The sequence below is a fragment of the Rhizobium sp. S152 genome (genome assembly GCF_030380735.1).
Taxonomy (GTDB): Bacteria; Pseudomonadota; Alphaproteobacteria; order Rhizobiales; family Rhizobiaceae; genus Rhizobium.
Genome location: NZ_JAUDRZ010000009.1, coordinates 1 through 112541, shown reverse-complemented (window position 1 = coordinate 112541; position 112541 = coordinate 1). Strand labels below are relative to the sequence as shown.

The following is a 112541-nucleotide window of genomic DNA, read 5'->3' as shown; positions in this document are numbered from 1 at the left end:
CCTGTTCTCGCGCATCGAGACCGACAAGAAGGCGACGAGCCGCGTCAATCGCGTGGCATCGGCCGAAGTCGACAAGGCGAGCGTGAAAGCGGCACGCGACCGTGTGCAGGAAATGTCCAAGCGCCGCAAATCGGTGCAGGACAACCTCAAGGACCTGGAAAAACGGCAGCAGGAGAACGCCAAGCGCAAGCTGACGCTGAAATCGAGGCTGACGCAGGCCGGCCTGTCGATCACGCCGCGGAAATTCTACACCTTCAGCGCTTTCTTTGCCCTGTTCCTGATGTTCGTGCTGTTCCTGGCCGATGCACCGGTCATGGTGGTCTTCGGCGTTCCCGTGGTGGCGGGTCTCGGACTACCGCGCTGGATTCTCGGCTTTCTCATCAAGCGGCGCCAGAACAAGTTTCTCACCGAGTTTCCGAATGCGCTCGACGTCATCGTACGCTCGATCAAATCGGGCCTCCCACTGAACGACGCCGTGCGGCTGATCGCCAACGAAGGCAAGGAACCTGTCAAGAGCGAGTTCCGCCGCGTCGTGGAATCGCAGCAGGTCGGCCTCAGCATGCCGGATGCCTGTGCCCGCATGGTCAATCACATGCCGCTGCAGGAAGTCAGCTTCTTCGCCATCGTCATCGCCATTCAATCGCAGGCGGGCGGCAATCTGTCGGAGGCGATCGGCAACCTGGCGAAGGTGCTGCGTGACCGCAAGAAGATGAAGGCGAAGGTGCAGGCGCTGTCGATGGAAGCCAAGGCGTCCGCCGTGATCATCGGCTCGCTGCCCTTCGTCGTCGCGACGCTCGTCTACCTCACTTCACCCGAGTACATGATGGTGCTGTTCACCGACCCGCGCGGCCATCTGATCATGGGGATCTCGGCGGTGTGGATGTCGATCGGCATCTTCGTCATGCGCAACATGGTCAATTTCGACATCTAACGGAGGACGTGCGTTGTCATCGGATCTCGCAGCCAGTCTGACAGACCCTTCCATGCTGATCGCCGTGCTGGTGGCGGTCGCCGTGTTCGCGAGCCTCTACACGATCGCGGTGCCGTTCTTCGAGCGTGGCGATCTCAACAAGCGGATGAAGGCGGTCTCGACGGAGCGGGAACTGATCCGCGCCCGCGAGCGCGCCCGCATGAATGCCGAGGCCAGCGGCAACAAGGCGTCTCTGCGAACGCAGAACAACCGATCCGTTCGCCAGATCGTCGAGCGCTTCAACCTGCGCGAGGCGCTTGTCGACGAAAACACCATGAACAAGCTCAAGGCGGCGGGCTTTCGTTCGGAAAACGCGCTGAACATGTTTCTCGTCGCGCGCTTCACCCTGCCCTTCGTGTTCTTCGTACTGGCGGTCTTCTGGGTCTTCGGCCTCGATCATCTGGCCGACAAGCCGACGCCGATCCGGCTCCTGATCACCATCGGCGTCGCCTATATCGGGTTCTATGCACCGAATATCTTCATTTCAAACCGCATGTCGAAGCGCCAGCATTCGATCAAGCGTGCTTGGCCGGATGCGCTCGACCTGATGCTGATCTGCGTGGAATCGGGGATCTCGATCGAAGCCGGCATGCGCCGCGTTTCGGAGGAGCTCGGCGAGGCCTCGCCGCCGCTGGCGGAAGAAATGGTGCTGACGACAGCCGAGCTCTCCTTCCTGCCCGACCGTCGCGTCGCGCTCGAAAATCTCGGCACGCGCACGCAGATCCCGCTCGTGCAATCCGTGACGCAGGCGCTGATCCAGGCCGACCGCTACGGAACGCCGGTGTCTCAGGCGCTGCGCGTGCTAGCGCAGGAAGGCCGCGACGAGCGCATGAACGAAGCTGAAAAGAAGGCCGCGGCGCTGCCGCCGAAACTCACCGTGCCGATGATCCTGTTCTTCCTGCCGGTGCTGGTTGCCACCATTCTCGGGCCGGCGGGCATCCAGGTTTCCGACAAGTTCTAAAGGCCTCACACCTTTGCGGTGGACGATCGCGGAAAAGCGTGGGACAAAAAACCTGTCCCATTTTCATGAACGCGGAGCCGGCAATGTCTTCCCTGGGCGTATTCCTGAGCATCATCGCCGCTTTGTCCGTGGGCGCCATGAGCCCTGGGCCGAGCTTCGTCATGGTTTCGAAGATCGCCATATCGCGGTCGCGGATGGACGGGCTTGCGGCCGCGCTCGGCATGGGGATCGGCGGGATCGGCTTCAGCATCCTGGCGCTCGCCGGATTGACGGCGCTGCTCACGCAGTTCGGCTGGCTCTATATCGCGCTGAAGATCGCCGGCGGCATTTATCTTGCCTATATCGCATACAAGATCTGGCGCGGGGCGAGCGAGCCGATCGAGATCGGTAAGGCGGCGGCAGACCGCAGCGCGCTCACACGAAGCTTCGCCACGGCGTTTCTGACGCAGATCAGCAATCCGAAAACCATCGTGGTCTATGCCAGCATCTTCGCGGCATTGCTGCCGAAGACGATCCCGATCGAACTCTTCATAGCGATCCCGATCGGCGTTTTCCTGGTCGAGGCCGGCTGGTACACGATCGTGGCGCTGGCTTTCTCGGCGCAGCATCCGCGCCGGCTTTATCTGAAGGCGAAGGCCTGGATCGACCGGGCGGCCGGCGCCGTCATGGCCGGGCTCGGGCTACGACTCGTCGTTTCCGGCGTTACCGGTCGCTGATCGAAATCAGTTCGTGCCGGTCGCGGCGCCGTTGCTATCCTTGGCGGCAAGCTTTTGCCAGGAGTTCTGCTGCGACAGCATCGAGCGCAGGTAGGCGACATTGGCATCGGCCTGCTGCTGCGAGAGTTCGCGGCGGGCAATCTGCTCGGCTTCGGGGAAGCGTCCCTGCAGGCCGACGGCGAGCGCCAGGTTCTGCCGAACGCGGCTATCGGCACCCGGCTGCCCGGCGGCCTGGCGGAGATAGGTTTCAGCGGTGCGCACGTCTCCGGTCAGGATATAGGACATGCCGAGGTTGGAAAGGATCGACGGCTCGTTCGGCTGGATATCGAGCGCTGCGCGATAACGCTGGCGCGCATCGCTGGAGCGGCCGAGCTGATCGAGAATGGCGCCTTCGGCCGAGACCAGCTTCCAATCGGGGCGATCAGGGGTCTGGGCGCGGCCGATGGTATCGAGCGCCTGCTGCAGCTGGCCGGCGGCGGCCTGTGCCTTGCCATAGGCAGCGAGCACGTTGCGATCACTGGGATTGGCGATGGCGACCTGCTGCATGACGGCGAGCGCCTGCGCATCCCTGCCCGACATACGCAGCAGGTTGGCATAGTTGACACCGTTCACGGGATCGCGGGGGTTCTTTTCGTAAGCCTGGCCGACGCGCTCGGTGGCGCCGCGCAGCTCGCTGTCATCCATCGATTCGATCGGCTTGGTGAGCTTCGGCACCGAGCCGGTGGTCATCCGGTCCTTGGTGGTCGAGCAGCCGGCGAGCGCAAGAACAACCAACACAGCGGCTGCGCCCGGCAGGAGGCGGGTTTTGAACAGGCTATTTTCCGAGCAAGACATCGTGCGTCCCTGATATCCGAAATCGGCGCCTGACCTTGAAGCGGAACAGGGAAAAGGCTTTGACGCAATCTTCACTCCAGCAATAGTCTGTTAACCCTAACAGAGAGTTAAAAAGCAGATTCCCAGGAAGCACCGAAGGACAGTCATGGCCCCCTATCAGCTCATCGAGAGACCGACCCCATTCAACACCAAGGGCGGCTCGACCCTTCCGATCTTCGCGGTGACGCCTGCGCATATCGAGACCGGCACCATCGACCCGATCGCGCTCGATTGGGCGAAAAAGGCGGGCTACAAGGCCGAAAGCGGCTCGCTGCTGCTCATCCCGACGGCTGAAGGCCATCTCGGCGGCGCCCTGTTCGGCCTCGGCGGCAACCCGTCCGAGCAGCCTTACATCACCGGCAAGCTGGCGCGATCGCTGCCGGCGGGCGACTGGCATATCGAGACGGCTCCGCTGACAGCCAACCGCCTGGCGCTCGGCTACGGGCTGGGCAGCTACCGCTTCGACCGCTACAAATCCGACAAGCCGGCAACGGCGACGCTGATGATCCCGCGCGATGCCGACGGCGCCGACATCAAGCGCCAGCTTGCCGGCGTCTTCCTCGCCCGCGACCTGATCAACACGCCGACCAACGACATGGGCCCGAACGAGCTGGAAGCAGCGTTTCGCGGGCTTGCCGCGCACTACAAGGCCGAATTCTCGGTCGTCAGCGGCGAGGACCTGCGCAAGGACTTCCCGCTCGTCCACACCGTCGGTCGCGCCAGCGCCGACGCGCCGCGGCTTCTTGAAATGCGCTGGGGCAAGAAGGGCCATCGCAAGATCACGCTGGTGGGCAAGGGCGTGTGCTTCGACACCGGCGGCCTCGATATCAAGCCTGCCTCCTCGATGCTTCTCATGAAGAAGGACATGGGTGGTGCGGCCAATGTCATGGGCCTGGCGCTGATGATCATGGACGCGAAGCTCAAGGTCGACCTGCGCGTCATCATCCCCGTGGTCGAGAACTCGATCTCGTCGAACGCGTTTCGCCCCGGCGACATCTACAAGAGCCGCAAGGGATTGACCGTCCAGATCGACAACACCGACGCCGAAGGCCGGCTCATTCTGGCAGATGCGCTCGCCTATGCCGACGAGGACGCGCCCGACCTGATGATCGACATGGCGACGCTGACGGGTGCCGCGCGCGTGGCGCTCGGCCCGGACCTGCCGCCATTCTTCACCGACGACGCGGAACTGGCGCAGGATCTCGGCGAGGCGAGCCTGGAGACCGACGATCCGCTATGGCGTCTGCCGCTCTATGCCGGCTATGAGAAGGATATCCGCGCCAAGTTCGCCGATATCACCAACGCACCGGCGGGCGGCATGGCGGGAGCGATCACGGCAGCGCTCTTCCTCAAGCGCTTCGTAACCAACACCCGGAGCTGGGCGCATTTCGACATCTACGGCTGGGCGCCATCGGAACGGCCGCATTCGCCGGGCGGCGGCGAGGCGCAGGCGATCCGGGCGCTCTACCACCACATCCGCCAGAGCCTGCGCTAAGCATTTTATTAAAATCCTATTTACCTTGTGGGGCGGCAGATTTGCCGCCCCATTGCGTGGTGCGATCAACTGCCGGAGAATGAAATGCCGACGTAATGATCCGGAGGGGCCGTGCCGATCGAACTGACCGCCTCGCAGGCACTGGGGCTCTGGCATGCCGTGACGCTCGACCAGGTGCGCCACGACGAGCGCGATTTGACATTGCGCCAGATGGCGATCCTGCTGCATATCTATCTCGTGCCGCCACCGCATACCGTGCGCGGGCTCGCCGCCGAACTGAACGTGACCAAGCCGGTGATCACGCGGGCGCTGGACACGATGGGCGAGATGGGCCTCGTGGACCGGGTGCGCGACGAGCGCGACAGGCGTAATGTCGTGATCAAACGGACGATCGGCGGAGCGCTCTATCTGGAAAAGATCGGCGACCTCGTGCGCGATCACGGACGCCGGCTGCCACTCTGAAAGCAATGGACATGACAATGCTCGACCGCCGTCTCAACGCCTATCGCCCCGATCTCGCGGAGGCTGGCCTGCAGGGCAAGGTGGAGGCTTCCCGTTTCGTGGAAGGGAACCCTGCGCGCGTGGCGGTGCCGGTGGCGGCACTGCGGCCGGTCCCTGATCTTTCCAAGGGTATCGACACCGAACTGATCCAGGGCGAGGACGTGACCGTGTTCGACCGCGCCGACGGCTGGTGCTGGATCAAGGCTTCGTCCGACGGCTATGTCGGTTACATCAGGGAGAGCGCGCTCGACACGACGGGCGCTGCGCCGACGCATATCGTGACGGTGCAGCGGACGTTCCTCTACCAGGAGGCGGAACTGCGCAAGCCCTATAAGGACGTGCTTTCGATGGGCAGCCGCGTGGCAATATCCGGCGAGGCCGAGGCGCGCGGCAACCACTATATGACGCTCGATGACGGCACGGCTATCTTCGCCAAGCATGTGCAGCCGATCGGTGCGCTCGACGGCGTCGACTACGTCGACATAGCCACGCGGTTTCTCGAAACGCCCTATCTTTGGGGCGGACGTTCCGGACTGGGGATCGACTGTTCCGGTCTCGTCCAGTTGTCGATGCTGATGACCGGGCGGGCGGCGCCGCGCGATACCGACATGCAGGCCGCAAGCCTCGGCGAGCCCATCGAACGCGGCGATCTTAGGCGCGGTGATCTGGTGTTCTGGAAGGGCCATGTGGCGATCATGGCGGATGCGGAAACGATCATCCACGCCACCGGCCATACCATGACCGTCGTTCGCGAGAACTTCGAAGAGGCCGTTCAGCGGATCGGCTGGCTCTACGAACAGCCGACCGGCTATCGCCGACCGATCACCTGACAGGTGGCTGCGGCCAATTCGTAACGCCGCCGGTCCACTCCTCGAAAGCCCTAGACAGCCTGAGCACGCGCATGTCGTCGAAGCGCGGGCCGACGATCTGCAGGCCGATCGGCAGGCCTGATTTCGAGAAGCCGCAATTGATCGACGACGCCGGCTGCTCCGACATGTTCCAGGGCACGGTGAAGCAGATGTGCTCGAAGGGCAGAGCCGGGTCGTTGGTGGGCGAAGCCCATTCGGCGGGGTAAGAGACGATCGGATTGGTCGGCGAGATCACGGCGTCGACCTCGGTGAACAGTCGGCCGCAGGTCTTGCGCATCTCGATCGTCTGGTTGAAGCCCCTGACCGCTTCGACGCCGCTGACGGCGGCGCCGCCTTTCGCCCAGCTGTAGATATAGGGCAGGATGCTCTCCCGCCGCTCCTCGCTGAGGCCTTCGATTTCGCCCCAGAAGCGGGCGCGCCAGAAGTTGTCGAGACCATCAAGCATGGCGCGGGTGAGCACCGGCGCCGCGGGGACGACAATCGCTCCCCTCTCTTCAAAGCGTTTCGCGGCAGCCTCGACGGCCGCCCTCACCTCGTCTTCCACGGCAAGGCCGCAGCCGGCGTCGAGCATCAGGCCGATCCTCATGCCTCTGACGTCGATATCGAGATCCATCCAGTCGATGTCGTTCGCCGGCAATCCGGTTCCGTCGCGCCAATCGGTACGAGACAGCGTCGCCATCGAGAAGGCTGCGTCCTCGACGGTGCGGGTCATCGGTCCGGCGCAGCGGCCGACATAATAGGGATCGACAGGGATGCGGCCATGGCTGGACTTCAGGCCGAAGATACCGGTCCATCCGGCGGGCAGGCGCACGGAGCCGCCAATATCGGTGCCGATGTGCAGCGGCCCATAGCCGGCTGCCGCAGCCGCAGACGCGCCGGCACTGGAGCCGCCCGGGTTCTGCGTGATGTCCCACGGATTGCGGCTGAGATGGTGAAAGCTCGACAGGCCTGATGACAGCATGCCGTAATCCGGGCAGGTGGTCTTGGCGAAGATCACCGCGCCATCCTCACGCAGTCGCGCGGCAATGGGAGCGTCTTCGGCGGCGGGCTTCAGCTCGACGGCGCGGGTTCCGAGCGGCACGGGCTGGCCCTTGGTGGCGATGAGCTCCTTGAGCGTGACGGGGATGCCGTCGAGCACGCCAAGCGTCGCGCCCTTCATCCACCGGTCGGTCGATGCGGCGGCCTGGCGGCGGGCGGCTTCGGGATCGTAGGCGTAGAGCGCGCAAATGGCGGGCTCCCAGCGCTCGATATGCTTTTCCAGAGCCAGCCAGTATTCGAGCGGCGAGAGGCTCCTTCGGGAGAAGCGCTGCGTCAGCTCGCGGATTGTAAGGTCTGTTTCGGTCATGCGCCTGTCTTTCCGGCCTATCGATCTGTTACCTGCGGCTTCTCTCGCGCGGGTCGAGCAGGTCGCGGAGACCATCGCCCAGCATGTTGAAGCCGAATACCGTGAGCGCGATCGCAAGGCCCGGCAGGATGGCGAGCCACGGTGCGAGCGCCAGATAGGTCTGCGCATCCGCGAGCATCCTGCCCCAAGTCGGCGCCGGCGGGGCGAGGCCGAGCCCAAGGAAGCTGAGGCCCGCCTCCGTCAGAACCGCAAGGCCGAGCTGGATGGTCGCGTGGACGATGATCTGGCTCATGATGTTGGGCAGCACGTGGCGCATGGAGATGGTGAAGCGGCTGTTGCCGATGGCGCGGGCGGCCATCACATAGTCGCGGCTCCAGGCCTGTAGCGCGGTCGCCAGCGTGATGCGCGCGAAGACCGGGACCATGAAGGTCGCGATAGCGATAATCGCGGTGAGGCGGCCGGGGCCGATGAAGGCTCCGAGCACCATGGCCGAAAGGATCGGCGGCAGCGCGAAGATGACATCGCAGGCGCGCATGACGAGGCTTTCGAACAGGCCGCGAAAGGCGGCTGCGGAAATGCCGACGATGGAGCCGATGGTGCCGCCAATAGCAACCGCGATGATGGCTGTTGACAGCGAGTTCCAGCAGCCGACCATCAGCATGGAGAGAACGTCGCGGCCGAACTGGTCCGTGCCGAGCACGCCGTAGGCGAAGGGTGGCTGCAACTTGTGGATGATCTGCATCTTGGCCGGTGGCAGAGGCGTCCACGCCAGCGACAGCAGCGCCACGGCGACGAGAAACGTCACGACGGTCGCGCCAGTAATGAGGTTCGCTCTCCGGCTGAGGGAAAGCCGCCTGCGGCGCGTTGCTAGAGCCGTGGATGCGATCGGCGTCATCTTACACACCTTTTCGCAAGCGGGGGTCGATCGCGAGATAGGAGAGATCGACGATGAAATTCATGACGATGACCAGCGCCGCGAAGAACAGCACCACATCCTGCATGACGACGATGTCGCGCTGCGAGAGCGCCTGGTAAGCGAGCCGCCCGAGGCCCGGCAGGTTGAAGACGTTCTCCACCAGCACCGCGCCGGCGACGAGGAAGGTGAACTGCAGGCCGAGAATGGTGAAGACCGGGATGAGCGCGTTCGGCACCGAATGCCGCCAGAGCACGCTTTGCGCCGACAGGCCCTTGGCGACGGCGGTGCGGGTGAAATCCTCGTGCAGGGTTTCCAGAACCGCCGTTCGCGTGACACGGGTGAGCACGCCCGCCTGCGGCAACGCCAGCGCGAGCGATGGCATCAAAAGCGCCTTGACCGCCGGCCAGATGCCCGCGCTCCAGCCGGGAAAGCCGCCTGATGGCATCAGGCCGAGGGTCGTCGAGAACAGGATGATCAGCAGCAGGGCGACCCAGAAAGCCGGCACCGCGACGCTGATCTGGGAGAAGACAGACGCGATCGTATCGACAAGGCCGCCGCGATGCGAGGCGGCGAGAACGCCGAGCGGGATGGCGATGGCGACGGAGAGCGCGACCGCCATCAGCGCCAGCGGCAGCGTGACGGCCAAGCGCTCCAGGATCAGGCCGGCGACGGGGACGCCATAGGTATAGGACTGGCCGAGATCGCCGGAGAACACGCCGCCCAGCCACTGAATGTAGCGGACCAGCAGTGGCTGATCGAGCCCCAGCTCATGCCGCAGCGCCGCCAGCGTATCGGGCGAGGCCGACGTGCCCAGCATGATGGACGCCGGATCGCCGGGCAGCAGGCCCATGACCGCGAAGATCAGCAGCGAGACGACGAGAAGCGTGAGGATCAAGCCGGCAAGGCGGCGGGAGAGGAGCGCGATCATGCGGCGGCTCGGGGGCGTTTTGCCGCGCTATTGCCGGTTACTTTCACGGGTGCATCCCCCTCATCCGACCCTTCGGGCCACCTTCTCCCCGAGGGGGAGAAGGGGAGATCGGCGCGAGCGGCCCGCCAGCATTCTCTTCTCCCCAACGGGGAGAAGGTGCCGGCAGGCGGATGAGGGGGCGCCGCGTGCTCGGCGGCTGCCGTCGGGATAACGCTTGCTCTGCCCTCTCCCACCAACACCAAACCTCTCGCTACCTATTCGTCCCAGGACACGTTGGTCAGCACATTCGACGGGATCGGTTCGTTTTCCCAGAGGCCTTTCAGCTTCTTGTCCCAGACGCCGAGCTTGGGCATGACGAAGAGATAGAGCGCAGGCACGTCCTCGGCGAGAATGGTCTGGGCTTGCCCGTAGATCCTGGCCTGCTCCGCCGGATCGGAGGTCTCCTGGACCTTCTTCAGGAGATCGTTGAAAGCGGGGTTCTTGTAGTTGAAGTAGTAGGGATCGCGGGCATAGATATCGATGTCCATCGGCTCGGCATGAGCGACGATGGTCATTTCGTAGGCCCGGTCCTTCATCACGTCCTGCACCCACTTGGCCGGGAATTCGGTGGGCTCGATGTTCATGGTGACGCCGATCTCCGCCAGCATCGCCTGCATGACCTGGGCGCTGCGCGGCGCATAGGCCATCTGCGGCGACTTGATGGTAAACGTGAAACCGTTGGAGTAGCCGGCTTCGGCGAGCAAAGCCTTGGCCTTTTCCGGATCGTAGGGCAGCTTGCCGGTGAGGTCGACATAGCCGGGGTCATTGGGCGTATAGTGGCTGCCGATCGGCGTGCCGAGGCCGGACCACGCGCCATCGACGACCGTCTTGCGGTCGATCGCCATCATCAGCGCCTGGCGCACGCGCTTGTCGTCGAAGGGCTTCTGGGCATTGTTCATGCCGGCCACGACCTTGAGCTCGGTGTTGCCGATTTTGGTCACCAGCTTCTCGTCGCCGTCGAACGACGTCATCAGCTCGGGCGCGGCGAATTCAGGGATGGCATCGACGTCGCCGGATTTCAGCGCGGCGGCCTGGGCCTGCGGATCGGCGATGAAGCGGAAGGTGACCTTGTCGAGCTTCACCGAGACCGCCTTGTTCCAGTAATCGGTGTTCTTCTCGATCTCGACCTTGTCGCCCTTTGCCCAGTTCACGAACTTGAAGGGGCCGGTGCCGACAGGCTTGGTCTTGTCATCGGCCGCACTCTTCGGACCGACCATGACGGAGGCCGGCCAGCCGAGCCAATAGAGCAGGCTGCCCGTCGGCGCGGACAGATGTAGCACCAGCGTCTCGGGATCGGGCGTATCGATGGAAGCGATCGAAGCGAAGAAGCGCTTCTGCGGATTGACGGAATCGGCGCCCCGGGCGCGGTCGAGCGCGAATTTCGCCGCCCTGCTGTCGAAGACCTCGCCATCGTGGAAGGTTACGTCGGGCTGCAGCTTGAAGGTATAGGTCAGGCCGTCCTTGGAGATGTCCCAGCTCTTCGCCAGTTGCGGCTGCACCTTGCCCGTCTCGTCGATGGTGACCAGACCTTCGAAGATGTTCTGCCAGGTGACCTGGCCGATCGCCACGGGCGCGGCGATGGTCGGATCGAGGCCGGTCGGTTCGATGGTCATGCCGAGGCTGAGCGTCGTCTTCGCCGCTTCGGCCGGCGTCAGGCCGAGAAACAGGAGACCGGCCGCCATGGCGACGCCAACGGAAAGACGCCGGGCGAGACGCGCCGAAGGCGCGAGCGAAGAGTTGATCATCATGTTCCCCTGTCTGGCCGCCGTTGAGGACGACTGGCCTTTTGCGAATAGACTGTCATTGCCGTAGTGCACACACAATGACGATTTTGTGTGCTCGGTGTAGCCGAAAGAGATACACTCGATATCCGCCCGTGATGCAAGCCCGACGCGCTATTCTTTCGCTGCTGCGGCACGCTCGCGCATGAAGCGTTCGATGAAGTCGAGGAGCTTGGTGGCGGCGAAGGACAGCTGGCGATCCGGCGCGACGCAGAGATCGACATGGGTGCGGATGACGCTTCTTGGCGCAAGCGGAACGGCGAAGAGCTGGCCGGCCTCGATCTCCCGGCGGACGGTCAGCGCCGGCAGCAACGTGACGGCGGCGCCGCTCAGCACCAGTTCCTTGAGCATTTCCAGCGAACTGGTGACGAAGACCGGCTCGAAGCTCAGCCCGGCCTTCTCGAAAAGGGCGTCGAAGGCCTGGCGGAAACCGAAGGCCTGGTCGGGCAGCGCCAGCGCGTAATCGGCGATGTCCTTGAGATGGACTTGCTTCAGCGATGCCGCCGGGTGGGTGGGAGCGACGATCAGGTCATAGGCGATCTGCGAGCGGAGGCGAACCTTGGTGCCCGAGATCGGCGGTGCGAACAGCGTCACCGCGATATCGGCTTCCGCGCCGCTGACGGCCTCGATCGCCTGGCGGGCGCTGGTGATTGTCACCTCGAAGCGGAGCTTGGAATATTTGAGGCTGAACTCGGCAAGCGCAGGCGCCAGCAGATTGGCGACAGTCGCACCATTGGCATAGATGCTGACGCGGCCGCGCTGCATGCCCTTGAGGTCATCGATCAGCTGGCCGACATGGTCGAGTTCACGCAGCGTCCGGCCGGCACGCGCGGCCAGGAGTTCACCGGCGGCGGTGAGCTTCACGCCGCGCGCGCTGCGCTCCACCAGCGGCGCGCCGAAGTGATATTCGAGATTCTCGATCTGCCGGCTGATTGCGGTGGGAGCGACGTTCAGGTTCTCGGCAGCCTGACGCATGGAACTGGTTCGCACCAGTTCGTCGAAATACATCAGGGCCCGGATCTGCATTTCATCCTCTCCGCCGTTTCAGGCAATCCGAATAGCTCAATATGCGATCAGAGGCGATTGGCATAGCGGTCGCGCCATGCCGGCTGCGCGCCCTCGACCGGAAGCGTCGTTGCCTCATAGACGCCGCGTGCGATGGCGCGGGCCATGACCGAGGTGGCGAGATGGCAGAGTTCCAGAAAATCCGGCAGGCCGTCGCAGGGTTTCAGGCCGGTTGCGGCAGCAAACACCGTGTCGCCATCAAGCGGCAGATGGGCGGGCAGCAGGGCGCGGGCGAAGCCATCATGCGCCATGACCGCCAGGCGATGCGCCTGCTGCTTGGTGAGCCTGGCGTCGGTGACGATGGCACCGATGGTCGTGGCTGTCGTGTTCATGCCCTTCAACCGCATCGCGATATCGCGATCCGTGAAGGACGCCGGCAGGCCGAGGTTGCCGAATTCCCCGTTGCGCTCGAAGGGAGCCGACCAGAAGTGCGGCCCCTCGCCCACCGTGGCGGAGCCGAGGGCGTTGACCGCGACGATGGCGGCTATGCGGTGGCCGGACGCCGTTTCGGCGCTGGCGGAACCAAGCCCGCCTTTGAAGGTCGCGGTGGTGGCGCCGGTACCCGCGCCAACGCTGCCGAGAGCGAAGACACCCTTGGCTGCCGCCTTGAAGGCGTCATAACCCATGTCGCGATAAGGCGAATGCCGGCCCCATTCCTTGTCGCCACCGTTCAGGAGATCCATGAGGATGGCCTGCGGCACGATCGGCACGCGCGTGCTGCCGACGGGAAAGCCGCGGCCGATCTCTCGCAGGCCCGACTGGACGCCGCCCGCCGCATCGAGCCCGAAGGCGGACCCGCCGGAGAAAACCAGCGCATCCACCTCGCCCACCGTCATCGACGGATCAAGCAGCGCCGTATCGCGTCCGCCCGGCGCGCCGCCAAGCACGACACCCGATGCCGTCGCCGGCTGGTCGAAGACGATGGCGGTGACGCCGGAGCCGACCCTGAGATCGGTCGCGTTGCCGACGGAGACGCCTTCGATATCGGTGAGAAGATTGAGCACGGGCGCATCCTTGGCAGAGATCAGCGCGCGATAGGATCGCAAGGCGGCGCAAAAAACAAGACCGGCCCTGCTTTTGGCGGGACCGGTCGGAAATCGTGGAAGGCTCTATAGGGCCGTGGCTGCCTGACGCGCCGGTTCGGGCTGTCAGGCATGGATGGGCTTGGGATGCCGGCGGGTCATCAGGTCGTGGATCGCAAGCTTCACTTCAGCCGGCGAGCCAAAGTGCTGCTCGTCCAGATCGTGAACGTGAAACTTCACGGCGATGAACTTCAACCGGTTTTCATCCGGAATGACGATCCCAACGGGAACGCCTGCGTATTCGATAACTTCTTTTTTCATGCGTAGAACTCCTGCCGCGCGGATTGCGCAGGCGATGGCGAATTGACTTGTCTTGAACCGTGGAAGGAGGGACGAAGGTCACATTCGACAGTTCGGGCGGGAGAGGGCGCCCGGACGGTCATGGCCAAGCACGGAACGCCCAAGGAAGCCGGCGAGAATATCAATGTCTGTCATGTCTCGACCCTTTCTTGGTCCAGCGCTTGATTGATGATCCGGGCTCGCCCGGATCGGTGATGACTGCGTTTATAATCTACTCTATTGATAGAGAATAAGCGACAATCCTTCGAAAACATATTCCGAAACGTGTCAAAATATCGACGATCCGGAAAATTTCATTCCAACTTACCTGATTTGCTTGCAACAACCCTAGCAGGTGTTTGTGCAATTCAGATGACGGTCGAAAACGCATCGTCCGTCACGCAGCCAGACATAGGAACCACATCTGATTCCGGCAATGGGGCATTTGATTAAAAGACCGTAAGCCTCGAAATGACCGAAATGGTTAACGGCTGATATGGCGATCACCAGCCTTCGGAGAGTACCTTTTCCAGCATGTCCGAGAAGAAATCGGCGCTTTCGATGGTCAGGCATAGCGGCGGCTTGATCTTCAACACATTGAGGTGATCGCCGGTCGGCTGCATGATGACGCCGAGATCGAGCAGCCGATCGCAGATCGCTGCCGTCTCCTGGATCGCCGGCTCGAGCGTCGTCCTGTCGCGAACGAACTCCAGGCCGAGATAGAGACCCATGCCATGGAGGGCGCCGGCGATAGGGTACCGATCGAGAAGCGCCACGAGACGGCCCTTGAGATGATCGCCGACCAGGCGGGCGTTGTCCTGCAGGCTTTCCTCGGCCATGATGTCGAGAACCGTCATGCCCGCGACGCAGCTCACCGGGCTGCCGCCCGACGAGGAGAAGAAATAGCCTTCCTTTTCCAGCGACTGCGCAATCGCCTTCGTCGTGATCACGGCGCCAAGCGGGTGGCCGTTGCCCATGCCCTTGGCGATGGTGATGATATCGGGCACCACGCCCTGTTGTTCGAAGCCCCAGAAGTGATGCCCGAGCCGGCCATAGCCGACCTGCACCTCGTCTGCGATGCAAAGACCGCCACGGGCACGCACCTGGCCATAGACGCCTGCAAGATAGCCTTCCGGCAACGCGATGCCGCCGGCATTGCCATAGACCGATTCGGCAATGAAGCCGGCGAGCTTGCCCTCCCTGAAATCGATGGCCTCGAGAACCGGAACCACCGTTTCCAGGTAATCGCCAGCCGAATCGGGACCCCGGAACTCGCCGCGATAGGTATTGGGCGAGACGACGGCATGAACCCACTCGGGGCGGGTCGTCAGCGCCTGCGGATTATCGGCGATCGAGGTCGAGACGGCGTCGCTTGCCACCGACCAGCCGTGATAGGCCTCCAGAAGGCACAGCATATGCCGAGCGCCCGTGTGCGCCCAGGCAAGCCGCAGCGCCAGATCGTTGGCCTCCGAACCGCTGTTGACCAGGAAGACCGTGTCCAGTCCTTCGGGTGCCAATGATGCCAGACGCTCCGAGAACGCCGCGAGCGATTCGTAGTGGAAGCGCGAATTGGTGTTGAGCTTCAGCCATTGCTCGCCGATCGCTTCGGCAAGCCTGGGATGCCCGTGGCCGAGGATGGTGACGTTGTTGACCATGTCGAGATAGGCGCGGCCCTCGACATCGTACATGTGCTCCTTCCAGCCGCGCTCCATCTGCGGCGGCAGATCGTAATAGTTCTTCTGCGGGCTCGCCAGATGGCGTTGCCTGATATCGAAGAGGGCCGCGCTTTGCGGCGCGGGCGCCTCGACGCCGCTGCCGAGAAGGGCTGCGGGGGATGGGCAGAGCGCCGACCAGGCGGGCACTTCGTGGGCGGCGCAAAACAGCGGCGGCTCGGCGCTCGACAGGCGTGAGAGCTGGACGCGAAGGCCGCCGAGGGACGAGGCTTCGCCGGAGACGACACCAATCGACTGTCCGGCCTCGACCTCCGCACCGTCCTCCAACGACAGGTCCAGCCCGTCGAGATGAAGGGTGACGGCCTCGCCGACGAGCGCCAGATGCTGGCTACGCCACTCAATGCTGCCGGCGAAGGGAGCGGCGATCGCGCTGCCGGCGGGCAGGCAGATATCGGCGTGCAGGGCATGGGTCTTGGGCGCGCGCGCGCCGTAGAGATTGGCGCGCGACAGGCGGTATTCGCCATAGCGCGTCGCGGCGGTGCCGGTCTCAGTGGCGGCGCGGGCAAGAAGACGCCAGTCCATATCGGCCTGCGTCCAGTTGCCGGCGATGAAATGCGGGCTCTGAACACTGAGATCGACATAGGCGATGCTTGCTGGATCGATTTCCGGTAACAGCGACTGCCAGCCATCGGTGTCGAGCGGCAGCGCTTCGCCAGTGGCCGCCTGGACGATCGCGGTTTCCATCAGCTCGAACGGCACCGACATGGCGGTATCGAAGATGCGGCGCTCAAGCTCGAGATTGCCGCGAACGTAATCGTTCTCGGGATCGATGGAGATCTGCTGCTCGCTGCTGGCGACCAGGATCACGGCGCGGGCGACGATCAGCGGCCAGAGCGCCTTGAGCTCCTCCGGGGTCAGTGGATAGGCCGCATGATAAGCCTTGACCGCTGGCAGGATGTAGAGCGGGTCGCCATCGGCCTGATGCAGCAGGGAGGCGCAGGTGACGGCGAGATCGCCCACCAGCCAGCCTCGGATGATATCGCCGAAATCGATCACGCCATCCGGGATCAGCCGGCCCCTGGCGTCGCGGTGGCTGACGACATTGTCGCCGGTGACGTCGTGGTGCACGGCCTGCAGCCGCAACATGGGCGCCAGCGGCTGGATGCGGCGGACGGCAGCGACCATGGTCTTGGCAATGCGGTCGCGCGCGGCGCTGTCGCTGATCGCCGAAAGCAGCTGGACGGCGACGGGACCGGCGCGGCGCAAGTCCCACTGCAGGCTGCGGTCGAGGCCGGGATGGGAGAAGTCCTGCAATGCCAGCGCCAGCCGGGCGCAGAGCGAACCGAGGGCCGCGACCGACGCCTGCGGCAGATGGCGCCGCTCGTTGAGCCCCTCGCCTTCCAGATATTCGAGCAGCCGCACCTGGAAAGTCTCGTCCCGGACGCCGACGGCAATGATGTCCTGCCCATCCGTCGACGGAACGATGCGGGGCACGCGCGGGGCATCTTCCTTTTCGCCGATATGGCGGATCGCGGCGTTCTGCGCCTCGAGCTCCAAGGTCTCATAGGCCATGTGGCAGATCTTCAGCACATAGCGGTGCTCGCCGGTATCGACGCGGTAATTGCGGTCCTGCTGGCTGCCGAGTTCGCTGATCGCGCCGGACAAACCGTAGCGCGACTGCAATATCTCGCCCGCTTCCGCCGCGGTCACATCCGGGCGCGGCAACTCGAGCCGTTGAGCAAGCACTTCATCGGTCATGGCACCCCCCGCCGAGCGATTCGCTACCGCACAGTAAGCAGATAATCGAGGACTGACTACCGGCAAGCCGGATGGGGTCGCATCAATCGAAAGTGGTAGCGGCCGGCAGGCGGCGTCAGCCCATGCGTTCGGAGGCGTAGCTGCCCGGGCTCGCCGGGAAAACAACCGTGCGGTTGCCGTTCAGGAACACGCGGTGGTGGATATGGGCGTGGATGGCGCGGGCCAGAACCTGGCTCTCGACATCGCGGCCGATCGAGACGTAGTCGTCGGCCGACTGCGCGTGGGTGATGCGGGCCGTATCCTGCTCGATGATCGGGCCTTCGTCGAGGTCGGCGGTGACGTAGTGCGCCGTCGCGCCGATCAGCTTCACGCCCCGCTCATAGGCCTGCTTGTATGGGTTCGCGCCCTTGAAGCTCGGCAGGAAGGAGTGGTGGATATTGATGATGCGTCCGGACATCTTCTGGCACATGGCGTCCGACAGGACCTGCATGTAGCGGGCCAACACGATGAGTTCGGTGCCGGTCGATTCGACGATCTGCATGATCTGCGCTTCGGCCTGCGGCTTGTTTTCCTTGGTCACCTTGATGTGGTGGAACGGGATATCGTGATTGACGACGACCTTCTGGTAGTCGAAGTGGTTGGAGATGACGCCGACGATGTCGATCGGCAGCGCACCGATCTTCCAGCGATAAAGGAGATCGTTGAGGCAGTGGCCGAAACGCGAGACCATCAGCAGCACTTTCATGCGCTGATCGCCATCGTGGATTTCGGAGGTCATCTCGAATTTCTCGGCGATCGGCTTGAAGCCTTCGCGGATCGCGTCGAGGGCGACGCCTTCTTCCGATATGAAGCTGACGCGGGTGAAGAACATGCCGGTCGAGAGATCGTCGAACTGGCTGGAGTCGATGATGTTGCAGCCCTGCTCGGCCAGATAGCTGGAGATCGCCGCAACGATGCCGCGCTTCGACTTGCAGGCTACCGTCAGTACATATTTCGTCGTCATGCGTCACATTCCCTCTTCGGCACCGGCCGCGCAGCCTGCTTAGATCAAAGCGAAGCCGGCAAGCAAGCCAAGCGTTTTGTCACCGTGTCGATTTTCACGAACGACGCCGTTCGGCCGGCCTCCCTCGTCGTCACCATCAGCTTAGGGCAGATCGCAATGAATTCCGTTCCGCCTGCGGCGTCGAAACGCGTATCCCCGCCGTGGCGCCTTCGTTGACCTTGAGGAAGCCGACCAGCAACCAGACGAGGCCGGCCGTCTTCATCGAGAAGATTGCGGTGGAGCCGATCATCAGGTTGAGGAACATGAAGAGCGAGACCGCGTGGCAGAGGCGCTTCTGGTTCGGTGTGCGACCGGCGGGATAGAACGACACGAACAGCCAGAAGAGAATGAGGCCGAAGATGGTGGCGCCGTAGGTGATATAGACATAGCCGCTGTCGACGAAGGTGGTGGCTTTCTCGAGCTCCAGCCCAAGGGTCGCCGCCAGATCCATATCCATGATGTTGCGGACGGTGCCACTGATGCGGCCGACGAAGTCGTCCTCGTGGGCATCCGGCCTGAAGGCGTGGATGACGAAGCCGACAAGCACGATTGCGGGCATCATCAGAAAATCGCAGATCTTCGGCACATAGGGATAGATCACATATCCCATGGCGCTGACGATGGTGAAGATCAGCATGGTGCGGGTGTCGTTGGTGACGAGAATGAGCACGACGGTGGAGATGAAGATCAGGCGGTCGAACAGGCTGAGCCGGTTGGCGAAACTGACGAGATAGATGACCATGACGCCGCAGAAATTGGCGAGCGACACCTGCTCCAGGAAGATCGACGAGGAGCGATGGTCGATCAGCCCGAAGGAAAAGCGGCCCTCGAAGCCGAGCGCGCCGCGAAACAGGCCGCTGTCGCTATAGGTGGCGGGAGGCACGCCGCGGGTGTTCTGGAAGTATTCGGCGGGATGAAACAGGGCGACATAGGCGGGCGTCGAGATGATCTCGCAGACGAGGGCTGCCAGCACCGCCAGGCAGCAGAGCTTGAAGGTGAGCTTCAGCGTTCGCTCGTTGGTCCAGCGACCCATGACGACGAAGGCGAAGATGATCAGGACGTTGCGGAGATGATCGATATAGCCCGCCCGGTTAATCGCCATCACGAAGACGGTGAGGAAGACGGTGGCAAGGAGATAGCCGAGCGGGGCAAGGTCCTCCTCGTAGAGACCCTTCTTCAGGATATAGGCGAAGCTGAAAGCGAGCAGCAGGATTTCGCTCAGCACGACGTGGGCGGGCGCGAGCGGTATGATGTTGTGGTTGATGAAGGCGAGAATGGCGTTGTAGGTCACACCGAGCACGCCGACGGCCAGGATGGCGTAGTCGATCGGTTCCTTCTCCGCCTCGTCCCGCTTGCCCATGCCGGTCACTCCACCGACAGTTTGCAGGCGGATTTGGGCGGCCTCGGCGCCTTCGCGGCCATCTCCAGCGCCTTCATCTGCTTGCGCTCGCGCCCCTCATGCGGCTGGACGTTCAGCGTTTCGTCTTCCGGCCACCAGTCGCCGGCGACCCAGTAGCTCCAGCCGAGCCAGACATCGCCATTGTTCTGGATGTCGCCGAGAACGGCCGAGAGACCGGTGATGCAGGCGGCATCCTGGGAGACGCCGAACTCGCCGAGGAACAACCTCTTGCCGTTCTTGCGGCCCCAATCCGTCATCTGCCCGATCGCCGCGCGCGCCTTGTCGTTGCCGGAGCATTCGGCGTGCGTGCCTGAGGAATCCTCGTCGAAATACTGGTGGACCTCGTAGGCGAAATTGTTGCGTGGGTCGCGGATACCAAGCATGACGACGCCATTGGCGCCGCCGGCGCCATCGGCCATCCAGGAATGAGCGCCGGTCCATCGGTTGCCCGGCACCAGGATGAGGTTGTTCGCCCCGGCAGCGCGAATGGTACGGATCGCGGCGTTCGCGGCCTTCAGCCAGACGTCGGTGTCGATGTCGTTGGGCTCGTTCATCAGCCCGAAAACGACATCCTTCTGGTCGGCGAACTCGACCGCCAGCCGCGCCCAAAATTCCGCGAAGGCCGAGTTGGTGACGGGCGGCGTGCCGATCTTCGTCTTGTTGTAGGATGCATAATTGTGCGGGTCGAGAATGATGGTCAGATGGCGCTGGCGCAGCAGATCGACCGTATCCTTGATGCGCTTCAGCTCATCCTCATCGAGCGGTTCGCCGAGCTTGGGCTGCAGCCGTTCCCATAGGAACGGCAAGCGAACCGTATTCATGCCCTTCCTGGCGAAATAGCCGATCGTGTCTTCGGTGGGATAGGCATAGGCCTTGAAGACCTCGCCGCCGGGCTCGCCGAACTCGGCGCCGGAGAGATTGATGCCGCGCAGGCACGGGCCGGCGGCCTCGGCGATGCCCGCATGCAGCGGAAGGATGGCCACAGCTATCGCCGCCAGGCGTCGCCACGATGAGGAGCTGGCTGTCATGGATTTCATTTCCGTGTTCGTGCGAAATGTGCGCGTCCGTCCTACAGACCTGCATCTTAACGGTCCGTTAGCTAAGGATTTCTAAAGTTGCCGGCGATCCCCGCCCTCGACGGCGGCCAATGAGCGCGCGCATGAGTCAATATGACAGGAACAGGGTGAGCCGGCTGCCGCAATGGCGCAGCTATGAGCCCTCGCAAACACCGGAAGACACCGGTGCACGCAGCCCTGTGCTCAGACCATCCGATTTCGTGCCCGCGAAGCCAACTCCGGCATCGATGATACCCGAGGTCGCCGAGCCGGCGCCCCCTCGCCCGCCGGTCGAACCGGCGCGACATGAGGCGCCGATCGAAGCGCCGGTCGAGCCAGGCATCGCCGGCATCGCGCCCGTCGCCGCGCCTCGAGAGGAACTTCAAGAAAGCCAGCCGCTGCTCGATCTGCGCTCGATCGTCGATGCGATCTGGCGACGTCGGCTGATCGTTCTCGGCCTCTCGGCGCTCGGCGCGCTTGCCGGTGCAGCCGCGCTGCCGATGCTGCCGCAGAAGTTCACGGCCGGAACCAGCCTCTATTTCGATCCACGGCAGGTCGGGCTTGCCGATCCGACGACGCAATCCGCCACGGTCTCGCCGGAGATGATCTCGGCCCTGATCGACAGCCAGGTACAGATCCTGACCTCGGGCAATGTGCTCGCCCGCGTGGCGGACGCGATGAAGCTCGACCAGGACCCAGATTTTACCGGTGGGCGCGCCGACAACGCCGCCGTCATCGGAGCGCTGCAGAAATCGCTCTTGATCACCCGCCAGACCGGCACCTACGTGGTGTCGCTGACGGCGACGACGCACGATCCGGAAAAATCGGCACGGCTCGCCAACCAGGTGGTCGCCTCCTTCCTGCAGGAAGAGAGCACCGCCTCCACCGGTCTCTACGAGGACACGTCCAGCGCGCTCGACAGCCGTCTCAACGAATTGCGCAGCAAGGTGCAAGAAGCCGAGCAGGCGGTCGAGACCTACCGCGCCGACAACGACATGGCCTCGACGCAGAACGGACTGATCTCCGACCAGCGCCTGGCGTCGCTGAACGCGCTGCTGGTGACCGCGCAGGACAAGACCATCCAGGCGAAGACCCGGGCGGATGCGGCGGCCAATCTCAGCTTCGACGATGTGGTCGGCGGCAACCAGCAGGACGGCGGCGGGGTTTCGACCGCCCTTGCGACGCTGCGCCAGCAATATTCGACGCAGGCGGCGATCGTCGGCAGCCTGGAAAGCCAGATGGGCGCCCGCCACCCGCGCCTGCAGGCCGCGCGCTCGTCGCTGAAGAGCGTGGGCGATGAAATCAGGGGCGAACTACAGCGGCTGGTGAGCTCGGCGCGCGCCGATTACGAGCAGGCGAAAAAAGCCGAGGACGCGATTTCCAAGGAGCTGGCGGTGCAGAAGGCCCTGCAGGTCGACAGCTCCGACAAGCAGGTCGGCCTGAACGAACTGCAGCGCAAGGCAACGGCCGCACGCGAAATCTACGAGACGGTGCTGAAGCGCTCGGGACAGACAAGCGAGGAGCAGAACCTGTCGCGCAGCAACATCCGCGTCATCTCGAAGGCGGAAGTGCCCGTGAAGGCGGACGGGCCGAGCAAGAAGATGATGTTGATCGCCGGATTGCTGGGCGGATTGTTCGCCGGATTCGCGGTCGGCGCCGGCTTCGCCATCCTCGCCAGCCTATTTTCCCACCCTGTCGTCAGAAGCTACATCCGCCGTCCCGCCTGAGGTCACGTTTGCGCGATGGACGGCCAATAGCTCCCGGCTTCGCTTGATGCGGTGGCCGGGCGCGCCTACATCAACTGTCATATTGAGGTGCCGGTCTCCCGGCGAAGGTGTAGACATGCGGTTTGCGACGATCTTCCTGGCTCTGCTGGCCTTTTCCTCGGCCACGGTTCCCACCAGCGGCTTTGCCACCGACTGGAAACGGGCGGGCGAAGCGCGCGTGCAGTCCACCTACCCCTACGCCAATCTCCCTGGCGTCAAAGCGCAGGCCGACGCCACGACCGAGCAGGACTTCAAATGCCGGACGGAAACCCGCGAGGTCCGCCGCCGCTACGACCAGATCTTCCGCTCCGGCGGCATGCCGACGCTCGTCTATGTCTGCGACCGCGACGGCGTCATCAGCACCGGCAGTCAAGTTCCACTGCGCGGCCACTACCAGCCGGTTCGCTGAGACAATTTGCAGCCGTAACGATTTTCGCTTTCGCCCCTTGCCGCGCCGCGCACGGCGGAGGAAAAGGTTTGGCGACTGTTTTTCAGCCGAGAACCAGAAAATCGCCGATGCCGGTAACAATGACGTCTTCCGCTTCGTAGGGGATCGTAACGGGTGACGAATTCGCAACGCGAAGAGGAATGGGCTGAATGGATGCGCCGCGCGCTTTCTGGCGACCGCCAAGCCTATCACCGCTTTCTCGAAGCGGTGGTGCCGCATCTCCGCGCCATGGCACGACGGCGGGCGCAGCAGTTCGGCGCGCCGGTCAGCGAGGCGGAGGACATCGTGCAGGAGGTGCTGCTCGCCGTCCACCTGAAACGCGGCACGTGGGATCCGGCTCGCCCCATCGGCCCGTGGCTCTCGGCCATCGTCCGCAACAAGATGATCGACAGCCTGCGCCGGCGCGGCCGTCATGTGGACGTACCGATCGAGGACGTGATGGCGACGTTGCAGGCGGAAGACCGGACCGACGCCACCGACCGGCTGGATGTCGAGCACCTGCTCAACCGCCTGAAGGATCCGCAGCGCGACATCGTCCGCTCGATCTCGATCAAGGGGGAAAGCATTCGCGAAACGGCCGCGCGGCTGAAGATGAGCGAGGGGGCCGTGCGGGTCGCGCTGCACCGCGCCCTGAAGTCATTGGCGGCACTTTATCGGAGCGAGACGCGTGAAGACCGATGACCTGATAAAGCTTCTGGCGGAGGACGCTCCGCCGCCGATGCGGCTGACTCGTGCCGTCACCATAGCGCTCGCATCGGGCGTATTGATTTCAGGCGCACTGCTCCTCTCCACGCTAGGGATGCGCCACGACATGATGAGCGCGCTGGAGACCATCCGCGTTCTCTTCAAGATCGGCTTCAGCCTGCTCCTCGCCGCCACCGCCTGCGGCCTCGTCTACCGAATCGGCCGACCCGGCGTCGGCATGACAACGAGCGCGCTTTTGCTGCTTGCGCCGCTCGTGCTTCTTCTTGCCGGCGTCGCGATCGAGCTCTCCGTCCTGCCCTCAGGTCTCTGGGAAGCGAACATGATGGGTCGCAGCGCGGGCTATTGCGTGGTGTTCATCCCGCTCCTGTCGCTGGCGCCGCTGGCGGCTTTGTTCCTTGCCCTGAAGAACGGTGCCCCGGAACGCCCGGCACTCGCCGGCGCCGCCGCCGGCCTCGCCGCGAGCAGCCTCGCCGCCGCCCTCTACGCCTGGCACTGCGCCGACGACAGTCCGCTCTTCGTGGCCACATGGTACGGCATCGCGATCACCGTCGTGACGGTGGTGGGCGCGGCCCTGGGAGCGCGGTATCTGCGGTGGTGATCGGGGAAAATGAATGCACGAGAGAGCCGATTGGATCGGCTTTTACTCTGCAATTTCAATGGGAATGGTGCCCAGAAGAGGACTCGAACCTCCACACCCTTTCGGGTACCAGCACCTGAAGCTGGCGCGTCTACCAATTCCGCCATCTGGGCGACGGAGAGCGATGTACGGGGGTCGCCCGTAACTGTCAACAGCGTTTTTGAAGTTTTTCTGACACGGGGCAAAAAAGTTGGGACGGCCTTACAAATTCGTCTTCGCGAGAGAGGCGGTGCGCTTTTGCTCGCGGCGCACTATATTGAGGGGAGCCTGAAAGGATCCGTCATGTTTCGTCACGCCACACTGCTCGCCGCATCCCTTGCGCCATTGGTGCTCGCCCTTCCCGCGTCGGCGATGACGATGTGCGATGCGCGCGGATGCATGACCTATGGCCGGGTACAATCCTTCCGCCCGAACTATGTGCAGCCGAACTACAGGCCCCCTACGACCACGGGGCCCTATTATTATCGGCCATCCGCGCGCGGCCCGGCGCCGCTCTACTATGCGCCGCAGCCGCAGCCGACGACGGTCAAGCCGAGCGCGAAGTTTCATGTCGACTGGTGCCGTAACCAGTACCGGACCTACAATCCGAAGACGGACCGGTTTTTGACCTACGAGGGCATCTACAAGACCTGCAATTCGCCCTACGACTAGAGCCTTTCCGGCCTAGCCTCGATCGTCCTTGGCCGCGCGGTCGGTGTGGCCGAGATCGCGGTCGGGCTCGATGATATCGCGCACGCGCTGTTTCAGCTCCTTGGGACCGGGAAAGCCGCCATCGCGCTTGCGCTCCCAGATCAACTGGTCATCGACGCGGATTTCGAAATTGCCACCGGTGCCGGGAATGAGCGCGACCTCGCCGAGGCTGTCGGTGAAGGTCTGCAACAGTTCCTGCGCCATCCAGCCGGCGCGAAGCAGCCAATTGCACTGGGTGCAATAGAGAATGGTGACGCGGGCTTTTTTCTCGGTCATCGCGAATTCCTTTCGTTCAGACGATTTAAGAACAGCCGGCGCACGGCGCAACGGATATTGCAAAGCGGTTGGCTTGGTGTTCCTCTCTGCCTGAAATCAACAGGAGTCGTGGATGCGCGTTGCCATCGTCGAAAACATGAAGAACACGCCGCTCGGACCGCTCGGCGTGGCCCTTGTCGAAGCGGGCGCCGAGATCAGCTATTTCCGGCCCTATATCGACCAGACGATCCCCACCGGCATTTTCGACCATGACGCGCTGGTGGTGCTCGGCGGCGAGCAGAACGCGCTCGACGACGAGAACTACCCCTACCTGCCGGCGCTCGCGCGGCTGATGCAACGCTTTTCCGAATCGGGCAAGGCCGTGCTCGGCATCTGCCTCGGCGCACAGCTGCTGGCGCGCGGCCATGGCGCGGAAAACCTTTTGAACTTCCAGCTGGAATTCGGCTGGCAATCAATCGAGCAGACGGAGCGAGGCAAAACGGATCCGCTACTGGCGGGGCTCGACCAGACGTTCACCACCTTCGAATGGCACAGCGACACCTTCACGCTGCCATCAGCCGCGACCCTTCTTGCGACAACGCCATTGGTCGAGAACCAGGCGTTTCGCGTCGGCCGCGCCGCTTACGGCACGCAGTTCCACTTCGAGGCCAGCTCCGGCGTCGTCGCCGACTGGACCGTCGATTTCGAGGGATCGATCAGGCAGATGGAGCCGGACTGGCTCGACCGCTATCCGGCGTTGGCGGCAGAACACGCTGCAAGGGCCGATGCGACGGGGCTGACGATCGCGCGCAACTGGCTGAGCCTGATCGAGGTCGGCGCGACGAAGGAGCAGCTTCTCGCCAGCGCCTGAAGGGCGCGGCATCATCAACTCATGCGTGAAGGCAGGCGGCACCCAAGCGGATGCCGCCTGCATCGTCTTAATTTTCGGACCTGATCCACACCAGCATCTCGCCGGGCGTGCGGTTGTCCCAGAGATGATACGGCACGAAGCGGGCGGTCGCCTCCTTCGCCGCGGGAGGCGTCGTGCGATAGAGCGTGGCGCCCCAGCTCTCCGTTTCCCTGACGACCGGGATATCCAGCGCTACGGCGTCTCCAAGCTCGGCGATCTCGGATGTCCTGGCATTGGAGATCTTGCCGTCGAACCGGATGCCGTTGAGGCCGGGGCCGTTATCCGTCGCTTCGACGCAATAGACGAGCGGGCCGCGCATCAGCGCCGCGCGGCCGGCATCCTGGCGCACCAGCGGATTGGCGAAGAGGGTGCGCGGCGCCAGCGGAATATCGAGATCGACGTGATCGCCGTTCTTCCATTCGCGCTCGATGCGGGCATAGCCGTCGACCTCGATCGAGGCGATATCGACCGGCTCGCCGTTCACCTTCAGCGTCGAGCCATCCGCCCATTCGGGGATGCGGAGCGACAGGGCGAAGCGGGCCGGCTTTTCCGGGGCGACGTCAATATGGATGGCACCGTTCCACGGATAGCGGGTCTCCTGCGTGAGCACGACGCCGGTTCCGCCGATCTCGAAGCGGGCCTTGCCCTCGCCGTAGAGATGGACGGCGACCTCGTCTTCGGCCACGCCGTACATGTAGGAGCCGATCGAGGCCAGCAGGCGGGCGATGTTCGGCGGGCAGCAAGGGCAATGGTGCCAGACCCAGCGATGATGCTTGCCGGCGCTTTCGAGCGGGTTTTCGTAGAAGAAGGTCTTGCCGTCGAGCGACAGGCCGGACATGGCGCCGTTATAGAGTGCCTGTTCCATGATATCGGCGTAGCGACGGTTCGGGCCGCGGCCGAGCATGCGGTTGGCCCAGAAGACGAGGCCGACGGAGGCGCAGGTCTCGGCATAGGCGCTCTCGTTCGGCAAGTCGTAATAGTCGGTGAAGCCTTCGTTCGAGGCCGCCGGGCCGATACCGCCGGTGACGTACATCTGCTTCGTCGTCAGATCGTCCCACAAGGTCTCCAACGCCGAGGTCAACGTGTCGTCATTGTATTCGGTCGCGATGTCGGCCATGCCCGAATAGAGATACATGGCACGAACGGCGTGGCCGACGACCTTCTTCTGCTCGCGGACAGGCTCGTGGGCCTGGCTATATTCGTAGGTCTTCTGGTGATAGTCTTCGGCGCTGCGGCCATCCCGGATCGCCTCCTCGGTGAAGAAGTTCGGCTCGGTTCCGCGTTCATCAACGAAGAACTTGGCAAGGTCCAGATACTTCTTCTGACCGGTCACGCGGGCAAGCTTCACCAGCGCCAGCTCGACTTCCTCGTGGCCGCAATAGCCGCGCAACTGACCCTCGCCGCGACCGAAGGTCTTGATGAGATAATCGGAATAGCGGCACATGATATCGAGCAGCTTGCGCTTGCCGGTGGCCTGGAAATAGGCCACCGCGCCCTCGATCAGGTGGCCTGCGCAGTAGAGTTCGTGGTGGTCGCGCAGGTTGGTCCAGCGGCGATCGGGCTGGACCCGCTGGAACCAGGCGTTCAGATAGCCGTCCTTGTCCTGCAGCTTCTCATACATGTCAACGATGGCATCGACGCGGGCCTCCAGCGCGGGATTGGCACGCCGGTACAGCGAATAGGCCACCGTTTCGATCGACTTGCCGAGATCGCTGTCCCAGAACATCTGCGTCGAGCCGCCCCATGGGCCGATCGGGATAACGACGCCATCGCTCGGTTGTTCGACATCAATGGCGCGGATCATGCCGGCCTGGACGCAGCGGTCGAGCAGGGTTTCGGCAGTGGAATCGCAAATGGCATCCTGCCGCTCGCCGAACAGCCCGTGCACATCGACATTGGGAACGGGGAGCGGGCGGAACTGGCGGTCTCTTTTCAGCTTGTTCATGGCTTAATCCATTTCTTTCGGAAGGTTATTTCACCGCGCCGGCCATCAGCCCGCGCATGTAGTAGCGTTGCAGAAGCAGGAAGACGATCAGGCAGGGGATGGTCATGACCGCGACGCCGGCCTGCACGGCGCCCCAGTTGATGGCTCCGAGACGACCGGCACGAACCGCCATCATCAGAACCGGAAGCGTGTATTTCTCGTTGCTTGAGAGCAGCACGAGGGCGGCCAGGAACTCGTTCCAGGCGTTGAGGAAGGCGAAGATCGCCACCGTCGCGACACCGGGAAGCACAAGCGGCAGAAGCACCATCACCAGCATCTTCATGTCCTGCGCGCCATCGATGCGGGCCGCCTCCTCGATTTCCTTGGGGACGGCATCGAAAGCGTTGCGCATCATGAAGACGGAGAAGGGCAGCTGCAGTGTGACGTAGACCAGGGTCAGCCCGAAAAGCGAATTGTTGAGCCCGAGTTTTGCCAGGATGATGAAGAGCGGTGTCAGGATCGACTGGAACGGGATCATCAGTGTGGCGATGATCAGCACGAAGAAGACATTCTTGAAGGGGAAGCGGTAGCGCGAGAAGCCGTAGCCGGCGAGCAGGCTGATCGCCACCGTCAGAACCACCGTCGCCAGCGAGACGATCAGCGAGTTGACCGCATGCTGCCAGATACCGGCGCCGAAGGTGTCGAGCGAGCGGTAGGAATCGAAGCTGATGCCCGTCGTCGGCCATGGCGGCAGCGGCGGCAGACGCGCCTCGGTACCGTGGCGAAGCGACGCGAGAAGCGTGATGATGAAGGGCGCGAGGAAGAAGACCGCGATGCAGAGGCCGGTGCCATGGAAGGCTGCCTGGCCGCGCAGCTCCTTGCCGCTAGATCGTCCTGTGACCCGGCTCATGAGCGCTCCTCCCCGACACGTAGCAGCCACAGCTGGACGACGCTGATGACGACGAGGATGGCAAGCAGTGCGATCGAAAGCGCAGCGCCATAGCCGAGATTGAACGAGACGAAGGACTGGTTGAAGATGTAGTAGACGACCGAGATCATGCGGTTCTGCGGCCCTCCCGCCGTCATGATGTAGAACTGGTCGAAGGCGAGAATGGAGCCGGTCACCGAAATGATCAGCGCCAGCGCGATCGTGCGGCGCATGAGCGGCAGGGTGATGAAGCGGAAGCGCTGCCACCAGCTGGCGCCATCGACGACGGCGGCTTCCGTGAGGTCGGCGGGGATCGACTGCAGGCCGGTAAGCAGGATGATCATCGTGAAGCCGGCGATCTTCCAGACGACCATGACAATGATGGTGAGAAAGGCGCTGTCGAAGGTCGCCAGAAGGTTGGGCGGGCGATCGACCAGTCCCAGCGCCTTCAGGGCCGGGCCGATGAAGCCGCTGTCGACATTGGCGAGCCAGACCCAGAGCAGCGAGGCGGAAGCAAGGCCGACGACAACGGGCAGGAAGATGATCGTGCGATAGGTGCTGACGAAGGCGCGCTCGCGCTCGACGAAGAGTGCCAGCGGAAAAGCCAGCGCGAAAATGACGATGGTGACGATGACGGTGTAATAGGCGGTGAAATTCAGCGCCGACACGAAGCGCGTGTCGTTGAACATTCTGAAATAGTTATTGAAGCCGATCCAGCGCTGGGCGCCCATCAGCGGCCAGTTGTGCAGGCTCATCCATCCGGTGAAAATGACGGGAAGCACGAAAAACATGATGACCAGCGCCATCGCCGGCGCGATGTAGAGAAGCCCTGTCCATTCCGATTTCGGTGGTCGCCTGTTCGGTTGTCCTTGGCGCACGCGCGCCGGCTGAATTCGACCCATGGCGGTCATCGAAACACTCCGCATTGCTGCTGATGAAATCGGCCGGGGACTGCCACCGCCCCCGGCCACGGCCTTGGGAGATTATTGGCCGCTGTCGATGATCGACTGCATTTCCGACTGCGCGTTGGCGAAGGCGCCATCTTCGTCGTCGCCGAAGATGGCGGCGTTGGTGAAGGTGGCCCATGGACCGTTGGCGCTGTTGATCAGGTCGTTGAACTGCAGCGTGTAGGGCGTCTTGGCGACGCCGATCGCCTTCAGGCCGACCTCGAGACGAGGATCGAGCCCATCGAGCACCTTGTCGGCGATGTCGCCGCGGGTGGGCAGGCTGCCGTACTTCGCCATGATCTTCTGGCCGTCCATCGAATAGATGTATTCGAGGAAGTCCTTTACGGCGTCGATCTTCTTGGTGCCTTTGGTGATGACGAAGTTGTCGCCGCCGGCAAAGGACGACGGGTTGCCATCGACGCCGGGAATCAGTGTGACGCCGAAATTGATATCCGGGTGCTCGGTGACCAGCGTGCCGATGGCGAAGGCGCCGAGGCTCTGTTGGCCGATCTTGCCGTTGGTGAAGCTCAGGAAGTTGGCGCCGTTATCGCTGGCGGCACCAGCGGGAACGAGGTCCTTCTTGACCATGTCCCTGTAATAGCCGACAGCCTTGCGCATTTGCGGCGTATCGAGCGTCGCCGTCTTGCCGTCGGCCGACAGGATGTCGGCGCCCCCTCCCCAGGTCAGCGGCGTGAAGGTGAAGATCATGCAGCCGCCGCAGCCGCCGCCGGAGAAGTAGAAGCCGTAGGTGTCGTCACCGAGCTTGCGGATCTTTTCCGCGTTGGCGACGATCTCCTCCCAGGTGGCGGGCGCCTTGTCTGGATCAAGGCCGGCCTTCTTGTAGAGATCCTTGTTCCAGGCGAAGACCGAGGTCTCGACCGACAGCGGCAGGCCATAGATATGATCCTGATAGGTGCCGAGCTTGACGTGCGAGGGCGAGAGCGAATTGAAGTAGGGCAGTTTCTTCGCCCAATCCGTCAGGTCCTCCAGCTGGCCGGCCGCGGCGAAGGCGGGCGTATAGATTAGGTCCATCGACAGCGCATCGGGCGCCTGGCCACCGGCGATCGATGTCGCGTATTTCTGCACCAGTTCGGAGAACGGCACTTCGGTGGCGACGACCTGGTTCTCGTGGCTGGAATTATAGGCTTCGACTACCTTCTTGAAGGATTCGCCGATGCCGGAGCGAACCCACATTTCGATCTTCTCGGCAGCCGATGCTCCCGATACCAGGCACAGGGTGGCAACGCTCGTCGCTGCCAATAGACGCTTGATCATGGCACTTCCTCCCAAAATGGCGCTCTCCTCCGCGCCGGTTCCTCACTCGATGGGGCTACTTGCCCCCGCATGACTGCCGCACCACAAGGCGACACGGCAATTTCCTTACGCCCGGCTCCACCGGGCGCCCCTCCGCCAGGGCGAGAACGGTCAAACCGGCCTGGCGCCCCAGTTCCTTCAACTCCATGTCGATGGATGTCAGTGGCGGACGGGTCTGGCCGGCGACAATCTCCCAATTGTCGAAGCCGATGACCGAGACATCCTCCGGCACGCGGATACCACGCTCGCGCAGCGCATCGACGGCGCCGCGCGCGATCTGGTCATTGCCGCAGAACAGAGCATCCGGCCTTTCGGACTGGCCGCTCCAGAGGCGCTCCACCGCCTCCTGTCCCCAGGCTTCGGCCCAGCGTCCATAGAGTATCGTTCCGTTGCGGCCGAGGACGGCGCGAAAAGCATCCGCCCGCTCGCGCACGGAAAAGAAATCGTCCGGCCCGGTCACATGAACGATGCGGCGACGGCCGATATCGACCAGCCATTCAACCGCCAGGCGGGCGCCATGCGCATCGTCGGAGCGGAAGGTGACGCTGTTGGCATCGCCTTCGGTGAAGGCGTAGACGACAGGTACGGGCAGGTTCGAGAGATCGACCGGAAGATGCCGGTCGACACGCTTGCCCGACGCGATGATGCCGTCGACCTGCTTTTCCAGCATCGCCTCGACATGGATCTGGCCGAGCGCCGGATCATCCTCGATGGCGCAGAGGAAGACCGAGACGCCGTGATCGACCAACGCTTCGGACACGCCCGCCATAAGCGGCAGGGTGAAACGGCCATAGGTGTCGTTGGTAAGAAGGCCGATGGTAAAGCTGCGCTTGCTGAGGAGACCGCGGGCCAGCGCATTGGGGCGGAACCCGACCTCGCCGGCGATGCGTTTGACCCGTTCGCGGGTCTCGGCGCTCATGCGTCCCGTATCGTTCAGCGCCTTGGAGGTCGTGGAAATGCTCACGCCCGCCGCCGCCGCGACATCGTGGATCGTCACCCGCCCTCTTTTTCCGCCTATGACGTTCACACCGCCTCCCTCAGATTGAGGTTGAGAAAAGCTTTTCTCATCGCAATCGTCAAGTGAGAAAAGGTTTTCTCATCGACATCATGGATATTGCGGCGCACTCATTGGCCGACTCAATTCCCGCACGGGAAAAAGCAAATCGCGACAGCTCGATAGCCGCCGCGATCTGTTGCGAAGTGTGATGCTTGGTCGTGTCAGCCGCTGATCGCGGCCTTGCCTTCCTCGATAAGCCGCGCTGCAGCATCGGCCACCGAGGTGCGTTCGAAGGCCAACTCGTCGCACAGCGGACGCAGGACGCGCTGGTCGAACTGAGTGGCGCCCATGGGAACCGGCGGCGGATAGTCACCGACCTGATCCTTCAGCGAGTTGATGTATTTTATCGTTGCCTGCTCCGTCGGATTGAGCTGCGGCAGGATCGCCTCGCGCACCACCGGCGACATCGGCACGCCGCGCTCGACCCCGAGGATCTTACCCGCGTCGACGTCATTAACGAAGAAATCGATGAATTTCGCCGCCGCCTCGGCATTCTTGGTAGTGGCTCCGACGCTCCAGATCAGCGCCGGGCGATAGTAGTGGCCAGAGGGTCCGTCCTTCTTTTCGCGCGGCAGAAGCGTGATGCCGAGCTTGTTCTTGGAGATAAGCTGGTAGCCGACGAGCTGGTTGGAATAGGCCATGCCCATGGCAGACTTGCCGAGCGCCAGGCAGTTGGTATCGATCGTATTCTGGTCGAGCGTCTGAACATCGGCGCCGACTGTGCCGCCCTTCTTGCGCAACTCCTCCCAGTAATTGAACCACTCCTTGGCATCCTCAACATCAAAGCCGAGGCCACCGTCCTTGAAGAGGCTCTTGCCGCGCTGGCGCAGCCACGCGTCGAAGACGTAGTTGTATCTGGCGGCATAAGGTCCGCCCCAATAATTATCCTTGCCGCCGGCCTTGGTCAGTTCCACGGCGAGTTCGGCATATTCCGCCCAGGTGATATCGGTGGTCGGCGGCTTGATGCCGGCCTTCTCGAAGGCGGTTTCGTCGTAGAACATCGCAAAGGAGTTGAGACCAAGGCCGATGCCGTAAAGCTTGCTGTCGACAGTCGTCAGCTTCAGCATGTCCTTGCCGAAGGAATCCACCTTCAGCGTCGCGGGAACGAATTCATCGAGCGGCAGGCAGGCGCCACGCTTGGAATAGTCGGAGATCGTGCCCGGCTCAAGCTGGAAGACATCGGCGATGGCGCGGCCGGCCATCTGCGTCGCGAGCTTCGTCCAGTAGCCGTCACCGCTGAGCGATTCGCCGACGATCGAGACGCCCGCGTTCTTGCCTTCGTAAAGCTTGGCGACATCGAGAGTACGCTTGGCGCGGTCATTCGATCCCCACCACATAGCGCGCAGCCTTGTATCCTCGGCGAAAGCCGGCATGGAACTGCCGGCACCAAAAGCGACACCGGCGGCGATGCCAGCCGAGCCCATCAGAAATGAACGGCGATTGACCTGCATGATTGATCCTCCTCTTTCATCGCCCCGCCATCCTCCAACAGCTATCGGGCTCAGTGCCGTCAGATTACGCAAATGCTATCTCAATGCAAGAAATTATCTTTTTCTTGCAAATTTGCGTTGTTTGCATAATCTCAGCATCATGAATGAGATCAAGACCAAGCGACCGAGACAGGCCGACATCGCTACGATGGCCGGCGTTTCCGTATCCACTGTATCGCGGGTGCTGGCCAACGAGCCCGGCATCAGCCAAAGCGTACGTCAGCATATCCTGAAGGTCGCGGCCGAAAGCGGCTACCCGACGCGGGGCGTTGCAGGCACGATGCCGGGCGGACTGGCGCTGATCGCCAGCGACGGCATGACAGGCGGTCTCAGCGTGTTCTATGAAGGCATCGTCGAGGGCTTGCGTGCGGCTGCCGCGGAGGCCGGCATGTCGTTTGAGATTCGCCTGATCCGCGAAAACAAGGCGACCGCCGAAGTGGTCAGCGACCATATGCAGACGGCCAATGCCGAGGGATTGTTTCTCGTCGGCATCGATCCGAGTGCCGAGCTGCGCCGCCACCTGGAGGAAAACGCTGTACCATGCGTGCTGGTGAACGGCACGGATCCACGGCTGAGGCTCGACGGCGTATCGCCCTCCAATTTCTTCGGCGCCTATGAGGCGACGCGACGCCTCCTCGATGCCGGGCACACCAGGATCCTGCACCTTACCGGCTCGCATCGCCATACGATCCGCGAGCGTAGCCGCGGGTTCGAGGCCGCCATCGCCGAGGTAGACGGCGCGCATGGATGCCTGGTTCCAATGACCTTTCACGGCAGCGCGAGCCAGGAGGCGCATGAACTGACGACGGCCAAGCTTGCCGAGAATGCGGGATACACCGCTGCCTTCTGCATGAACGACTTCATTGCCGTTGGCGTGCTCGAGGCAGTGACGGAAGCGGGACTGCGCGTGCCTGACGACTTCGCGATCATGGGCTTCGACGATCTTCCCTGCGCATTGATGACCGACCCGCCGCTCTCCACCATGCGCGTCGACCGCGCAGCCCTCGGCCGGGAAGCGGTCCATCTGATGGCGGCGCGCTTTCGCGACCGGACCGCTCCCGCCCGCCAAATCTGCCATGCCGTGACCCCGGTCATCGGCGGCACGGTCGCCACTCCAGCCACCCACGCCCCCCGCCACTGACACTCCGATAAATCTCAAGAGCAATGCCGATGACCTATGATCCCGCCAGCGCTAATCCTCTTGCCGACAATCCGCTTCAGACCCGGGACGACATGGCCCGGGCGCTACGTGATCTCTTCAATCCGTTGCGTCCCTATTTTTCCGAGGGCAACGCACGCGTGCGGCTCGACGGCGCGGCTGCGCATTTCGATCGGGCGGCGGCGGATCTGGAAGGTTTCGCGCGGCCGCTCTGGGGGTTGGCACCGCTTGGCGCCGGCGGCGGCGCATTCGAGGACTGGCACCGCTACGCCGAAGGCATCGCCAACGGCACCGATCCCTCGCATCCTGAGTATTGGGGCACCGTCAACGGCCGCGACCAGCGCATGGTCGAGCTCGCGGCGCTCGGCTTCGCGCTGGCGCTGGTGCCGGAAAAGATATGGAAGCCGCTTGATGCACGGGCGCGCGGCAATGTTATTGACTACCTCAAGCATGCGCGGCAATTCGACTATGCAGACAATAACTGGAAATTCTTCCGCATCTTCGTTGATATCGCGCTCGATCGCGTTGGCGCGGAATTCGACCGCCGCCTGACCCGGCAATATCTCGAAGAGCTCGAGGGCTTCTATATCGGCGACGGCTGGTATCGCGACGGCAATGTGCGCCGTATCGACCACTACATTCCCTTCGCCATGCACTTCTACGGGCTGATCTATTCGACGCTGGTGGATGACGACTATGCCAAACGCTACCGCGAACGCGCGGTGCTGTTCGCACGCGATTTCCGGCACTGGTTCGGCGCGGATGGCGCGACGATCCCCTTCGGACGCAGCCTGACCTATCGCTTCGCCTGCGCCGGCTTCTGGTCGGCGCTTGCCTTCGCCAATCTCGAGGCGCTCCCCTGGGGCGAGATCAAGAGCCTTTGCCTGCAGCACCTGCGCTGGTGGAAGGACAAGCCGATGACGAACCGCGACGGCGTTTTGTCCATCGGCTTCGGCTATCCGAACCTGTTGATGTCGGAGAATTACAATTCGGCCGGCTCGCCATACTGGGCGTTCAAGGCCTTCCTGCCGCTCGCGCTTGATGCCGACCACCCCTTCTGGACGGCAAAGGAGACGCCACCTGCCGAAGCGTCGGCCGTGATCCCGCAGAAGCATCCGGGCATGGTTCTGATGCGTGATGGCGGCGACGTGACAGCGCTGTCTTCGGGCCAGGAAAACCTGCAGATGCGGTTCGGTACCGAGAAATACGCCAAGTTCGCCTATTCCAGCCGCTACGGCTTCTCGGTCGAATCCGACGAGCGGAATTTTGCCGGCGCCGCGTTCGATTCGGCGCTCGCCTTCAGCGACGACGGGCTGCACTACCGTGTTCGCGAGGCCTGCAGCGAAGCAAAGCTCGCTGGCGATGTGCTCTATTCCCGATGGTCTCCGTTCGCCGATGTCGATGTGGAGACGTGGCTAGTGCCATCGGCGCCCTGGCATATCCGTGTTCACAGGATCACCACGCCGCGTCCGCTGCAGACGGCGGAGGGCGGCTTTGCGATCGCGCGTCGCGATTTCGAACTGGACCGGTTGGTGGCGGATGATGGCAGTGCCCATGTGATCGGGGAGGAGGATTTCAGCGGCATCCGCGATATCGGCTCCACAGCGAAGCGCGTCGGCCTTGCCCAGAAAGCGCCGCCGAATACCAACATGATCGTTGCCAAGACGCTGGTGCCGCAGTTGCGCGGCCAGATACCTACCGGCGAGACGATCCTGATGACTGCGGTGCTGGCCGCCCACGATACGGGCGCCGTTGCCGGCGACTGGACGACACCGCCTGCGGCGCCTGACCTCGCGGCACTTCGGCGGCTGGTGGAAACCGAAGGCGTCCGGGTGAGCGCGATCGACGCGCCGGGGCAGATGCCATGACGAAACCCGGCATCGCGCTTGCCATGCAGCCATTCCGCACGGAGCACGTCCTTGCGGAAGACAGCCTGCGCCGGCTCGGCGAGATCGGGCGGCTAATCGATCCGCAGCCGCTGCAGCGCTTCGACGACGACCGGGCCAGGAGCGTGCTTGCGCAGGCCGAAGTCCTGATCACCGGCTGGGGTTGTCCACCGATCGGGCCGAGTGTCCTTGCTGTAGCGCCGAAACTCGAGCTGATCGCGCATGCGGCCGGGACGGTGAAGGGGATCGTCGAGGATGCGGTCTTCGACGCCGGCATCGTGGTGACCCATGCGGCCGAGGCCAACTCCGTCCCGGTTGCGGAGTTCACGCTGGCGGCGATCATCTTCGCCGGCAAGCAGGTCTTCCGGTTCCGCGACCACTACGTCGCCGACCGCGACCGCGACCGCACCTACCCCATGCAGAGCCTTGCGATCGGCAACTATCGCCGCACCGTCGGCATCGTCGGCGCATCGCGAATCGGACGGAGGGTGATCGAGCTGCTGCGGCCGTTTTCCTATCGCGTTCTTCTCTTCGATCCGACGCTCGATGCGGCCGAGGCGCAGGCGCTCGGCACGACCAAGGTGGACCTGCTGGAACTGATGCGGCAATCCGATATCGTCTCGCTGCACGCGCCGTCGCTCCCCGCGACCCGCAACATGATCGGCGGCGAGCAACTGGCCTGCATGAAGGCCGGGGCGACGCTGATCAACACGGCGCGCGGCGCGCTGGTCGACGAGGACGCGCTGCTTGCGACACTGGCATCCGGCCGCATCGACGCGATCATCGACGTGACGGATCCCGAGATCCCCGGGCGAGGCTCAGCCTTCTACGATCTGCCGAACGTGTTTCTGACGCCGCATATCGCCGGCGCGGTCGGGCTGGAGCGCGGGCGTCTCGGCGCGATGGCGGTCGATGAAATCGAGCGGTTCGCCAGGGGCGAGCCGCTGCTCTACCGGATCGGCCGGCGCGACCTCGACCTTATCGCTTAGCCGGCTTTCAGCTTCGCATCCGTGGCGCCGGCCAGTTCCGGCATCAGGTCGGCGATCTTCACCACCTTGCCAGTGCGCGAGCTGGAGAGCGCGGCGATGCCCGTCAGCACCGACATGGCGCCGGCGCGGGTGCCAGCGCGCTGGCCGAGCTTATCCTCGATGCCCTCCTTGAAGATCATGTTGCGCATGCGGTCATCGCCGCCATAGTGACCGCCGGCTGAATGCGGCACGACGATGCGCTCCAGCGCCGGCTTGCCGTCCCTGGGGAAGTTGCGCACCAGGAGGATCGTATCCTCGCCAGGCGTTTCCCATGGCTGCTTTTCGTACTGGCGCAGCTCGATGCGGCCATGCGTGCCGTTGAAGGCGATGTGGTGGCCCTCGATCGGCTGGAAGGTGTTCAGCGAATAGGAGACGTGGACGTTGTTCTTGTAGCGGAGGCTGACGACCATGGTGTCGGGAATGTCGATATCCTCGCGGTAGACGCAGCCGTCGCGAAAATAGCCGTCGATCTCCGACGGATCCTCGTAGAGCGTGTCAAGGAAAGGATCGGCCTCGAGATCAAGGTAATAGTCGCACTCCCCGGTGTGCGGACAGAGCTTGCAGCGTGGGCCACGGAATTGGCCTTTGCGGCCATAGTTCTGCAGGTCGGCGAAAGAGGTGACAGCCTCCGGATCGCTGTCGAGATACCAGTTCAGAAGGTCGAAATGGTGGGTCGCCTTGTGCACGAAGAGGCTGCCTGAGTTTTCCGTGTAGGCATGCCAGCGGCGAAAATAATCGGCGCCGTGCTTGGTGTCGAGATACCAGTGGAAATCCACCGAGGTAACACGGCCTATCTCGCCGGCGTTGAGCAGTTCTTTGATGCGGGCGGCGGTTGGGGCATAGCGATAGTTGAAGGAAACGTCGACGCGGCGGCCGCTGCGCTTTTCGGCGTCGAGGATGCGGCGGATCTTATCGACGGCCGTCGTCATCGGCTTCTCGGTAATGACGTCGATCCCGGCTTCGAGGGCGCGGACGACGATGTCGTCATGGGTGTAGTCCGGCGTACAGACGATCACCATGTCGACCTGCTGCTCGGCCAGCATGTCGTCGATATTCTCGTAAATCGGGGCGTTGCTGCCGATCATCGTGCGGGCGCGTTCGGCGCGCAGCGAGTTGGTGTCGACGATAGCCACCAGATCCACATGCTCGCGCCAGCCGGCGAGAAGCTCCTTGCCCCACATTGTGGTGCCGCGGTTTCCGGTGCCGATCAGGGCAAAACGGCGTTTCTCCATGGACTGATCCTCCTTCATACAAGCCGCCGATGCGCCTCCGTACGCATGACGACGACCCTCTGTAACTATTTGGTTACCTGAGGGCAGAGCGGCGCGAGTGTCAATAGGCTTTCCGCGATTTCGGATCAGGCCTTGATCGAGGCGAGCGTGACGTGGACGATGTGCCGCTCCCAGGCGTCGAGGTTTTCGGGCACCGCGAGATCGCGGCCGAAGATCGTTGAAAGCGTGTACTGGTTGGACAGATAGAAGTAACCGAGCGAAGCGATCGTCAGGTAGACATTCAAGGGATCGGCGGTTGGAATAAAGACGCCTGAAGCCTTGCCCTGTTCGAGCACCTGCGACAATTCGCCGATCAGATGCGAGTGCAATTCCTTGAGCCGCACCGACTGGCGCAGCCAGCGCGCGCGGTGCAGGTTTTCCGTGCCGAGAAGGCTCAGAAACTCCGGATTTTTCAGGAAGTAGCGCCAAGTGAAGAGCGCGAGCTCGGTGATACCCTCTTCGGGGGTGCGGTCGCCGATGTGCAGCGCCCGCTCCGCGGTGCGGATCGCGACATAGGCCTCCTCGAGCACGTGGAGATAGAGCTGCTCCTTGTCGCCGAAGTAATGATAGAGCATGCGCTTGTTGGTGCCGGCGCGCTCGGCGATCGCATCGACACGGGCGCCGCCCATGCCGTTTTCCGCGAACTCCTGGGTGGCCGCCTCCAGGATCGCAGCCCGCGTGCGCTCCGGATCGCGTTGCAGAACCCGATCGGGCGCACGACGCCTTGCTGTCTTCTTCACCCCTTTGCCGCTGCTGTCATCCATCAGCTTCCCTTTCCTTTGCCCCCATTGCGCTCATAGTCGGTCGAGAACAGATTGTAAAAAACGAATTCGATCCAGAGCCCACGACAACAGTGCTTGACAGGCCCGATGCTTGTCCATAGCTTGTAACCAATTAGTTATTTGTTGCAAGAGAAACCAGCAAGGAGCGTGTGGAGGCGCTCCCCAAGGGAGGAGGAAAAACAGATGACGTTCAGCATCAACAGACGTGGTTTCATGGCGGGTGGGGCCTCGCTTCTCACGCTTTCCGCAATGAGTGGCGCACCGGCTTTTGCCGCCGACAGCCGCCTTCGTCTGATCTGGTGGGGCTCGCAGCCCCGCGCGGACAGAACGAACAAGGTCTCGGAGCTCTACAAGGCCAAGAATTCCGGCGTTTCGATCACCGGCGAGTTTCTCGGTTGGGGCGACTACTGGCCGCGCCTGGCAACACAGGTCGCAGGCAAGAATGCGCCCGACGTGATCCAGATGGATTATCGCTATATCGTCGAATATGCCGGACGCGGCGCTCTTGCCCCGCTCGAATCCTATATGCCTTCGAAGCTCAACCTCAGCGATTTCGACCCGGCTCAGGTCGAGGGCGGCAGCGTGAACGGGCACCTCTACGGCGTCAGCCTCGGCGCGAATTCCGCGGCGACGGTCATCAATACCACCGCTTTCCAGGAAGCGGGCATCGACCTGCCAACACAGGCCACCACATGGGAAGAGTTCGGCAAGATGGCCGCCGAACTGACCAAGGCCGGCAAGCGTAAGGGGATGTTCGGCATGGCCGACGGCAGCGGGGCCGAACCACTCTTCGAGAACTATCTGCGCCAGCGCGGCAAGGCACTCTACACCGCCGACGGCAAGATCGCCTTCGGCGTCGAGGAAGCCTCGGAATGGTTCGAGATGTGGAACAAGTTCCGCGAAGCCGGCGCCTGCGTGCCCGCCGACATCCAGGCTCTGGACAAGAACGACGTCGATACCAGCACCGTGACGCTCGGCAAGTCGGCTTCGGGCTACGCACATTCGAACCAGTTCGTCGCCTACCAGCAGATGAGCAAGGACAAGCTCGCGCTTACCAACTACATGCGCGTCGCCAAGGATTCGAAGGGCGGCCACTACCGCAAGCCGTCGATGTTCTTCTCTGTATCGGCGCAATCTAAAGCCCTCGAACAGGCCGTGGATTACGTCAACTTCTTTGTGACGAACCCCGAGGCCGCGGCATTGCTCGACGTCGAGCGCGGCATTCCGGAATCGAAGGCGATGCGGGACGTGGTAGCCACGAAGCTCGATGCCGTCGGCAAGATCCCGCTCGAGTATGTTAGCGGACTTGGTGATCTCGCGGGCAAGCTGCCGCCGCCGCCGCCATCGGGCGCGGGTGAAGGCGAGCAGGCCTTGCGCAACATTTCCGAGCAGGTCGGCTTTGCGCAGATGACGCCTGCCGACGGCGGCAAGCAGCTTGTCGACGAGATCACGCGTATTCTCGCGCGAGGTTGATGCACATGAGCAATGCGATGCGCGCGACGGCTGACCGGGCCGTGACGGTGGAACATTATCAGGGAGCGGTCGCCGACAGCCGTTGGCGCCGACTTTGGAATGCCAATGCTCCCGGCTACATGTTCCTTCTTCCCTGGTTGATCGGGTTTTTCGGGCTGACGCTCGGACCGGCCCTGATCTCGCTCTACCTATCCTTCACCGACTTCGACATGCTGAGGTCGCCGGGCTGGGTGGGTACGGCCAACTATGTGCGCATCGCGACCGCCGATCCGAAGTTCGCTTCGGCGATGAAGGTGACGCTGACCTATGTGGTGCTATCCGTTCCCTTCAAGCTAACCTTCGCGCTCCTGGTGGCGATGGCGCTCAACAAGGGGGTGCGGGGCCTGCCCGTCTACCGCGCCATCTTCTACCTGCCGTCGCTGCTTGGCGGCAGCGTGGCGATCGCCGTGCTCTGGCGGCAGCTGTTTGCCGGTGACGGCCTGGTGAATGCCGCGCTCGCGCAGGTCGGCATCCAGGGGCCGAGCTGGATCTCGCATCCGAACTATTCGATCTATACGCTGGTAGCGCTCAGCGTCTGGCAGTTCGGCTCGCCAATGATCATCTTCCTGGCCGGCCTCAGGCAGATACCGACCGATATGTACGAAGCGGCGAGCCTCGACGGCGCCTCGAAGTTCAGGCAGTTCTACAAGATCACGCTGCCGCTTCTGACGCCGGTCATCTTCTTCAATGCCGTCGTGCAGACGATCGATGCCTTCAAGGCGTTCACGCCGGCCTTCATCATCTCGGGCGGCACCGGCGGCCCGATCAATTCGACGCTGTTCTACACGCTTTATCTCTACCAGGAGGCATTCGGGAATTTCCGTATGGGCTACGCCTCGGCGCTCGCCTGGATTCTCGTGCTGATCATCGCGGTCTTCACGGCCTTCTCGTTCCTGACCTCGCGTTACTGGGTGCACTACGATGACTAACGGGATCACAACTGCGGTCGCGGCACCGCCATCCGACATCACCAAGCGCAGCCGGCCGGCATCGGTCATCGTGCATACGCTGCTGATCCTCGGCTCACTGCTGATGCTCTATCCGCTCTTGTGGATGGTTTCGGCATCGGTACGGCCGGAGAACGAGATATTCTCCTCGACCTCGCTCATTCCGTCGTCGATCGACTTCTCGTCCTATGTGCGCGGCTGGGTCGGGCTCGACATCAGCTTCGGGCGGTTCTTCTGGAACTCGCTGGTCATTTCAGTGCTGACCGTGATCGGGAACGTTGTTGCCTGTTCGTTGGCGGCCTACGCCTTCGCGCGGCTGAACTTCGCCGGCCGGAACTTCTGGTTCGCGATCATGCTCGGAACGCTGATGATCCCGTATCACGTGACGCTGATCCCGCAATACGTGCTGTTCCTCAACCTCGGCTGGGTGAACACCATCCTGCCGCTGGTCGTGCCGAAGTTCCTCGCCAGCGACGCCTTCTTCATCTTCCTGATGGTGCAGTTCTTTCGCGGCATCCCCCGCGAGCTCGACGAAGCAGCGATGATGGATGGCTGCAGCCCATGGCGCATCTACTGGAAGATCATGCTGCCGCTATCGCTTCCGGTGCTGGCGACCGCCGCAATCTTCTCCTTCATCTGGACCTGGGACGACTTCTTCGGGCCGCTGATCTACCTCAACGACATGAACACCTACACGATCCAGCTCGGCCTGCGCACCTTCGTCGATTCGACCAGCGCCTCGGACTGGGGTGGCCTGTTCGCCATGTCGACGCTGACGCTGGTGCCCGTGTTCCTGTTCTTCCTGTTCTTCCAGCGGCTGCTGATCGACGGCATCGCCACGACGGGCATGAAGCGCTGATGCAGTTACGGATATAGATCGATGAGTATCAAGACAGTTGCGATCGTCGGCTGCGGCATCGGCCGATCCCACATCGTCGAAGGCTACCTGCCGCATCCCGACAAGTTCAAGGTCGTGACGATCTGCGACCTGAACGAGGAACGCCTGCGCGAGGTCGGCGACGAATTCGACATCGCCAGGCGCACGACGTCCTTCGCGGAGGTCTTGGCAGACGACAGCATCGACATCGTCGATATCTGCACGCCGCCCGGCATTCATCTCGAGCAGGTCGTCGCGGCGCTGGCATCGGGCAAGCACGTGATCTGCGAAAAGCCGCTAACGGGGTCGCTATCCGGCGTCGACACCATCATGGAGGCGGAGAAGACCGCGCGCGGCGTGCTGATGCCGATCTTCCAGTATCGCTACGGCGACGGCATCGAGAAGGCGAAGCGCATCATCGAGGCCGGCATCGCCGGCAAGCCCTATATGGGTTCGGTCGAGACCTTCTGGCTGCGCACACCCGACTACTACGCCGTGCCGTGGCGCGGCAAATGGGCGACCGAGCTTGGCGGCGTTCTGGTAACGCATGCGCTGCACTTGCACGACATGCTGCTGCACCTGATGGGGCCGGTTTCGAAGGTCTTCGGGCGCGTCTCCACCCGCGTCAACGAGATCGAGGTCGAGGATTGCGCGTCGGCGAGCCTCGCCATGGAGAACGGCGCCTTCGTGTCGCTGTCCTGCACGCTCGGTTCGCAGGAGCAGATCAGCCGCCTGCGACTGCACTTCGAGAATGTGACCTTCGAAAGCAACCACGAACCGTACTCGCCAGGCAAGGATCCGTGGAAGATCATCGCCGCCAATGACGATATCCAGCGCAAAATCGATGCCGTCATCGGCGACTGGCAGCCCGTGGCGCCGCGCTTCACGACGCAGATGGAGCATTTTCACGCCTATCTGAGCGGCAACGGCCCGCTGCCGGTCACGACAAGGGATGCGCGGCGCGCGCTGGAACTGGTGACCGCTATCTACCAATCCTCCGACAGCGGCCAGGACATTGCGCTGCCGATCGGAGCGGACAGCCCCAAATACGCCGACTGGCGTGCCAAAACGAAATAAGGGACCAGGAAGGATTTTTGACGATGGCAACGAGTGTTGTTCTTCAGCAGGTCGAGAAACGCTATGGCGCCCTTGATGTCATTCACGGCATCGACCTGAAGATCGATCCCGGCGAGTTCACGGTGTTCGTCGGACCTTCCGGCTGCGGCAAGTCCACGCTGCTCAGGATGATCGCCGGCCTGGAGGAGATCTCCGGCGGCGCGTTGATGCTCGACAACGAGCGGATGAACGAGGTGGCACCCGCCAAGCGCGGCATCGCTATGGTGTTCCAGTCCTACGCGCTCTACCCGCACATGTCCGTCTACAAGAACCTCGCCTTCGGGCTGGAGACCGCCGGCTACAAGAAGGCCGACATCGAGCCGAAGGTACAGCGGGCGGCGCAGATCCTGCAGATCGAGAAGCTTTTGCAGCGCAAGCCGAAGGCGCTTTCGGGCGGGCAGCGGCAGCGCGTCGCGATCGGCCGCGCCATCGTGCGTGAACCGCGCATCTTCCTGTTCGACGAGCCGCTCTCCAACCTCGACGCCGAACTGCGCGTGCAGATGCGCGTGGAAATCTCGCGGCTGCACCGCAGTCTCGGCAACACGATGATCTATGTCACCCACGACCAGGTGGAAGCCATGACCATGGCCGACAAGATCGTGGTTCTGAACTCCGGCCGGATCGAGCAGGTCGGCGCGCCGCTCGATCTCTACAACAACCCTGCCAACCGCTTCGTGGCCGGCTTCATCGGCAGCCCGAAGATGAACTTTCTGCAGGCGAAGATCGAAGCTGTCGGCGACAACGAGACGACGATCAACGTCTGCGGCAACAGCGTGCGGCTGCCGCGCCGGGTCTCGGCGCAGGCAGGAGAGAGCGTGACCTTTGGTATCCGCCCCGAGCATCTGTCACTTGTCGACAAGGGCGGCATCGCACTGTCGTCGGTCAATATCGACCTCGTGGAGAACCTCGGCGGTGCGACGATGCTCTACACGACGACGCCGGACAAGCAGCAGCTGACCGTCGCGCTCGACGGACAGCAGAAGGTGGAACGCGGAGCCAACGTGACCGCCTATTTCGATCCGGCCCGGTGTCACATCTTCGACGGTGCGGGCGTCTCGATCTAGCCCGCTTGACAGCCCGCAGCCTTCTCGCCAAGATTTCAATAGGATAGGCCGCGAGGGGGACAGCGTGACGCCTGAAGACCGGATACATGCGCTTGGCATATGGAATGGTCCGATCGATATCTCGGCGATCACGGGAGGCATCACCAACCGCAACTATCTGGTTCGCGACGGCACGGTGAAGCGGGTCGTGCGGCTCGGCGACGACATCCCCGTCCACCACATCAGCCGATCGAACGAACTGGCGGCAAGCAAGGCGGCGCATGCGGCCGGGCTTTCGCCTGCTGTGATCCATCATGCGCCGGGCGTGCTGGTGCTCGATTATGTCGATTCAAGAGCGCTGACACCGGACGATCTGCGCGACACCGGGACGCTAGAGCGCGTGATTCCTCTGGTGCGCGCCTGTCATCACGATATCGCACGCGAATTTCGCGGCACGGCCACGATATTCTGGGTGTTTCACGTGGTGCGCGACTATATCGCGACGCTCGATGCCGCCGGCAGCCCGTATCATCAGCTGTTTTCTGATCTCCTCGCGAGGGCGGAGCGGCTGGAGCAGGCGGCCGGGCCGTTCGAGATCGCCTTTGGCCATAACGACATGCTGGCCGCCAACTTTCTCGACGACGGCAAAAGGCTCTGGTTGATCGACTGGGACTATGCCGGCTTCAACACGCCACTCTTCGATCTCGGCGGGCTCGCCTCCAACAACGAGTTTTCCGAGGATGCCGAGCGGGCGATGCTTGAGGCCTATTACCAGGCGCCGCTGACGCCGGATCTCTGGCGACGCTACCGGGCGATGAAATGCGCCTCGCTGTTGCGTGAGATGCTGTGGAGCATGGTGTCGGAAATCCATTCGACCATCGACTTCGACTACGCCGCCTATACCGCCGAAAACCGCGCGCGCTTCGAACGCGCCTATGCCGAACAGGATCAATGACATGACGAAGGAATTGCCCAAGACCGCCAAGGTTGTCGTCATCGGCGGCGGCATCATCGGCTGCTCGACGGCCTATCATCTCGGCAAGCTCGGCTGGACCGATACCGTGCTCTTGGAGCGCAAGAAGCTGACATCAGGCACGACCTTCCATGCCGCGGGGCTCGTCGGCCAGCTCAGGACCAGCGCCAATATCACCCAGCTGCTCGGCTATTCCGTCGATCTCTACAAGCGGCTGGAGGCCGAGACCGGGCTAGGCACCGGCTGGAAGATGAATGGCGGCTTGCGGCTCGCCTGCAACGAGGAGCGCTGGACGGAGGTGAAGCGGCAGGCGACCACGGCGCAGTCCTTCGGGCTCGACATGCAGCTTCTGACGCCGCAGGAAGCCTTCGACCTCTGGCCACTGATGACAACAGACGACCTGATCGGCGCTGCTTACCTGCCGACCGACGGCCAAGCCAATCCCTCCGACATCACGCAGGCGCTAGCCAAGGGCGCGCGCATGGCGGGCGTCTCGATCTTCGAGGATACCGAGGTGATCGACCTAGAGATCGACAAGGGGAGTATCCGCGCCGTGATCACCGAGCACGGCCGCATCGAATGCGAGTGTGTCGTCGTCTGCGCCGGGCAATGGACACGCAATTTCGCGGCGCGCTTTGGCGTCAACGTGCCGCTGGTCTCGGTCGAGCACCAGTACATCATCACCGAATCCTTCGGCGTGCCATCCAACCTGCCAACGTTGCGCGATCCAGACCGACTGACCTATTACAAGGAAGAGGTGGGCGGCATCGTGATGGGCGGCTACGAGCCGAACCCGATCCCCTGGGCGACATCGGGCATTCCCGAGGGCTTCCACTACACGCTGCTCGACAGCAATTTCGACCATTTCGAGCAGATCATGGAGCAGGCCCTTGGCCGCGTGCCGGCGCTTGAAAATGTCGGCGTCAAGCAGCTGTTGAACGGGCCGGAGAGCTTTACGCCCGATGGTAACTTCATTCTCGGCGAAGCGCCGGAACTCAAGAACTTCTTCGTCGGCGCCGGCTTCAACGCCTTCGGCATCGCGTCGGCCGGCGGCGCGGGCATGGCACTCGCCGAGTGGGTGGCGAAGGGCGAGCCGCCCTACGATCTCTGGCCTGTCGATATCCGCCGCTTCGGCCGCCCGCATTTCGATACGGACTGGGTGCGCACCCGCACGCTGGAGGCCTATGGCAAGCACTACACGCTGGCCTTTCCTTTCGAGGAGTATTCCAGCGGCCGCCCCTGCCGCAAGTCGCCGCTCTACGACCGGCTGAAGGCGCAGGGCGCCTGCTTCGGCGAGAAGCTCGGCTGGGAGCGGCCGAACTGGTTCGCCGACCTCTTCGCCAACGAGGAGCCGAAGGACGTCTACAGCTACGAGAGGCAGAACTGGTTCGAGGCGGTGGGTCGCGAGCACAGAGCGGTGCGCGAGGCAGCCGTCATCTTCGACCAGACATCGTTCGCCAAGTTCACGCTGAAGGGCCGCGACGCGGAAGCGGCACTCTCCTGGATCGCAGCCAATGACGTCGCCAAGCCGGTGGGCTCGCTCGTCTACACGCAGATGCTGAACGACAAGGGCGGTATCGAGTGCGATCTCACCTGCGCCCGCATTGCCGAGGACGAATATTACATCGTCACCGGCACCGGTTTTGCCACGCATGACTTCGACTGGATCGCACGCAATATTCCTGATGATATGCACGCGGAACTCATCGACGTGACCTCGGCCTATTCGGTGCTTTCGCTGATGGGGCCGAATGCGCGCGCGGTGCTGGAGGCAGTGACATCAAGCGACGTCTCCAACGCCGCCTTCGCCTTCGGGCGTGTGAAAACCGTAGGCATCGCGGGCTGCCCGGCGCGGGCGTTGCGCATCACCTATGTCGGGGAGCTCGGCTACGAGCTGCATGTGCCGATCGAATACGTTACCACCGTCTACGACGCACTGATGGCGGCCGGAAATGCGTTTCATCTCGTCAATGCCGGCTACCGCGCGATCGAGAGCTGCCGGCTAGAGAAGGGATATCGCGCCTGGGGCTCGGATATCGGGCCTGATCATACGCCCATCGAAGCGGGGCTCGGCTGGGCGGTGAAGACCAGGAAGACCACGCCGTTTCGTGGCCGCGAGGCGATCGAGCGGCAGCTTGTCTCAGGCGTGAAAAAGATGCTCGCCTGCTTCGTGCCTGACGACCCGGATATCGTGCTGCTTGGTCGAGAGACGATCTACCGCGACGGCAAGCGCGTCGGCTGGCTATCGAGCGGCGGCTTCGGCCACACCGTCGGCAAGGCCATCGGCTACGGCTATGTTCGCAACGCCGAGGGGGTCACGGAGGATTTCGTGCTTTCAGGCGTCTACGAGCTTGATGTCGCCCGCATGCGCGTGCCGTGCAAGGTGTCCTTGAAGCCGCTCTACGATCCCGACATGGCGAGGGTAAAGGCCTGATCGCCTTCCCCGCCCCCATCAAAACAGCGGCAGCTTGTTGTCCTGGATGAGGATTTCCAGCTTGTTCGCCACATCCTCGGTCCAGGCTAGGTTTTCCGTCAGCGCGGCGGGGAAAAGGCCGGGCAGGGAGAAGAGGGCGAGCGAGACGGCGTCACCGTTGCGAGGAATATCGGCCAGTCTTTCCACGATTTCGGCGGCGCGAGGGTCGCGTAGTTCGTAGCTCTTGCCGTTGCGATCGATGCCGAGCGCATAACGCATCCAGGCGGCGACGGCGATGGCGTAGGTTTCGGCCTTGCTACCATCGGCCAGTGCTTCCGTGGCCGGCTCCAGCAGGCGCTGCGGCAGCTTCTGGGTGCCGTCCATGGCGATCTGGTAGGTGCGGTGGGCGATCGCCTTGTTTGCAAAGCGCGCTATCAATTCGTCGGCATAGACTTCCAGATCGATGCCTGGGACCGGACCGAGCGTGGCTGCGGCGGCGTTCATGTGGCGGCGGGCAAGGGCGGCTAAGCCTGCGTCGTCCATGACGTCGCGGATGAATTCATAGCCGCCGATGTAACCGAGATAGGCGAGCAGCGAATGCGCGCCGTTCAGCATGCGCAGTTTCATCTTCTCATAGGCAGAGACATCCTCGACCATCAGCGCGCCGGCCTTTTCCCAGGCGGGGCGGCCATTTGCGAAACGGTCCTCGATGACCCATTGGGTGAAGGGTTCTGTCTCGATCGCGGCGAGATCGACACGGCCGGTCAGTACCTCGGCGTCGCGATACGTGGCGTCGGTGCTGGCGGGCGTGATGCGGTCGACCATGGTCGAGGGGAACGGAACGTTCTCCTCGATCCACGCTCTGAGCTCGGGATCGACACGGCCGGAGAAATCGAGGACGAGGCGCTTGAGCACCGCGCCGTTGCTTGGCAGGTTGTCGCAGCTGAGAGGGGTGAACGGCGCGATACCCTTGGCACGGCGCCGGGCGAGGCCCTCGATGAGATAGCCGATGACGCCGCGGGGCGCGTGGCGGTTTGCGAGGTCGGCGGCAATATCCGCATGCTGGAGATCCAGACCGCCGGTGGCGGCATCGAAGCCATAAGCCTTCTCCGTCACGGTCAGGCTGACGATGCGGATGGCGGGGTCTTCGAGCCGCGCCAGCAGCTCACTCGGGTTGCGGGTGGCGACATGCGCCTTGAGGATTGGCCCCATGACATGCGCGACAGTGCCTTCCGTGTCGCGCACCAGCATCGTGTAGAGGCCGTTCTGCTCATTGAGGTGATCGGCGACATCGGCGGTGCGCAGGCTTGCCACCTCGATCCCCCAATCTCCACCGGCAAGCGCCAGCGCCGCATCGGTATAGGGCGCGACGTGGGCGCGAAAGAAGGCGCCGGGGCCAAGATGCAGGATTCCCGGATTCAGCGCCGTGCGATCAAAAGCAGGCAGCCTGGCGGTTGCCGCGAGGCCAGTCAGGCTCTTCAGTCGTTCGCTCACAGCTTGTAGGCCTTCTTGGCGTTGCCGTAGGAGAGGTCGGCGGCGGCGTTTGCCGCATCTTTGCGCGAGATCCGGTGCTCAGCCGCCAGCGTCGCCAGGAAGCCGCAGACCTCGCGGCGCCAGACATCGTGACGGGCGGGGATAGAGAGCAGTGCGCGCGTATCGTCGTTGAAGCCGGCCATGTTGGCGAAGCCTGCCGTCTCGACCACCTGGTCGAGATAGCGGCGAATGCCGGCCGGGCTGTCATGGAACCACCACGGCGGGCCGATCATCAGGCAGGGCCAGTGGCCGGCCATCGGCGCCAGTTCGCGGGCGTAGGTCGTTTCGTCGAGCGTGAAGAGCAGGACGCGAAGACCCGGCGCATGACCGTATTTCGCGAGAAGCGCCGAGAGCCCGCCGACCCAACCGGTCGGCGTCGGGATATCGGCGCCCATGTTCGGTCCGCGCGTCTGGAAGAGTTCGCGGTCTGTGTTGCGGCGCGAGCCGGCGTGGATCTGCATGACCATGCCGTCTTCCGCCGAAAGCCCAGCCATTTCGGTGAGCATCTGGCCACGGAAGAGCTCGGCTTCGCCAGTCTCGAGCGTGCCCTTGTGCGCCCGGTCGAGCAGCCGCTGCTTGTCCGACAGCGGCAGATCGGCGGTGAAGGCGGTGGGCACGCCGTGGTCGGTCGCGGTGGCGCCGAACTGTCGGAAATAGGCGCGGCGCTTGCGATGCGCGTCGATCAGGTCATCCCAGCGCGTGACATCGCAACCGGTGAGCTCGCCGAGTTTCACGAGGTTTTCGCGGAAGCCGACGGCATCGGGGTCGGTCACGCTATCGGGGCGATAGGTGGTGCGGACCCGGCCGATCCAGCCGTCCTCTGCCATCTTCTGATGGTGCGGGAGCTGATCGAGCGCGCCCTCGGTGGTGGCGATCGTCTCGATGCCGAAACGCTTATGGAGCGCGCGCGGGCGGAACTCCGGCAGCGCAAGCTGCGCGTTGATATGATCGTAGAGCGCGTCGGCATTCTCAGGCGTCAGCGGCTCCTCGCAACCGAGCACGGCCGACATGGCGTGATCGACCCAGAGGCTGGACGGCGTGCCGCGGAAGAGATGGTAGTGTGCGGCGAAGGTGCGCCAGATGGCGCGGCCGGAGGCAACCGGCTTGCCGTCGAGGCGGGGAACGCCGAGATCGTCGAGCTTGACGCCGACGCTATGCAGCATGCGGAAGAGATAGTGATCGGGAATGACGAGCAGCGAGGCGGCATCCTCGAAGGGCTTGTCGTCGGCGAACCAGGAGGGTTCGGTATGCCCATGCGGGCTGACGATCGGGAGAGCGCTTACGCTCTCGTAAAGCTCGCGTGCGATTGATCGCGTTGCCGGATCGGCTGGAAAGAGCCGGTCCGGATGCAGAAATCCATTGCCAACATCCATCAGTATTCCTCCCTTTACGTTACCGGCCTAGCGCACAAAAAAAGAAGCGGCAAGGGCTTTTAGTAACTAAACGGTTCACTTTATGAATCCGCAGGCGCCTCTCTCGAAACGATTGACCTTGCGACCTATTTCCGCTTTGGAGAGCAAAACGACTTGGCCGGTTCACAGGGCCGGTTACGGAAGGAGAGCTCGATGTCCAATGAGACGGATCGCATCACCCATCTCGAGGAAACCATTGCCCACCAGGCAAAGACGATCGAGGAACTGTCCGACCAGCTGACGGAGCAGTGGAAGGTGGTGGAGCAGACGCGCGCCAAGCTGGACCGGCTGACGGAACGCTTTCTTTCGCTCGAGGAGCAATCGCTGGAGGCACCGGCGATCACGCGGCCGCCGCACTACTGATCGCGGCAACCTTGCTCTTTGCCGCCGATATCCCTATATCAGCGCTGCGAGGACGACCTCCCCCTTAAGGGCAAAAACTCGGGACGACCCGAACTATCCCACAGGGGTTATTCATGCGATCCACATCCGACCGTATTCGTCACGCCGTCAGCTTTGAAATCATCGGTCTTGCGTTGATCACGCCGCTCGGCGCCTTTGCCTTCGGCATGCCCGTCGCCGATATCGGCGTCGTGGGCGTTGCCAGCGCCACGATCGCGACGGGCTGGAACTACCTTTACAATCTCGGCTTCGACCATGTGATGCAGCGCCTGACCGGCAGCACGCAGAAGAGCCTTGCCGTGCGCGTACTTCACTCGGTGCTGTTCGAGGGCGGCCTGCTTCTGGCGCTGCTGCCGTTGATCGCCTGGTATCTCGGCGTCAGCCTGCTACAGGCCTTCATGATGGACGTGTCCTTCGCGCTCTTCTATCTGGTCTACGCCTTCGTCTTCAACCTGGCCTACGACCGGATTTTTCCGCTGCCGGACTGGCAGCAGGAACCAGACGCCGTGCGCGGCTGAGACGATACGCTCGTTTTGCTGACGGCGAACCCGCGCTTGGACGACAGGAATCGATATTTCGATGGGAACGGTTCCGCGTGGGCGCGGTTTGCGCTATAGCGCCAGAAGAACATTCCGAACGAAAGACGACAGCATGGCCGCGACGATCCGTTACCACGAAGGCGATATCTCAACGGCGGATGCCGCCCGTTACACCGGCGCGGTCGCGATCGACACCGAAACGCTCGGGCTGGTGCCACGCCGCGACCGTCTCTGCGTGGTTCAACTCTCTCCGGGCGATGGCACCGCCGACGTCATCCGCATCGCAGCCGGGCAGAAAGACGCGCCGAACCTTGTGGCGCTGCTGGCGGATCCGACGCATCAGAAGATCTTCCACTACGGCCGCTTCGACATCGCGGTTCTATTCAACGCCTTTGGCGTGACCACGCAGCCGGTGTTCTGCACCAAGATCGCCTCGCGGCTTTGCCGGACTTATACCGACCGGCATGGCCTCAAGGACAATCTCAAGGAGATGCTCGAGGTCGATATTTCCAAGACGCAGCAATCCTCGGACTGGGGTGCCGAGACGCTGTCGCAGGCGCAGCTCGAATATGCGGCTTCCGACGTGCTCTATCTGCACGCGCTGCGCGACAAGCTGACCCATCGCCTGCTCCGAGACGGCCGGTTCGACCACGCCACTGCCTGCTTCGAATTCCTGCCGACCCGTGCAAAGCTTGATCTTCTTGGCTGGGAAGAGACAGATATCTTCGCTCATAGCTGAGCAGACGGACGGCCCTATGAGCGCTCCTCGTAGGCGGAAATCCGCCGTTAGGGCTTTATTAACCTCGGCCCATTAGGCTTTTATTCAATATTTAGCATTCCGTGACGCGATGCGCGGCGGCGGACGATCCCGCCGATGGAATGCAATGGGTCGCATGATGCCGCCTTTCCCGTGATCTGCTTTCACCGCACTTACGACAGAAGGAGCATTCCATGTTGACTCCGGTTCGTGCAGCGTCAAATGCAAGCTTTTCCTTGCAGGCACAGAGGGCAGCTATCAGCACTGACGGCATCGTACACAGCGCGGCAGCAGTCGTGCCTGCACAGCCGATCGAGGGCGGCGATCTCAACTCGGCGATTGCCGGCAAGCTCAACGTACTGCTGCTGGCCGTGCGGGTTCGCATGGTGGAAGCCCTTCTCGATGTTCTCGATAGCAGCGGCGACGCGCTTGCCGCGCCGCGCGGAGAGGACGAAACGCCGCTCGCCTTCGCTTCGCGGCTTGCCGACGCAATCGAGAAGCTGCCCCCGGCCAAGATCGAAGCCGTCGAACGACAGCTTGCCGCGCAAGGGCAGGCCATTCCGCTTCGCCTGCTCGCGGAAGCATTGAAGAACCCGGCCGGACCGGAAGCCGCCAGGATCGCCGCCTATCTCGAGGCGACACGCTCCAAGGATCGCGATCTGGCCACGCGTGCCGTCGTTCGATCCTACGGCCAGAACGACGGTTCACCGCTGCGGCCGGAGCAGCGCGCGGAGATCGATATTCAGCGCGGCAATCTCTGGCAGACCGCTCGACCCGTGCCACCCCGCGTCGACGGCAACGAACCCAAGGCGAGCGTCGACAAGCCCGCAGCCAATATTGCAACCACCAGCGCGGCGGCTGCCTACGCCGAGACCACAGTGGCAGAACAGACAGCCATGCCGGTCAAGCCGGTGACCAGCGCGCAGCAGGGCCTGACTGAAAATGCCGGCCCGGCGCGCGGCGGCGTCGAGGCACAGGAAACGGATCAGGCCGAATTTATGCTACCCGCCCCTGTCGCCGATGCCGAAAACACCGATCAGGTGCAGCCGCGGCTCGCCGCAGGCGATCCGATCATCCCGAAGACCTGGCCCGCCATTCCGGCATCCATGACAGACGAGAAGGCGGATCTTATCGTTGCCATCATCCGCGACCAGGAGGCCGAAGTTCTGCTCGAGGCGGTTGATACCGACGCGCCTCTGGAAGATACGACTGCCGGCGATGTCCAGGAGCTACCTGCTGCCCGATTGCCGGAGGCCGCAGTGCCGCGCGAGGGGATAGCCAAGCAGGCAGCTGTGCTCGCGCAGCAACCTGCCCAGCCGACCGAGGCCGCAGCGCTTGAGGCCGCCAAACGGCAGGCGGTCACGCCGGAGCCGGCACATGCGGCGGCGAAGGAAATGATCGACTCGACCTACCTCCCCGTAATGATGAAGGTCGTCGAAGGCGTGCCCTATGCGCCGGCGCCGTATCAGTTCGCCAAGGACGAGGCTGAGGATACGGGTTCGCGTGAGATGTATCGCGAGGACCACGACAGCGGTTCGGAAGGCGACGAAGAGGAGCAGGCCGAGCCTCAGGGTGAGGAAGCAACGGTGCTCGCCGCCGAAGAGCGAGCGCCGCCCGAACCGAACATAGCCGCGTCGGAAATAGCGGCACCGGCCCCCTCCAATCATCTGCTTCTCCCTGCACCCGGCCCCGCCATGCAACCGATCCCCGACGAGGCCTATGCGCGCTATCGCCGCCTTGTCGGCTGGGAGTAAAAGCTTTCGACCTCCTCCCAAGAGACCGAAAACAAAGAACCCGCCGGATCGCTCCGGCGGGTTCTTTTATTTCTTCAAGCCTTGGCGGCTGGCGATTATTCGCCGCGGTTCTTCAGAGCCGCGCCGAGGATGTCGCCGAGCGAAGCGCCACTATCGGACGAACCGAACTGAGCAACGGCTTCCTTCTCTTCTGCGATCTCGAGAGCCTTGATCGACAGCATGACCTTGCGGTCCTTCTTGGAGAAGTTGGTGACGCGAGCGTCAACCGTCTGGCCAACCGAGAAGCGCTCCGGACGCTGGTCGTCGCGGTCGCGAGCGAGGTCAGCGCGGCGGATGAACGAGACGATGTCTTCGTGCTCGACCAGCTTCACTTCGATGCCACCGTCGTTGACGGCGATGACTTCAGCCGAAACGACAGCGTTCTTGCGCAGGTCGCCGGAAGCAGCGGCTTCGCCGACAGCATCCTTGCCGAGCTGCTTGATGCCGAGCGAGATACGCTCCTTTTCGACATCCACGTCGAGAACGACAGCCTTGACGACGTCGCCCTTGTTGAACTCTTCGATGACCTGTTCGCCCGGACGGTTCCAGTCGAGATCCGACAGGTGAACCATGCCGTCGACGTCGCCGTCGAGACCAATGAACAGGCCAAATTCGGTCTTGTTCTTGACTTCGCCTTCGACTTCAGTGCCGGCCGGATGGTTGCGAGCGAATGCCGCCCACGGATTTTCCAGGGTCTGCTTGAGGCCGAGCGAAATACGACGCTTGGACGGATCGACTTCGAGAACGACGACTTCGACTTCCTGGCTCGTGGACAGGATCTTGCCGGGGTGTACGTTCTTCTTGGTCCAGGACATTTCCGAGATGTGGATCAGGCCTTCGATGCCCGGCTCCAGCTCGACGAACGCACCGTAGTCGGTGATGTTCGTGACAGTACCGGAGATCTTCTTGCCTTCCGGATACTTGGCCTGGATGCCATCCCACGGATCCGACTCGAGCTGCTTCATGCCGAGCGAGATGCGGTGGGTTTCCTGGTTGATGCGGATGATCTGAACCTTGACCTGCTGGCCGATGGACAGGATTTCCGACGGATGGTTCACACGGCGCCATGCCATGTCGGTGACGTGCAGCAGGCCGTCGATGCCGCCGAGGTCAACGAACGCACCGTAGTCGGTGATGTTCTTGACGACGCCGTCAACAACCTGGCCTTCTTCGAGGTTCTGAACGATTTCAGAACGCTGCTCGGCACGGGATTCTTCCAGAACCGTACGACGCGATACGACGATGTTGCCGCGACGCTTGTCCATCTTGAGGATTTCGAAGGGCTGCGGGTTGTGCATCAGCGGGGTAACGTCGCGGATCGGACGGATGTCGACCTGCGAACGCGGAAGGAAGGCAATCGCGCCGTCGAGGTCAACCGTGAAGCCGCCCTTGACCTGGTTGAAGATAACGCCTTCAACGCGCTCGCCAGCTTCGAACTTGGCTTCGAGCTTGACCCAGCTCTCTTCGCGGCGAGCCTTTTCGCGCGACAGAACAGCTTCGCCGAGAGCGTTTTCGATGCGCTCAACGTAAACTTCGACTTCGTCGCCGACCTTGAGCGTGCCGTCCTTGGCCTTGGCGCCGAATTCCTTCAGCAGAATGCGACCTTCGACCTTGAGGCCGACGTCGACAACGGCGGAGTCCTTCTCGATTGCCGTTACGATACCCTTGGTAACATAGCCTTCAGCCAGATCGTTCTTGGCAAAGGATTCTTCCAGAAGGGCCGCGAAATCTTCGCGAGAGGGAGTAGCTACTGACATGTAATCTCCTGCGTGTCCGGATCTTTGGACACGTATGCGCCGGTTGGTTCGTGTTGAATGAGCCTGATCCCCGTCCGCCCTCTCATCGAAGGCAATCCGGCGCTTGGACGGAATTTCAGGCTTGTCTTTCGAGGCGGACCGGGCAAAGCCCTGACGGAACACCTCAATCACTAATTTCGGTTCAAGGCCGCATCGATGACCGATTTCGCAGCTTGAAACGCGGCTTCTATACTCATTTCCGACGTATCAAGCAAGTGCGCGTCTTCGGCTGGTTTCAAAGGGCTGTCGGCCCGTCCCATGTCGCGTTCGTCGCGTCGCTTGACGTCTTCGAAAATCGCCGCGAAATCGGCGGCGATCCCTTTTGCCTTGATCTCGTCGAAACGGCGCCTTGCGCGCACTTCGGCCGACGCCGTCACATAAAGCTTCACCGGTGCATCGGGGCAGACCACCGTTCCGATGTCGCGCCCGTCGAGCACCGTGCCCGGCGTGCGCTCCGAAAACTTGCGCTGCGCCTCGACCAGCGCGCGGCGCACCGACGGCATCACCGCGATCTTCGAGGCGGCTTCGCCGATCTCGTGCTTCGACAGGATATCGCGATCGAGGCCTGACAGTTCAACCTCGCGGGCCATTTTTTCCGCCGTAAGCTCATCATCGAGTGGCAGGCCGGCATCGAGCAGCGCCTTGGCGGTGGCGCGGTAGGTCAAGCCGGTGTCGAGATGGTGGAAGCCATAGGTCTCGGCGATGCGGCGCGACAGCGTGCCTTTGCCGGCCGCGGCCGGTCCATCGATGGCGATGGTGAAACTGGTCATCGTGCAATTATTCCGTGGTCAGTCCGCCATAGCGGCGGACAAGATCAATCATATCGTTCTGTGCCGGCAGTTCGCCGAGCCCCGCGGCCACGCCTTCGCGATCGGCAACCGGCCGGTTCTGGCTGACCTTCCATTTTCCCTCGATCGAAGCAATCTCGATCTCGATGCCGACGATGCCCTTCATCTGGGCGCGGATGAAATCATCCGGCGCGTCGCTGACCGACCAGGGTTTTTGGCGGGTCTCCTCGTGCTGGCCGGTGAGCGCGGCGATCTGTGCGGCCAACCACTCCACATCCTCGACGACGCGCGCGGGACCCCTCGCCTGGACGATGGCGTAGTTCCACGTCGGCACCACCTTGCCGGTCTCCTGCTTGGTCTTGTACCAGGAGGGCGTCACATAGGCGTCGGCGCCCTGGAAGACCGCCAGCACATCGGCGCCGGCGGCGATATCGCGCCATTGCGGATTGGCCTTGGCGAGGTGCAGGCGCAACGTCCCCTTGGCCGAGGCTGTTGGATCGAGGTGAAACGGCACGGCATTGGCAACGAGGCCGGACGCACCCGCCGTGATCAGCATCCCCAGGGGATGTGCTCGGATCAGCGCGTGCTGGACGTCCCGATCGTCTTCGCGAAAATGCGGTGGCTGATACATTGGCGGCGACCTATCCAAAGCGTCGGGTTGATGCCGACTGGCGTTGCGGAGACACAATGGCGGCTCACTAGCACAAAGCGCGGCGCCGGTCATCGCCTGCTTCAAAGTTTAGCTTTGACATGGAAGCCCGCAACGATTATGGGGACCGGCTTATAAATTCCGAACAGAACGCCGGTTTTAACGGCATTTGCCGAATCTAGGTTCGGCCATTCTCACGAGGCAAACAGTGGCGAAAGCGGAACTTGGAACCAAGCGTACCGATCCGGAAACCGGCAAGAAATTCTACGACCTGAACCGGGATCCGATCGTTTCTCCCTATACGGGCAAGTCCTACCCCCTCTCCTACTTCGAGGAAACGTCTGCTGCTGCAGCCGCCGAGGCCGCGCAGGACGACGAGGAAATCACCGAAGTCGATACCGAAAACACGGAAGTCGAGATGGTCTCGCTCGAGGACGCCGATGAAGGCGCATCCGGCGACGATATCCCCGACATGGGCGACGACGACGTCGAAATCGAAGGCGACGACGACGACGATACCTTCCTCGAAGCTGACGAAGACGACGATGACGACGACATGAGCGACATCATCGGCGTGACCGGCGACGAAGAAGACGTTTGATTTCGAACAAGGATCGGCCCGGGCGAGAAAAATTCACCGGGCCGATCTCTTTTAGGCTTGCCATCTGCGAAAACCGCAAGTAATAAGCCGCCACTTCCCGAGGACAAGCGCTTCGCGAAGCATCCCAGGCCCGGCAAAAACCGGTCCACCCTGATGGGGCTATAGCTCAGCTGGGAGAGCGCTTGCATGGCATGCAAGAGGTCAGCGGTTCGATCCCGCTTAGCTCCACCAATTTCCCAGGCTTCATGATTTTATAGATATATCAATCACTTGATGGCGGATTTAGTAAAGTTCTCCGACCAATTCCTGCCAACATTTCCGACACGTTTCGTTCCCGTCAACAAAACCCTCGGTATCATGCGGTTATTTCCATCAAACCGGCTCCGAATTATTGCACTGCCACAGCAGCCGCTGAAGAACGCGGCAGGACAGGATTGGGCTGCTGTACTCGCTATGAATTCCTCCGTTGGCCTAACCCATGCACCGCACACCCTCATTACTATCGAGAGGATTGCCTCCGCAGAGGTGTCGAATCTTGGGCCTCACATTGACGCCCGCACGGATGGATCGGAGTGCCTCGCGTTTAGCATCAATCTCGACCGCAACACGATATTGGCTTATTTGAATCATGCACGGCGGTCGATGCGCACCGTGGACGGCCTAAGCGAGACTGAGCGGAGGACGCGCGGCATTGTTTTTGCCGGTGAGCTGTTTCGAGACTTTGAGCGCAGGGTCTTCATGATCATTGTAGCCGCCCACCTAGCCAACCCGACAAGAGTCTCGTTAAGCCGCGTCATTTCGCAGAACGTCGGAGGCGGCCTAATGTCCGAGTCGTTCAAAATTCCATTCGTGGCGAGTGATCGAGCGCAAACCTTCAACCTTCAATCGTATGCCGCAAAAGATGTATTCGCTTTCATCGAGAACAGACCCGCGGCTATCGAAGGGGTGCCGCAATCGCAGTTCATGAAGGGTCTGAGCTATCTGTCGCACACGTTCCGGCGCGATACCGACGCCTCAATGGTCAACCTATTGTGGTCGCTGGCCGCTATAGAAGCGTTGCTGTCTGGTGAGGCGTCTGAAAAAGCGAACATCGGCGTTCTGGAGCTTCGCCTGCGGGCATTGATAGGCACGGCCCTGTCAGGTGAGGTCATCGGAGCGTTCCGTGACCTCTACAAATATCGGAATGCGCTGTTTCACGGTAACGTAACGGTACCGTTCTCATTCGACGATCGCAACATGTTTGGTTTCGGAGAAGTAAAACATTCGAACACCATGCCGTTCAAGTTTTCTCTATTTTCCTACAGCCTCGCGGTCAAAATTCTCCAGCGGTTCTTCGAGCTTGGAAAGCATGATGTCCGATATGACTTGACCGTAGCATCAAGCTAGCTCGTTGTACCGGCACAGGGTCCCAGGCCTTAGCGTTCTATTTCTCCTGCTGCCTGATTTGATCAAGCCGATGGTCTGGGCGTTTAGCCAGAGAGAACTTGCTCTTGCGACTGCGCCATTCTTCACGTAATCGAGTTGGAATGGTCGAAGTCGAAGCGACCCCGGATATGGGACAAGACCTCCACAACCTCCCCAGTTCCATTATGTTAGTCGTGGTCGCGGTATCGGCCTCAGAAAGCTCGACATGCTCTCTCAACGTGTCGCCATTCCAGAAGCAGACAATCGCCCCGCCCAGAGCCACTACTGGAACAGACTCAGAATATTCTTGGGCGCCGAATTCGCAATGGAGAGCGATTGGATGGCCAGCTGCTGCTGACTCTGTTGCGCCGAGAGCCTGGACGATTCCTCCTCCATGTCAGCATCCACCAGCCGCCCGATGCCGGACTCGATCGAATCATGCAGGGCATGGGCGAAACTACTCTGGATTTCGACGCGCTTGCTCATCGAACCCAGGACGGATGCCGCCCCCGTCAGGCGGTGCGTCACGGTTTCGAGGTAGCTGATGTAGGTTCCCACCAACTTGGGGTTCTGGACGATATCGATGTCCATGAAGTTCAGACGCGGGATTGGCTCGATGTTGACGGATATGCCGGTGAAGCCGATGGCTGATTTCTCGCCGGATTTTCTGTTCTGCAGCACATCGGTCCGGACACTGACGCCGCCGGAACCGTTGTCCTCGATGATCACGTCGGGGCGCGTGACAAAAGAGTTGAGAAGCGTGGCCATCTCCTCGGCCGTTTCGACCTTGCCTGTCGTTTTACCAAGCAAGGTATCTACGTAATCCTTGTCGAAGATGAAATCGGAGCCGTCACCGTCCACGCCGAAATGCAGACTGACGACGACGCCCTGCGCAACGCGGAAGGGTTCGAAATCGAGCGTCATCGACGAACTGCGATGACCGAAAACCGTACCGCCGGTGTCGTGAAATCCGCCATTGCCCGCAATCGTCGTCTGCAGATTCGAGATCTTGAAAGACGACCCGTCCTTGGATGCATCGGCAACCCTGAAAATGCCGATGTCGTCGATTGTCGGAACCAGGATGACGTTCTGGTTCGGTGGGTCCGGATGCACGAAATTGCCGGCTCGGGCATTGGCGCCGACCGCCTGCAGGGCATAATTTATGACAGCGGTGTAATCGACGTAGGTCTCGATATGGCCATCCAGAACACCCAGCGCCTGATTGACAGTTGATTGGTCGATTTTGACGTGAGCCGTCGTTCCGAGGTCGTAGGGACCGGGAATCCCATCGGCCGGATTGTCGGCGTCGACGGTAACGTCGAAGGAAATCTCGTCGCCAGCGCCGAAATCCATCGGCCCGGTAAAATGGAAAATAAAGCCGGTGGCGGGCGTGCCACCCGTATTGCCGGCGCTCGACGTGCTCATGACCTCGTTGTCGTCATAATAGGACGCGTAGCGCAGACCGCCAATCGTGCCGAGATATCTGGGGTCAGCCTGCAGTATGCCGCCGCCGGTGGAGTTGAACAGCGACACCTGGGCGAGATCGAAGTCGGCCGTGACGATCGAGACATTGTTATCGGCGTCGCGAACGAAGGCGGCGGTCACCGACGTCATGGAGTCCGCAGTGTCATAGATATCCTCGATATCCGTATCGAGGTAGCTGACGCCGTTATAGGTAGAGGCCTTCACGACCGTCTGCACCTGCTGTTTCAGTTGGTCGAGATCGGTCTGGATTTTTGCCTTATCGGTGCCGGCTTCCTTGGCGGCTACCAGCTTGGCCTTCATGTCTCCGACGATATCGATGACCTGATCCACGCCGTGGTAGGCGGTGTCGAGCTTGGCCGCCGAAAGCCCCAGGGCATCTGAAACGGCGGAAACCGCCTTGTTGTCCGACCTCATGGTGGTGGCAATCGCCCAATAGGCAGCATTGTCGGACGCCGTCGCGATGCGCAGACCAGATGAGACCCGGGCTTCCGTTTTGTTCAGCCCTGAGTTGATCTGGCGAAGGGTCTGAAGGGCCGTAGAAGCAGATGTATTCTTAAGAATGGAAGTCATTAAACCGGAGAAACTAAACCACAGATTACGACAGGCTTTAAATCCGGCGCATCATGCAGCCTATGACTGCTAAATTACGAATATGTTGGTTAACATAGGATTGATTTGAAAGGCTAAATCTAAGTAAAGACCTATACGCATAGGTTGCGTCAATATGTTTTAACTGCAAGACGTGCTAGAGAATGACCTTTGTACGATTTCGGCACTTGGCAATCGGTCCGGCAAAACGCGTATGCCTTCGCGCCCGCCGGTACCGCTTTGAGAATTGGCAGATATGACCCGAGAGAGGCGTAAGCGAATCATTCTGGTGCGCAGGAGATCGACAGGGATCGCATTGGCTGGCGCCATATCGTTTCTTGCGGGGATGACCGACGCCACCGGGTTGCTTCTGAGCGGCGATTTCGTGTCCTTCATGACTGGCAACACGACGCGGGCAGCGCTTGCGATTGGCACCGGAGACCTCCCCCATGCGGTGATTCTGATCTCGGCGATCATCGTTTTCGTGCTCGGCAATGCCGGCGGAATCGTGCTGGCGCATTTCGTGCGCCGCCGGGTGTTCGCGGTTCTTGCGACAGTCGGCGTGCTGCTGGCGCTCGCCTCCACCCTCTCGGCCGACAGCCTGGCGATGCCGCGCTTCTATCTGATGGTGGCGTCGATGGGCGCCGTCAACGCGGCTGTCGAACATATCGAGGGCCTGCCGATCGGGCTGACCTATGTCACAGGCGCGCTCTCGCGCTTCGGGCGCGGCATCGGCCGGTGGATCATCGGTGACCGCAGACTGGAGTGGACGATTCAGATCGTGCCGTGGATCGGTATGTTGGCCGGCGCGGTCGCGGGCGCCTTCCTGACGCAGGCAGCCGGCACGCGCGCGCTTTGGGTGGTCTCTGCCTTTGCCATTATGATCGCAGCAGCAGCCCTTTTCATACCGACGCGGCTGCAGCGGCGCTTCAACCAGATGGCGTTGCCACGCGCACAGACAGACACGCGTTAATCCGCAGACCCTGTGTTCCCATCGAATCAGCTAGAACACGGCGATAGATCATAAGGAGCGCGCCGTGTTTGTCTTTTCGAAGCTCGTCTGGATATTCGGTCAGCCGCTATCGCTGGCATTCGCCTTTCTGCTCGTAGCGCTGCTGACGGGACTGCTTCGGTGGCGGGCGCTCAGCCTCGGCTCGTCAACGCTCGCCGCGTTGATCCTTTTCGTGACGCTTTACACCACGGTCGGCAACTATCTGCTGCAGGGACTGGAGGAGCGTTTTCCCAAGCCTCAGGATCCGCAAGAGCTGCAGTGCATGATCGTGCTCGGCGGCGGCTTCGAAAACGAGGTGAATACGGCGCGGCATGGCATCGAGATGAATGCGGGCGGCGACCGGTTCATCGAGGCGCTGCGGTTGGCGCGGAAATATCCGCAGTCACGCATCCTGGTTTCGGGCGGAGACGGATCGATGTCGGGCGTCTATGAGGGCGATGCCGTGATGTCTGGCCGGTTCTTTCCGTTGTTCGGCGTCCCCAAGGAACGGCTGGTCGAGGAGACGACCTCGCGCACGACCTTCGAGAATGCCGCCAATACCAAGGATCTGCTCGCGGCCAGCGGTCTGTCCGATTGCCTGCTGATCACATCGGGTTATCACATGCCGCGCTCGGTCGGCATCTTCCGCAAGCTCGGCATCGGCGTGGTGCCATGGCCGACGGACTACCGTACGGATGGACGGGAGAGACTGGGTCTCGATTTCACGCAGCCGAGCCGCAACGCGCAGAACCTGGCAACGGCAATCCGTGAATGGTTCGGACTTGTGGGCTATTACATGGTCGGACGGACGTCGGAACTCTATCCGGGCTGACCGTTCGCCCCATCGTGGTCATTTCTTCGAAATGGTCACGAATTTGGTGCCGCGCACGCGTGTCGTGACGATGCAGGGCTCCTTTTCCTTGTCGGCATCCGGGCGGTCGCAGAAGCGCGGGTGCATCTTCATGGCCATGACCATGTTGCCGAAGCGCTTGACGAAATCGTAGCCATAGATCTGTGCCGTGGCGATCATGAAGTAGCCACCCTCGGCCACCTGGAGATAGAAGTTGTAGGTGCAGCCGTCGTCGTTGCACTGAGGCCCCTTGCGCCCATCGCAGGTCAATTCGCCTTCATTGACAACCGCATCGATCAGGCCGTCATTGTTGATGTCCTGACGCGTGACGAAGCCATCGGAGAACTCGACCTTGGTGCATTGCTCCTGGAAATGCTTCTTCTCATATATCTCCGGATCGGAGATCAGATCCTGTTGGGCAAAAGCCGCCGCCGGGGCAATAACGAAGGCAATAAGGTTCAGCGCGATCAGGAGCGTTTTCACGGGGTTCTCTTTTGGTCGGATAAGGACGCTATTGATCGGCGACTTTGTCAGACCCGCCTTGCGCCGCCCTTGCCGCCGTGATTCAGTCCTGACGTTGTTCGCCGGGGCCGGGAGGACCGAATGCCGTTTTTCGTCTACCTGGACTATGCCGGTGTCGCGCTTTTCGCCGCGACCGGCGCGCTGGCGGCCTCGCGCAAGCAGCTCGATCTCATTGGCTTCCTGTTCTTCGCCATCGTAACCGGCACCGGCGGTGGGACGGTGCGGGATATCGTGCTTGGACGCGTGCCGGTCTTCTGGGTTCTCAATCCCACCTACGTGCTGGTCTGCTGCGCGGTCGGCGTGCTGGTGTTCTTCACGGCCTATCTGGTCGAATCACGCTATCGGCTGCTGATCTGGCTGGATGCCGTCGGCCTGTCCGCCTATTGCGTGATGGGCGCGGCCAAGGGGCTGGCGGCGACGGGCTCGCCAACGATCGCGATCGTGACGGGAACGCTGACGGCAACCTTCGGCGGCGTGTTGCGCGATCTCCTGGCGAATGAACCTTCGGTTCTGCTCAGGCCGGAAATCTATATCACCGCCGCGCTCGTCGGCGCCGGCATCTTCACGGCGGCAAACGAACTGTCGCTGCCGCTTTACGTCGCGTCGGCGATCGGCGTGGCGGCGGCCTTCGCCGTTCGCGGCGGCGCACTCTATTTCGGCTGGACGTTCCCTACCTACAAGGCGAAGCCCGGCCGACATCCTGATGATGTGATGTGAATCAGCGCTGCTTCGGGCGCAGACGGATAACGACGTCGACGTGGGCAATTTCCATGCCCTCAGGCGGCTCGGGCAGATTGCCGATCGTCAGGTTGCTGACCGGAATGTCGAGCACGTCGTTTTCACCTTCCACGAAGAAGTGGTGGTGATCCGACACGTTGGTATCGAAATAGGTCTTGGCGCTCTCGACGGCGAGAACGCGGAGCATGCCGGCTTCGGTGAATTGGTGCAGCGTGTTGTAAACGGTTGCCAGGGACACCGGCACGCCGGCCTGAACCGCTTCCTCATGGAGCTCTTCCACGGTCAGATGCCGGTCACCCTTGGCAAACAGCAGGTCACCGAGTGCGACGCGCTGGCGCGTGGGCCGCAATGCGGCGGCGCGCAACCTTGCTTCGATTGTGAGCGGGGCATCAGCCACCATTCGCGAACTCCGGTTAATGTAGCGTCAAGCAATCATGTTTCCCTAAGCCATATAACTTTTGCGCAAATGCCTTTCAATAGCTTCGATAGGGGCATGGGCCGCGAAAAGGCCGGAAAATCGGGGTTTTCGCGTAATTAACTCTGGTCGCGGCCTTGGCCTTCCTGTATGCGACCACCAAATAGGCGCAGAGCCTGTCCTTGCCGGCGGAAGAAGCACAGCCACGCTAATGCTTCATTTTCCACCGAACTTGGACTAAACGTTCACATCCATCGGCACTGTTGCGGGGGGAATTAGAGTTTTCATGGCGACGAAACAATCCAGCTTCAACTATGAGGAAATCCTGGCCTGCGGCCGCGGCGAGCTATTCGGACCGGGCAACGCACAGCTTCCTCTGCCGCCGATGCTCATGGTCCACCGCATCACCGACATCTCCGAGACCGGCGGCGCCTTCGACAAGGGCTATATCCGCGCCGAGTATGACGTAAAGCCTGACGACTGGTACTTCCCGTGCCATTTCCAGGGCAACCCTATCATGCCGGGCTGCCTCGGCCTTGACGGCATGTGGCAGCTGACCGGCTTCTTCCTCGGCTGGCTGGGCGAGCCCGGACGCGGCATGGCGCTCTCCACGGGTGAAGTGAAGTTCAAGGGCATGATCCGCCCGACCACCAAGCTTCTTGAATACGGCATCGACTTCAAGCGCGTCATGCGCGGCCGCCTGGTGCTCGGCACCGCAGACGGCTGGCTGAAGGCCGATGGCGAAACCATCTACCAGGCCACCGACCTGCGCGTCGGCCTGTCCAAGGACAAAGACGCCTGATTTCGCCGGGCAAACACGCCCGGCTTTCCAAGTTAGAAAAAACGAAAAGGTCGAAACACATGAGACGGGTAGTTGTCACGGGTCTGGGCGTTGTTTCCTCGATCGGCAATGATGCCGCCGAGGTCACCGCTTCGCTGCGCGATGCCAAGTCCGGCATTTCCTTCTCCAACGATTTTGCCGAGCACGGGTTCAAGTGCCAGGTCTGGGGTCGCCCTTCGCTCGATCCGACCGATCTGGTCGATCGCCGCGCCATGCGCTTCCTGTCGCAGGGCGGCGCCTGGAACCACGTCGCGATGAAGCAGGCGCTCGCCGACAGTGGTCTTGAGGAAAAGGATTACAGCGAAAACGAGCGCACCGGCATCATCATGGGCTCGGGTGGTCCTTCGACGCGCACGCTGATCGAAGCCGCCGAGATCACCATCAAGAACAACAGCCCGAAGCGCATCGGCCCGTTCGCGGTGCCGAAGGCGATGTCGTCGACGGCATCCGCCACGCTCGCCACCTGGTTCAAGATCCACGGCGTCAACTACTCGATCTCGTCGGCCTGCTCGACCTCGGCGCATTGCATCGGCAACGCGGCGGAAATGATCCAGTGGGGCAAGCAGGACATCATGTTCGCCGGCGGCCACGAGGATCTCGACTGGACGATGTCGAACCTGTTCGATGCGATGGGTGCCATGTCGTCGAAGTACAACGACACGCCCGAGACCGCGTCACGCGCCTATGACGCGACCCGCGACGGCTTCGTCATCGCCGGCGGTGCCGGTGTTCTCGTTCTGGAAGAGCTGGAACACGCCAAGGCCCGCGGCGCCAAGATCTACGCAGAAATCGTCGGCTACGGCGCCACCTCCGACGGCTACGACATGGTCGCTCCCTCGGGCGAAGGCGCGATCCGCTGCATGCGCCAGGCGCTGGCGACCGTGAAGGGCGATGTCGACTACGTCAACACGCACGGTACCTCGACGCCTGTCGGCGACAGCAAGGAAATCGGCGCGATCCGCGAAGTGTTCGGCAACAAGATCCCGCACATCCAGTCGACCAAGTCGCTGACCGGCCACTCGCTGGGCGCTGCGGGCGTGCAGGAATCGATCTACTCGCTGCTCATGATGCAGGCCGGCTTCATCGGCGAAAGCGCTCATATCACCGAGCTCGACCCCGAATTCGACGGCGTTCCGATCGTCCGCAAGCGCATCGACGACGCCAAGATCGACATCGCGCTTTCCAACTCCTTCGGCTTCGGCGGCACCAACGCCACGCTCGTCTTCCAGCGCTACAACGGATAACAACATGACGGGAATCATGCAGGGTAAGCGCGGGCTTATCATGGGTGTCGCGAACAACCACTCCATCGCCTGGGGAATTTCCAAGGCGCTGGCGGCACAGGGCGCGGAACTTGCCTTCACCTACCAGGGCGACGCGCTGGGCAAGCGCGTCAAGCCGCTTGCCGCCGAAGTCGGCTCCGACTTCGTGTTGCCATGCGACGTCGAGGACATCGCTTCGGTCGACGCCACGGTGGACGCGATCAAGGAACGCTGGGGCACGCTCGATTTCGTCGTGCACGCCATCGGCTTCTCCGACAAGAACGAGCTCAAGGGCCTCTACGCCGACACCACGCGCGAGAATTTCAGCCGCACGATGGTCATCTCCTGTTTCTCCTTCACCGAGATCGCCAAGCGGCTGGCGCCGCTGATGACTGACGGCGGCTCGATGCTGACGCTGACCTATAACGGCTCGACGCGCGTCATCCCGAACTACAACGTCATGGGCGTTGCCAAGGCTGCTCTCGAGGCCTCCGTGCGTTATCTGGCGGCCGACTACGGCCCGCGCGGCATTCGCGTCAACGCGATCTCCGCCGGCCCGATCCGAACGCTCGCCGGCGCCGGCATCTCGGACGCCCGCGCCATCCTGTCGTGGAACCAGCAGAACTCGCCCTTGCGCAAGACCGTGACGATCGATCACGTCGGCAACTCGGCCCTCTATCTGCTCTCCGACATGGCGGCAGGCGTCACCGGCGAAATCCACTTCGTCGACGCCGGCTTCAACATCACTTCGATGCCGGCGCTCGATACGCTGCGCAAGGCGGACGCCGAGTAGGCGTCCTATACTCTTGGATTGAAAAAGGCGGCCGATTGGCCGCCTTTTTTATTTCTTCGCCCACAAGACCTTGAAGCGGGCGTTGCGGCAGGTTTCGCCGCTTTCGCGGAAGCTTCCGGCCAGTACCGGCTCGTATGGCAAGCCGCGGTTGGCGACCAGCAGGAGGCGGCCGCCGGAGCGGAGCGCGGATGCCGCCGTCTTGATCATCGCCTGGCCGAGCGCCGGCTCGGCGGCGTGGCTTTCGTGGAAGGGCGGGTTCATGATGATGAGGTCGTACTTGTCCTTGACCGGCTCGCCCGCCAGATCGTGCCAGAAGAAGCGTGCCGGTACATTCGGGCAGTTCTCCTCGATGTTGGCCTTGGCGGCCTCCAGCGCGGCGTAATTCGCCTCGTAGAGGTCGAGGCGGCTGACGCCTGGGGAGCGCTCGGCCAGTTCGACCGAGAGATAGCCCCAGCCGGCGCCGAAATCGGCGACGTCGCCGGTGAAGCCTTCAGGCAGACGCGAGGCCAGAAGTTCCGAGCCGTCGTCTATGCGATCATGCGAGAACATGCCGGCGGCGGCCTCGAAGCGGCCGTCGACGCGGACAGCGGGCTTGGCGAACTTGGCGATGATTTCGGACGGATCGGCAGGGGCGCCAAACCAGAAGGCGACGCCGTGGTATTTCGGCATGTGCTCGAGCGACAGGCCGAAGGCTTCCATGCGCTTGCGCAGCGGCTGGATGCCGTCTTCCTTGCCGCCGGCGACGACGACCAAGCCGCCCATCTTCACGCGGGTGAGTGCGGTGGCGATATTCGCCTCATTCTCGCCCTTGTGCTTGTTGCAAAGAACCAGAACGGCATCATAGTCCTCGCCTTCGACCTCAGGCGTGGTTTCGATGCGCTGGGCGAGCAGCTGCCGGTACAGCGGACGGAAGCCCTGTACGGCGCTCAGCGAGGCTGCAAAACCCTGCGGCAGGGCGAAGCCTGCCTCGGCGCCGAGGAAGAGCACGCGCTCGCCCTCGCCGGGCGCCTCGACGGTGCCGCTTACAAAGGGGTGGAACAGTGTCTTCAGCGTCTCGCTGCTCATGGCTCTATCTCGTCCTTGAATACAAAAAGGGCGCGGAAACAGTCCCGCGCCCATGAAGCTTAGGGAAGGCGCAGCTTATTCGGCTGCTTCTTCCTTCTTCTTGTCGGCAGGGATTTCCTGGCCGGTGGCCTGGTCGACGACCTTCATCGACAGGCGGACCTTGCCGCGCTCGTCGAAGCCGAGCAGCTTGACCCAGACCTTCTGGCCTTCCTTGACGACGTCCTGCGTCTTGGCAACGCGCTCGGAAGCGAGCTGTGAGATGTGGACGAGGCCGTCGCGGGCGCCGAAGAAGTTGACGAAGGCGCCGAAGTCGGCGGTCTTCACAACCGTGCCTTCGTAGATCACGCCGATTTCAGGCTCGGCAACGATCGAGTGGATCCACTTGCGGGCCGCTTCGATTTCCTTGCCCGAGGAAGATGCGATCTTCACGGTGCCGTCGTCTTCGATGTTGATCTTGGCGCCGGTCTTCTCGACAATTTCGCGGATGACCTTGCCGCCGGAGCCGATGACTTCGCGGATCTTGTCGACCGGGATGTTCATGACTTCGATGCGCGGAGCGAATTCGCCGAGCTGCGAACGGCCTTCGGAAATCGCCTTCGACATTTCGCCGAGGATGTGGGTACGACCGCCCTGTGCCTGGCCGAGAGCGACCTTCATGATCTCTTCGGTGATGCCGGCGATCTTGATGTCCATCTGCAACGAGGTGATGCCGTCGGCGGTACCTGCAACCTTGAAGTCCATGTCGCCGAGGTGGTCTTCGTCGCCGAGGATGTCGGAGAGAACGGCGAAGCGGTCACCTTCGAGGATCAGGCCCATGGCGATACCGGCAACCGGCTTTGCGAGCGGAACGCCGGCGTCCATCAGAGCGAGCGAGGTGCCGCAGACGGTTGCCATCGAGGACGAGCCGTTGGACTCGGTGATTTCCGAGACGACGCGCAGCGTATAGGGGAACTGCTCGGCGGTCGGCAGCATCGGGCGGATAGCGCGCCATGCGAGCTTGCCGTGGCCGATTTCGCGACGGCCCGGAGAGCCCATGCGGCCGGTTTCGCCAACGGAATAGGGCGGGAAGTTGTAATGGAGCAGGAAGCGCTCCTTGTACATGCCCGTAAGCGAGTCGACATACTGTTCGTCTTCGCCGGTGCCGAGCGTGGCAACGACGATCGCCTGCGTTTCACCGCGGGTGAACAGCGCCGAACCGTGGGTGCGCGGCAGGAGGCCGACTTCCGATACGATCGGGCGAACGGTCGACAGGTCGCGACCGTCGATGCGGCTCTTGGTGTCGAGGATGTTCCAGCGAACGATCTTGGCCTGCAGGTGCTTGAAGACGGCGCCGATGACTTCGGCGGTGTACTTCGGCTCGACGCCCTCAGGGAAGAAGTGAGCCTTGACCTTTGCCTTGACAGCGTCGACGGCAGCGTAACGATCGGCCTTCTGGGTGATCTTGTAGCCTTCGCGCAGTTCGGCTTCGAACAGCTTCAGCATTTCGGCTTCGAGCTCGGAATGGTCTTCCGGCTGGAAATCGCGGGGTTCCTTGGCGGCCACTTCGGCGAGCTTGATGATCGCGTCGAGAACCGGCTGGAAGCCCTTGTGGCCGAACATGACGGCGCCGAGCATGATTTCTTCGTTGAGTTCCTTGGCTTCGGATTCAACCATCAGAACGGCATCGTGCGTACCGGCGACAACGAGGTCGAGAACCGACTCATCCATCTCGTCGAGATGCGGGTTCAAGACGTATTCGCCGTTGATGTAGCCGACGCGGGCGCCGCCGACCGGGCCCATGAAGGGAACGCCGGAGAGCGTCAGAGCGGCAGAGGTCGCGACCATCGACAGGATGTCGGGGTTGTTTTCCAGGTCGTGCTGGATAACCGTGACGACTACCTGCGTGTCGTTCTTGTAGCCTTCAGGGAAGAGCGGGCGGATCGGGCGGTCAATCAGGCGCGAAACCAGCGTTTCGTTTTCCGACGGACGGCCTTCGCGCTTGAAATAGCCGCCGGGGATCTTGCCGGCTGCGTAGGTCTTTTCCTGGTAGTTGACGGTCAGCGGAAAGAAGTCCTGGCCAGGCTTCGGCGCCTTGGCGGAAACGACGGTGGCGAGAACCACGGTTTCGCCGTAGGTCGCGAGGACGGCGCCGTCAGCCTGACGGGCGATCTTGCCGGTTTCGAGCTTCAGCGGGCGGCCTGCCCACTCGATTTCCACGGAATGAGTGTCGAACATATGTCTTGTCCTTCAATGCGGAGGCGCGCCATTGGCCCTGAGGCACGGCGCAGACGAACGCAATTGTTGATGACGCATCATGGGCAAGACAACGGGAGGCTTTGCATCTTCGGCTTCCCCTTCGAGAAAGCCGGGCCAAGGTGTGCGCCTTGGCCGAAAGCATCCGGCAATCCTGCCCCATGACAGGTCAACGGTTGGTTTGGCGGATCCGGCCCATCCGGGTCCACCGGCAGTCCCGCAAACGCGTTGCCGCGTCCTGCGGTGTCGGGGAAACGTTCCCCGGAAACAAATGCGGCGGGCGTCCTTCCGGAGCGCCCGCCAGCAAAGCCTTAGCGGCGGATACCCAGGCTGGTGATCAGCTTGGTGTAACGGCCTTCGTTCTTCTTCTTGAGGTAGTCAAGAAGCGAGCGGCGGCTCGAAACCATCGTCAGCAGGCCACGGCGGGAATGGTTATCCTTCTTGTGGCCCTTGAAGTGTTCCGTGAGGTTGTTGATGCGCTCGGTGAGGATCGCAACCTGGACTTCCGGCGAACCGGTGTCGCCTTCGAACGTTGCGTATTCCTTGATAAGTGCCGTCTTGCGCTCAGCAGTAATCGACATCGGATGTTCCTTTCGATGAGAGGAGATAAGGTCGCCAAAAGCCGGGATGTCGTCCAGCTTTGGCCGCGAATGCATTCGGGCAAGCCCGATGCTGGCGCTGCCTATAAACCATTCAGGCAGCAAAGGGAAGAGGCATGCCCGGCATGCCTCCGCCGGCTAAACGACCTCAGCCGAAGACGCGCTTGGGGCGGAACTCGCCCTGGCCGATTTCGCCGATGGCAATCAGCTTGCCGCGGGCGGTGGCATAGGCTTCGCTTTCTTCCACCGGCGCATCGCGTCCGCGCACCAGGATGGGGTTGCCCATCTTCAGGCGGTGGGCCTGATCGTCGTTGACGATCAGATGCGGCAGCGAGGAGAGCGCTTCGCTGGTGTCGATCAGAAGCGCGTCGAGTGCCGCCAGCCGTTCTTCGTCGTCCTGAATTTCTTCCAGTGCGACGAGCTCGGCGAGCGGGATCATGGTACCCTCGGCAAAGGGTGCGACGAAGGTGCGGCGCAGGCCGGAGATATGGCCGAAGCAGCCGAGATCGCAGCCGAAATCGCGGGCGAGCGCACGCACATAGGTACCCTTGCCGCACTCGACTTCGAAATGCGCGGTGCGTTCATTCTCGCATTCGAGTAGCGTCAGGCGATAGATCTCAACCTCACGCGACGGGATCTCGACCGTCTCACCCTCGCGGGCGAGATCATAGGCGCGCTCGCCAGCGATCTTGATTGCGGAGAACTGCGGCGGGACTTGGCTGATGACGCCGGTATAGTTGGGCAGCAGCGCCAGGATCTCGTCTTCGGTCGGACGCTTGTCTGAGCTCTCGATAACCTCGCCCTCGAGATCATCGGTCGAGCGCTGTTCGCCCCAGGTCACCGTGAATTCGTAGATCTTGCGGCCGTCCATGACGTAGGGAACGGTCTTGGTCGCATCGCCGAGCGCGATCGGCAGCATGCCCGAGGCCAGCGGATCGAGCGTGCCGGCATGGCCGCACTTCTGCGCCTTGAACAGCCACTTGATCTTGGAGACGGCCTCCGTCGAGCCGAAATCGACGGGCTTGTCAAGGATAAGCCAGCCCGAAATCGGGCGGCCTTTGGGCTTGCGTGGTTTGGACATAAGGCTCTTCTGTTACTTTTCGTCGGTATCGCCGTCCTCGAGGTCGCGCATGACCTCGGGCGAGCGCAGCAGCTCATCGATCTTCTTGTAGTTGTCGAAGCTCGTATCGTCGCGGAAACGGATCTCGGGCATGAATTTCATCTGCCGGAGCTGCGGACCAAGACGGCCGCGAATGAATTTGGCGTGGCGGTTGAGCGCCGTGATGACCGTCTCGTGATCCGAAACGCCGAGCGGCGTGATGAACGCGGTCGCGACCTTGAGATCGGTCGACATGCGCACTTCGGACACGGAGATAACGGTCTTTTCCAGAAGGTCGTCGCGCACTTCGCCGCGCTGCAGGACCTGGGTGATCGCGGCGCGCACCTGCTCGCCGACGCGCAGCATGCGCTGCGACTGTGCTGTCGAGGTTTTTGTTGCCATTGTTCTTTGCCTCAAAAGGTTCGGGCGCCGGCCTCATATGATCCGGCGCCCGTCCACAACTCTAGTCTCGCACGATCAGAGCGTACGGGTGATATGCTCGACGCGGAAGCATTCGATGACATCGCCGGCGCGGATGTCTTCGTAGTTCTCGAAGGCCATACCGCATTCCTGACCGACCGGAACTTCCGATACTTCGTCCTTGAAGCGCTTGAGCGTTTTGAGCTTGCCTTCGTGGATGACAACGTTGTCGCGGATGAGGCGCACGCCCGCACCACGCTCGACCTTGCCTTCGGTGACGCGGCAACCCGCGACCTTGCCGGTCTTGGTGATGTTGAACACTTCGAGGATCTCGGCATTGCCGAGGAAGGTCTCGCGGCGTTCCGGGGTGAGCAGACCCGACATCGCCGCCTTAACGTCATCCACCAGATCGTAGATGATGTTGTAGTAGCGGATCTCGATGCCGGCGCGTTCGGCAGCGACGCGTGCCTGTGCATTGGCACGGACGTTGAAGCCGATGATCGCGGCGTCGGAGGATTCGGCAAGCGCCAGATCCGACTCGGTGATGGCACCGGCGCCCGAATGGACGATACGTGCCCGCACTTCGTCTGTGCCCAGCTTGTCGAGAGCACCGATGATCGCTTCGATGGAACCCTGCACGTCGCCCTTGATGAGCAGCGGGAATTCCTTGAAGCCGGTGTTCTGCAGCTTGCTCATCATCTGTTCAAGCGAACCGCGCTGGCCGGTCTGGCGGGCAACCGCCTTGTCGCGGGCCAGACGTTGGCGATATTCGGAAATCTCGCGCGCACGGCCCTCGTTTTCGACGACGGCAAACTTGTCGCCGGCAGCCGGCGTGCCGGACAGGCCGAGCACTTCGACCGGCATGGCCGGACCCGCTTCCTTGACATGGTCGCCCTTGTCGGTGACCAGCGCGCGAACGCGGCCCCACTGATCGCCGGCAACGATGATCTGGCCAGGCTTCAGCGTGCCCTTCTGTACGAGAACGGTGGCAACCGCACCACGACCACGGTCGAGCTGGGCTTCGATGACGATACCTTCCGCGGTCCGGTTCGGATCAGCCTTGAGGTCGAGGATTTCGGCCTGCAGAAGCACGGCTTCGAGCAGCTTGTCGAGGTTGGTCTTGTTCTTGGCCGAAACTTCGACGTCGAGCACTTCACCGCCGAGCGATTCAACGAAGACTTCGTGCTGCAGAAGCTGCTGACGGACCTTGTCCGGATTGGCTTCGTGCTTGTCGATCTTGTTGATCGCGACGATGATCGGAACACCGGCCGCCTTGGCGTGGCTGATGGATTCGATCGTCTGCGGCATGACGCTGTCATCGGCCGCGACCACGAGGATCGCGATATCGGTTGCCTGCGCACCACGGGCACGCATGGCCGTGAAAGCGGCGTGGCCGGGGGTGTCGATGAAGGTGATCTTCTGGCCGTTCTGTTCGACCTGATAGGCACCGATGTGCTGGGTGATGCCACCGGCTTCGCCCGAAACGACGTTTGCCTGACGGATGGCGTCGAGCAGCGAGGTCTTGCCGTGGTCGACGTGACCCATGATGGTGACGACCGGCGGACGCGACACCATTTCGCCGGCGTCGTCGGCCCGGTCGAAGATACCTTCTTCAACGTCGGATTCCGAAACGCGCTTGACGGTATGGCCGAATTCGCTGGCGATGAGTTCCGCGAGGTCAGCGTCGATGACGTCGCCCGGCTTCATCATCTGGCCTTCCTTCATCAGGTACTTAATGACGTCGACGGCGCGTTCAGACATACGCTGCGACAGTTCCTGAATGGTAATGGTCTCGGGCAGGACGACCTCGCGAATAACCTTTTCGCGGGTTTCCTGGATCTGGCTGCGGCGGAACTTTTCCTGGCGACGGCGCATGGCGGCCATCGAACGGCCACGGGCGTTGCCGTCGTCATCCGTGCTGGCAGCGGTGATCGTCAGCTTGCCCTGGCGGCGACCATCGTCGCCCTTCGGGCGCGTGGTGACCGGCTTTGCCGGTTCCGGACGTACGACGCGGCCACGGGCCGGAGCGCCGCCACGCGGTGCGCCACGGTCGTCTTCGTCGTTCTCACGGCGGCGAACGCCGGGAGCAGCAGGCGCGCCGCCCGGAGCGGGACGGGTCTGCGACGGCGATGCAGCGTTATCAGTGCGACGTACCGCAGGTGCGGCCGTGCGCGGCGCTTCCGACTGAGCGGGAGCGGCCGGCGCCGGCGGAGCAGCAGCGGCTTCGGCAGCACGGGCAGCCTCTTCGGCAGCACGGACCTTGGCCTCTTCGGCCTCGGCGGCCTGACGCGCGATTTCCTCGGCGGCGCGGCGCTTTTCTTCCTCGGCGCGGCGAACTGCGTCTTCCGCGTCGCGAACCTGGGCCATGGCGAGCGCGCGACGGCGAGCGTCCATTTCCTCAGGCGAAAGATGGTTCAGAACCACAGGACGCGGGCGATCCTGCTGGCGCGAAGGCTGCGAGGACGGCTGCGGGCGCGACGGCTGGCCACCCTGATAGGGGCGCTGCTGTTGCGGCTGCTGCGGACGCGCCTGAACAGGTGCCTGCGCTGGTGCAGGTGCCGGTTCAGCGGCGCGCGCGGGCGCCGACGGTGCTGTTACCGGCGTGATCGGACGTTCGTCCTCAGGGCGCATCGGGCGCCGCTTGCGGGTTTCGACAACGACCGCCTTGGTGCGGCCGCGGCCCATATCCTGGCGCACGGTGCCCTGGCTCACGCCCGACGGCTTCAGGGTCAGAGTCTTCTTGCCCGGTCCGTTCAGTGTCTTGTCGTCATTGCTATCGGTCATTCGTTCCCGTTCCTTCGGACAGGGAGCGATGACGTCATCAGCCCCTGTCAATCAAGTAGTGTCGATCAATGATCTGGGGACCGGACAAGTCCGGTGACCGCATCATTGTTTTTGCCGGCCAGCGCCGCCCGCTGCCCGGGACTGACCGCCATTGCGGTACTGTTCGAGCATCTTTGCGCGCTTCACTACACCCTCACCCGCCTGCCCTGCAAGCACTGCAGCGTGGATAAAAGCGTTCTGACCCATCAGGCCTTCCATTTCGCTCTCCGAGAAGAGGTGGTAGGAAGGTATTTCCTCCTCGGTCTCCATTCCGAGGTGCCAGGCCTTGCGGGCCTGGTCGATCTTTCTCACCCCATCGGCCGCCGCGTCCGTTGCGTGGAACACCGCAAGCGCGGCGCCACTCCTGATCGCGGCATCCACCTTCGAGGCGCCACTGATGAATTGGCCGGCCTTGCGAGCCATGTTCATCATCTGCATCAATTGCTGCGCAAGCAGCTTGTCGACGGTCTCGCCGAGATCGGCGGCCGCCTTTACATCCGTTTTCAGGGCGCGGGCGAAGGATTTCTTCGCCACCGCTTTATCGACCAGAGCGCGGTCGATCTTCACCCAGCAGCCGCGTCCCGGAAGCTGGCGCTTCAGATCGGCGACCACAGTCCCATCGGGAGCGGCGACGAAGCGGATCAGTTCATCAGGCGATCCGCTTTCGCGCGTCACGATGCACATGCGACCATTCCCGTCATATCCTGCAAGATCGTCGTCTTCAGGAGAAACGATGGGCTCACGCGCGGACATTATACTTCCTGCTCGGCCTCGGGAGCTTCTTCAGCTTCCGCTTCCTTCGCGAGGTCTTCCTCGGTGATCCAGCCAGCCGCGAGGCGGGCCTGGACAACCATCTGTTCGGCTTCGACGCGCGAGACTTCGAGCTTCGAGAACAGGCCCTCGAACTTCTTGGTTTCGCCGTTCTTGCGCTCGCTCCAGCCGACGAGATCGTCGGCGGCGCAGCCCGCGAAGTCTTCCATCGTCTTGATGCCGTCTTCGCCGAGCGCGACCATCATCTGGGCGGTCATGCCGTCGATGTTGCGCAGTTCGTCGGATACGCCGAGCGCCTTGCGCTTCTCGTCCATCTCCGCTTCGAGCTTTTCGAGATATTCGCGGGCGCGGGTCTGAATTTCCTGGGCGGTATCTTCGTCGAAACCGTCGATCGAGGCGATTTCGTCGAGATCGACATAAGCCAGCTCTTCAACAGCCGCGAAGCCTTCGGAAGCCAGAACCTGGCCGACCATTTCGTCGACGTCGAGCGAATCCATGAACAGGTTGGTGCGCTCGTTGAATTCCTTCTGACGGCGCTCCGACTCTTCGGCTTCCGTCATGATGTCGATGTCCCAGCCGGTCAGCTGCGAGGCGAGACGGACGTTCTGGCCGCGGCGGCCAATAGCCAGCGACAGCTGCTCGTCCGGAACCACGACTTCGATGCGTTCCGCGTCTTCATCGAGAACGACCTTGGCGACTTCAGCCGGCTGCAGGGCGTTGACGACGAAGGTCGCCGGATCCTGCGACCACGGAATGATGTCGATCTTTTCGCCCTGAAGCTCGCCGACGACGGCCTGAACGCGCGAACCACGCATACCCACGCAGGCGCCGACCGGATCGATCGAACTGTCGTTCGAGATCACGGCGATCTTGGCGCGCGAACCCGGGTCGCGGGCAACCGACTTCACCTGGATGATGCCGTCGTAGATTTCAGGCACTTCCATGGTGAAGAGCTTGACCATGAACTGCGGATGCGTGCGCGACAGGAAGATCTGCGGGCCGCGCTGTTCGCGACGGACATCATATACGTATGCACGGACGCGATCGCCATAGCGGACGTTCTCGCGCGGGATCATTTCGTCGCGACGGATGATGCCTTCGCCACGGCCGAGATCGACAATGACGTTGCCGTATTCGACGCGCTTGACGGTGCCGTTGACGATTTCGCCGACGCGATCCTTGAACTCGTCGAACTGGCGGTCACGCTCGGCTTCGCGAACCTTCTGGACGATGACCTGCTTGGCGGACTGGGCGGCGATACGGCCGAAATCCATTGGCGGCAGCGGATCCGCGATGAAATCGCCAAGCGCCGCATCCGGGTTGCGGTCGCGGGCCAGTTCCAACGGGATCTGGGTCGAATAGTCCTCGGCGGCCTCGACCACCTCGAGCAGACGCTGCAGGCGGATTTCGCCGGTCTTCGGATTGATGTCGGCTCGAATGTTGGACTCGGTGCCGTAACGGGAGCGTGCTGCCTTCTGGATCGCATCGGCCATTGCGGCGAGCACGATTTCGCGGTCGATGACCTTTTCGCGCGCCACTGCATCTGCGATCTGCAGAAGTTCGAGCCGGTTCGCACTGACTGCCATTGTCTTTTCTCTCCGTCTAGGCGCCCGGGGTTCCCTTACCCTAGAGCCAAAAGTTGATCGGTTTATTCTTCGTCTTCAGCGTCGTTCTGGTTCGCGGCCTCTGCCTTCGCCAGCTTATCGGCGCGCAGGGCATCACGGATCAGATCGTCGGTCAGAATGAGCTTTGCATCGGCAAGAGCCGTGAACGGAATGACGATATTCAGTTCTTCGCCCTCGGAAACCTGGTCGCGCTCGAGCGTAAAGCCATCGACGTCGCTGGAGACGATCTTGCCGCGGAAGCGCTTGCGGTTGCCGACCATGATCGACGTTTCGCACTTCAGTAGGTGGCCCTGCCAGCGCACGAAATCAGACTTGCGCACCATCGGGCGATCGATCCCGGGCGACGACACTTCCAGATGATACTCTTTATCGATGGGATCTTCCACATCGAGAACCGGGGAAACGGCGACTGAGACCTCTTCGCAGCCCTCAACGTCCATCGTTCCATCGTTGCGCTCGGCCATGATCTGCATGGTGGCGCCGTTCTGGTTCAACATGCGGACCCGGATCAGGCGATAGCCGAGATCGATCAGCACGGGCTCGACGATGTCGGCAAGGCGCTGATCCAAGCCGGTTTCCGTAATCAGCCGAGGCTCGAGTTCATTGTCTGCGTTCGTCGTATCCGACAAGCGATGCGCTCCTAGCAATTTCATGCATTCAGGGTGATCGCGGTAATAAAAAAGAGCGGGTCCTTGCGGCCCACTCTTCATCAATGCGATCAAGATTTGAGAGCCATATAGGCCCGTTTCAGCAAAATTGCAAGCTCCTCGGGATCGGCGGCGCAGCAACGGCGGGGCGTGTGGCCAGAATCAGCCTTTTGCTTATATAGCATAGCGGACGGAGCATCGAACGGGAGGAACCGTGGCTTATACTTCATCGACGTTGGCACCGCTCAGGCACCAGACATACCGTACCATCTGGTTCGCCAGCCTCGCGTCGAACTTCGGCGGCCTGATCCAGGCGGTGGGCGCGGCGTGGATGATGACGATGATCACCGCCTCAGGGGACATGGTGGCGCTGGTGCAGACATCAACGGCGCTTCCGATCATGCTGTTCTCGCTGGTCTCGGGTGCGCTTGCCGATAGCTTCGATCGACGGCGCGTGATGCTGACGGCGCAGTGCTTCATGCTTGCCGTCTCGGCGCTCCTCAGTATCAGTGCCTTTTTCGGGCTGCTTTCTCCCTGGCTTCTCCTATTCTTCACCTTCATGCTCGGCTGCGGAACTGCCTTGAACAATCCGTCCTGGCAGGCGTCGGTCGGAGACATGGTTCCGCGCACGGATCTTCCCGGCGCCGTCACTTTGAACAGCGTCGGCTTCAACATCACCCGTAGCGTGGGGCCGGCGCTTGGCGGCATCATTGTGGCGGCGGCGGGAGCTGCGGCAGCCTTCGCTGTCAACACGGTCAGCTATTTCGCGCTGATCTATGCGCTCATCCGATGGAAGCCCAGCTATCCCGTCTCGACGCTGCCTCGGGAGGCGCTGGGCAGCGCGATCTTCGCCGGCTTACGCTATATCTCGATGTCGCCGAACCTGCAGAAGGTAATGCTGCGCGGGCTTATCTTCGGCGTCAGCGCCAGCTCGATTCTCGCCCTGCTGCCGATCGTGGCGCTTGAACTTGTCGTGGGCGGACCTCTGACCTACGGCCTTATGCTTGGCTCCTTCGGCATCGGCGCCATTGGCGGCGCGGTACTGAATGCGCGGCTGCGAGAGCGCTTTTCCAGCGAGACGATCGTGCGTCTCTCATTCGCGGGCTTCGCGCTCAGCGCCGCCATCGCCGCCTTCAGTCCGGTTTCGGCGTTGACCTGCGCCGGACTGGTAATCTCGGGCGCCTGCTGGGTGCTGGCACTGTCGCTGTTCAACACGATCGTGCAGCTCTCGACGCCGCGCTGGGTGGTCGGCCGGGCGCTGTCGCTCTACCAGACCGTTACCTTCGGCGGAATTGCGGGTGGCAGCTGGCTCTGGGGTGTCGCCGCCGACAGGTACGGCGTCGCCAACGCGCTGCTCCTGTCCGCCGTCGTCATGCTGTTCGGTATCGTAATCGGCTTGAAATTCTCGATGCCGGCCTTCGCTTCGCTCAATCTCGACCCGCTCAACCGTTTCACCGAACCGTCACTCGGCCTCGACATCACGCCGCGCAGCGGGCCTGTCGTCATCCAGGTGGATTACGAGATCGATGACGGCGACGTACCGGAATTCCTGATGCTTATGGGCGAGCGGCGGCGCATCCGCATCCGCGACGGCGCACGCAACTGGGCGCTGATGCGCGACCTTGAAAAGCCAGGGCACTGGACGGAGACCTATCACACGCCGACATGGGTCGAATACATCAGGCACAACCAGCGCCGAACCCAGGTCGATGGCGAAAACACCGACCGGTTACGGGCGTTGCATCGCGGCGAAAACGCGCCCCACGTGCATCGGATGATCGAACGCCAGGCCATTCCGCCGAGCGACGACCTCTTCTTCAAGGCGCATATCGACCTGCACCACTGAGATCATTTGAGCTTGCCGATCATGTGAGCCTCGGGGTAGCAGGTCGGCTTCATGCCGTTCTTTTCCTGCCACTGGCCGATGGAGCGGCGGGTCTTGTATCCGGGCAGCCCATCGGAACCGCCGACGTCGTAGCCCTTTTTCTCCAGCGCCTTCTGCATGGTGGCGACATCCGAGCGCAGCATCTTGCCGACATCGCCCCAGGCGCCTTTGAATGCGCCAGAGCCATAGGCGATGCGGTCCGCCAGATTGCCGATGTAGAGGGCGTAGAGATCGGAATTGTTGTATTCCTTGATGACGTAGAAATTCGGCGTCACCAGGAATTCCGGGCCGTCGCGGCCGGCGGGGACCATCATCATGCCCGAAGCCTTGCTTTCAGCGGAACCGAAGGCCTTGCCGGAAATACTGGTGATGCCGAGCGACGTCCAGTGCGACATTGGCTTGGCGAGATCGGGGCCTTCCTGAGCGCAGGACACCTGTGCGGGGATCGTCACCTCGTAACCCCAGCCGCGGCCTTTCTGCCAGCCTTTCTGAACCAGGAAATTGGCGATCGAGGCCAACGTGTCCGGCACCGAGGTCCAGATATTGGGATGGCCGTCGCCATCGAAATCGACAGCGTATTTCAGATAACTGGTCGGCATGAACTGCGGCTGGCCGAGCGCGCCGGCTGACGAGCCCTTGAACTCAGCCGGCGTCGAATCGCCTCGATTGATGATATCGAGCGCAGCCAGCAACTCTGTGCGGAACATCTCCTTGCGTGTCGACATGAAGGCCTTGGTGGCCAGCACCTCGATCGCAGAATTCGGGATCTTCGCTGCGCCGAAGCCGGTTTCGCGGCCCCAGATCGCCAAGACGATCGAGCCGGGGACGCCATAAGTCTTCTCGATCTTCTTCAGCGTCGAGGCATATTGCGACTGGAAGCCACGACCGGTTGCCGCCAGTCGCTTCAGGCGGTCATCGTTGAAGTATGGCGCGGGGGAGGAGAATTCGGCCTGAGTCTGCTTCTGCTCTTTCGGCGGCGGGAAGCCGGGAGGAGCGAGGTCGGTCAGCGACCAGTCAAGTTCGACGCCTGAAAATGCTGCTTCGAAGGCGCTACGGGAAATGCCCTTCTTCCGCGCCTCCGGCCACACATCGGTCTGCACCCAGCTTTCAAACTGCGCTTCGATCGCCGCTTTGGAAGGGGCGGCATGCGCGACAGCGGTGGTTGAGAGGATGGAGAGCAGAGTAGCGAGGGCGTGCCGGATATTGATTGGCATGATTTTTTCCCTCATATCGCCGTTCGCGCCCGAAGGGCGGCGGTCAGCGTGCCTTCGTCGAGATAGTCGAGCTCGCCGCCGACGGGCACGCCGTGGGCAAGACGGGTGATCTTGACATCGAGCCCTGCCAGCTGGTCGGTTATATAGTGGGCTGTAGTTTGTCCCTCGACCGTCGCGTTGACGGCGATGATGATTTCCTTGATACCGCCCTCGCCAACGCGCTCGATCAGCCCGCGAATATTGAGATCGTCCGGCCCGACGCCATCGAGCGGCGAAAGCGTGCCGCCAAGGACGTGATAGGCGGCATTGAGGGCACCGGCGCGCTCTAGAGCCCAGAGGTCAGAGACATCCTCGACGACGATGATCAACGATTGGTCCCGGCGATCATCGGTGCAGACAGTACAGGGATCGGAGGTATCGACATTGCCGCAGCGCGAGCAGATCTTGACCTTGTCGTAGGCCTCGCCCATCGAGGCGGCCAGCGGCCCAAGCAACTGGTCCTTCTTCTTGATCAGATGCAGCGCCGCGCGCCGCGCCGAGCGCGGACCGAGGCCCGGCACCTTCGCCAGCAACTGGATAAGTTTTTCGATTTCCGGACCGGTGACTCGCTTTGCCATGAGCGGTTATTAGCCCATATGTGAAAAAAACGGAAACAGCCGAAAAGACGTGATGATGAAAATCCTTGCCGTGTGCACCGGCACTGCCGAGCGACTGCCCGGCAAGAGCTACAAGACCGGCATCAACAAGCATGCCACCGGAGGCAGCGTGATCGTCGATGCCGAGGGCCTGCTCGGGGATGCCATCTGCAACCGCAAACACCATGGCGGTGTGGACCAGGCGGTTTATATCGAGGGCAGCCTGACGCTGGACTGGTGGTCCGGCGAACTCGGCCGCACGCTCGCGCCTGGCACGTTTGGCGAGAATCTCGTCGTTGGGGGACTTGATAACCGCGACGTGGCGGTGGGCGACCGGTTCATAGCCGGCGATCTTGTTCTCGAAGTCACCTCCGCCCGTATTCCCTGCGCCACCTTCGCGGCGAAGATGGGCGATTACGGATTCGTCAAGCGCTACACGAAAGCCGGACGCCCCGGGATTTATTGCCGCGTGATCCGGGGTGGTGCGGTGACGGCAGACGCACCAGTCGAATACCAGCCATTTGCCGGCGCCAAGGTGATGATGCCGGAAATGATGGCCACATTCGGCAAGAGGCTATCGACCGAAGACCGAGCGCGATATTTGGCGGCGCCGATCCACTATAAGCTGCGCGCCATTCTCGAAGAGCAAAGCACTTGACGAGGTGATGGGAAGCCGAAAGCCGCCGTTCAGCGATTTCCATACATCTCCACTTGCTGATGAAAACTATCCTCCTAGTTTTCACGCACGGGGTGCAAATCGAAGGAGGCTCGCATGTTTATTGGAAAACTCTCCACGACAGTGATGATCGCCTTGACCGCCACTGCAATACTATCGGCGACGCCGGCTGCGGCGCGGGTCAAGGCCGGCGCGCTCGGCTGCGATATCTCCGCTGGCTTCGGTGTTATCGTCGGCTCAAAACGCCAGATCCAGTGCGTCTTCACGCCGTCGTCGCCGGGACCGAACGAACACTATACGGGAACCATCACCAAGCTTGGAATCGACATTGGCGCGCTGAGCGGCGGTGGGTTGAGCTGGCTGGTCTATGCGCCGACGAACCGCATAGACGGCGCGTTGCAGGGGAGCTACTCCGGCGTAGCCGCCAACGCGACGCTCGGGCTTGGGCTGGGTGCCAATGTGCTGTTCGGCGGGTTCAACGGTTCGATCGCATTGCAACCGGTGTCGGCGGAAGGGACGGCGGGCCTGAGCATAGCGGCGGGCGTCGCCAACATGATCCTGACCTGGCAGCCGCCGCCACCGCCGGCCAAGCCCGTCAAGACAACGAAGCGGCACAGCACGCAGCACCCGAAATAAGCCGATCGCCGAAAGCAAGCGCGGCGCCCAACGGCGCCGCCTTCGTTCGGATCGTGAGATTCTGGCCGATCAGAACGGCATCTTGAAGCCGGGCGGGATCGGCAGGCCTGCGGTCAGCGCCTTGGTCTTTTCCGCGGCGACGGCGTCCGCCTTGTCCTTGGCATCCTTATGGGCGGCAACGATCAAGTCTTCGAGGATTTCGACGTCGTCCTCCTTGAAGAGCGACGGATCGATCTTCAAGCTCTTCATCTCGCCCTTGCCGGTGACGACGACGGTGACCAGACCGCCGCCGGACTTGCCTTCGACGGCGAGCTCGGCGATCTCCGCCTGCATCTGCTCCATCTTGGCCTGCATTTCCTTGACTTTGCCCATCATGCCCATGATGTCACGCATCGCCATACTCCTTCTTGGTACTTAGAATTCTATGTCGTCGCCGGGCAGGATATCGCCCTCTTCGGATTCGGCCACCGCAGGCGCCTGAACCGTACCTTCGTCTTCCTCCGGCGCCGGCGCCCTGACGCGAACGTCGATAATCTTGGCGCCGGGAAACTGGGAAAGAATGGCAGCCACGTCGGGATCCTGGCGGGCATCGCTGACCTGCTGCTCCTTGGCGCGCGCTTCCGCCTCCACCATGGTCGGCTGGCCCTGATCGCGGCTGAGGCTGACGATCCAGTGGATTCCGGTCCATTCCCTGAGCTTGACCGCCAGTTCGTTGAGCAGCGTGCCGGGAGCACCTTCCGTCAAGTTGACGTCGAGAATGCCGGGTTCGACACGGACGGGGCGTACGAAATTACGCACCAACGCCTTGATCTTCACGTCTCGCTTTTCGCCAGCAAGATCGACTATGTCGCTGATGGACTTGACTGAAACCAGCGGCGCGGGCGCCTCGGCCTCGGCGCGACCGACCGGCATCGCCTGCGGGTTGGTATTGGGTACGGCGCGTAACATGGCGGTAGGTCCGGAGGACTGCGGACGCGGCGCAACCGCCTCGCTTCCCCGAACCACGACATTGCCCTGATAATTGACCGTAGCACCGCCGCCGCCATTGCCCGATGGTGTGGGCTGTCTGGAGCCGCCGCCATTCTCCGAAAACTCGGCGAGCCGGCGGGCTGCATCCTCGGGCGCAGGCAGATGGGCCGCATGCGCAAGACGGATCAGCACCATTTCGGCCGCACCGGCCGGGCGCGACGAGGCTTCCGCTTCCGGGATGCCCTTGAGCAGCATCTGCCAGATACGCGACAGCGTGGTCACCGCGACACTTTGGGCGAATTCGGCAGCCTTGATGCGCTCGATTTCGCTGAGCGACGGATCGTTGGCGCCTTCAGGCACGTATTTCAGCCGGGTGACCAAGTGGGTGAAATCGGCAAGGTCGGTCAGCACAGCGACGGGATTGGCGCCGGCATCGTATTGGCTTTCGAATTCCGAAAGTACCGCCGCCACGTCGCCTTTGACGACATGCTGGAAAAGATCGACGATACGGGCGCGATCGGCAAGGCCGAGCATGCCGCGAACGGAGTCAGTGAGGACTGCGCCGCCGCCGTGGGCAATCGCCTGGTCGAGCAGCGAGAGACCGTCGCGGGCGGAGCCCTCGGCTGCGCGGGCGATCATCGCCAGCGCATCGGGCTCGGCCTCGATGCCTTCCTTCGATGCGATCGTGGTGAACAGGCCGACGAGATCGGACGCGCTGATGCGGCGCAGGTCGAAGCGCTGGCAGCGCGACAGGACCGTGATCGGCACCTTGCGGATTTCCGTGGTGGCGAAGATGAACTTCACATGCTCCGGCGGCTCCTCGAGCGTCTTCAACAGGCCGTTGAAGGCCTGGGTCGAGAGCATGTGCACTTCGTCGATGATGTAGACCTTGTAGCGCGCCGAAACCGGACGGTAGCGCACCTGTTCGATGATCTCGCGAATATCGTCGATACCGGTGTGCGAGGCGGCGTCCATCTCGATGACGTCGACATGCCGGCCTTCCATGATCGCCTGGCAGTGCTCGCCGGGGATCCTGAGGTCGATCGTGGGCTTGTCGATCTCGGCGGTCTTGTAGTTCAACGCGCGCGCCAGGATACGGGCGGTCGTGGTCTTGCCGACCCCGCGAACGCCTGTGAGCATATAGGCTTGCGCGATACGGCCGGTCTCGAAGGCGTTGGTCAGGGTCTGGACCATCGGCTCCTGGCCAACCATCAGATCCGTGAAATCCTTGGGGCGGTATTTGCGTGCCAGCACCCGGTATCCGGTGCCCGTCGAGGCGGCATCTTGTGATTGTCGCTCGGTGTCGCTCATCGCCCTGCTTAACGCCCGAACTCTTCGGGCAAAGGATGGAGAGAAGGGTGGGAGGCTGGCACGATGACCCGTGCCTGGCTCGTTAGGGCTGCTTCCTTCCGGACCTGACCCGGTTGGCGAGTGGCTCGTCCACCACCAACCTCCCGAAGGCACATATCGGCAATATCGCGATCAAAAGCAAGCCAAGCCCCAAAAAAACTGCTAGCCTCTGGAAAAATCAGGAGGAATACCCGTTGGACGCATTCGAACTCGACCATCGGCTCGCCAATGACAGCATCAGCATCATGCGGACGGGGCTCTGCGACCTCAGACTATCCAAGGACTGTCGCTGGCCGTGGCTCATCCTGGTGCCGCGCCGTGCCGATATCACCGAGATTTTCGAGCTGACGCCACTCGACCAAGTGATGCTGACATTCGAGACCGAAATGGTCGCTTCGGCGCTGAAGAAGGTGACCGGTGCTGCAAAAATCAACGTCGCGGCTATTGGCAACATCGTCCGGCAGCTTCATGTTCATGTGATCGCGCGTTTCGAGGGCGATGCCAACTGGCCCGGCCCCGTGTGGGGCTTCGGCAAGCCGGAAGCCTATGACGACGCTAAACGAGATCAACTGATAGAGACTTTGCGGGAAGCCCTTACATCATGAGCCGTTCGCTTTTCGATTCGGATGTACCCCATCCGGAACCCAGCAATCTGACTGCCTTCGCCGCCAATGACTTGGTCCGCGATTCCGAGCATCGCAACGAGAGCTCGGTTGACGAGGCGCTGGCCAAGGACGGAACCCATATCTTCGCCTTCAGCGGTGACAAGCTGGTGCTGAAGCATGATGGCCAGGTGCTCGACCCGCTGTTCGCGCGCTACGAACTGAAGGACTTGAAGCCGAACTGGGACGAGACCGTCCTGCTCAGTTACCGCAAGACAGGCGAACCCCGGCTGGCCGTGCCTGTCGCAGTATCGGAAGAAGAGCTTTCCAGCCACTATAAGCCTGCTGATGGCCGGTCGCTTTATCGCGACATGCTGCTCGATGAGGTTCTGCTCGGCGAATTCGCCCAGGGCGCCAGCCTGATCCGCTGGAACGGCGACAACAAGTTCTGCGGCCGCTGCGGCTCGGCGATGGAGATGCGGATCGGCGGCTACAAGCGCGTATGCTCCGCTTGCGGGCACATGATTTTCCCGCGCACCGACCCCGTGGTCATCATGTTGACCGTGGACGAGGAGCGCGATCTCTGCCTGCTCGGCCGCGGGCCGCATTTCGCGCCGGGCATGTATTCCTGCCTTGCCGGCTTCGTGGAGCCCGGCGAGACGATCGAAAACGCCGTTCGCCGCGAGACGTTGGAGGAATCCGGCATCCACACCGGCCGCATCCGCTACCACGCCTCCCAGCCCTGGCCGATGCCGCACACGCTGATGATCGGATGCTATGCCGAGGCGAAATCCAGGAACATCGTTCGCGACGAGCAGGAGCTGGAAGATTGCCGCTGGTTTACCCGGGAAGAAACACTCGAGATGCTCGAGCGCCCCGGCAGCACCGGCGCGGCGCCGCCGCCAAAGGGCGCCATTGCCCATCGCCTGATGCGCGACTGGGTGGAGTGGAAGAACCGATAGGCCAATAACATGGCGCGCTCCGAACGCCTGCTGACATTGCTGCAAACACTGCGCCGCTACCGGCGGCCGGTCAGCGGCTCGGTGTTGGCCTGCGAGACCGGTGTCAGCATTCGCACGCTCTACCGCGATATCGCCAGCCTGCAGGCGCAGGGCGCGCTGATCGAGGGCGAGCCGGGCATCGGTTACATCCTCAGGCCGGGCTTCATGCTGCCGCCGATGATGTTTTCGCAGGACGAGATCGAGGCATTGGTCCTTGGATCACGCTGGGTGGCCCGGGCAGCCGATCCGCGCCTGGCCGCGGCGGGTGCGGATGCGCTGGCCAAGATCGCCGACGTGCTGCCGCGCGAGATCCGCGACGAGATCGAGACCTCCCCTCTCCTCATCCACATGCGCCCGCCGATCGCGAGCAAGGCCGATCTCGGCGTCATCCGAAAGGCAATCCGCTCCGAGCGGGTGCTGAAACTGACCTATACGGACGAAGGCGGCGCGGTTTCGATCCGCAACGTCTGGCCGTTTGCCATCAGCTACACCGAGCAGGTGCGGATGGTGGTCGCATGGTGTGAGCTCCGACAAGACTACCGACATTTCCGCACCGATCGGATCGTCGAGATGATCCCGCAGGAAACACGCTATCCTCGCCGCCGTGCCGTGCTGCTGCAGGAATGGAGCGAGCGCGAAATCGAGCCGCGCGAACAGAAAACACTACTGCCATAAACTGACAGTGTGTGGCGCTATTGTGGGTCCATCGAAACAAGAGGACCTGCCATGACGAGCCTGAACACTTGCCAGACCCCGCGCGGCACCCTGCGTTCCGAGGACGCCGTTTCCGACACATGGTATCCGCAGTCGTTGATGCTGCGCATGATGCAGAACGCGTCCCGCAACATGAGCCGCAGCGGCACGCCGCGCCTCGATCCGCTATCGATGTCCGAGAACTTGAGACGCGACATCGGCGTTATCGACTGGGGCAGCCACGCACGCGAACGCTAACCGACGCTCCTAAGCTTTTTCATCCGAGCCTTTTCAACGCCGCCGGCATGCCGGCGGCGGTCGAGCCATCACGCTTGTTTCCAAAAACGAGGGACATAACCATGAACAGCCCGAATCTTATCATTCTCTATGTGAGGGATCCCGCCGAGAGCGCGTCGTTCTACAAGGCGCTGCTTAATCGCGAACCGGTTGCCGCTGCGCCCAATTTCGTCGCCTTCGCGCTCGATGGCGGTTTCACGCTCGGCCTGTGGCGGTTGAGCAGCGTGATGCCGCGGCCGTCGGCGATCGGCAGCAGGGCCGAGATCGCCTTCATGGTGCCGGGTGAAAACGGGGTCTCGAACCTCTACCGTGACTGGCGCGATCGACATCTACCCATCGCCCAGGATCTGACCGATCTCGACTTCGGCCCAACCTTCGTCGTGCTTGATCCTGACGGGCACCGGCTGCGCGTCTGTGAGCCAGATAAATAAATCGCGATCGCATTAAAAAGGGCGCTTCGGCGCCCTTTTGTCATTTCTGCAGCTGGCCCCGCATCGGGTGGCCCTTGTAGACGCCGAGGATCCGTACTTTCTCGGAGAAGAACTGCAACTCTTCCAAAGCGCGGCGAACGTTTGCGTCGTTTGGATGACCCTCGATATCGGCATAGAACTGGGTGGCGACGAACTTGCCGCCGAGCTGGTAGCTCTCCAGCTTGGTCATGTTGATGCTATTGGTGGCGAAGCCGCCGAGTGCCTTATAGAGCGCTGCCGGAATGTTGCGGACGTTGAAGACGAAGGTGGTGACCAGCTTTTCCTCGGGAGCTTCGCGTTCCGCCCACTGCTCGTCACGCGACAGGACGACGAATCGGGTCACGTTATCCTCCGTGTCCTCGACGTTCTCCGCGATGATGTCGAGCTTGTAGAGATCGGCGGCGAGCCGCGGCGCAAGTGCCGCCATCGAGCGATCGCCGGTTTCCTGCACCAGCTTGGCGGCGCCCGCCGTATCGCCGGCCACCACTGCCTTCCAGCCATTGGCGCGGACGATCTTGCGGCACTGGCCGAGCGCGTGGATGTGACTATGGACCGTGCGGACTTCGTCCTTGGTGACACCTGGCAGCACCATCAACTGAAAGCGGATCGGCATGAAGTACTCGCCGATGATGTGAAGGCGCGATTCCGGCAGCAAGTGGTGAATGTCGGCGACGCGGCCGGCGATGGTGTTCTCGATCGGGATCATAGCCAGGTCGGCATCACCGCTTTCAAGCGCCACGAAGGCATCCTCGAAGGTCTGGCATGGTAGCGGATCCATATCAGGAAACATGTCGCGGCAGGCCATGTCGGAATTGGCGCCGAAGTCGCCCTGGAAGGCGATTTTGTTGGTCTTGATGCTCATGGGAGATCCGTTACTTCGATTGGGCGGAGAGAATGCGCCGTGCCTTTTCAAGGTCGGCGGGAGTATCGACACCGAGCGGAACGGTGTCAACGATCTCGGCATCGATACGCATGCCGGCTTCCAGCGCCCGCAACTGCTCCAGCGACTCGCGCTTCTCGAGCGTGGACGGGCCGAGCGCGACGAAGCGCTCCAATGCCGAGCGACGATAGGTGTAGAGGCCGATGTGATGATAGAGCGGGCCATTGCCATAAGGTGCGGTGGCACGCGTGAAATAGAGCGCCTTCAGACGGGTCTCGGACAGCGGCGAGCCGACGATCTTGACGATATGCGGCGCCGTCTTGTCTTCCTCGTTGTCGATCTCGATCGTCAGCGTGGCGATGTCGACGGCTTCGTCCAGCAGCGGACGCAATGACGCCCGCACTGTTTCCGGCTCGATCGTCGGAAGATCGCCTTGCACGTTGACGATATATTGCGCCTTGCCCTCCGGATCGACCTTCGTCAGAGCCTCGTAGATACGGTCGGAGCCTGACTGGTGATCCTTGCTGGTCATGACGACCTCAAAGCCGGCTTCCTTCACGACGTCCAAGACGCGCTGGTCGTCGACGGCCACGACGACGCGGCCGATCGCCGCCTCTGTCGCACGCCGCGCGACCTGCACGATCATCGGTTGACCGCAGATATCGGCAAGCGGTTTGTCGGGCAACCGGGTCGATGCCATGCGTGCCGGAATGAGGACGAGGACGTTGTCTAAATTTGGATTAGTCATTGTGCAGGCCTTCAATTCCCGGCGGAAAGGTGTCAAAAAGTCTCATGCAGCGGACGCGTTCGGCTGTTGCAAGAGGTAGCCAAAAGACATAGGTTCCGCTCGATTTCAAGAGACAGACCGGTTTTATGTCTGCCGGTTTGTGAGGGGGAGCATCGCAGATGAATTCATACGTGAATACGGCGGTGGGGGCGCTACTTGGAACGGTCTTCGTTCTGATGTCTGTTTCCATTGCCTCGGAGAGCATCTTTCATTCGGAGAAGCCGGAGAAGGAAGGCTTTGCCATCGTGGCGGAAGAGCCTGCCGCAGGCGGCGGGGAAGCCGCGCCGGCCGCCGCAGCCGTGCCGATCGCGCAATTGCTGGCGAAAGCCGACGCCAAGGCGGGCGAAGCTGTTTTCAAGAAGTGTCAGGCCTGTCATGACGGCACTAAAGGGGGACCGAACAAGGTCGGGCCGAACCTCTTTGGTGTCGTAGATCGTCCGATAGCCTCGCATGAGGGCTTCGCTTATTCTTCGGCTATGAAGGACTTTTCCAAGGGCAGCAGCGAGAAGTGGACGTTCGACCACCTCAGCCACTTCCTGATGGCTCCGAAGAAGTACATTGCCGGAACGGCGATGGGCTTTGCCGGCATTCCCAAGGATACCGATCGCGCCAACCTCATCCTCTTCCTGCACACCCTGTCGGATTCTCCGGTGCCTTTGCCGGATCCGAATGCACCCGACGCGGCGACGCAGTAAGAACGACCGTCAAGCCCGGCCCAGTGCCGGGCTTTTCATTGGGCGGCGCCACCGAGGATGTAGGCCCAGAACGACACCGAGATGGCGCCCAGTCCTGTCGTGACCGTTATGGTCGATGCGGCCAAGCTGTGGCCGACGCCGAAACGATTGGCGATCAACCATGCGTTCACGCCTGTAGGAACCGAAGCGATGAGCACAAGTGCCGCGGTCCAGTCGCTCGCCAGTCCCAACAGAAAGCTCGCCGCCCAGACGCATGCAGGAAGAAGCACAAGCTTGAAGGCGGAGGTTACGCTGGCGATACCGACATTACCGGATACGCCATATCTCTGCAGCGCCATGCCGAGCGATATCAAGGCTACGGGGCCAGCCACGCCGGCGATCTGATCGACGATGGATTCGATGGGTCCCGGCATACTGAGATCCAGCAGGTGCATGGCGGCACCGCCAGCAAGTCCGATAACCAGCGGATTACGGACCAAGTTCTGGAGAATCTGACGTATCACCTTGGCCATACTGCGTTCGGCGCCGCCGGAAATCTTGTGCTCGGCCCGCTCCATCATGATGGTGCCAATGATCATCATGACAGGCAGATGGACGGCGATCAGGATCGACAGCGGCACCAGTCCCTTGTCACCGACCGTCCGCTGCACCAGCGGCAGGCCGACGAAGATGGTATTGGCAAAGGCCGACGAAACGCCTGATATCACGCCAATGCGCTCGTCTCTGCCGAAAAAGCGCGTCGCCGCGAGGTGGCCGGCAACCCAGGTCACGGCCACGCCCGAGAAATAGGCGATCCAGAGGCGGAACGGCGAAGCGCCGTGAAAATCGGCTCCGGCGATGGTGCGAAACAACAGGAGCGGTACCGCAAGCTTGAAGACGAAGTCGCTTAGAGCGTCGCCGATCTCCGCCTTCATCAAGCCGATCTTGACCACCAGCCAGCCGATCAGGATCATCACGAAGATGGGGAGGACGTCGAAGATAATGGCTGACATGGGAGGGACTGCCTTTGCATGCGGAGATGACAGACCTAACAGCAAATCGCCCGTGATGTAGAGACAAAAAAAGCGGGCCAAGCCCGCTTTTCCGCATCCGGTCTTGCCGGATATCCAGTGCGTGCTGCCAGTTCATCCGTGGTCAGCAACACCGGCAAAGGGTCGAAGGACAATCATGCCTTCCCTATCGACAGCGGAACTGGCCGCCCATGTCGATCCGTTGAAAGTACAACTAACGCTTCAAGATGACGGACGCATGACGATCCACGCGGATTTTCAGCAAGAGTCGGGACCTAGCCGCATTTCTTCTTCCCATGCCGCGAAAATTCGCTAAGACCGATCACCGGCTATCACCAAAACCGGGATTTCCCTCTTCATGACCAAATTCGATGTACTGACTGTCGGCAACGCCATCGTCGATATCATCGCGCGTTGCGACGACCAGTTCCTCATTGACCACAAGATTACCAAGGCGGCGATGAACCTGATCGACGCCGAGCGCGCCGAGCTGCTCTATGCGCATATGGGTCCAGCACTGGAGGCATCGGGCGGCAGCGCCGGCAACACGGCAGCCGGGATCGCCAACTTCGGCGGAAAGGCTGCCTATTTTGGCAAGGTCGCCGAGGATCAGCTGGGCGAGATCTTTTCGCACGACATCCGCGCCCAGGGCGTGCACTACCAGACCCAGGCTCGCGGCAAGTTCCCGCCGACCGCACGCTCGATGATCTTCGTCACCCCGGATGGCGAACGCTCGATGAACACCTATCTCGGCGCCTGTGTCGAGCTTGGTCCCGAGGATGTCGAGCCTGAAGTCGTGGCTGAGGCCAAGGTCACCTATTTCGAAGGCTATCTCTGGGATCCGCCGCGCGCCAAGGAAGCGATCCGCGATTGCGCCCGCATCGCCCATGAGAACGGCCGCGAAGTGTCGATGACGCTCTCCGACAGCTTCTGCGTCGATCGCTATCGCGGCGAGTTTCTAGACCTGATGCGCTCGGGCACCGTCGACATCGTTTTCGCCAACCGACAGGAAGCGCTGGCGCTCTATGAGACCGACGATTTCGAAGTGGCGCTGACCAGCATCGCCAGGGATTGCAAGATCGCGGCCGTGACGATGAGCGAGGACGGCGCCGTTATCCTGAAGGGTGCGGAGCGTTACTACGTCGACGCGATCACGATCAAGGAATTGGTCGATACGACAGGTGCGGGCGACCTTTTTGCCGCCGGCTTCCTCTACGGCTACACGCAGGGGCGGACGCTCGAAGACTGCGGCAAGCTCGGCTGCCTGGCCGCCGGCATTGTCATCCAACAGGTCGGACCGCGTCCGATGGCATCGCTCGCCGATGCGGCGAAGCACGCAAGTCTTACTTGAAGGCTTCGCCGGGATAGGCTCCCCAGATTTCCGACTGCGCCACCCAACCTTCGGCGCCGTCGGTCTTGGCCAGGCACCAGTCGCCGTTGCATTCGCCGATATTCATCATCACACCCGGCTCGAGCTTGGCGACGACGGTCGAAGACGGCAGCGCTTCGCGGCGCATGTTGACAAAGACGCTCTGGCCCTTGCCCTTCATCCACGGTGCGGCAATGGCCGCGCGCGAACCCGACAGGAGCGACTGGTTGACCCAACCCTCGGTGCCGTCGGCATCGCGGATCTGGCGCCAGTTGTCGTATTCCTGAATGATCTCGACCGGCAGGCCGGCCTTCAGATACATCCACGAAGCCGCGTAATCCGTGCCGGGACCGATGCGCAGGTTGACGCGCTTGGACTTCAGCGTCACGAAGCGCGGCAGCGGCAGGCCGCTTGGGCCTTTGGCGGCCTGGGCAACGGCAAATTCCGCCGTTCCCATCGAAAGCACGAAACCGATCGCAACCGCGAGGAATGATTTCAGGACTTTGCTACGCATTGGACTTCCATTCGCTCGCATTCGAGACAGCTTTTCCGCCTGATGTCAGGAGTTCGGCATTCGGCCGGCCTTGGCTCACGAGTTTTGTTTGTCTTCGTGCGCGGGTCTGGTAGAAATTGCCCGGAACGGGGAAATTATCCCGCGTCTTGGTTAAGGACATCTGAACAAGGCAGCGCCGGCGCTCATGACGACAAAGAAAAAACCGAAGGTCTACATTACGCGAAAGCTGCCGGATGCCGTGGAAACGCGCATGCGCGAGCTCTTCGACGCCGAGCTCAACATCGATGATATGCCGCGCTCGAAGAGTGAACTGGCAAGCGCGATGAAGACCGCCGAAGTACTGGTCCCGACCGTCACGGATCGCATCGACGCGACGCTGCTCGAAGAAGCGGGGCCGCAGTTGAAGCTGATCGCCAGTTTTTCAAACGGCACCGATCACATCGACGTCGAGGCGGCCGCCCGCAAGGGCATCACCGTCACCAACACGCCGAACGTGCTCACCGAAGACACGGCCGACATGACGATGGCGCTTATCCTCGCAGTGCCGCGCCGGCTTGGCGAGGGCGCGCGCGTCCTCGCCGACCGTCCGGGCGAATGGGCCGGATGGTCGCCGACATGGATGCTGGGCCGCCGTATCCACGGCAAGCGCATCGGCATTGTCGGCATGGGCCGCATCGGCACCGCCGTAGCGCGCCGCGCCAAGGCCTTTGGCCTGTCGATCCACTATCACAACCGCAAGCGTGTCAGCCCGGTGACCGAGGACGAGCTGGAGGCGACCTATTGGGAAAGCCTGGACCAGATGCTGGCACGGGTCGACATCGTTTCGGTCAACTGCCCATCGACGCCGGCAACGTTTCATCTGCTATCGGCGCGCCGGCTAGCTCTGCTGCAGCCGACTGCCTATCTCGTCAACACGGCGCGCGGCGATGTGATCGATGAGGCGGCGCTGATCAAGAGCCTGCGGGAAGGCAAGATCGCAGGCGCCGGTCTCGACGTGTTCGAGAATGAGCCGGCCGTCAACCCTAAGCTGATCAAGCTCGCCAACGAGGGCAAGGTCGTGCTGCTGCCGCATATGAGCTCGGCGACGATCGAGGGCCGCATCGACATGGGCGACAAGGTGATCATCAACATCCGCGCCTTCATCGACGGACACCGTCCGCCCAACCGAGTGCTGCCCGGGCGCTAAGTGGAAAGCTGCTTGCGCATCTCGATCGAGGTCGTGCGGGTAAAGCCCGGATGAGCGTTCTCGGCCGTTCTAAAGAAGCCCCAGCGGGCGAAAACGGCGTGGTTCTCGACAAGCTCGATACGGGTTTCCAGCCTGAGCGCGGGCAGCGAGAGTTCGCCGGCAACCTGTTCAGCGGCCGCCAAGAGCCGCCGCCCGACGCCTTTGCCCTGTGCGGCTGGTGCAATGGCGAGCTTGCCGACGTAGAGGCAATCGCTCTCCGGGCGAAGGAAGATGCAACCCAGCAAGCTATTGCCTTCACTCGCCACAAAGGCGATCTCGGCAGCGGCCTTGTCGGCGAGGGATTGCAGCGTCAACCGGTGCGCCGAGGATGGTGGATCAATGCGATGGTCCATGTAAGCGAAAGACGAGAGTATCAGCGCCAACAGTTCATCCCATTGCTGGAAATCGGCTTCGATACGATCGATCTTCATTGTGCCGCGGCGGCCTTCGCGCGCCGGCGCTTGTAGCGAATTACGTCGAAGCGGGCAGCCAGGGCATCGTAGAGCAGCAGGCGGCCGACCAGCGGCTCGCCGGTACCGGTCACGAGCTTGATCGCTTCCATTGCCATCATCGTGCCGATGACCCCGGTCAGCGCGCCGATCACGCCGGTCTCCGCGCAGACGGGGATAAGTCCTTCCGGGGGCCTCTCGGGGAAGAGATCACGGTAAGTGGGGTTCTGCGTTCCGTCTTCCGCCGCCTCGTAGGGCTTCAGAACGGTGACGGAGCCATCGAAACGTCCAACCGCGCCGGTGACCAAGGGGATGCCCGCCTTTTCGGCAGCATCGGCAGCGGTATAGCGCGTGTCGAAATTGTCGGAGCCATCGATCAGCAAATCGAAACCGGACAAATGGCGGCGGGCGGACTCGGCCGAGAAGCGCTCCTCGAAGCGAATCACTTTGACGTGCGGATTGAGCCGGGCGATGGAAAAGGCAGCGCTTTCGGTCTTCAATTCGCCGATCGTGCCGGAATCGTGGATCACCTGACGCTGCAGATTGGAGAGCGACACCCTATCGTCATCGGCGATGCCGAGAGTGCCCACGCCGGCCGCCGCAAGATACTGCAGAACCGGTGCGCCAAGACCGCCGGCGCCGATGACAAGAACACGCGCAGATTTGAGCTTCTGCTGGCCGGCGCCGCCGATCTCGGGAAGCAGGATGTGGCGCTGGTATCGGGCGATTTCTTCCGGGCTCAACGGTTCCATGGGGCCGATGCTAACATGGTCTTCCGCCGACGTGAAATCCGTATCTGTCATTCTAAAACCTTCCCATCGGCAACGGTGAAGAACTGCGCCCGATCACCGAGCGCGGAAAACATGGACCGGTCCGTGCCGGTCATGAAGGCCTGGCCGCCCAGCGCATCGATCAGATCGAACAGTGCCGCGCGCCTGCCCTCATCCAGATGCGCTGCAATTTCATCCAGGAGCAGAACTGGTGCGTGCTCGGTAAGGTTCGCCACGAGGCGCGCATGCGCCAGAATGAGACCGACCAGAAGGGCTTTCTGCTCGCCTGTCGAACAGCGCGCGGCCTCCATCTGCTTGTCGCGATGGCGCACGAGGAGATCGGCGCGGTGCGGTCCTTCCAGCGTTCGCCCAGCGGCGGCGTCGCGATAGCGATTTTCGGCAAGGGCCGCCGCATATTCATCCTCAAGATCAACGGCGGGGCGGCCGAATTGGCCATCCATGAATCCGGAGAGTTCCAGCGCGGCGGAAGGAAAGGGCGAGGTTTCCCGCGTCTCATCGATAAGCCGGGTCAAGAGGCCGAGCATTTCCTGACGGGCGAGCGCCATGGCGATGCCGAGGCTCGCCATCTGTTGCTCGATGCCCGAGAGCCAGGACGGATCGAAGCGGCGTTCGTCGAGCAGCTTGTTGCGGCTGCGCATGGCGCGCTCGAAATCACCGGCGCGCCGGCCGTGAGCGGGATCGAGCGACAGTACAAGGCGGTCGAGGAAGCGGCGGCGCTCGGACGAGCCGCCGGTAAAAAGACCGTCCATCGAGGGTGTCAGCCAGAGCAGGCGGAGATGATCGGTCAGTTCATCGGCGGTCTTCGCCGGCGTGCCATTGATGCGCAACCGGCGCGAAGCGTTCTCATCGGTGGTATCGACGCCCGTACCGATCTCGACTTCGCCTTCCATGCCATCGAGTTCAGCAAAAATCGTGAAGCCGCCATCGGACCCCACACGCGTGACATCGCCATAGGCGGCACGCCGCAGGCCGCGGCCCGGCGACAGGAAGGACACCGCCTCCATCAAGTTGGTCTTGCCAGCACCGTTGTCGCCGGTCAGCACGACATGCCTGCCGTCGAGCGAAAGCGCCGCCGCCGCATAATTGCGAAAGTCGGTAAGCTTGAGACGGGACAGGGAGACCTTATGCGGCATGCGATATCCGGATTCGTGAAGGCTGAGAGCTAAGCGCAACGGTCATCAATGGCAAGGGCGGGTATGTTTTCACATGCGCTTGCGGGCGACGAAGTTTCCTGTTCCAGCGGCTGCACGATGGAACAGCTTTGCTTTTAGGTCAAAACAACTTGATCCGACCGCGACAGGTGCTTATGCGTCAGAGCTACAACTCGGGGCCTGCCCCCTTCCGAGGATAAATCAGCATGGAAATCTTTACCTCTGCTGGCCTGCTGGCGCTTCTGCAGGTCATCCTGATCGACCTCGTACTAGCCGGAGACAATGCCGTCGTGATCGGCCTTGCCGCAGCCGGCCTGCCGACTGATCAGCGCCGCAAGGCGATCCTGGTCGGCATTCTCGCGGCAACCATTCTTCGCATCGCCCTCGCCAGCGTCACCGTCCAGCTTCTCGACATCATCGGCCTGCTTCTCGCGGGCGGCATCCTGCTGCTCTGGGTATGCTGGAAGATGTGGCGCGAGCTTCGGGCCGGCACCGGTATTGACGAGGATGCGATCGACGGCAAGGCGCAAGCGCCGCGCAAGACATTCTTCCAGGCGGCTAGCCAGATCGTCATCGCCGACGTTTCGATGTCGCTCGACAACGTACTCGCCGTTGCCGGCGCCGCGCGCGAACATCCGACGGTGCTGGTCATCGGCCTGATCCTCTCGATTGCCATGATGGGCATCGCCGCGAACTTCATTGCGCGCCTGCTTAACCGCTACCACTGGATCGCCTATATCGGCCTTGCGATCATCCTCTATGTGGCTTTCAGCATGATCTATCGCGGCACGCTAGAGGTCTGGCCGCATGTGGCGCCGCTCGCCGGCGCGTAATCGAGCGCGACGCGCCGTCACAGTCTCGCGATCTTCATCGGACGTGGCTGATAGCCTATATGAGAGCCGTCGCATCATGCGGCGGTCGGAGTGAACATGGACAGGACAATCGAAGGACGGGCGGTGCATGTGGCTGCCATTCGCGAACGCGCCGAGGCCGACATGCGGGCGATCGGCATCGATCAGGCGTTTATCGACCGTCTTGTCGAAACCTTCTATGGGCGCATTCTCGAGCATTCCGAACTTGGTCCTGTTTTCGACGCCAAGCTTTCCGGTCGGTGGCCGGAGCATATGGCGAAGATGAAGAGCTTCTGGTCGGCGGTGGCGTTTCGCAACGGTGCCTATGGCGGCAAGCCGGTGCAGGCGCATGTCGGCGTATCCAACCTGACGCCAGGCCTCTTTCCGCAATGGCTGGCGCTGTTTTCTCAAACGCTCGACGACATCGCACCCAACGACGAGGCGAAGGCCTGGTTCATGGCTACGGCCGAGCGGATTGCCAAAAGCCTGACGCTGTCGCTGTTCTACAATCCGGCGCTGGACGATCCGCGGCTCAAGAACGCTTGAGTTCGCAGCCGACCGCTGATTTCAGGCGATGCGCTTGTAGAAAAAGGTCGAGGCGCAGAAGCCACCTTCCGGCCACAGAGCATAATCCGGGATAACGCCGACGCGCTCCCAGCCGAGCCGGGGATAGATCGCCTCGGCATCGCTGCCAGTCGCCGTGTCGAGGACGAGGATGGTTTTTCCGCGGCGCGCGGCCTCCTCTTCGGCGGCGCGCATCAAAAGGCGCGCCAGGCCCTTGCCGCGGGCGAGGCGGTGGACGAGGAGCTTCTTCAAATCGGCGCGGTGGGGCTGGTTCGGCATCTGGGCGGCACCGATCTGCACGGTGCCGAGCACCCTGCTTTCAAATTCGGCTACGAAAAGCAGCGTGGCGCCCGAGGCGACACTGTCGGCAACGGCCTGCCAGTAGGGTTCAGCATCCTCTCGCGTGTAGGGCTGCATAAAGCCGACCGAGGCGCCGCCATCAATGCAATCGACAAGCACGTCGCATAGGTCGGGTATCGCAGCGCGAGCTTCTGTCGCGTCGAGCAGTCGAATCGTGGCCATGGGTGCTCCTGAAATCAATTAGTGTCGGCGGCGGTCGAGGACCACGCAATAATGGGCCAGTGCCGGGCCGGGATTGTGGAAGACATGGCCTTCAGCCACGGGCATGAACAGGCAATCGCCGGGGAGCAGGCGATGCACGGTGCCGTCGCCCGTCGTCATCTCCATTTCACCATCGAACAGCCAGATATGCTGAGTCATGCCGCTCGCCGCTGCGTGAGGCGGGAAGCTGACGCGGGCACCCGATGGAAATTCGACATCGACGATATCGACATCCGAGGTGGTCCCCGGCGGCGAGACGGAACGCCTGAGATAGCCCGTTTCCGGATCGCGCCAGACCTGCTGATCTTGCCGTCTTGAAAGTGGGGAAGCCTCGCCCTCATCGGCGAAGAAGGCCGAGAGCGATAGGTCAAGAGCCGCACAGACGCGAGCGAGCAGCGACGCCGTGGGGCTCGCCTCGCCGCGCTCGATGCGCGAGATCATCGCCCGGCTGACGCCGGAGGCATCGGCGAGGTCATCCAGCGTCATGCTTCGCGCCATCCGAAGCTTGCGGATTCGTATGCCAATCGCAAGCTCGAGTGCCTGTTCCATTATCCGGTCCAATTTTCTACTATAATAGAAATGCATGGTTCGTCGGTGGAATCAAGCGCCAAATTCGGGCATCGCCGGCGCGACTTATCGTAAACGAAACCCTGCTTTTCCGCTTTGCGGCAAGGGGATGCGCTGCTATATGCGGCGCATGAGCACCAATTCGACCCGCACGCCCCTCGACCATATCCGCAACTTCTCGATCGTGGCCCATATCGACCACGGCAAGTCGACGCTGGCCGACCGCCTGATCCAGTCGACCGGCGGCCTTGCCGAGCGCGACATGTCGGAGCAGGTGCTGGATTCGATGGATATCGAGCGCGAGCGCGGCATTACCATCAAGGCCCAGACCGTTCGCCTGCACTACAAGGCGAACGACGGCGAAACCTATATCCTGAACCTGATCGACACGCCCGGCCACGTCGACTTCGCCTATGAAGTCTCGCGTTCGCTGTCGGCCTGCGAGGGCTCGCTGCTCGTCGTCGACGCCTCCCAGGGCGTCGAGGCGCAGACGCTCGCCAACGTCTATCAGGCGATCGACAACAACCACGAGCTGGTCACGGTCCTCAACAAGATCGACCTGCCGGCGGCCGAGCCCGACCGAATCAAGGAACAGATCGAAGAAGTGATCGGCATCGACGCTTCCCAGGCCGTGCTGATTTCGGCGAAGACCGGCCTCGGCATTCCCGATGTGCTGGAGGCGATCGTGCACCAGCTGCCGGCACCGAAGAGCGAAGCCGGCGAGAAGGGTCCGCTGAAGGCGCTGCTCGTCGATAGCTGGTACGACACCTATCTCGGCGTCATGGTTCTGGTGCGCATTCTTGACGGCGTGCTTTCGAAGGGCATGACCATCCGCATGATGGGCACGGATGCCAAGTACCAGGTCGAGCGCGTCGGCGTGCTGACGCCGAAGATGCTGGCGGTCGATAGTCTCGGCCCGGGCGAGATCGGCTTCTTCACCGGCTCGATCAAGGAAGTGGCCGATACCCGCGTCGGCGATACGATCACTGAAGACAAGAAGCCAACGGCGACAGCGCTGCCGGGCTTCAAGCCGGCGCAGCCGGTGGTGTTCTGCGGTCTCTTTCCGGTCGACGCCGCCGACTTCGAAGACCTGCGCGCTGCCATGGGCAAGCTGCGCCTCAACGACGCGTCCTTCTCCTTCGAAATGGAAAGCTCTGCGGCGCTCGGTTTCGGCTTCCGCTGCGGCTTCCTCGGTCTCTTGCACCTCGAGATCATCCAGGAGCGCCTGGAGCGCGAATTCGATCTTGATCTCATCGCCACGGCACCTTCGGTCGTCTACCAGCTGACGATGACCGATGGTTCGGAGCGCGAGCTGCACAACCCGGCGGACATGCCTGACGTCGTCAAGATCGCCGAAATCCGCGAACCATGGATCAAGGCGACCATCCTGACGCCTGACGATTATCTCGGCGGCATTCTGAAGCTCTGTCAGGATCGTCGCGGCATCCAGACAGAGCTCACCTATGTCGGCAAGCGCGCCATGCTCACCTACGAGCTGCCGCTCAACGAAGTGGTGTTCGATTTTTACGACCGCCTGAAGTCGATCTCCAAGGGCTATGCCTCGTTCGACTATCATCTGGCCGATTACCGCGAGGGCAACCTCGTGAAAATGTCGATCATGGTCAATGGCGAGCCTGTCGACGCGCTTTCCATGCTCGTCCACCGGACAGCGGCTGAAAAGCGCGGCCGCGACATGTGCGAGAAGCTGAAGGATCTGATCCCCAGGCACATGTTCAAGATCCCGATCCAGGCAGCGATCGGCGGCAACGTGATCGCCCGCGAGACAATCTCGGCGATGCGCAAGGACGTGACCGCCAAGTGCTACGGCGGCGATGCATCGCGCAAGCGCAAGCTGCTCGACAAGCAGAAGGAAGGCAAGAAGCGCATGCGGCAGTTCGGCAAGGTCGACATTCCGCAGGAAGCCTTCATCGCTGCCTTGAAGATGAAGGACGACTGAGGCTCTTTGCTTCGTCCTGATATGCGCATATCATATGCGCATATCAGGAGATCGATCATGCCTCAGACCCGTCGCAAGGCCGCCAACCTGTCGCTTGACAGCGAGCTTGTCTCGCAGGCACGCGAACTAAACCTCAACGTCTCCAAAGCCGCCGAAGACGGCCTCAGACTCGCCATCAAGAGCGAGCGCGAACGGCTTTGGTTGATCGAAAATGCCGAGGCGATCGCGGAAGAAAACGCCTATGTCGAGAAGCACGGCCTGCCCTTTGCCAAGTACCGGCAGTTTTGATGAGCCGCTTCCGCGTCTACCGGCTCAAGGGGGACGATGCTCTCGCGGTCGACCTGCAGAGCGATTTTCTTGAAGACCTTCCCTCGCGCGTGATGGCGCCGCTTCACAGTATCGAAAGCATGTCCTGGGCGATTTCGCGCCTCAATCCACGCGTTACCATCAATGGCGGAACCTATGTGATGGTGACCCAGCGCATGGCATCCATTCCGTTACCGGAGATCGGCGCGGAAATTGCCGATCTCTCGTCACGGAGTGACGATATCACCGCAGCGCTCGATTTCCTCTTCCAAGGCTTCTAGGCGTTCCGCGCCATATAATCCTTCGTCAGCTTTTCGTAATCCTGCATCTCCGGCAGGGCCTCATAGCTGTGCACGGCGCCGGTTTCCGCGAAGGGTAGTTTCTCGCGAGTCCATGTCTCGATAAAAGGCGTAAACCAGCTGACATCGTCCAGCATGGTCGGGCGCAGGTTGACGAACCACTCCATGCCTTCCGTCTTCGTGAACATCCATGTCATGCAGTGCGGGCAGAAATAGTGGTGCGACATGGCGCCGTGCAGGCCGCCAATGACGGGATCGCCGCGGGTGATTTCGAAGCCGTCGGAAGGGATCGCCACACTCAGCGAGTAGGCGCTCGACGACATGGTTTGGCAGCCCGTGCAGTGGCAGGCCATGGTGAGGAGCGGCTTGGCGCTGATTTTCAAGCGAACCCGGCCGCAACGGCAGCCGCCTTCAGATGGCAATGTCAATGCACTCATAATGTACCTCCGCTGTTTGCAAGGATCATAGCCGTCGCAGGCGAGAGGTCAAAGCGACATGGATGGATGACAGGCTGGCGGCCGCGCAACAAGCCGATATACAGACAATTGCGTTTCATATATTCGACGGACATACGGCTTTATCCTGGACTGCGTGGATACCGCTGACCATCTTGCAGATGGCGTTTCATTCACCAACGCTCGACCGCGAGCCGGTGCGAACGATGATTTAGAGGACGCCTGACGGCGCTGTTTGTTCATGTCCAGCATTGATCTCTGCATCGTCTCCGGCCGTCGTCCTGAGCTTCTCGCGCAAACGCTCGATAGTTTTCGCGGCAAGGTCTTCGACCGTCTGGGCATCCATCATGTCTATGTGAACCTTGATGCTATCTTCGGATCGGAGAATGACCATGTGCGGTGCATCGAGGTCATCCGCCAATTCGATCCAACAGCGACCATCTTCGAGCCGGAAAAACCCGGCTTCGCGGCCGCCGTCCAACGACTTTGGTCTGCGACGACGTCTGACTACGTTCTGCATCTGGAGGACGACTGGGTGGCACTTCGAGACCTTGGGAAAGAGGTGCTTGCGCCATTTTCCGACCCCAGCGTCATGCAGGTTTCCTTTCATACCGCGGATCAGAACTGGGATATCGCGCGCCGCGGCCATTTTCACCAGCGCAACGAGTATGCGAAGGTGCTGGGTATCAAGATCCCGCTCTTCCGGACCTTTCCGAAGTTCACGACATCACCCTCCATCTCACGGGGCGCCTTTCTGCGCCGCTCCGCAGAGATGATGGATATTTCGCGCGACCCGGAGAAGCAGTTCTATTCGGGGGTCAACAGGCCGCTGGAAGCCTACGTCGGATCCTATCGCAATTACATCTATTCTCCCGACGGGGTGCCCGTGATTCGTGACACGGGGCGCGAATGGCGCGATCAAAGGCATATTGCCAAAACGATCACGAACGCGACGTCGACCTGGACCGTTACGAAAGCATAGCGCCCTGCGTCTAGTCACACCGACGCAAAATCCTCGCCCGTACAAAAATCAACTAGCGGTGGTTTTACTGAAAAGTATGCTCCGCGTTCCGGGCGTAAATTACCAACGACAAACGACGATTTAGTCCTTTATCCGGCTAATATATAGGCTTTTCGGCTTTAAATCGCGGCCCGAGCCGGCAATGCCTTTTTGGGGTTGCGGCGCCCTGCATTTACGATAGGTTGCGCGTTGACTTGCACGTAACAGGTCAACTCAGGGAACAACGACGAAAAAGGCGCAAAGCCTGGAAAGGTGGCCCCCATCATGAACGTCTTCACAAAGAGATTTCTAGCCTCCGCAGTATTTGGCTCGCTGCTGGCTTTCTCCGCTCACGCGGCCACGCTGAACATTCACAATGGCGGCGACCCGCAGTCGCTCGATCCGCAGAAGCTGTCCGGCGACTGGGAGAACCGCATCGCCGGCGACATCTTCGAAGGTCTCGTGACCGAGGACGCCAAGGACAATCCGGTTGCCGGCCAGGCCGCGAGCTGGACGATCTCCGACGATCGCAAGGTCTATACCTTCAAGCTGCGCGACGGCATCCAGTGGTCCGACGGCCACCCGGTGACAGCAGGCGACTTCGTGTTCGCCTTCCAGCGCCTCATGGACCCGAAGAACGCCGCCGACTATGCCTATCTGCAGTTCACCATCAAGAACGCCGAGAAGATCAACAAGGGCGAGATCGCCGATTTCAACCAGCTGGGCGTCAAGGCGATCGACGACAAAACGCTTGAGATTACGCTCGAGAACCCGACCCCCTACTTCCTCAACGCGTTGATGCACTACACGGCCTACCCGCTGCCGAAGCATGTGATCGACGCCAAGGGCGCGGACTGGGTGAAGATCGGCAACATTGTCACCAACGGCCCCTATACGCCGACCGAATGGGTTCCGGGCTCGCATGTGACGACCAAGAAGAACGACAAGTATTGGGACGCCGCGAACGTCAAGATCGACGGCGCCAAGTTCTTCGTGCTCGAAGACCAGGAAGCCGCGCTGAAACGCTACCGTGCCGGCGAGTTCGACATCCTCACCGACTTCCCGACCGACCAGTACGAGTGGATGAAGAAGAACCTGCCGGGCCAGGCGCATGTCGCACCGTTCTCCGGCCTCTACTACTACGTCATCAACTCGCAGAAGGGCCCGACCGCGGATAAGCGCGTGCGCCAGGCGCTCTCCATGGCGATCAACCGCGAGGTCATCGGACCGCAGATCCTCGGCACCGGCGAACTGCCGGCCTATTCCTGGGTGCCGCCGGGCACCGCCAATTACGGCGAGCCGGCCTATGTCTCCTGGAAGGACGAGCCCTATAAGCAGAAGGTCGAAGAGGCCAAGAAGCTGCTCACCGAAGCCGGATTCGGACCGGACAAACCGCTGACGCTTGAGCTGAAGTACAACACCAATGACAATCACAAGCGCATTGCCGTTGCGATCGCCGCCATGTGGAAGCCGCTTGGCGTCAACGTCCAGCTCGTCAACGCCGAGACCAAGGTACACTACGACCAGCTGCAGCGCGGCGACGTGCAGGTTGGACGCGCAGGCTGGCTTGCCGACTACAATGACCCGGACAATTTCCTGAGCCTGCTGATGACCGGCGTTCCGAATAACTACGGCCGGTGGTCCAATCCTGACTACGACAAGCTGATGAAGGACGGCAACGCCGAAACCGATCTGACGAAGCGGGCCGAAATGTTCAAGAAGGCCGAGCAGATCGCGCTCGACGACAGTGCGGCACTGCCGATCTACTACTACGTTTCCAAGAACGTGGTCTCGCCGAAGATCGAAGGGTTCGTCGACAACATCCAGGACATTCACCGCACGCGCTGGCTGTCCATCAAGGAATAACGAGAGGCATTGTCTTCACCTCGCCCGGGGGTGATTGCAACAGGTCAAGACCCCTCCCAACCCTCCCCACAAGGGGGAGGGCTTAACCCAGCCAAACCGCCGAGCCACCTTGGGGCAGGCAGGCGCGGCAGGTTTTCTCCCCCCTTGTGGGGGAGATGGCCGGCAGGCCAAAGGGGTCTTTTCCCACACTATTGCCTTCGCATCCGCCCGAACCAGTTTCGATTGGTAGCGATGATGCGAAAGACCCGGCGCAGGAAAGACCGTCACGATCATGATCAATTATGCATTCCGTCGACTGCTGTCGACGATCCCCGTCATGTGGATCGCCGTGACAGCCTGCTTCTTCGTTCTGAGATTAGCCCCCGGTGGGCCGTTCGATGGCGAGAGGCCGTTGCCCCCCGTCATCCTCCAGAATCTGGCGGCCCACTACAATCTCGATAAGCCGCTGATCCAGCAATATCTCTATTATGTCGGCGATCTCCTGAAGGGCGACCTCGGTCCGTCCTTCGCCTCGGAAGACTTCACCGTCGCGCAGCAGATCATGATCGGCCTGCCCTATACATTCATTATCGGCACCGCTGCCTTTCTGCTGGCCATCGTCATCGGCGTCGCCGTCGGCTGTCTTGGGGCGCTCTACCAGAATAAGGCGCCGGATTATATTCTCGGCGCGCTGATCCTGGTGGGCGTCGTGCTGCCGAACTTCCTGATCGCACCGATCCTTCAACTTGTATTCGGCATCCACCTGCAATGGCTGCCGGTCGGCGGCTGGGGCAATGGATCGCTGAAATTCCTCGTGCTGCCCGTCGTCGTGCTGGCCCTGCCGCATGCGGGGCGCATCTCGCGCATCACCCGCGGCTCGATGATCGAGGTGATGGGGCAGAACTTCATCCGTACCGCCAAGGCCAAGGGCATTGGGCCAAGGTTGACAATCATGCGCCATGCGCTGAAACCGGCGATGATGCCCGTCGTCTCTTATCTCGGCCCGGCGGCCAGCTATCTTCTCACCGGCTCACTCGTCGTCGAAAGCGTCTTTGGCCTACCCGGTATTGGCCGATACTTCGTCACCGCCGCATTGAACCGCGACTACGGCATGGTTCTCGGCACGGTCATCTTCTACATGGTGCTGATCGTGTTCCTGAACCTTCTCGTCGATATCGCCTACGCCTGGCTCGATCCGAAAGTGAGAAACCGATGATCCTCAATCCCGCAAAGAGAGAGCTTCTCGCGGCCGAACTGCTGGAGGCCGAAGGTCTCAATCCCGTCAGCCGCTCGCTCACCCGTGACGCATTGCGCCGGCTCTGTCGAAACAAGGCGGCGGTCGCCTCGATCCTAGTGCTTGTGCTGCTCGTGCTGGCCGCCTTCGTCGGCCCCTACCTCATCCCCTTCGGCTACGAAGATCCTGATTGGGCCGCCTTCCGCGCGCCGCCTTCCTTCGCCGACGGCCACTATTTCGGTACCGATCCGAACGGCCGGGATCTGCTTGCCCGCGTGCTCTACGGCACCCGCGTATCGCTCGCCGTCGCCATGACGGCGACGCTCGTTTCCGTCGTCATCGGCGTGCTCTACGGCGCGATATCGGGCTATATGGGCGGCCGTATCGATGCAGTCATGATGCGCTTCGTCGACATCATGTACGCCTTCCCCTATATCCTCTTCGTCATCCTCTTGATGGTCATCTTCGGCCGCAACGTCTACCTGCTGTTCGCGGCGATCGGGGCGCTGGAGTGGCTGACCATGGCCCGCATCGTGCGCGGCCAGACACTGTCCCTGAAACAGCGCGAGTTCATCGAGGCGGCGCGCGCCTCCGGCCAGAAGCCGCTGAAGATCATCACGCGGCACATCATTCCCAATCTCGTCGGCCCGGTGGTCATTTTCGCAGCACTGACGGTGCCAGAGATCATCGCAACGGAGAGCTTCCTCTCCTACCTCGGCTTCGGCGTTCAGGAGCCGCTGACCTCATTGGGCACGCTGATCTCCGAAGGTACCGACGCGATGGAAAGCATGCCCTGGCTGCTCGTCTTCCCGGCCGGCTTCCTTGTCGCCCTGCTGCTCAGCCTGCTCTTCATCGGCGATGGCCTGCGCGACGCATTCGACCCGAGGGATCGCTGACATGACAAGTGAAAACCAGAAAGATGTCCTGCTCGAACTCAAGGACTATTCGATCACCTTCCGGACGCCCGACGGCGATGTCAGGGCGGTGTCCGGCATCGATCTCACCGTCAGACGCGGCGAACGTATCGCCATCGTCGGCGAAAGCGGTTCGGGCAAGAGCCAGACTTTCCTCGGATTGATGGGATTGCTTGCAAAAAACGGAAGGACCAGCGGCCAGGCCTTGCTCGACGGCAGGGATGTCCTTGCGCTAAAGCCGCGCGAACTCGATCATGTGCGCGGCAAGGACATGGCGATGGTGTTCCAGGACCCGATGACGGCTCTCAACCCATCGCTGAAGATCTCGCGACAGCTGACGGAACAGCTCGAAGTGCACCGCGGGTTGACCGCCAAGGCCTCTTCCGAGGCGGCGCTCGACATGCTGAAACGCGTCGGCATTCCCGATCCGACACGACGCTTCAACCTCTATCCGCACGAACTCTCCGGCGGCATGCGCCAGCGTATCGTTATCGCGATGGCGCTGCTCACCAAGCCAAAACTGTTGATCGCAGACGAGCCAACCACGGCGCTCGACGTGACGATCCAGGCGCAGATCCTCGACCTCTTCAACGATCTCACCTCGGAGACCAACACGGCGCTTGTTATGATCACCCACGATCTTGGCGTCGTCGCCGGCCTCGCCGACCGTGTCGCGGTGATGTATGCCGGACGGATCGTCGAAGAGGCGCCTGTCGACGAACTGTTCGAAAATCCGGCGCATCCGTATACGGCGGCGCTGCACGCGGCGATCCCGCGCCCGGACCACGATGTCGACGACCTCGTCGTCATCCCCGGCCGGCCGCCCAACCTGCAGCACCTCCCAAAAGGCTGCAATTTCTCGCCGCGCTGTCCGAAGGTGGAGGACGACTGCATCGACAAGGCACCAGCACTGTCGCTGCTCGCGCCAAGACATTGCGCGGCCTGTTTCCATCCCTTTCCACGCATCGAGGAGCTCCTGACCCATGGCTGACCGATCGCTTCTCAAGGTCGAGCACCTGACCACGCAGTTCCAGGTGCCGACGAAGGGCTTCTTCACGAAACCGCTGACACTGACTGCGGTCAACGACGTCAGCTTCGAACTCGCCGAGGGCCGCACGCTCGGGATCGTCGGCGAATCCGGCTGCGGCAAGTCCACGCTCGGGCGCTCCATCCTGCGGCTGCTGAAAGCGCAGCAGGGCCGCATCCTGTGGCAGGGACGCAGCCTTCTCGACCTTTCGGATGCGGAGATGCGCGCTGCCCGCCGCGACATGCAGATCATCTTCCAGGATCCGATCGCCTCGCTCGACCCACGCATGACCGTCGGCGACATCATCGCCGAGCCGCTGACCGTGTTCGAGCCGAAGCTCAACCGGGCGCAGCGCGCCGAGCGCGTCCAGGAAATCATGGCAGCCGTCGGCCTGGTGCCGGAGATGATCAACCGTTATCCGCACGAGTTCTCGGGCGGCCAGGCGCAACGCATCGGGATCGCGCGTGCCGTCATCACACGGCCGAAGCTGATCGTCTGCGACGAGCCCGTCTCGGCGCTCGACGTTTCGATCCAGGGTCAGGTGATCACACTTCTGCGCAAGCTGCGCAAGCAGTTCGGCCTGACACTGATTTTCATCAGCCATGACCTTTCGGTCGTCCGGCTGATCTCCGACGACGTGCTGGTTCTCTATCTCGGCAAGGTGGTCGAGGCCGGCGATTGCGCCACCGTCTTCGACAAGCCGGCACATCCCTATACGCAAGCATTGTTTTCGGCGGCTCCGATCCCGGATCCGAAGCTGGCCCGCAACCGCCAGCGCATCCGCCTGCAGGGGGATCCGCCCTCGCCGCTCAATCCGCCGAGCGGCTGCGTGTTCTCGCCACGCTGCTGGAAAGCGACCGACATCTGTCGCACGCAGATGCCGCCGACCGAGGAGGTTAGGCCAAGGCAGACGGCGGCCTGCCATCACATGGATCGCTGATCAGTAAGAGCACCGAAGAGGCCGTTGGATTTTTCCAGCGGGCTTTTTCTTCCACCGGTTTAGGCCCCTCAAACGCCAAAAGCCCCATGCGGGGCTTTTTGAGTGTCGTTGTGCTTGGAAGATTTGGTTGCGGGGGCAGGATTTGAACCTGCGGCCTTCAGGTTATGAGCCTGACGAGCTACCGGGCTGCTCCACCCCGCGTCCAGCGCAAAACCCTATGGGTTTTGGCGCGGCGGCGTAACCGCGAAGCGGTTATGCCTTCTGCCGGAGCAAAACCCTTTGGGTTTTGTTCCTGTAAGGGACGCACCTTGTTTCAGGTGCCTCACCCATTCATTTTGTTCTGCATTTCGGCCCTTCAAAAGCAAAAGGCCGCTTTCGCGGCCCGATGTTTTCGGCTGGGCCGAAGTTTCGATCAGAGAAGATTATCTTTTGTTTCACATGCAGCTTTCTGATGTCC

At 62.1% G+C, this 112541-nt stretch carries 108 protein-coding genes, 3 tRNA genes, 1 other RNA gene and 2 pseudogenes (1 of these 114 running past the window's edge); 58 read left to right on the top strand and 56 right to left on the bottom strand.

Going from position 1 to position 112541, the window contains the following annotated elements; all coding sequences use genetic code 11:
- The 3 genes from QTL95_RS13445 to QTL95_RS13435 form a co-directional block, all read left to right on the top strand.
- Positions 1-931 carry the 3' portion of a type II secretion system F family protein gene (locus QTL95_RS13445; RefSeq protein ID WP_289720469.1) on the top strand. It extends 77 nt beyond the left edge of the window, so the window shows 931 of its 1008 coding nt (coding positions 78-1008); its start codon lies off the left edge, out of view; it ends in the stop codon at positions 929-931.
- Between the two features lie 13 nt (positions 932-944).
- Positions 945-1931 (top strand): type II secretion system F family protein, encoded by a 987-nt coding sequence (locus QTL95_RS13440; protein ID WP_289720468.1) that lies wholly within the window; start codon positions 945-947, stop codon positions 1929-1931.
- Positions 1932-2014: 83 nt separating this feature from the next.
- A complete protein-coding gene (locus QTL95_RS13435) occupies positions 2015-2647 on the top strand; it encodes a LysE family translocator (protein WP_289720467.1) in 633 nt (210 codons plus the stop codon).
- Between the two features lie 6 nt (positions 2648-2653).
- Here QTL95_RS13435 and QTL95_RS13430 read toward each other — a convergent pair whose 3' ends face one another.
- Positions 2654-3481: a tetratricopeptide repeat protein gene (locus tag QTL95_RS13430; RefSeq protein ID WP_289720466.1), complete on the bottom strand. Its 828-nt coding sequence runs from the start codon at positions 3479-3481 to the stop codon at positions 2654-2656.
- A gap of 145 nt (positions 3482-3626) precedes the next feature.
- On the opposite strand from QTL95_RS13430, the gene QTL95_RS13425 reads away from it, so the two are divergent.
- From QTL95_RS13425 to QTL95_RS13415, 3 genes are all read left to right on the top strand, one after another.
- Positions 3627-5015, top strand: a complete 1389-nt coding sequence (locus QTL95_RS13425) for a leucyl aminopeptidase family protein (RefSeq protein ID WP_289720465.1) — start codon at positions 3627-3629, stop codon at positions 5013-5015.
- Between the two features lie 111 nt (positions 5016-5126).
- Positions 5127-5477, top strand: a complete 351-nt coding sequence (locus tag QTL95_RS13420) for a MarR family transcriptional regulator (RefSeq protein WP_289720464.1) — start codon at positions 5127-5129, stop codon at positions 5475-5477.
- An 11-nt stretch (positions 5478-5488) separates the two neighbouring features.
- Positions 5489-6346, top strand: a complete 858-nt coding sequence (locus tag QTL95_RS13415) for a C40 family peptidase (RefSeq protein WP_289720463.1) — start codon at positions 5489-5491, stop codon at positions 6344-6346.
- Here the strand turns inward: QTL95_RS13415 and QTL95_RS13410 are convergent.
- The 11 genes from QTL95_RS13410 to QTL95_RS13360 form a co-directional block, all read right to left on the bottom strand.
- The gene (locus tag QTL95_RS13410) at positions 6339-7730 is read right to left on the bottom strand and encodes an amidase (RefSeq protein WP_289720462.1); all 1392 of its coding nucleotides are present in this window, start codon (positions 7728-7730) and stop codon (positions 6339-6341) included. The two genes, QTL95_RS13415 and QTL95_RS13410, sit on opposite strands and share 8 nt — an antisense overlap.
- Positions 7731-7758: 28 nt before the next feature.
- Complete coding sequence (locus QTL95_RS13405) at positions 7759-8625, bottom strand: ABC transporter permease (protein WP_289720461.1); 867 nt, start codon at positions 8623-8625, stop codon at positions 7759-7761.
- Between the two features lies 1 nt (position 8626).
- Positions 8627-9574, bottom strand: a complete 948-nt coding sequence (locus QTL95_RS13400) for an ABC transporter permease (RefSeq protein ID WP_289720460.1) — start codon at positions 9572-9574, stop codon at positions 8627-8629.
- A 254-nt stretch (positions 9575-9828) separates the two neighbouring features.
- Positions 9829-11358 (bottom strand): ABC transporter substrate-binding protein, encoded by a 1530-nt coding sequence (locus QTL95_RS13395; RefSeq protein ID WP_289720459.1) that lies wholly within the window; start codon positions 11356-11358, stop codon positions 9829-9831.
- A gap of 150 nt (positions 11359-11508) precedes the next feature.
- Positions 11509-12420 (bottom strand): LysR family transcriptional regulator, encoded by a 912-nt coding sequence (locus QTL95_RS13390; protein ID WP_289720458.1) that lies wholly within the window; start codon positions 12418-12420, stop codon positions 11509-11511.
- Positions 12421-12467: 47 nt separating this feature from the next.
- The gene (locus QTL95_RS13385) at positions 12468-13463 is read right to left on the bottom strand and encodes a P1 family peptidase (protein ID WP_289720457.1); all 996 of its coding nucleotides are present in this window, start codon (positions 13461-13463) and stop codon (positions 12468-12470) included.
- A gap of 144 nt (positions 13464-13607) precedes the next feature.
- The gene (locus QTL95_RS13380; protein WP_037188504.1) at positions 13608-13802 is read right to left on the bottom strand and encodes a hypothetical protein; all 195 of its coding nucleotides are present in this window, start codon (positions 13800-13802) and stop codon (positions 13608-13610) included.
- A gap of 521 nt (positions 13803-14323) precedes the next feature.
- On the bottom strand, positions 14324-17251 hold the full coding sequence (locus QTL95_RS13375) for an aminotransferase (RefSeq protein ID WP_289720456.1): 2928 nt from the start codon (positions 17249-17251) through the stop codon (positions 14324-14326).
- 115 nt (positions 17252-17366) lie between these two features.
- Positions 17367-18254, bottom strand: coding sequence for a formyltetrahydrofolate deformylase (gene purU, locus QTL95_RS13370; RefSeq protein WP_289720455.1), 888 nt, complete (start codon positions 18252-18254; stop codon positions 17367-17369).
- 136 nt (positions 18255-18390) lie between these two features.
- Positions 18391-19653 (bottom strand): hypothetical protein, encoded by a 1263-nt coding sequence (locus QTL95_RS13365; RefSeq protein ID WP_289720454.1) that lies wholly within the window; start codon positions 19651-19653, stop codon positions 18391-18393.
- A 5-nt stretch (positions 19654-19658) separates the two neighbouring features.
- On the bottom strand, positions 19659-20720 hold the full coding sequence (locus QTL95_RS13360; RefSeq protein ID WP_289720453.1) for a glycoside hydrolase family 5 protein: 1062 nt from the start codon (positions 20718-20720) through the stop codon (positions 19659-19661).
- A 131-nt stretch (positions 20721-20851) separates the two neighbouring features.
- Between QTL95_RS13360 and QTL95_RS13355 the strand changes: the two genes are divergently transcribed.
- From QTL95_RS13355 to QTL95_RS13340, 4 genes are all read left to right on the top strand, one after another.
- On the top strand, positions 20852-22474 hold the full coding sequence (locus tag QTL95_RS13355) for a GumC family protein (RefSeq protein ID WP_289720452.1): 1623 nt from the start codon (positions 20852-20854) through the stop codon (positions 22472-22474).
- Positions 22475-22589: 115 nt separating this feature from the next.
- Positions 22590-22922, top strand: a complete 333-nt coding sequence (locus QTL95_RS13350; RefSeq protein ID WP_289720451.1) for a hypothetical protein — start codon at positions 22590-22592, stop codon at positions 22920-22922.
- 153 nt (positions 22923-23075) lie between these two features.
- Positions 23076-23642: a sigma-70 family RNA polymerase sigma factor gene (locus QTL95_RS13345; protein WP_289720450.1), complete on the top strand. Its 567-nt coding sequence runs from the start codon at positions 23076-23078 to the stop codon at positions 23640-23642.
- Complete coding sequence (locus QTL95_RS13340) at positions 23629-24264, top strand: DUF1109 domain-containing protein (protein ID WP_289720449.1); 636 nt, start codon at positions 23629-23631, stop codon at positions 24262-24264. Before QTL95_RS13345 ends, QTL95_RS13340 begins: the two co-directional genes overlap by 14 nt.
- A gap of 65 nt (positions 24265-24329) precedes the next feature.
- Here the strand turns inward: QTL95_RS13340 and QTL95_RS13335 are convergent.
- Positions 24330-24416, bottom strand: a tRNA-Leu gene (locus tag QTL95_RS13335).
- A gap of 169 nt (positions 24417-24585) precedes the next feature.
- On the opposite strand from QTL95_RS13335, the gene QTL95_RS13330 reads away from it, so the two are divergent.
- Positions 24586-24954: a BA14K family protein gene (locus QTL95_RS13330; RefSeq protein WP_289720448.1), complete on the top strand. Its 369-nt coding sequence runs from the start codon at positions 24586-24588 to the stop codon at positions 24952-24954.
- A 12-nt stretch (positions 24955-24966) separates the two neighbouring features.
- Here the strand turns inward: QTL95_RS13330 and QTL95_RS13325 are convergent, their stop codons facing one another.
- Complete coding sequence (locus QTL95_RS13325; protein ID WP_289720447.1) at positions 24967-25269, bottom strand: SelT/SelW/SelH family protein; 303 nt, start codon at positions 25267-25269, stop codon at positions 24967-24969.
- 112 nt (positions 25270-25381) lie between these two features.
- Here QTL95_RS13325 and QTL95_RS13320 point away from each other — a divergent pair, with 112 nt between their 5' ends.
- On the top strand, positions 25382-26119 hold the full coding sequence (locus QTL95_RS13320) for a type 1 glutamine amidotransferase (RefSeq protein WP_289720446.1): 738 nt from the start codon (positions 25382-25384) through the stop codon (positions 26117-26119).
- 67 nt (positions 26120-26186) lie between these two features.
- On the opposite strand, the gene QTL95_RS13315 is transcribed toward QTL95_RS13320, so the two are convergent.
- The 6 genes from QTL95_RS13315 to QTL95_RS13290 all read right to left on the bottom strand — a co-directional run bounded on the left by QTL95_RS13315 (position 26187) and on the right by QTL95_RS13290 (position 33779).
- Complete coding sequence (locus QTL95_RS13315) at positions 26187-28103, bottom strand: glycoside hydrolase family 127 protein (RefSeq protein WP_289720445.1); 1917 nt, start codon at positions 28101-28103, stop codon at positions 26187-26189.
- Between the two features lie 25 nt (positions 28104-28128).
- Positions 28129-28992 carry a carbohydrate ABC transporter permease gene (locus tag QTL95_RS13310; protein WP_289720444.1) on the bottom strand — a complete coding sequence of 288 codons (864 nt, stop codon included), beginning with the start codon at positions 28990-28992 and terminating at the stop codon, positions 28129-28131.
- Complete coding sequence (locus QTL95_RS13305) at positions 28989-29912, bottom strand: carbohydrate ABC transporter permease (RefSeq protein ID WP_289720607.1); 924 nt, start codon at positions 29910-29912, stop codon at positions 28989-28991. Before QTL95_RS13305 ends, QTL95_RS13310 begins: the two co-directional genes overlap by 4 nt.
- An 81-nt stretch (positions 29913-29993) precedes the next feature.
- A complete protein-coding gene (locus tag QTL95_RS13300; protein WP_289720443.1) occupies positions 29994-31232 on the bottom strand; it encodes an ABC transporter substrate-binding protein in 1239 nt (412 codons plus the stop codon).
- Positions 31233-31287: 55 nt separating this feature from the next.
- Positions 31288-32298 (bottom strand): LacI family DNA-binding transcriptional regulator, encoded by a 1011-nt coding sequence (locus tag QTL95_RS13295; RefSeq protein ID WP_289720442.1) that lies wholly within the window; start codon positions 32296-32298, stop codon positions 31288-31290.
- A 191-nt stretch (positions 32299-32489) separates the two neighbouring features.
- On the bottom strand, positions 32490-33779 hold the full coding sequence (locus QTL95_RS13290; protein WP_289720441.1) for an ABC transporter substrate-binding protein: 1290 nt from the start codon (positions 33777-33779) through the stop codon (positions 32490-32492).
- 139 nt (positions 33780-33918) lie between these two features.
- Between QTL95_RS13290 and QTL95_RS13285 the strand changes: the two genes are divergently transcribed.
- Genes QTL95_RS13285 through QTL95_RS13275 form a run of 3 tightly spaced genes read left to right on the top strand, consistent with a single transcriptional unit; the run spans position 33919 to position 37852 of the window.
- Positions 33919-34959 carry a LacI family DNA-binding transcriptional regulator gene (locus tag QTL95_RS13285; RefSeq protein WP_289720440.1) on the top strand — a complete coding sequence of 347 codons (1041 nt, stop codon included), beginning with the start codon at positions 33919-33921 and terminating at the stop codon, positions 34957-34959.
- 29 nt (positions 34960-34988) lie between these two features.
- On the top strand, positions 34989-36845 hold the full coding sequence (locus QTL95_RS13280; RefSeq protein ID WP_289720439.1) for a DUF2264 domain-containing protein: 1857 nt from the start codon (positions 34989-34991) through the stop codon (positions 36843-36845).
- Positions 36842-37852, top strand: a complete 1011-nt coding sequence (locus tag QTL95_RS13275) for a hydroxyacid dehydrogenase (RefSeq protein ID WP_289720438.1) — start codon at positions 36842-36844, stop codon at positions 37850-37852. Before QTL95_RS13280 ends, QTL95_RS13275 begins: the two co-directional genes overlap by 4 nt.
- On the opposite strand, the gene QTL95_RS13270 is transcribed toward QTL95_RS13275, so the two are convergent.
- Both QTL95_RS13270 and QTL95_RS13265 read right to left on the bottom strand, forming a co-directional pair.
- Positions 37849-39123, bottom strand: a complete 1275-nt coding sequence (locus QTL95_RS13270) for a Gfo/Idh/MocA family protein (protein WP_289720437.1) — start codon at positions 39121-39123, stop codon at positions 37849-37851. The two genes, QTL95_RS13275 and QTL95_RS13270, sit on opposite strands and share 4 nt — an antisense overlap.
- 125 nt (positions 39124-39248) lie before the next feature.
- Positions 39249-39926: a TetR/AcrR family transcriptional regulator gene (locus tag QTL95_RS13265; protein WP_289720436.1), complete on the bottom strand. Its 678-nt coding sequence runs from the start codon at positions 39924-39926 to the stop codon at positions 39249-39251.
- Positions 39927-40127: 201 nt separating this feature from the next.
- Here QTL95_RS13265 and QTL95_RS13260 point away from each other — a divergent pair, with 201 nt between their 5' ends.
- The 7 genes from QTL95_RS13260 to QTL95_RS13230 all read left to right on the top strand — a co-directional run bounded on the left by QTL95_RS13260 (position 40128) and on the right by QTL95_RS13230 (position 48846).
- Positions 40128-41417, top strand: coding sequence for an ABC transporter substrate-binding protein (locus tag QTL95_RS13260; protein ID WP_289720435.1), 1290 nt, complete (start codon positions 40128-40130; stop codon positions 41415-41417).
- Positions 41418-41422: 5 nt separating this feature from the next.
- Entirely contained in the window at positions 41423-42385 is a 963-nt protein-coding gene (locus QTL95_RS13255; protein ID WP_037188662.1) for a carbohydrate ABC transporter permease, read from the top strand.
- Positions 42378-43262, top strand: a complete 885-nt coding sequence (locus QTL95_RS13250) for a carbohydrate ABC transporter permease (protein WP_289720434.1) — start codon at positions 42378-42380, stop codon at positions 43260-43262. Before QTL95_RS13255 ends, QTL95_RS13250 begins: the two co-directional genes overlap by 8 nt.
- Positions 43263-43283: 21 nt before the next feature.
- Positions 43284-44357: a Gfo/Idh/MocA family protein gene (locus QTL95_RS13245; protein WP_289720433.1), complete on the top strand. Its 1074-nt coding sequence runs from the start codon at positions 43284-43286 to the stop codon at positions 44355-44357.
- 23 nt (positions 44358-44380) lie between these two features.
- Entirely contained in the window at positions 44381-45460 is a 1080-nt protein-coding gene (locus tag QTL95_RS13240; RefSeq protein ID WP_289720432.1) for an ABC transporter ATP-binding protein, read from the top strand.
- A gap of 64 nt (positions 45461-45524) precedes the next feature.
- Complete coding sequence (locus QTL95_RS13235; protein WP_289720431.1) at positions 45525-46394, top strand: phosphotransferase; 870 nt, start codon at positions 45525-45527, stop codon at positions 46392-46394.
- A 1-nt stretch (position 46395) separates the two neighbouring features.
- Positions 46396-48846 carry a GcvT family protein gene (locus QTL95_RS13230; protein ID WP_289720430.1) on the top strand — a complete coding sequence of 817 codons (2451 nt, stop codon included), beginning with the start codon at positions 46396-46398 and terminating at the stop codon, positions 48844-48846.
- 18 nt (positions 48847-48864) lie between these two features.
- Here QTL95_RS13230 and QTL95_RS13225 read toward each other — a convergent pair whose 3' ends face one another.
- Both QTL95_RS13225 and uxaC read right to left on the bottom strand, forming a co-directional pair.
- A complete protein-coding gene (locus QTL95_RS13225) occupies positions 48865-50319 on the bottom strand; it encodes a mannitol dehydrogenase family protein (protein WP_289720429.1) in 1455 nt (484 codons plus the stop codon).
- The gene (uxaC, locus tag QTL95_RS13220) at positions 50316-51731 is read right to left on the bottom strand and encodes a glucuronate isomerase (RefSeq protein ID WP_289720428.1); all 1416 of its coding nucleotides are present in this window, start codon (positions 51729-51731) and stop codon (positions 50316-50318) included. The genes QTL95_RS13225 and uxaC overlap by 4 nt, the downstream gene beginning before the upstream one ends.
- Positions 51732-51923: 192 nt before the next feature.
- Here uxaC and QTL95_RS13215 point away from each other — a divergent pair, with 192 nt between their 5' ends.
- The 4 genes from QTL95_RS13215 to QTL95_RS13200 all read left to right on the top strand — a co-directional run bounded on the left by QTL95_RS13215 (position 51924) and on the right by QTL95_RS13200 (position 55222).
- Positions 51924-52133, top strand: a complete 210-nt coding sequence (locus QTL95_RS13215) for a SlyX family protein (protein ID WP_289720427.1) — start codon at positions 51924-51926, stop codon at positions 52131-52133.
- 113 nt (positions 52134-52246) lie between these two features.
- On the top strand, positions 52247-52690 hold the full coding sequence (locus tag QTL95_RS13210) for a PACE efflux transporter (RefSeq protein ID WP_289720426.1): 444 nt from the start codon (positions 52247-52249) through the stop codon (positions 52688-52690).
- Between the two features lie 133 nt (positions 52691-52823).
- A complete protein-coding gene (locus tag QTL95_RS13205; protein WP_289720425.1) occupies positions 52824-53450 on the top strand; it encodes a ribonuclease D in 627 nt (208 codons plus the stop codon).
- Positions 53451-53662: 212 nt separating this feature from the next.
- Positions 53663-55222, top strand: a complete 1560-nt coding sequence (locus QTL95_RS13200) for a hypothetical protein (protein ID WP_289720424.1) — start codon at positions 53663-53665, stop codon at positions 55220-55222.
- Positions 55223-55317: 95 nt separating this feature from the next.
- Here the strand turns inward: QTL95_RS13200 and rpsA are convergent, their stop codons facing one another.
- The 3 genes from rpsA to QTL95_RS13185 form a co-directional block, all read right to left on the bottom strand.
- Positions 55318-57018, bottom strand: coding sequence for a 30S ribosomal protein S1 (gene rpsA / locus QTL95_RS13195; protein WP_112427734.1), 1701 nt, complete (start codon positions 57016-57018; stop codon positions 55318-55320).
- Between the two features lie 170 nt (positions 57019-57188).
- On the bottom strand, positions 57189-57827 hold the full coding sequence (cmk, locus tag QTL95_RS13190) for a (d)CMP kinase (RefSeq protein ID WP_289720423.1): 639 nt from the start codon (positions 57825-57827) through the stop codon (positions 57189-57191).
- Between the two features lie 7 nt (positions 57828-57834).
- On the bottom strand, positions 57835-58476 hold the full coding sequence (locus QTL95_RS13185) for an FMN-binding negative transcriptional regulator (RefSeq protein ID WP_289720422.1): 642 nt from the start codon (positions 58474-58476) through the stop codon (positions 57835-57837).
- A gap of 226 nt (positions 58477-58702) precedes the next feature.
- Here QTL95_RS13185 and QTL95_RS13180 point away from each other — a divergent pair, with 226 nt between their 5' ends.
- From QTL95_RS13180 to QTL95_RS13170, 3 genes are all read left to right on the top strand, one after another.
- Positions 58703-59095 carry a TIGR02300 family protein gene (locus tag QTL95_RS13180; protein ID WP_037188578.1) on the top strand — a complete coding sequence of 131 codons (393 nt, stop codon included), beginning with the start codon at positions 58703-58705 and terminating at the stop codon, positions 59093-59095.
- Positions 59096-59250: 155 nt separating this feature from the next.
- Positions 59251-59326: transfer RNA gene (locus tag QTL95_RS13175), tRNA-Ala, on the top strand.
- Positions 59327-59368: 42 nt separating this feature from the next.
- Positions 59369-60481 (top strand): hypothetical protein, encoded by a 1113-nt coding sequence (locus QTL95_RS13170; RefSeq protein WP_289720421.1) that lies wholly within the window; start codon positions 59369-59371, stop codon positions 60479-60481.
- Positions 60482-60781: 300 nt separating this feature from the next.
- On the opposite strand, the pseudogene QTL95_RS28755 reads toward QTL95_RS13170, so the two are convergent.
- Positions 60782-61045, bottom strand: a pseudogene (locus tag QTL95_RS28755) (flagellin); the annotation flags it as partial.
- Positions 61046-62209: 1164 nt separating this feature from the next.
- Positions 62210-62554 (bottom strand): annotated as a pseudogene (locus tag QTL95_RS28750) (flagellin N-terminal helical domain-containing protein); the annotation flags it as partial.
- A gap of 274 nt (positions 62555-62828) precedes the next feature.
- On the opposite strand from QTL95_RS28750, the gene QTL95_RS13160 reads away from it, so the two are divergent.
- On the top strand, positions 62829-63545 hold the full coding sequence (locus tag QTL95_RS13160; protein WP_289720419.1) for a YoaK family protein: 717 nt from the start codon (positions 62829-62831) through the stop codon (positions 63543-63545).
- A 64-nt stretch (positions 63546-63609) separates the two neighbouring features.
- A complete protein-coding gene (locus QTL95_RS13155; RefSeq protein ID WP_289720418.1) occupies positions 63610-64395 on the top strand; it encodes a YdcF family protein in 786 nt (261 codons plus the stop codon).
- An 18-nt stretch (positions 64396-64413) separates the two neighbouring features.
- On the opposite strand, the gene QTL95_RS13150 is transcribed toward QTL95_RS13155, so the two are convergent.
- Positions 64414-64896: a hypothetical protein gene (locus QTL95_RS13150; RefSeq protein ID WP_289720417.1), complete on the bottom strand. Its 483-nt coding sequence runs from the start codon at positions 64894-64896 to the stop codon at positions 64414-64416.
- Between the two features lie 120 nt (positions 64897-65016).
- Here QTL95_RS13150 and QTL95_RS13145 point away from each other — a divergent pair, with 120 nt between their 5' ends.
- Positions 65017-65652 carry a trimeric intracellular cation channel family protein gene (locus tag QTL95_RS13145; RefSeq protein WP_289720416.1) on the top strand — a complete coding sequence of 212 codons (636 nt, stop codon included), beginning with the start codon at positions 65017-65019 and terminating at the stop codon, positions 65650-65652.
- Position 65653: 1 nt separating this feature from the next.
- Here the strand turns inward: QTL95_RS13145 and irrA are convergent, their stop codons facing one another.
- Complete coding sequence (irrA, locus tag QTL95_RS13140) at positions 65654-66073, bottom strand: iron response transcriptional regulator IrrA (protein ID WP_289720415.1); 420 nt, start codon at positions 66071-66073, stop codon at positions 65654-65656.
- A gap of 301 nt (positions 66074-66374) precedes the next feature.
- Between irrA and fabA the strand changes: the two genes are divergently transcribed.
- Genes fabA through fabI form a run of 3 tightly spaced genes read left to right on the top strand, consistent with a single transcriptional unit; the run spans position 66375 to position 68984 of the window.
- Positions 66375-66890 carry a 3-hydroxyacyl-[acyl-carrier-protein] dehydratase FabA gene (gene fabA, locus QTL95_RS13135; RefSeq protein ID WP_183900791.1) on the top strand — a complete coding sequence of 172 codons (516 nt, stop codon included), beginning with the start codon at positions 66375-66377 and terminating at the stop codon, positions 66888-66890.
- A 59-nt stretch (positions 66891-66949) separates the two neighbouring features.
- Positions 66950-68173, top strand: coding sequence for a beta-ketoacyl-ACP synthase I (gene fabB / locus QTL95_RS13130; RefSeq protein WP_289720414.1), 1224 nt, complete (start codon positions 66950-66952; stop codon positions 68171-68173).
- Between the two features lie 4 nt (positions 68174-68177).
- A complete protein-coding gene (fabI, locus tag QTL95_RS13125) occupies positions 68178-68984 on the top strand; it encodes an enoyl-ACP reductase FabI (protein WP_289720413.1) in 807 nt (268 codons plus the stop codon).
- A gap of 48 nt (positions 68985-69032) precedes the next feature.
- Here the strand turns inward: fabI and QTL95_RS13120 are convergent, their stop codons facing one another.
- From QTL95_RS13120 to rimP, 9 genes are all read right to left on the bottom strand, one after another.
- On the bottom strand, positions 69033-70049 hold the full coding sequence (locus tag QTL95_RS13120; RefSeq protein WP_289720412.1) for a class I SAM-dependent methyltransferase: 1017 nt from the start codon (positions 70047-70049) through the stop codon (positions 69033-69035).
- Positions 70050-70124: 75 nt separating this feature from the next.
- On the bottom strand, positions 70125-72263 hold the full coding sequence (gene pnp, locus QTL95_RS13115; protein ID WP_289720411.1) for a polyribonucleotide nucleotidyltransferase: 2139 nt from the start codon (positions 72261-72263) through the stop codon (positions 70125-70127).
- Between the two features lie 329 nt (positions 72264-72592).
- Positions 72593-72862 carry a 30S ribosomal protein S15 gene (gene rpsO, locus QTL95_RS13110; RefSeq protein WP_026283114.1) on the bottom strand — a complete coding sequence of 90 codons (270 nt, stop codon included), beginning with the start codon at positions 72860-72862 and terminating at the stop codon, positions 72593-72595.
- A gap of 166 nt (positions 72863-73028) precedes the next feature.
- Positions 73029-73961, bottom strand: coding sequence for a tRNA pseudouridine(55) synthase TruB (gene truB, locus QTL95_RS13105; RefSeq protein WP_289720410.1), 933 nt, complete (start codon positions 73959-73961; stop codon positions 73029-73031).
- Between the two features lie 12 nt (positions 73962-73973).
- Entirely contained in the window at positions 73974-74381 is a 408-nt protein-coding gene (gene rbfA, locus QTL95_RS13100; RefSeq protein WP_289720409.1) for a 30S ribosome-binding factor RbfA, read from the bottom strand.
- A gap of 75 nt (positions 74382-74456) precedes the next feature.
- Positions 74457-77183: a translation initiation factor IF-2 gene (infB, locus tag QTL95_RS13095; protein WP_289720408.1), complete on the bottom strand. Its 2727-nt coding sequence runs from the start codon at positions 77181-77183 to the stop codon at positions 74457-74459.
- 102 nt (positions 77184-77285) lie between these two features.
- Positions 77286-77975: an RNA-binding protein gene (locus tag QTL95_RS13090; RefSeq protein ID WP_289720407.1), complete on the bottom strand. Its 690-nt coding sequence runs from the start codon at positions 77973-77975 to the stop codon at positions 77286-77288.
- Complete coding sequence (gene nusA / locus QTL95_RS13085) at positions 77975-79579, bottom strand: transcription termination factor NusA (RefSeq protein ID WP_289720406.1); 1605 nt, start codon at positions 79577-79579, stop codon at positions 77975-77977. The genes QTL95_RS13090 and nusA overlap by 1 nt, the downstream gene beginning before the upstream one ends.
- A 62-nt stretch (positions 79580-79641) precedes the next feature.
- Positions 79642-80247, bottom strand: coding sequence for a ribosome maturation factor RimP (gene rimP / locus QTL95_RS13080; protein WP_289720405.1), 606 nt, complete (start codon positions 80245-80247; stop codon positions 79642-79644).
- Between the two features lie 232 nt (positions 80248-80479).
- Between rimP and QTL95_RS13075 the strand changes: the two genes are divergently transcribed.
- On the top strand, positions 80480-82111 hold the full coding sequence (locus QTL95_RS13075; RefSeq protein WP_289720404.1) for an MFS transporter: 1632 nt from the start codon (positions 80480-80482) through the stop codon (positions 82109-82111).
- Positions 82112-82113: 2 nt separating this feature from the next.
- On the opposite strand, the gene QTL95_RS13070 is transcribed toward QTL95_RS13075, so the two are convergent.
- Together QTL95_RS13070 and recR are read right to left on the bottom strand one after the other, a co-directional pair.
- Entirely contained in the window at positions 82114-83364 is a 1251-nt protein-coding gene (locus QTL95_RS13070) for a lytic murein transglycosylase (RefSeq protein ID WP_442981290.1), read from the bottom strand.
- Positions 83365-83375: 11 nt separating this feature from the next.
- Complete coding sequence (recR, locus tag QTL95_RS13065; protein ID WP_289720402.1) at positions 83376-83981, bottom strand: recombination mediator RecR; 606 nt, start codon at positions 83979-83981, stop codon at positions 83376-83378.
- Between the two features lie 55 nt (positions 83982-84036).
- Between recR and QTL95_RS13060 the strand changes: the two genes are divergently transcribed.
- Positions 84037-84657, top strand: coding sequence for an MOSC domain-containing protein (locus QTL95_RS13060; RefSeq protein WP_289720606.1), 621 nt, complete (start codon positions 84037-84039; stop codon positions 84655-84657).
- A gap of 114 nt (positions 84658-84771) precedes the next feature.
- On the top strand, positions 84772-85311 hold the full coding sequence (locus QTL95_RS13055; protein WP_289720401.1) for a DUF992 domain-containing protein: 540 nt from the start codon (positions 84772-84774) through the stop codon (positions 85309-85311).
- 69 nt (positions 85312-85380) lie between these two features.
- Here the strand turns inward: QTL95_RS13055 and QTL95_RS13050 are convergent, their stop codons facing one another.
- The 3 genes from QTL95_RS13050 to ffs all read right to left on the bottom strand — a co-directional run bounded on the left by QTL95_RS13050 (position 85381) and on the right by ffs (position 87735).
- A complete protein-coding gene (locus QTL95_RS13050) occupies positions 85381-85704 on the bottom strand; it encodes a YbaB/EbfC family nucleoid-associated protein (RefSeq protein ID WP_289720400.1) in 324 nt (107 codons plus the stop codon).
- A 21-nt stretch (positions 85705-85725) separates the two neighbouring features.
- Complete coding sequence (locus QTL95_RS13045; protein WP_289720399.1) at positions 85726-87591, bottom strand: DNA polymerase III subunit gamma/tau; 1866 nt, start codon at positions 87589-87591, stop codon at positions 85726-85728.
- A gap of 47 nt (positions 87592-87638) precedes the next feature.
- An RNA gene (ffs, locus tag QTL95_RS13040) (signal recognition particle sRNA small type) lies at positions 87639-87735 on the bottom strand.
- 89 nt (positions 87736-87824) lie between these two features.
- On the opposite strand from ffs, the gene QTL95_RS13035 reads away from it, so the two are divergent.
- From QTL95_RS13035 to QTL95_RS13015, 5 genes are all read left to right on the top strand, one after another.
- Positions 87825-88235, top strand: coding sequence for an HIT domain-containing protein (locus QTL95_RS13035; RefSeq protein ID WP_289720398.1), 411 nt, complete (start codon positions 87825-87827; stop codon positions 88233-88235).
- The gene (gene nudC / locus QTL95_RS13030) at positions 88232-89194 is read left to right on the top strand and encodes an NAD(+) diphosphatase (protein ID WP_289720397.1); all 963 of its coding nucleotides are present in this window, start codon (positions 88232-88234) and stop codon (positions 89192-89194) included. Before QTL95_RS13035 ends, nudC begins: the two co-directional genes overlap by 4 nt.
- Before the next feature lie 9 nt (positions 89195-89203).
- Complete coding sequence (locus QTL95_RS13025; RefSeq protein ID WP_289720396.1) at positions 89204-89908, top strand: helix-turn-helix transcriptional regulator; 705 nt, start codon at positions 89204-89206, stop codon at positions 89906-89908.
- Between the two features lie 51 nt (positions 89909-89959).
- Positions 89960-90184, top strand: a complete 225-nt coding sequence (locus QTL95_RS13020) for a hypothetical protein (RefSeq protein WP_289720395.1) — start codon at positions 89960-89962, stop codon at positions 90182-90184.
- 101 nt (positions 90185-90285) lie between these two features.
- Positions 90286-90654: a VOC family protein gene (locus tag QTL95_RS13015; protein WP_112535701.1), complete on the top strand. Its 369-nt coding sequence runs from the start codon at positions 90286-90288 to the stop codon at positions 90652-90654.
- A gap of 40 nt (positions 90655-90694) precedes the next feature.
- Here the strand turns inward: QTL95_RS13015 and QTL95_RS13010 are convergent, their stop codons facing one another.
- Together QTL95_RS13010 and QTL95_RS13005 are read right to left on the bottom strand one after the other, a co-directional pair.
- Complete coding sequence (locus QTL95_RS13010) at positions 90695-91555, bottom strand: prephenate dehydratase (protein ID WP_289720394.1); 861 nt, start codon at positions 91553-91555, stop codon at positions 90695-90697.
- 10 nt (positions 91556-91565) lie between these two features.
- A complete protein-coding gene (locus tag QTL95_RS13005) occupies positions 91566-92321 on the bottom strand; it encodes a 3-deoxy-manno-octulosonate cytidylyltransferase (RefSeq protein ID WP_289720393.1) in 756 nt (251 codons plus the stop codon).
- 158 nt (positions 92322-92479) lie between these two features.
- On the opposite strand from QTL95_RS13005, the gene QTL95_RS13000 reads away from it, so the two are divergent.
- On the top strand, positions 92480-93055 hold the full coding sequence (locus QTL95_RS13000) for a c-type cytochrome (protein WP_289720392.1): 576 nt from the start codon (positions 92480-92482) through the stop codon (positions 93053-93055).
- Positions 93056-93090: 35 nt separating this feature from the next.
- On the opposite strand, the gene QTL95_RS12995 is transcribed toward QTL95_RS13000, so the two are convergent.
- Positions 93091-94047, bottom strand: coding sequence for an AEC family transporter (locus QTL95_RS12995; protein WP_289720391.1), 957 nt, complete (start codon positions 94045-94047; stop codon positions 93091-93093).
- Between the two features lie 376 nt (positions 94048-94423).
- Here QTL95_RS12995 and QTL95_RS12990 point away from each other — a divergent pair, with 376 nt between their 5' ends.
- A complete protein-coding gene (locus tag QTL95_RS12990; RefSeq protein ID WP_289720390.1) occupies positions 94424-95416 on the top strand; it encodes an adenosine kinase in 993 nt (330 codons plus the stop codon).
- Here the strand turns inward: QTL95_RS12990 and QTL95_RS12985 are convergent.
- A complete protein-coding gene (locus QTL95_RS12985) occupies positions 95409-95948 on the bottom strand; it encodes an SH3 domain-containing protein (RefSeq protein WP_289720389.1) in 540 nt (179 codons plus the stop codon). The two genes, QTL95_RS12990 and QTL95_RS12985, sit on opposite strands and share 8 nt — an antisense overlap.
- Positions 95949-96132: 184 nt before the next feature.
- On the opposite strand from QTL95_RS12985, the gene QTL95_RS12980 reads away from it, so the two are divergent.
- Positions 96133-97134, top strand: coding sequence for a 2-hydroxyacid dehydrogenase (locus tag QTL95_RS12980; RefSeq protein WP_289720388.1), 1002 nt, complete (start codon positions 96133-96135; stop codon positions 97132-97134).
- On the opposite strand, the gene QTL95_RS12975 is transcribed toward QTL95_RS12980, so the two are convergent.
- Genes QTL95_RS12975 through recF form a run of 3 tightly spaced genes read right to left on the bottom strand, consistent with a single transcriptional unit; the run spans position 97131 to position 99546 of the window.
- Positions 97131-97604 (bottom strand): GNAT family N-acetyltransferase, encoded by a 474-nt coding sequence (locus QTL95_RS12975; protein ID WP_289720387.1) that lies wholly within the window; start codon positions 97602-97604, stop codon positions 97131-97133. The two genes, QTL95_RS12980 and QTL95_RS12975, sit on opposite strands and share 4 nt — an antisense overlap.
- The gene (locus tag QTL95_RS12970) at positions 97601-98425 is read right to left on the bottom strand and encodes a molybdopterin-synthase adenylyltransferase MoeB (protein ID WP_289720386.1); all 825 of its coding nucleotides are present in this window, start codon (positions 98423-98425) and stop codon (positions 97601-97603) included. The genes QTL95_RS12975 and QTL95_RS12970 overlap by 4 nt, the downstream gene beginning before the upstream one ends.
- Positions 98422-99546, bottom strand: a complete 1125-nt coding sequence (gene recF / locus QTL95_RS12965; RefSeq protein ID WP_289720385.1) for a DNA replication/repair protein RecF — start codon at positions 99544-99546, stop codon at positions 98422-98424. The genes QTL95_RS12970 and recF overlap by 4 nt, the downstream gene beginning before the upstream one ends.
- A 224-nt stretch (positions 99547-99770) precedes the next feature.
- On the opposite strand from recF, the gene QTL95_RS12960 reads away from it, so the two are divergent.
- Positions 99771-100397, top strand: a complete 627-nt coding sequence (locus QTL95_RS12960) for a TerC family protein (protein ID WP_289720384.1) — start codon at positions 99771-99773, stop codon at positions 100395-100397.
- 96 nt (positions 100398-100493) lie between these two features.
- Positions 100494-100961 carry a group III truncated hemoglobin gene (locus QTL95_RS12955; RefSeq protein WP_289720383.1) on the top strand — a complete coding sequence of 156 codons (468 nt, stop codon included), beginning with the start codon at positions 100494-100496 and terminating at the stop codon, positions 100959-100961.
- 21 nt (positions 100962-100982) lie between these two features.
- Here QTL95_RS12955 and QTL95_RS12950 read toward each other — a convergent pair whose 3' ends face one another.
- A complete protein-coding gene (locus QTL95_RS12950; protein ID WP_289720382.1) occupies positions 100983-101501 on the bottom strand; it encodes a GNAT family N-acetyltransferase in 519 nt (172 codons plus the stop codon).
- A gap of 18 nt (positions 101502-101519) precedes the next feature.
- Positions 101520-102089 (bottom strand): helix-turn-helix domain-containing protein, encoded by a 570-nt coding sequence (locus QTL95_RS12945; RefSeq protein WP_289720381.1) that lies wholly within the window; start codon positions 102087-102089, stop codon positions 101520-101522.
- Between the two features lie 139 nt (positions 102090-102228).
- Here QTL95_RS12945 and lepA point away from each other — a divergent pair, with 139 nt between their 5' ends.
- From lepA to QTL95_RS12930, 3 genes are read left to right on the top strand one after another with little or no spacing between them, the layout of a single operon-like run.
- On the top strand, positions 102229-104064 hold the full coding sequence (lepA, locus tag QTL95_RS12940; RefSeq protein ID WP_289720380.1) for a translation elongation factor 4: 1836 nt from the start codon (positions 102229-102231) through the stop codon (positions 104062-104064).
- A gap of 57 nt (positions 104065-104121) precedes the next feature.
- Positions 104122-104352, top strand: coding sequence for a type II toxin-antitoxin system CcdA family antitoxin (locus tag QTL95_RS12935; RefSeq protein WP_289720379.1), 231 nt, complete (start codon positions 104122-104124; stop codon positions 104350-104352).
- Entirely contained in the window at positions 104352-104651 is a 300-nt protein-coding gene (locus tag QTL95_RS12930; RefSeq protein ID WP_289720378.1) for a CcdB family protein, read from the top strand. Before QTL95_RS12935 ends, QTL95_RS12930 begins: the two co-directional genes overlap by 1 nt.
- Here the strand turns inward: QTL95_RS12930 and QTL95_RS12925 are convergent.
- Positions 104648-105106, bottom strand: coding sequence for a GFA family protein (locus tag QTL95_RS12925; protein ID WP_289720377.1), 459 nt, complete (start codon positions 105104-105106; stop codon positions 104648-104650). The two genes, QTL95_RS12930 and QTL95_RS12925, sit on opposite strands and share 4 nt — an antisense overlap.
- 62 nt (positions 105107-105168) lie before the next feature.
- Here QTL95_RS12925 and QTL95_RS12920 point away from each other — a divergent pair, with 62 nt between their 5' ends.
- From QTL95_RS12920 to QTL95_RS12890, 7 genes are all read left to right on the top strand, one after another.
- Entirely contained in the window at positions 105169-105339 is a 171-nt protein-coding gene (locus QTL95_RS12920) for a hypothetical protein (protein WP_289720376.1), read from the top strand.
- A 26-nt stretch (positions 105340-105365) separates the two neighbouring features.
- A complete protein-coding gene (locus QTL95_RS12915; protein ID WP_289720375.1) occupies positions 105366-106106 on the top strand; it encodes a glycosyltransferase family 2 protein in 741 nt (246 codons plus the stop codon).
- 303 nt (positions 106107-106409) lie between these two features.
- Positions 106410-107990 carry a peptide ABC transporter substrate-binding protein gene (locus QTL95_RS12910; protein ID WP_289720374.1) on the top strand — a complete coding sequence of 527 codons (1581 nt, stop codon included), beginning with the start codon at positions 106410-106412 and terminating at the stop codon, positions 107988-107990.
- Positions 107991-108261: 271 nt separating this feature from the next.
- The gene (locus tag QTL95_RS12905; protein WP_289720373.1) at positions 108262-109185 is read left to right on the top strand and encodes an ABC transporter permease subunit; all 924 of its coding nucleotides are present in this window, start codon (positions 108262-108264) and stop codon (positions 109183-109185) included.
- Positions 109182-110099, top strand: coding sequence for an ABC transporter permease (locus QTL95_RS12900; RefSeq protein WP_289720372.1), 918 nt, complete (start codon positions 109182-109184; stop codon positions 110097-110099). The genes QTL95_RS12905 and QTL95_RS12900 overlap by 4 nt, the downstream gene beginning before the upstream one ends.
- Before the next feature lies 1 nt (position 110100).
- Positions 110101-111108, top strand: coding sequence for an ABC transporter ATP-binding protein (locus QTL95_RS12895; RefSeq protein WP_289720371.1), 1008 nt, complete (start codon positions 110101-110103; stop codon positions 111106-111108).
- Positions 111101-112084, top strand: coding sequence for an ABC transporter ATP-binding protein (locus QTL95_RS12890; protein WP_289720370.1), 984 nt, complete (start codon positions 111101-111103; stop codon positions 112082-112084). Before QTL95_RS12895 ends, QTL95_RS12890 begins: the two co-directional genes overlap by 8 nt.
- 124 nt (positions 112085-112208) lie before the next feature.
- Here the strand turns inward: QTL95_RS12890 and QTL95_RS12885 are convergent.
- Positions 112209-112285, bottom strand: a tRNA-Met gene (locus QTL95_RS12885).
- Positions 112286-112541: the final 256 nt, after the last annotated feature.

What these genes read in the sequence shown, in the direction of transcription:
- QTL95_RS13435 (WP_289720467.1), top strand. Translation starts at nt 2,015, where the DNA reads ATGTCTTCCCTGGGCGTATTCCTGAGCATCATCGCCGCTTTGTCCGTG.
- QTL95_RS13430 (WP_289720466.1), bottom strand. Translation starts at nt 3,481, where the DNA reads ATGTCTTGCTCGGAAAATAGCCTGTTCAAAACCCGCCTCCTGCCGGGC.
- QTL95_RS13425 (WP_289720465.1), top strand. Translation starts at nt 3,627, where the DNA reads ATGGCCCCCTATCAGCTCATCGAGAGACCGACCCCATTCAACACCAAG.
- QTL95_RS13415 (WP_289720463.1), top strand. Translation starts at nt 5,489, where the DNA reads ATGACAATGCTCGACCGCCGTCTCAACGCCTATCGCCCCGATCTCGCG.
- QTL95_RS13410 (WP_289720462.1), bottom strand. Translation starts at nt 7,730, where the DNA reads ATGACCGAAACAGACCTTACAATCCGCGAGCTGACGCAGCGCTTCTCC.
- QTL95_RS13405 (WP_289720461.1), bottom strand. Translation starts at nt 8,625, where the DNA reads ATGACGCCGATCGCATCCACGGCTCTAGCAACGCGCCGCAGGCGGCTT.
- QTL95_RS13400 (WP_289720460.1), bottom strand. Translation starts at nt 9,574, where the DNA reads ATGATCGCGCTCCTCTCCCGCCGCCTTGCCGGCTTGATCCTCACGCTT.
- QTL95_RS13395 (WP_289720459.1), bottom strand. Translation starts at nt 11,358, where the DNA reads ATGATCAACTCTTCGCTCGCGCCTTCGGCGCGTCTCGCCCGGCGTCTT.
- QTL95_RS13390 (WP_289720458.1), bottom strand. Translation starts at nt 12,420, where the DNA reads ATGCAGATCCGGGCCCTGATGTATTTCGACGAACTGGTGCGAACCAGT.
- QTL95_RS13380 (WP_037188504.1), bottom strand. Translation starts at nt 13,802, where the DNA reads ATGAAAAAAGAAGTTATCGAATACGCAGGCGTTCCCGTTGGGATCGTC.
- QTL95_RS13375 (WP_289720456.1), bottom strand. Translation starts at nt 17,251, where the DNA reads ATGACCGATGAAGTGCTTGCTCAACGGCTCGAGTTGCCGCGCCCGGAT.
- purU (WP_289720455.1), bottom strand. Translation starts at nt 18,254, where the DNA reads ATGACGACGAAATATGTACTGACGGTAGCCTGCAAGTCGAAGCGCGGC.
- QTL95_RS13365 (WP_289720454.1), bottom strand. Translation starts at nt 19,653, where the DNA reads ATGGGCAAGCGGGACGAGGCGGAGAAGGAACCGATCGACTACGCCATC.
- QTL95_RS13360 (WP_289720453.1), bottom strand. Translation starts at nt 20,720, where the DNA reads ATGACAGCCAGCTCCTCATCGTGGCGACGCCTGGCGGCGATAGCTGTG.
- QTL95_RS13355 (WP_289720452.1), top strand. Translation starts at nt 20,852, where the DNA reads ATGAGTCAATATGACAGGAACAGGGTGAGCCGGCTGCCGCAATGGCGC.
- QTL95_RS13350 (WP_289720451.1), top strand. Translation starts at nt 22,590, where the DNA reads ATGCGGTTTGCGACGATCTTCCTGGCTCTGCTGGCCTTTTCCTCGGCC.
- QTL95_RS13330 (WP_289720448.1), top strand. Translation starts at nt 24,586, where the DNA reads ATGTTTCGTCACGCCACACTGCTCGCCGCATCCCTTGCGCCATTGGTG.
- QTL95_RS13325 (WP_289720447.1), bottom strand. Translation starts at nt 25,269, where the DNA reads ATGACCGAGAAAAAAGCCCGCGTCACCATTCTCTATTGCACCCAGTGC.
- QTL95_RS13320 (WP_289720446.1), top strand. Translation starts at nt 25,382, where the DNA reads ATGCGCGTTGCCATCGTCGAAAACATGAAGAACACGCCGCTCGGACCG.
- QTL95_RS13315 (WP_289720445.1), bottom strand. Translation starts at nt 28,103, where the DNA reads ATGAACAAGCTGAAAAGAGACCGCCAGTTCCGCCCGCTCCCCGTTCCC.
- QTL95_RS13310 (WP_289720444.1), bottom strand. Translation starts at nt 28,992, where the DNA reads ATGAGCCGGGTCACAGGACGATCTAGCGGCAAGGAGCTGCGCGGCCAG.
- QTL95_RS13305 (WP_289720607.1), bottom strand. Translation starts at nt 29,912, where the DNA reads ATGGGTCGAATTCAGCCGGCGCGCGTGCGCCAAGGACAACCGAACAGG.
- QTL95_RS13300 (WP_289720443.1), bottom strand. Translation starts at nt 31,232, where the DNA reads ATGATCAAGCGTCTATTGGCAGCGACGAGCGTTGCCACCCTGTGCCTG.
- QTL95_RS13290 (WP_289720441.1), bottom strand. Translation starts at nt 33,779, where the DNA reads ATGCAGGTCAATCGCCGTTCATTTCTGATGGGCTCGGCTGGCATCGCC.
- QTL95_RS13285 (WP_289720440.1), top strand. Translation starts at nt 33,919, where the DNA reads ATGAATGAGATCAAGACCAAGCGACCGAGACAGGCCGACATCGCTACG.
- QTL95_RS13280 (WP_289720439.1), top strand. Translation starts at nt 34,989, where the DNA reads ATGACCTATGATCCCGCCAGCGCTAATCCTCTTGCCGACAATCCGCTT.
- QTL95_RS13275 (WP_289720438.1), top strand. Translation starts at nt 36,842, where the DNA reads ATGACGAAACCCGGCATCGCGCTTGCCATGCAGCCATTCCGCACGGAG.
- QTL95_RS13270 (WP_289720437.1), bottom strand. Translation starts at nt 39,123, where the DNA reads ATGGAGAAACGCCGTTTTGCCCTGATCGGCACCGGAAACCGCGGCACC.
- QTL95_RS13265 (WP_289720436.1), bottom strand. Translation starts at nt 39,926, where the DNA reads ATGGATGACAGCAGCGGCAAAGGGGTGAAGAAGACAGCAAGGCGTCGT.
- QTL95_RS13260 (WP_289720435.1), top strand. Translation starts at nt 40,128, where the DNA reads ATGACGTTCAGCATCAACAGACGTGGTTTCATGGCGGGTGGGGCCTCG.
- QTL95_RS13255 (WP_037188662.1), top strand. Translation starts at nt 41,423, where the DNA reads ATGAGCAATGCGATGCGCGCGACGGCTGACCGGGCCGTGACGGTGGAA.
- QTL95_RS13250 (WP_289720434.1), top strand. Translation starts at nt 42,378, where the DNA reads ATGACTAACGGGATCACAACTGCGGTCGCGGCACCGCCATCCGACATC.
- QTL95_RS13245 (WP_289720433.1), top strand. Translation starts at nt 43,284, where the DNA reads ATGAGTATCAAGACAGTTGCGATCGTCGGCTGCGGCATCGGCCGATCC.
- QTL95_RS13240 (WP_289720432.1), top strand. Translation starts at nt 44,381, where the DNA reads ATGGCAACGAGTGTTGTTCTTCAGCAGGTCGAGAAACGCTATGGCGCC.
- QTL95_RS13230 (WP_289720430.1), top strand. Translation starts at nt 46,396, where the DNA reads ATGACGAAGGAATTGCCCAAGACCGCCAAGGTTGTCGTCATCGGCGGC.
- uxaC (WP_289720428.1), bottom strand. Translation starts at nt 51,731, where the DNA reads ATGGATGTTGGCAATGGATTTCTGCATCCGGACCGGCTCTTTCCAGCC.
- QTL95_RS13215 (WP_289720427.1), top strand. Translation starts at nt 51,924, where the DNA reads ATGTCCAATGAGACGGATCGCATCACCCATCTCGAGGAAACCATTGCC.
- QTL95_RS13210 (WP_289720426.1), top strand. Translation starts at nt 52,247, where the DNA reads ATGCGATCCACATCCGACCGTATTCGTCACGCCGTCAGCTTTGAAATC.
- QTL95_RS13205 (WP_289720425.1), top strand. Translation starts at nt 52,824, where the DNA reads ATGGCCGCGACGATCCGTTACCACGAAGGCGATATCTCAACGGCGGAT.
- QTL95_RS13200 (WP_289720424.1), top strand. Translation starts at nt 53,663, where the DNA reads ATGTTGACTCCGGTTCGTGCAGCGTCAAATGCAAGCTTTTCCTTGCAG.
- rpsA (WP_112427734.1), bottom strand. Translation starts at nt 57,018, where the DNA reads ATGTCAGTAGCTACTCCCTCTCGCGAAGATTTCGCGGCCCTTCTGGAA.
- cmk (WP_289720423.1), bottom strand. Translation starts at nt 57,827, where the DNA reads ATGACCAGTTTCACCATCGCCATCGATGGACCGGCCGCGGCCGGCAAA.
- QTL95_RS13185 (WP_289720422.1), bottom strand. Translation starts at nt 58,476, where the DNA reads ATGTATCAGCCACCGCATTTTCGCGAAGACGATCGGGACGTCCAGCAC.
- QTL95_RS13170 (WP_289720421.1), top strand. Translation starts at nt 59,369, where the DNA reads ATGGCGGATTTAGTAAAGTTCTCCGACCAATTCCTGCCAACATTTCCG.
- QTL95_RS13160 (WP_289720419.1), top strand. Translation starts at nt 62,829, where the DNA reads ATGACCCGAGAGAGGCGTAAGCGAATCATTCTGGTGCGCAGGAGATCG.
- QTL95_RS13145 (WP_289720416.1), top strand. Translation starts at nt 65,017, where the DNA reads ATGCCGTTTTTCGTCTACCTGGACTATGCCGGTGTCGCGCTTTTCGCC.
- irrA (WP_289720415.1), bottom strand. Translation starts at nt 66,073, where the DNA reads ATGGTGGCTGATGCCCCGCTCACAATCGAAGCAAGGTTGCGCGCCGCC.
- fabA (WP_183900791.1), top strand. Translation starts at nt 66,375, where the DNA reads ATGGCGACGAAACAATCCAGCTTCAACTATGAGGAAATCCTGGCCTGC.
- fabB (WP_289720414.1), top strand. Translation starts at nt 66,950, where the DNA reads ATGAGACGGGTAGTTGTCACGGGTCTGGGCGTTGTTTCCTCGATCGGC.
- fabI (WP_289720413.1), top strand. Translation starts at nt 68,178, where the DNA reads ATGACGGGAATCATGCAGGGTAAGCGCGGGCTTATCATGGGTGTCGCG.
- QTL95_RS13120 (WP_289720412.1), bottom strand. Translation starts at nt 70,049, where the DNA reads ATGAGCAGCGAGACGCTGAAGACACTGTTCCACCCCTTTGTAAGCGGC.
- pnp (WP_289720411.1), bottom strand. Translation starts at nt 72,263, where the DNA reads ATGTTCGACACTCATTCCGTGGAAATCGAGTGGGCAGGCCGCCCGCTG.
- rpsO (WP_026283114.1), bottom strand. Translation starts at nt 72,862, where the DNA reads ATGTCGATTACTGCTGAGCGCAAGACGGCACTTATCAAGGAATACGCA.
- truB (WP_289720410.1), bottom strand. Translation starts at nt 73,961, where the DNA reads ATGTCCAAACCACGCAAGCCCAAAGGCCGCCCGATTTCGGGCTGGCTT.
- rbfA (WP_289720409.1), bottom strand. Translation starts at nt 74,381, where the DNA reads ATGGCAACAAAAACCTCGACAGCACAGTCGCAGCGCATGCTGCGCGTC.
- infB (WP_289720408.1), bottom strand. Translation starts at nt 77,183, where the DNA reads ATGACCGATAGCAATGACGACAAGACACTGAACGGACCGGGCAAGAAG.
- QTL95_RS13090 (WP_289720407.1), bottom strand. Translation starts at nt 77,975, where the DNA reads ATGTCCGCGCGTGAGCCCATCGTTTCTCCTGAAGACGACGATCTTGCA.
- nusA (WP_289720406.1), bottom strand. Translation starts at nt 79,579, where the DNA reads ATGGCAGTCAGTGCGAACCGGCTCGAACTTCTGCAGATCGCAGATGCA.
- QTL95_RS13070 (WP_442981290.1), bottom strand. Translation starts at nt 83,364, where the DNA reads ATGCCAATCAATATCCGGCACGCCCTCGCTACTCTGCTCTCCATCCTC.
- recR (WP_289720402.1), bottom strand. Translation starts at nt 83,981, where the DNA reads ATGGCAAAGCGAGTCACCGGTCCGGAAATCGAAAAACTTATCCAGTTG.
- QTL95_RS13060 (WP_289720606.1), top strand. Translation starts at nt 84,037, where the DNA reads ATGAAAATCCTTGCCGTGTGCACCGGCACTGCCGAGCGACTGCCCGGC.
- QTL95_RS13055 (WP_289720401.1), top strand. Translation starts at nt 84,772, where the DNA reads ATGTTTATTGGAAAACTCTCCACGACAGTGATGATCGCCTTGACCGCC.
- QTL95_RS13050 (WP_289720400.1), bottom strand. Translation starts at nt 85,704, where the DNA reads ATGCGTGACATCATGGGCATGATGGGCAAAGTCAAGGAAATGCAGGCC.
- QTL95_RS13045 (WP_289720399.1), bottom strand. Translation starts at nt 87,591, where the DNA reads ATGAGCGACACCGAGCGACAATCACAAGATGCCGCCTCGACGGGCACC.
- nudC (WP_289720397.1), top strand. Translation starts at nt 88,232, where the DNA reads ATGAGCCGTTCGCTTTTCGATTCGGATGTACCCCATCCGGAACCCAGC.
- QTL95_RS13025 (WP_289720396.1), top strand. Translation starts at nt 89,204, where the DNA reads ATGGCGCGCTCCGAACGCCTGCTGACATTGCTGCAAACACTGCGCCGC.
- QTL95_RS13020 (WP_289720395.1), top strand. Translation starts at nt 89,960, where the DNA reads ATGACGAGCCTGAACACTTGCCAGACCCCGCGCGGCACCCTGCGTTCC.
- QTL95_RS13015 (WP_112535701.1), top strand. Translation starts at nt 90,286, where the DNA reads ATGAACAGCCCGAATCTTATCATTCTCTATGTGAGGGATCCCGCCGAG.
- QTL95_RS13010 (WP_289720394.1), bottom strand. Translation starts at nt 91,555, where the DNA reads ATGAGCATCAAGACCAACAAAATCGCCTTCCAGGGCGACTTCGGCGCC.
- QTL95_RS13005 (WP_289720393.1), bottom strand. Translation starts at nt 92,321, where the DNA reads ATGACTAATCCAAATTTAGACAACGTCCTCGTCCTCATTCCGGCACGC.
- QTL95_RS13000 (WP_289720392.1), top strand. Translation starts at nt 92,480, where the DNA reads ATGAATTCATACGTGAATACGGCGGTGGGGGCGCTACTTGGAACGGTC.
- QTL95_RS12995 (WP_289720391.1), bottom strand. Translation starts at nt 94,047, where the DNA reads ATGTCAGCCATTATCTTCGACGTCCTCCCCATCTTCGTGATGATCCTG.
- QTL95_RS12990 (WP_289720390.1), top strand. Translation starts at nt 94,424, where the DNA reads ATGACCAAATTCGATGTACTGACTGTCGGCAACGCCATCGTCGATATC.
- QTL95_RS12985 (WP_289720389.1), bottom strand. Translation starts at nt 95,948, where the DNA reads ATGCGTAGCAAAGTCCTGAAATCATTCCTCGCGGTTGCGATCGGTTTC.
- QTL95_RS12980 (WP_289720388.1), top strand. Translation starts at nt 96,133, where the DNA reads ATGACGACAAAGAAAAAACCGAAGGTCTACATTACGCGAAAGCTGCCG.
- QTL95_RS12975 (WP_289720387.1), bottom strand. Translation starts at nt 97,604, where the DNA reads ATGAAGATCGATCGTATCGAAGCCGATTTCCAGCAATGGGATGAACTG.
- QTL95_RS12970 (WP_289720386.1), bottom strand. Translation starts at nt 98,425, where the DNA reads ATGACAGATACGGATTTCACGTCGGCGGAAGACCATGTTAGCATCGGC.
- recF (WP_289720385.1), bottom strand. Translation starts at nt 99,546, where the DNA reads ATGCCGCATAAGGTCTCCCTGTCCCGTCTCAAGCTTACCGACTTTCGC.
- QTL95_RS12960 (WP_289720384.1), top strand. Translation starts at nt 99,771, where the DNA reads ATGGAAATCTTTACCTCTGCTGGCCTGCTGGCGCTTCTGCAGGTCATC.
- QTL95_RS12955 (WP_289720383.1), top strand. Translation starts at nt 100,494, where the DNA reads ATGGACAGGACAATCGAAGGACGGGCGGTGCATGTGGCTGCCATTCGC.
- QTL95_RS12950 (WP_289720382.1), bottom strand. Translation starts at nt 101,501, where the DNA reads ATGGCCACGATTCGACTGCTCGACGCGACAGAAGCTCGCGCTGCGATA.
- QTL95_RS12945 (WP_289720381.1), bottom strand. Translation starts at nt 102,089, where the DNA reads ATGGAACAGGCACTCGAGCTTGCGATTGGCATACGAATCCGCAAGCTT.
- lepA (WP_289720380.1), top strand. Translation starts at nt 102,229, where the DNA reads ATGCGGCGCATGAGCACCAATTCGACCCGCACGCCCCTCGACCATATC.
- QTL95_RS12935 (WP_289720379.1), top strand. Translation starts at nt 104,122, where the DNA reads ATGCCTCAGACCCGTCGCAAGGCCGCCAACCTGTCGCTTGACAGCGAG.
- QTL95_RS12930 (WP_289720378.1), top strand. Translation starts at nt 104,352, where the DNA reads ATGAGCCGCTTCCGCGTCTACCGGCTCAAGGGGGACGATGCTCTCGCG.
- QTL95_RS12925 (WP_289720377.1), bottom strand. Translation starts at nt 105,106, where the DNA reads ATGAGTGCATTGACATTGCCATCTGAAGGCGGCTGCCGTTGCGGCCGG.
- QTL95_RS12920 (WP_289720376.1), top strand. Translation starts at nt 105,169, where the DNA reads ATGGATGACAGGCTGGCGGCCGCGCAACAAGCCGATATACAGACAATT.
- QTL95_RS12915 (WP_289720375.1), top strand. Translation starts at nt 105,366, where the DNA reads ATGTCCAGCATTGATCTCTGCATCGTCTCCGGCCGTCGTCCTGAGCTT.
- QTL95_RS12910 (WP_289720374.1), top strand. Translation starts at nt 106,410, where the DNA reads ATGAACGTCTTCACAAAGAGATTTCTAGCCTCCGCAGTATTTGGCTCG.
- QTL95_RS12905 (WP_289720373.1), top strand. Translation starts at nt 108,262, where the DNA reads ATGATCAATTATGCATTCCGTCGACTGCTGTCGACGATCCCCGTCATG.
- QTL95_RS12900 (WP_289720372.1), top strand. Translation starts at nt 109,182, where the DNA reads ATGATCCTCAATCCCGCAAAGAGAGAGCTTCTCGCGGCCGAACTGCTG.
- QTL95_RS12895 (WP_289720371.1), top strand. Translation starts at nt 110,101, where the DNA reads ATGACAAGTGAAAACCAGAAAGATGTCCTGCTCGAACTCAAGGACTAT.
- QTL95_RS12890 (WP_289720370.1), top strand. Translation starts at nt 111,101, where the DNA reads ATGGCTGACCGATCGCTTCTCAAGGTCGAGCACCTGACCACGCAGTTC.